The organism is Enterococcus sp. LX10 (assembly GCF_023539285.1).
Taxonomy (GTDB): domain Bacteria; phylum Bacillota; class Bacilli; order Lactobacillales; family Enterococcaceae; genus Enterococcus; species Enterococcus faecalis.
In genome coordinates this window covers 115,343-205,000 of sequence record NZ_CP092784.1, presented here as the reverse complement: position 1 = coordinate 205,000, position 89,658 = coordinate 115,343, and the positions used below count along the sequence as shown (strand labels likewise).

Genomic DNA, 89,658 nt, shown 5'->3' with positions numbered 1-89,658 from the left:
GAGTTTATCTGAATTCGGTAACCCGAGATGGGCCCCTAGTCCAAACAGTGCTCTACCTCCATCATTCTCAATTCCGAGGCTAGCCCTAAAGCTATTTCGGAGAGAACCAGCTATCTCCAAGTTCGTTTGGAATTTCTCCGCTACCCACACCTCATCCCCGCACTTTTCAACGTACGTGGGTTCGGTCCTCCAGTGCGTTTTACCGCACCTTCAACCTGGACATGGGTAGATCACATGGTTTCGGGTCTACGACTACATACTCATTCGCCCTATTCAGACTCGCTTTCGCTGCGGCTCCGTCTCTTCGACTTAACCTCGCATGCAATCGTAACTCGCCGGTTCATTCTACAAAAGGCACGCCATCACTCATTAACGAGCTTTGACTTGTTGTAGGCACACGGTTTCAGGATCTATTTCACTCCCCTTCCGGGGTGCTTTTCACCTTTCCCTCACGGTACTGGTTCACTATCGGTCACTAGGGAGTATTTAGCCTTGCGGGATGGTCCCCGCGGATTCCGACGGAATTTCTCGTGTTCCGCCGTACTCAGGATCCTCCTAGGTGTTGTCAGCATTTCGTCTACGGGGCTTTCACCCTCTTTAGCGGAATTTTCCAAATCCTTCAACTATACTAACAGACTACCATATTGGAGTCCTACAACCCCAACAAGCAAGCTTGTTGGTTTGGGCTCTTCCCGTTTCGCTCGCCGCTACTCAGGGAATCGAATTTTCTTTCTCTTCCTGCAGGTACTAAGATGTTTCAGTTCTCTGCGTCTACCTCTAATCAGCTATGTATTCACTGAAAAGTAATATCCTATAAAAGATATTGGGTTCCCCCATTCGGAAATCTCTGGATCATAGCTTACTTACAGCTCCCCAAAGCATATCGGTGTTAGTCCCGTCCTTCATCGGCTCCTAGTGCCAAGGCATCCACCGTGCGCCCTTATTCACTTAACCTTATCAACCTTACGGTTGGGTCTTGATCACTTCTTCTAGCGATAGAAGGTTAATCAATAAATAAGCAATTGAACTTATTAAAAAACTCATTCAACGCGGTGTTCTCGGTTTGTTTTGATTCTTTTTACTTCAATATCCAGTTTTCAATGAACGAATGTTTTGAGAGTAGACCTCTCAAAACTGAACAAAGTAAAGACGAAATGTGTATTTCCGTAATATTCCTTAGAAAGGAGGTGATCCAGCCGCACCTTCCGATACGGCTACCTTGTTACGACTTCACCCCAATCATCTATCCCACCTTAGGCGGCTGGCTCCAAAAAGGTTACCTCACCGACTTCGGGTGTTACAAACTCTCGTGGTGTGACGGGCGGTGTGTACAAGGCCCGGGAACGTATTCACCGCGGCGTGCTGATCCGCGATTACTAGCGATTCCGGCTTCATGCAGGCGAGTTGCAGCCTGCAATCCGAACTGAGAGAAGCTTTAAGAGATTTGCATGACCTCGCGGTCTAGCGACTCGTTGTACTTCCCATTGTAGCACGTGTGTAGCCCAGGTCATAAGGGGCATGATGATTTGACGTCATCCCCACCTTCCTCCGGTTTGTCACCGGCAGTCTCGCTAGAGTGCCCAACTAAATGATGGCAACTAACAATAAGGGTTGCGCTCGTTGCGGGACTTAACCCAACATCTCACGACACGAGCTGACGACAACCATGCACCACCTGTCACTTTGTCCCCGAAGGGAAAGCTCTATCTCTAGAGTGGTCAAAGGATGTCAAGACCTGGTAAGGTTCTTCGCGTTGCTTCGAATTAAACCACATGCTCCACCGCTTGTGCGGGCCCCCGTCAATTCCTTTGAGTTTCAACCTTGCGGTCGTACTCCCCAGGCGGAGTGCTTAATGCGTTTGCTGCAGCACTGAAGGGCGGAAACCCTCCAACACTTAGCACTCATCGTTTACGGCGTGGACTACCAGGGTATCTAATCCTGTTTGCTCCCCACGCTTTCGAGCCTCAGCGTCAGTTACAGACCAGAGAGCCGCCTTCGCCACTGGTGTTCCTCCATATATCTACGCATTTCACCGCTACACATGGAATTCCACTCTCCTCTTCTGCACTCAAGTCTCCCAGTTTCCAATGACCCTCCCCGGTTGAGCCGGGGGCTTTCACATCAGACTTAAGAAACCGCCTGCGCTCGCTTTACGCCCAATAAATCCGGACAACGCTTGCCACCTACGTATTACCGCGGCTGCTGGCACGTAGTTAGCCGTGGCTTTCTGGTTAGATACCGTCAGGGGACGTTCAGTTACTAACGTCCTTGTTCTTCTCTAACAACAGAGTTTTACGATCCGAAAACCTTCTTCACTCACGCGGCGTTGCTCGGTCAGACTTTCGTCCATTGCCGAAGATTCCCTACTGCTGCCTCCCGTAGGAGTCTGGGCCGTGTCTCAGTCCCAGTGTGGCCGATCACCCTCTCAGGTCGGCTATGCATCGTGGCCTTGGTGAGCCGTTACCTCACCAACTAGCTAATGCACCGCGGGTCCATCCATCAGCGACACCCGAAAGCGCCTTTCACTCTTATGCCATGCGGCATAAACTGTTATGCGGTATTAGCACCTGTTTCCAAGTGTTATCCCCCTCTGATGGGTAGGTTACCCACGTGTTACTCACCCGTCCGCCACTCCTCTTTCCAATTGAGTGCAAGCACTCGGGAGGAAAGAAGCGTTCGACTTGCATGTATTAGGCACGCCGCCAGCGTTCGTCCTGAGCCAGGATCAAACTCTCATAATAAAAGTTAGAACAATCTTGCGATTGTTAAGCTCAATTTGTTTGCTAGCATATTGCTTGCTTGTTAAAAATGTTTGTTGTCTTGAATTGAATCAAGACGCCCTACACATTTGGTTCGTCTATTCTTTGTTCAGTTTTCAAAGGTCTACGTTACCTCGCAGCAACTTTTATATCATAACAAACTTTCGTTTGAATGTCAAGAACTTTTTAAAAAAAGTTTTTTAAAGTTGTTTTGCTCGGTTGTTGTTGTCTGTTGTGACAACCTCTATATCTTATCACCTCGCTTGTTATTTGTCAACAACTTTTTTGTTGTTTTTTCAAACTTTTTTCGAGAGGTTTGAAATCAAGAATTGTTATTTAATTATTGATTTCTGAATCGCTCAGCTGTGTGACTCGCCTTGCGACATGTAATAATATACCAAGATTTCAAGCATTGGTCAATCATTATTTTCACTTTTTTTAAACTTTTTTTCAATACCGATTATTCTTTCTTATCCGATTAGATAAAGTTCGTTTTTTTATCAGATTACCCATTCTTTTTATTACTCATCTTCGATTTTTTTAGAAAAAAAGAATTGGTTTCAATTGTTTTTCTATTCTTTTTTATTTAATTTTTTGCGAATATAAAAAAAGATACCCTTAAGGCATCTTTTTTTATCTCATTGTTGGGAATAATAATACATCACGAATTGATTGTGCATCGGTTAATAACATAACTAGTCGATCAATCCCAATACCTAATCCTCCGGTTGGTGGCAAGCCATATTCTAAGGCTTCGATGAAATCTTCATCTACTCCGTGTGCTTCATCATTTCCTTGTTCCCGTTCTTTTTCTTGTTCTTCAAAACGTTCACGTTGGTCAATCGGATCATTTAATTCTGTAAATGCATTAGCAAACTCTTTTCCGATAATAAATAGTTCAAAGCGGTCAGTGAAACGACCATCTTCTGGATTTTTCTTCGCTAATGGTGAAACAGCGACTGGGTGACCATAAATAAATGTTGGTTGTTGCAATGTATCTTCTACAAATGTTTCGAAAAATTCATTAATGATATGACCGACTGTCATCGCATCTGTAATTTCAACATTATGTTCTTTAGCCAACGCACGGGCTTCTTCTATCGTCATCTCTTGCCAAAAATCTACGCCCGTTTGTTCTTTGACCGCATCTACCATGTGTAGACGTTTGAAAGGACTTCCTAAGTCAACAGCTTGACCATCGTACGTGATATCAGTAGTTCCTAAGACTTTTTCCGCAGCATTACGAATAATTCCCTCTGTTAAATCCATCACATCTTGATAATCAGTATAAGCGGTATAAGCTTCTAGCATTGTAAATTCTGGGTTATGAGTGGTATCGATTCCTTCATTACGAAAGACACGACCAATTTCATATACTTTTTCCATGCCACCGACAATTAAACGTTTTAAATGTAACTCTAGGGCAATGCGTAAGTATAAGTCCATATCTAATGCATTATGGTGTGTGATAAATGGACGAGCAGCAGCTCCTCCTGCTTCGTTATGCAAGACAGGCGTTTCTACTTCGACATAGCCATTGCCATCTAGATAACGACGGATTTCGCTAATAATTTGACTGCGTTTCATGAAGCGATCAAAGCTTTCTTTGTTACTGATTAAATCCAAATAGCGTTGACGATAGCGTTGTTCCACATTCGTTAATCCATGGTATTTATCTGGCAATGGACGCAAAGCTTTAGTTAATAACGTAATTGTTTGAGCTTTAACAGTAACTTCCCCCGTATTGGTTTTCATTACTTGACCTGTCACACCAAAGAAGTCGCCTAAGTCAGCATGTTTAAATAGTTCATAGGCTTCGTCTCCAACTTGGTCCTTCCGAACATAAATTTGAATTTGGCCTTCACGGTCTTGCAAATGGGCGAAACCAGCTTTTCCTTTACCACGTTTTGTCATCATACGTCCAGCAACGCTGACTTCTGTATTCATTTCACTAAGTTCTTCTTTTGTATGATTATCATATTGTTCATGAAGTTCTGCTGAATTATGAGTGCGATCGAAACGTTTACCGAAAGGATCAATCCCTTCTTCACGTAAAGCTTCCATTTTTTCGCGGCGCACGAGCATTTGATCATTTAAATCCTCTAAATGCGCTTGTTGTTCTTCTGCCACTGTTGTTCCTCCATTCTTGATTTTAACCTATCCTAATAATGCCACAGTAATTCGAAAAAAAGCAAGCCGAATTTTACTTTCGGCTTGAATTTTTTATTCTTCTATAGTAGTTACAGCAACTTTGGAAATCTTCTCTACAAAGGCATCAAGTAAATCGACAACTGCTTGTTGTGTTTCGACTTGGTTAATCGCAACTTTCACTTTGGCCGCTCGCGAGATTCCTTTTAGATAGTAAGAAGCATGTTGGCGAAACTCACGGACCGCAATTTTTTCACCTTTTAAATCCACTAATCGTTGTAAATGAACTTTTGCAATGTTAATTTTTTCAGCTGGTGAAGGCTCAGGCATCAATTCGCCCGTTTCCAAGTATTCTTTCGTCCGTTGAATCATCCAAGGATTGCCCAAAGCAGCTCGACCAATCATCACACCATCCGCTCCAACATATTCTAACATGCGTTTAGCATCTTCAGGCGTTTTGACATCGCCATTTCCCATAAAAGGAATGGTTAAATGCTTTTTCACTTCCTTTAAAACGTCCCAGTTGGCTGTCCCTTCATACATTTGGACACGTGTTCGACCATGCATAGCAATTGCCGAAGCACCTGCTTGTTCGGCAGCCAAAGCGTTGTCTACAGCATATAGATGATCTTCATCCCAGCCTGTTCGCATTTTTACAGTGACAGGCAAAGAAACTGCCGAAGAGACTGCGTGAACCATCTCATGCACTTTATTCGGATCCAGCAACCATTTCGCACCAGCTTCAGCTTTAATTATTTTATTGACAGGGCAACCCATGTTAATATCAATAATCGCCGCTTGCGTATTTTCTTCCACAAACTTAGCAGCTTCCACTAATGTTTCTTTATCTCCACCAAAAATTTGTACACTTAAAGGATATTCTCGCTCATCAATATATAGCATTTCTAAGGTTTTTTTGTTTCTTAATTTAATCCCTTTATCACTAATCATTTCACAAACGACTAATCCTGCGCCAAATTCTTTTACAGTCACACGAAAAGCGGCGTTACTAATACCCGCCATCGGAGCTACGACAACACGGTTGGGGATTTCAACGTCTCCAATTTTCCACATAGTCTTTCCTCCTACTTTTGTTTCGTATTGCGAATCGCTTCATCGCGAAGTTCAATTAATTCTTCTTCACTATAGTGATATTTATTGTTACAGAATTGACAAACTGCTTCTGCTCCATGATCTTCATCAATCATCGCATTTAATTCATCGATCCCAACGGCAATCAAAGCGGTCGCAAATTTTTCTTTGGAACAGTCACATTTAAATTGTACAGGCATTTTTTCTAAAATTTCTACTTCGTCTTCTCCCAATAAGCGATACAAGACTTGTTCAGGTGTTTCTCCATTTTCTAGTAATTGTGAAATCGGTGGCACTTCCGCTAGACGCTGTTCAATAAAATCAATGATACTTTCATCGGCACCTGGCATTACTTGAATCATAAAACCACCGGCTGCTTTCACAGATTCATCCGTGTCCACCAATACACCTAAACCGATAGCTGAAGGAACTTGTTCAGAGACCGCCATAAAATATGTAAAGTCTTCACCGATTTCACCAGAAACAATAGGTGTTTGTCCAGAAAAGGTTTCTTTTAATCCTAAATCTTTAATGACTGTGAAAATTCCTTCGTTACCGACAGCGCCACGTACATCAATTTTACCTGTTGCATTCAACTTTAAGCTGACATGTGGATTTTTAATGTAGCCTTTTGTTTCTCCACGGCCATTACTATCGACAATAATAGCGCCAGCTGGGCCATTTCCTTGTACTTTTACAGTTAATTTATCGTCACCTTTTAAAGTCGCTCCTAGTAAAAGGGCTCCAATCAATGTGCGCCCTAACGCTGCGGTAGAAGAACTCCATGTATCATGTCTTCTTTGCGCTTCGCTAACAGTTTCAGTGGCACTGATGGCATATGCTCGAATTGAACCTTTATAACAAAGGGCTTTTACTAAATAATCTTCCATTCTTTTTCCTCTTCTCTTGGTGCTTTTTTGTCCATTAGTCAGATAATACTAGGAATCAGGTGTTTTTTCAACCAAATAATCTTCCTTCTATAGAATATCTTAATATTATAGAAGGTGCAGTATTCGTCATCTCGACAAATACTGCACCTTCTACTAATTGGTTATTTATAACGATCTTCGTAGTTATTGCGATCATATTCAGAATTGGAATCTGAATCTTTTTTCTCTTCAGATTGGACTTCTTTTTCTGTTTGTTCGCTTTCTACTTTGACTTCTTCTGCTTCATCATGTAATTCTTTTTTCGCTTCTTCAAAGTCTTGCTTTTCTTCAACTTGTTTTTGCGCTTCTTTTTCTTCTAAAGCACGTTTTGCTTCTTCGAATGTTTGCGCTTCTTTTTCACTAGGATAGTCGCTGTCAGCACCTTCAGGCATTTTACCTGTTTCAAATAATGATTTGATTGCTTTTGCATCTAATGTTTCATATTCTAATAGTTTTTCAGCGATTAGTTTATGTTGTTCACGGTGCGCTTCGATAATTTCATGCGCTTTTGTATGAGCATCCATTAAGATACGACGAACTTCCTGATCGATTTCAAACGCCACTTGTTCTGAGTAAGCTTTTGTTTGACCATAATCACGACCGACAAAGACTTGATGGTTCCCTTCATATTGAACAGGTCCTAATTTGTCGCTCATTCCATATTCAGTTACCATGCTACGGGCAATCCCTGTTGCTTGTTCAAAGTCATTTGAAGCCCCTGTTGATTGAACGCCAAAGATAATTTCTTCTGCTGTACGTCCACCAAGTAAGCCAACGATTTGTTCAAACATATCTTCTTTAGTCATTAAGAATTGATCTTCTTTTGGTAAAGCAATCATATAACCGCCTGCGCGACCACGAGGGATAATTGTTACTTTATGGACAACACGGGCACGGCTTAAGACTAAACCAACGATTGTGTGTCCCGCTTCATGGTAAGCCACCATTTCGCGTTCTTTTTTATTAATCACGCGATCTTTTTTAGCTGGACCAGCAATTACGCGGTCTTCGGCTTCATCCACATCAGAAGCATCAATTTTTTTCTTGTTACGACGAGCGGCAACTAAGGCTGCTTCGTTTAAGACATTTTCTAAATCAGCACCAGCAAAACCTGGTGTTTGTTGTGCAACAACTTTCAAATCAACGTCATCAGCTAACGGTTTGTTTTTCGCATGAACACGTAAAATCGCTTCACGACCTTTGACATCTGGACGTCCTACCAAGATTTGGCGGTCAAAACGACCTGGACGTAACAACGCTGGGTCTAACACGTCTGAACGGTTCGTTGCAGCAATTACGATAACTCCTTCATTGCCATCAAAACCATCCATCTCAACTAATAATTGGTTAAGGGTTTGTTCACGTTCGTCGTGTCCGCCACCCATACCAGCACCACGTTGACGACCAACTGCATCGATTTCATCGATAAAGATAATCGCAGGTGCGTTTTTCTTCGCTGTTTCAAATAAATCCCGGACACGGCTAGCACCGACCCCGACAAACATTTCAACGAAATCTGAACCTGAGATTGAGTAAAATGGCACACCTGCTTCACCTGCTACAGCTTTAGCAAGTAACGTTTTACCAGTCCCTGGAGGTCCTTCTAATAATACGCCCGCAGGAATCCGTGCGCCTAATTCAGCGAAACGACGTGGATCTTTTAAGAATTCCACTACTTCAACTAATTCTTGTTTTTCTTCTTCCGCACCAGCTACATCTGAGAAGCGGACACGGTTGGCTTTTTTATCGGCTTCTTTGGCTTTTGATTTACCGAAGTTCATCACACGGCCACCGCCGCCACCGCCACCGCCTTGTTGGCTCATCATCATGTAGAAGAAGAAGAAAATAATCACTAATGGTAAGAAACTAAACAACAGTGACAACCAAGCACCACTTGTTGATTGTTCTTTGACAACTAGCTTCACCTTGTTATTTTGTGCCGCATCTTGAATGCCAGCTAAGGTTGTATCACTAGGTAAAACGGTTGTTGTGAAGCCTTTTGACGACGCTTGCGTTGAGCCCCACAATGACAGACCACCTGTGTCTTTCACTTCTTGTTTTTCTTTATACTGACCTTCAATCCGGTAAACCCCATTGGTTGGTTGAATGGTCATGTCTTTGACTTTTCCGTCTTCCAATTGTTGTTGGAAGGTTGAGTAATCGATGTCTGGCGATTGTTGGTTGTTATTTCCAAAAATGAAATAGACAACCATGACCATGGCAAGTACTACTAAGACGTAGTATAAACCATTTTTCATGCCATTATTCTTTTTGTTCATGCCTGTCCTCCTTATGCTCATCATTACAATTCATGTTATTCTTTTATCAATCCTGACCTTTACATTGTAACACAATTAATTCCTTGATAGATATTAATTTGATTCGTAAACTTCAGGTTTTAAAACGCCAATATAAGGCAAGTTGCGGTACGTTTCTGCATAGTCTAATCCGTAACCGACCACAAACTCATTGGGCACATCAAACCCTACGTAGTCAGCTTTAATGTCTACTACACGGCCTTCTGGTTTATCTAATAAGGTAACAATTTTCACAGATGCAGCTTTACGGTATCTAAACAAATCTACTAAATACGCTAATGTACGACCACTATCGATGATATCTTCTACGATTAAAATATGTCTACCTTCGACATTTGTGTCCAAGTCTTTGACAATTTTTACTTCGCCTGAAGAAACTGTCGCGTTGCCGTAGCTAGATACATCCATAAAGTCCAATTCTAAATAAGTATTGATTTCACGAGTCAAATCAGCCATAAATGGTACTGCACCTTTTAAAATACCGACCACTAAAGGATTTTTCCCTTGATATTCTTCTGTCAGTTGCTTGCCAAGCTCTGCAGACTTCGCAAGAATTTCTTCTTTGGAGATTAGGACTTTCTCAATATCTTTTTCTATCATAGTGCGCTCCTTTCAGCATTACTCCTTTGTCTTAAAAAGGAGTCTGTAGTGTATTTTATCAGTTTCTAAAGGAATACTCAAATAGGAATTTGCAAATTTTGGTACCCAAATGATTTCCTCTTGCTCATCCGTAATGACCCAAGCACTCTCTCTCGCTTCATTTGGCACTTTTTGATCAATAAAAACTCTGCTTAATTTTTTCGTAAACCCTGGTTTTAATGTAATCCGATCACCACTTTGGCGATGACGAACGGTCAAAGGTGTGGCTGTGGTCAACGGGATCGCTAACAACTGACCCGTCCACTGATTAATCTCTTCAGGAAGAGGAAACGGTTTGTCTGTCGCAATTAATCCTAGCCACTCGGTTTCCGATAAATAAATCCCCGCGCCAGGTACTAATAAATGTGTAACTTCTTCTCGCAGTGCAACCTGTTTTTGTTCTAAGCACAGCCAATCGTAACTTTTAGCTAGTTGCCATTGCTGTTCTAACATAACCGAGCCTTGCGGTTGGCGTTCATCATTCAAAACTTTTAAAATTTGTGTCATCTGGCGTTGGTTTAACGAAACCCCTAACGGCACTAATGTTTTTTGGAAAAACGCAGTTAAAAAGAAGTGCTGGTACGCAGGCGTTTCTTTTAATAATCTCTTCAAAGGAATGCGCCAGCCTTGTTTGGTCGGTTCTACGGCTTCAGATAATTGAGGCTCAATTTGTTCCTGAATAAATTCTTGGGCAAAACGTTGTTCATTACTAAAAGAAGCAATCTGATCTAAGAATTGCGGATTTTCCTGCTTTAATAGCGGCAAAACCTGATTACGGAGCCGATTTCTCAAATATTCATTGGTTTGGTTCGTTTCATCCTCAAAATAAACGAATGCTTGGCGCTGTGCAAATTGATACAATTCTTCTTTTGGATAAATGAGTAACGGACGAATCAATTCCCCTGTCGCAAAAGGACGTCTCTCTTTAATGCCCGCGGAATGGGAAAAATTAGTTCCTCGAATCAGCTTCATTAAAATCGTTTCCGCTTGATCGTCTAGATGATGTGCCGTCATTAAGACTGCCGCGCCTTCAATTTCCATGACTTCTTTAAAAAATTCATAACGAAATGTGCGCGCTTTTGCTTCTAAATTCCGTTGCTTTTCAAGGTCTTCCCAATGTGTTTCATAATACGTCAGCTCTCGCTGCTGACAATAGGTAGCGAGATATTGCGCTTCCTGTGCCGACGCTTCTCGCAATTGATGATTGACATGTGCAACAACCAATTGTAATTGTTCTTTTTCTGCCACCTGTTCCATTAACGTCAAAAGGGCCATGGAGTCTACACCACCAGAAACGGCGACCACGATTGTTTGATGCGGTTGCCAAAATCCTTGTTCTTTTCCTCGTTTATAAAACTGCCAAAACATTGTTCGCCCTTCTTTCTTCCTTAGAATAAAAGAGGAACCGAGAAATAACCCATTCGTTATCCCCAGTCCCCCTATTTGTTTGTGCTTAGCCGCGACGTCCGCCACGTCCGCCACGTTTGCCTTCAGTATTACGTTTTAATGAAGATAAACGGTCATCACTATCTTTCAAGAAAGAGCTCATCAATGAGTCAAAATCTTGTTTATTGTTATTGTTATTTGCTTGTGGTTTATTGAAAGGCTTTTTGCCACCTGCGCGTGGATTACGGTCACGATTCTCATAATTGTTTTCACGACGTTGAAATTCACGTTTTGGTTGTTGCCCTTCTGCTGGCTCTTGTGCTTTACGGATCGATAAGCCAATTTTGCCGTCGTCACCAACTGAGGTTACTTTCACTGTTACTTCGTCACCTACTGTTAATACATCATGAATATCTTTAACGAATCCATTAGACACTTCACTGATGTGTACTAACCCAGTTTTTCCTTCTCCTAAATCAATAAATGCACCAAAGTTAGTAATCCCTGACACTTTTCCTGGCAATTTAGCTCCTACTTCGATTGACATAAAAAAATTGTTCCTCCTATTTTTTCCCTAATTATAATTGCAGTTTATTCAGCTGAAGACTTAGTTGTTTCAGTTGAAGACTGTGATTGACTATTGTTTTCTGAACTGCTCTTGCTTTCTTCCGCTCCAGAAGTCTGTGTTTTTTTCATTTGTTCTGGTGTGGGATAAATCTGTTCGCCTTCTTTTGAGAGAAGGAAACGGCTACGTGCTAATTTTGCCACATAATCATCATCTTTTAACAAAGCAACGTCTTTTTTTAAATCCTTGACCTTCTTATCAACTGCTACGGATTCAGCAATTGCATCTGCTCGTTCTTGTTTGAAAGCACCTAAGCGATGATAATCTTTCATCAATTGGATGCCAGAAAAGGCAAAAATAATGAAGGCCACGAGAAAAATCGCTGCCAAGCGTCTGCGTCTAAAAATCAATTGTTTCTGTTGTTTTTGGAATTCGACATACTGTTCTTTCGTGTAGTCATTTTCCAATGCCGCAACTTTCTTCGAGTTTTTTTCATTCTTTCCCATCGTCTCGCTCCACTCGCTTTGGATTGTCCGTTTTATTATACCAACATCTAAGAACCTTGTCTAATGTTAATTTCAGAGAAGTTAAAGAAAATCAAGCTTTTTTCTAAAATATTCTTTGCTTTTGAAATAACAGCGGTTGATTTATTAATTTTTTCAAAAGCGGCGCGTCTGTTTCATTAAAACGCTGAAAGGATGAAGCGCTTGGAATATTCATCTTTTCAATGAACTTGCCAAGCGCTCCATCCTCACCTGTTTATTCTTCAGAGACACGTGTTTCTGATTTTATTTCATACATTTTTGTGGCATCTTCTTTTTTCGTAGAGTCATTTAGTTGCAGGACTTCTACTTCTAAAATTCTGTTCCCAAATTGAATTTTGACAAGGTCACCAATCTTCACAGTACTAGAAGATTTGGCTAAGACTCCGTTGATTTGAATCCGGCCTTTATCAGCGACTTCTTTGGCAACTGTTCTTCTTTTAATAATGCGAGAAACTTTTAAAAATTTATCTAACCGCATCACATTCACCTCTTTTATTTTTTTTGTCTCATCCGTAAAATTTTTGCGCCATACGGTAAACTTAACCATTCACGTATCGTAAATAATTCTAACTTAATGATGGTGCTAATAAAAACTGTACCACCCACTGCAACACCTAAAACTGTAACGAAAAACGCTTGACTTCGGTGATGCACACCTTGGAACAAGATGGAGATAATTCCTTGATAGACCAGTAATGACAGCATCATGATTGCTAAACTAAGCAACAATTTTTTCAAAAAGCTTCGTTCTCGAACAAAACAATTAATCGCTGCATCCGATTGTCGGACTAAAACGAATAACGTCGCTAGTAACCCAAGAATAGTAGACCAACTAGCACCTAATGTTCCCCAACGAATGGTGAAAAAGCCCGTTGTCAGTAACTTCACTAATAAGCCCACACCAGCTGCCACTAAAGGACCTTTAAAACGATTGCGACTTTGTTCAATACTTTGGTAGGCCTGAATAATGGCCATAAAAGCGATGGATAAAACATACACCCCTAAAACATCGTTGCCTTTATAATCTTTAAAAAGCGTAAAGTTCATGTACGGCAATAACATCATCAGACCAATCGAAGCCGCCGATGCCAAGGTTGTGGTAAGACGCAAAAAGATTTTTGCAACTTGTAAAAATTGTTGACGGTCTTTTTTCATAAAATATTTTGTCAAACCTGGTAAAAAGGTCGAGCTTAAAGCTAAAGCAATTACCAACCCTAATTGAACTAGTGGTTGTCCTCTATCATAGACCCCTTTGTCCACTTTCGCAGCTAAATCAGAGAGCCCGAAAAGCATGAGGGCATTTTTTACTTTAAAGGAATCAATTAATTGAAATAGAATCAGAAAAGCACTATATAAAGAGACCAAACCACCCTCAATCATTAAACGTTTAAATAGTTCTTTAGTTTGAGGCATAATCTTCCATTGATGCAAGTATTCCGTACTTCCACTAAGAATTTTTCGATTGTAGTACCATAAGACAAGTACCGCTAAGATACCGCCAGCCAACGCACCACTCATGGCCACCGTCCCCGTTTGATAAATGGAGCCACCAAAGTAATGATAGGACAACGCAGCTACTAGAATAACCCCGACACGCACAAACTGTTCCATCACCTGTGAAATACCACTAGGCACCATCAACAAATGTCCTTGAAAATTCCCACGATAGAAAGAAAGAATTGGAACGAGTAAAAAGGTAAAGGAAACAACTTCCATTAATGGTTGGAGTGCAGCATCCCCCATACTAATAGCAATTTCTTGACTACCAAAGAAAAAGAAGGCCCAACAAGCAATCGCTAACCATAACACATAGGGATATAGTTGGCGCAACACTTGTTTTTGACTCCGAATATCTGGTTGTTCAGCAACAATTTTGGAAATAAATTGCGGTAAGCCTGACAATGCTAATGTCATCGCAATCCCATAGATTGGATAAACTTGCTGATACACGTAAAATCCTTCATCCCCTACAAAGTTCTGAAAAGGAACGCGATAAAACGCACTCAACACTTTTGCAATGAAGGAAGCAATGGTTAACACAACGGCACCTTGCATCATTCGTTGCATTTCTTTTTGTGCCATCTTCTAGGCCTCCTTTTAAAGGGAATCCGTTTCTTGCGAATGTTTGTATTTTTCTTGTCGCAATGCGGTTGTAAAAGTAGCAATTTCTTGAATCCAAACAGCTTCTTTACAATCTTTCGGCAACTTCAAGGAAATAGTCATTTGTTCTTTCTCAACTGCTAGATCCGCTTTTAAGCTGGTTGCCGATAACGCTTCAAACAACTGCTCCACAGAGTATGTTTTTGTGCCAATTTTACTTAACACAAACTTGACTTTTTGGTCGCGTTTACGAATACTTTCTAACAAGGCACGGTCGCCATCCATTTTGATACGGCCAGTGGTTAATAAATGCGCCACTTCGTCAGGATACTCTCCAAAGCGGTCTAACAAGTCCGCTTCTAATTCTTCGTACATATCCATATTTTCTAATTGACGAATCCGTTTATAAATTTCAATTTTTTGTCGTTCATCTGTGATGTACGTTCCTGGAATATAAGCATCAATGCCCAAATCAATTTCAACAGACGTTTTTTGGTCTTGGATATTTTTTCCTTGTTTACGAGCAACTGCCTCAGATAACATCTGCGAGTACATATCAAACCCAACCGAATCAATGAAGCCGTGTTGTTGGGCACCAAGAAGGTTTCCGGCCCCTCGAATGGAAAGGTCACGCATCGCAATTTTGAACCCAGAACCTAATTCCGTAAAGTCTTTAATTGCTTCTAAACGTTTCTCACTAACTTCGTTTAGGATTTTTTGCTGTTCGTACATAAAATAAGCATAGGCCACTCGATTGCTACGCCCCACACGACCACGTAATTGATACAACGTAGATAAGCCCATGTAGTCCGCATTTTCTACAAACAAGGTATTAGCATTAGGAATATCTACTCCTGTTTCAATAATCGTTGTAGTGACTAATATATCATATTGTCCTTCAATAAAATCAAACAAAGTATTCTCCAGTTGTACTTCTGTCATTTGACCATGTGCATACGCAATTCGTGCGTCTGGAACTAGCGCTTGTAACTCTTCAACTTTTCGTTCAATCGTATCTACTCGATTGTATAAATAAAAGACTTGACCATCTCGGGCCATTTCTCGCTCAATCGCTTCCCGAATCGCCCCAGGATTATTTTCCATGACATACGTTTGGATCGGATAACGATTCTCTGGTGGGGTTTCGATGACGGATAAATCACGGACACCTAACATTGACATATGAAGGGTCCTTGGGATTGGCGTTGCTGTTAACGTCAAGACATCCACTTGTGAACGCAATTGTTTTAGTCGTTCTTTATGTTTCACTCCAAACCGTTGTTCCTCATCAATAATCAACAAGCCTAAATCACTAAAATTAATATCTTGCGACAATAAACGATGGGTACCAATCACAATATCTACTTGGCCATGTTTAATTTTTTCAATTGTTTCATTTTGCTGTTTTTTCGTGCGGAAACGACTTAATAAACCAATTTCTACAGGAAAGCCCTCAAACCGCTCTTGAATCGTTTCATAATGTTGTTGCGCTAAAATAGTTGTTGGCACTAAAAAGGCGACCTGTTTATTGTTGCTAACAGCTTTGAAGGCCGCTCGTAAAGCCACTTCAGTTTTACCAAACCCTACATCACCAACTAACAAACGATCCATTGGTCGAGATTTTTCCATGTCGTGTTTAATTTCGGCAGCACTACGTAATTGATCATCTGTTTCAGAATACGGAAAAGCCTCTTCAAATTCTTTTTGATATGCATCATCTGGCGGAAAAGCATAGCCTTTTTCCGACTCTCTTGTCGCATAAAGTAAGATTAAATCATCCGCGATATCTTCAATTTTCGAAGCAACTTTTCGTTTAGTTTTCGTCCATTCACTGCCGCCTAGCTTGTTAATTTTCGGCGTTTTAGACTCGGAAGCAACGAACTTTTGAATCAAGTTCAATTGTGTTACTGGAATAAATAACTTGTCATCATTTTGGTACAAGATAGTCATGTAATCTTGATGGACCCCATCAACTTCTAAGGTTTCCATACCAATATATTTACCAATCCCGTGATTCGCATGAACGACATAATCGCCCGTTTTTAAGTCGCTATAACTTTTCAAACGTTCCGCATTAGAGATTGTTTGACGACGTGCCCGTTTTTTGGTCGTTGTATGAAAAATTTCTTTTTCCGTAATCGCCACGAGCTTGTTTTTAGGTAATTCAAACCCTGTTTGTAATGCCCCTTGGACAATTTGGACATGCCCATCTAACAACTGATCCCAATTGCTTACTACGCTAGGTATGTCAAAGTCCTGAAATAGCTCTTCGACTTTTTGAATCCGTTCTTTCGTAGGAACAAAAACAACGACCGTTTGGTTTTGCTTTTGCCAACGGTCCACTTCCGCTTTTAGCAACGGCATTTGACCGAAGAATTGTTGCATTGAACGATATTGGAAATTATGGACTTCTTGGAAACGAAGATTCCCCATTCCTTTTTGAAAAAGTGAAAAGAAGGTCGTATTTCGTGCGGTTTTTCGCAATTGATCATGAAAGTCTACGCCAAAAGTTTGTTCAGAAAACACGCGCATTTCTTCAATTTTCAGGGTTTGCCATTCCGCTTCCTCTCTAGCAATCTCTCGCTCCGTTTCCATCATACGAGAATAATCATCCACAAAAAGCAAACTATTTTCTGGTAAATAATCTAACAGCGTAGTTTTTTGTTGGTACAGAAAATCTGTATAATAGTGAGCATTTTCTGTAGGAATCCCTTGTTCCCAAGAAGACAGCAACTGACCAAAATATTCTTCTAAAAAATCGGTCTCCGTTTGATCTTTAGCTGTCGCTAAACGTTTTTCTAGAGCATCTTGTAACCTCATCATGCCATGATTCATATCTGACTTTGAGAACACTAAATCAGTCATTGGTGAAATCGTTACTTCTTCAAGATTTTCTAATGAACGTTGGGTATCCGCTTCAAAATAACGGATTGAGTCGATTTCAACATCAAACAGTTCCACACGAACAGGGTATTCGGCATTTAGCGGATAGACATCAATAATGCTTCCACGAATACTAAATTCGCCGGGTTTCCCGACCATCGATTGGCGTTCATAGCCCATTAACACTAAGCGTTGCGCGAGGATTTCAGGTTCTACTTCTGTCCCGATTTCCCAATGGAGTTGCGCATTTTGCCACGTTTCTTTCGTTGGCAAATATTTTCGTAGTCCAGCTACTGGCACGACCACAATTCCTGCATTCGCTGTCATCAGGAAATTTAACGCACTCACTCGATCTGCGCGCGCTTCTGGTGAAGAAAAGGCCATTTCGGCGGATAACACTTCATCTACTGGAAATAGATGAACTTGTTCTGAAGGTAAAATATTTAAAAAATCATCTACTAATTGATTAGCATAGTATAGATTTGGAACCGCAATAACAATTTTTTGATGCGTCTTTTGTAAAGCGCCTGCCATCAGTAATGTTTTAGCAGAGCCTGATAACCCAGTAATTAGTTGGCGCGTTCCTGTTGTCATTAGTTGACTGCGCCATGATTTAGCAATTTCTGTTTGGCTAATTCGTTCGATAATATTCAAACAAGGGCCCTCCTTTCTGCTATTTTCCATTAAATTGATTCATTGTTTCAACAAACGTATGTCCTTCGCATGCATATAAAGCGGCATCGGCTGCTTTTTTTACAGCAAGTAACATCTCTTCGTGTGTTTCTTTGGGAAAAGTACTTAGTACATGGTGGATAACTGTATCATTTTTTGAGGGCCGACCAATGCCAATTTTAATTCTAGGAAAGACATTTGTTCCTAAATGGGCAATCAGACTTTTTATCCCATTGTGGCCGCCAGCACTACCTTTTTGCCGTAAACGAATTTTACCGACCTCTAAGTCTAAGTCATCATAAATAACAATCAAGTCTTCCTCATCTACCCCAAAGTAGGTCAACAGCGGACCAACAGAGCGACCTGATTCATTCATAAATGTTAATGGTTTCACTAACAATACTTTCTCAGTCCCTATAAAAAACTCTGCAATATCTGCTTCAAAATTACTATTATTAAACGAAACATTTTGCCGATATGCAATTTCATCTAGCGTAATAAAGCCAATGTTGTGTTTTGTTTCTTTGTATTTACTACCGGGATTTCCCAGTCCTACGATTACTTTCATCTTTCATTCTCCTTGGATTATAAGCTTGCCAACACAAAATGGCTGGGAAGCGTATGCGCTACCCAGTTTTATTCATTATACCATAGAAATAAAAAAACTCGCAGTCTTTGAAGATTAAGAAAGATGTAAAAAAATTTTTTAGAAATTTAAATATGCGTAAGATAGTGAAGTTACGCACATGTAAGAGCTACCATTTTGAAACAGGTCTGAAAACTGTATCATTTTTACAATCAAAGTTCGTGACATTTTTTACAAACCATGTTACTATCACTTTAGCAACAGGAAATAAAAACTCGTTGCTCACGAAAAAGAATGTAGAGGAAGGAATGGTACACATGACTGCAGCCGCAGGGAATAAAGATCACCAAAAAGTAATTTTAGTCGGGGACGGTGCCGTAGGTTCTAGCTATGCCTTTGCTTTAGTAACTCAGAATATTGCTCAAGAAGTTGGGATTATTGATATTAATGTACCAAAAACTGAAGGAGACGCGTTGGACTTATCTCACGCATTAGCATTTACTTCTCCTAAAAAAATCTATGCTGCTACTTATGACGATTGCCATGATGCAGACTTAGTTGTCTTAACAGCTGGCGCGCCTCAAAAACCAGGCGAAACTCGTTTAGACTTAGTTCATAAAAACTTGAAAATTAATAAAGAAATCGTTACAACAATTGTTGATTCTGGTTTCAACGGTATCTTCTTAGTTGCCGCAAACCCAGTTGATATTTTGACTTATTCAACTTGGAAATTCTCTGGCTTCCCGAAAGAACGAGTAATCGGTTCAGGAACTTCACTAGATTCTGCTCGTTTCCGTCAAGCAATTGCCGAATTAGTTGACGTTGATGCACGAAATGTCCATGCCTACATCTTAGGGGAACACGGAGATACAGAATTCCCAGTTTGGTCACATGCGAATGTCGCTGGCTTACAAATTTACGAATGGGTGAAAAATAATCCTGACGTCGATGAAGAAGCAATGGTTAATTTATTCTTCAACGTACGCGACGCTGCTTACACAATCATCGAGAAAAAAGGAGCTACTTTCTATGGAATCGCGGTGGCACTAGCGCGTATCACTAAGGCTATCCTAAACGATGAAAACTCTGTGTTACCACTATCTGTTTATTTAGAGGGTGAATATGGTCAAAACGATATTTATATCGGTGCACCAGCGATCATCAACCGCCAAGGCGTTAAACAAGTCATTGAAATTCCATTAACAGATGCTGAACAAGAAAAAATGGAAGCTTCTGCTTCTGCATTAAAAGAAGTTATTGAAACAGCTTTTGCTAAATTTGAAGCAGAAGAAGCAAAATAATTCCTTCTACAATAGTCAAAAATTAAAAACAACCAAGAGTGAACACTATTGTTACTCCGCTTTAAAGCCTGGTACAAAAATCCAAAGTGATTTTTGCACCAGGCTTTACTTTTAATTTGTTTTACTTTACTCATCACCCAATTTTTTCAAAAAATTATTGTTTTGTTTAGCTCTAAAAATAACAATAACCAAAAATAAGTTTATTATCTAAAATTCACTACACTACTTAATACAGTCCATCTGCTTCTTCTTTTGTCACAATGTAAATATTTTTCATTTGCGTGTAAGCATCTAGCATTGATTTATGCGTTTCTCGACCAATTCCTGATTTTTTATAACCGCCAAATGGCGCGCCCGCAGGCAATTGATTGTATGTGTTGACCCACATCCGACCTGTCCGTACACCACGAGCAACCCGTAATGCCACATTGATATCTTGAGAAAAGACGGCACCACCTAGACCATATTCAGAATCATTAGCTAAACGAATGACTTCTTCTTCCGTTTCAAATTTAATCACTGTTGCAACAGGACCAAAGATTTCTTCTTGGGCCACGCACATTGTATTCGTGCCGTTCGCTAATAACGTAGGTGCTAGAAACGCCCCCTTGTCTAGCCCATTTTCTGTTAAACGTTGCCCCCCAGTAATCAGCGTAGCTCCTTCCTTCACACCAATTTCGACATATTTTAAAATTTCTTCCAATTGATGCTCATTGATCTGAGCGCCCATTTCAACATCTTTTTCCCACGGGAAACCAACGTTCACTTGTTCAAACTTTTCCTTTAAAGCTTCTACAAATTGATCATAAATACCTGACTGAACGAACACACGAGACCCAGCACAACAAACTTGCCCTTGATTGAATAAAATCCCTAACTGCACGCCTTCTAATGCACGTTCCCAATTGGCATCTTCAAAAATAATGTTGGCTGATTTTCCGCCAAGTTCTAAAGTGGCTGGAATTAGGCGGTCGGCCGCAGCTTTAGCGACAGTGTACCCCACCTCTGTTGAGCCTGTAAAAGCTAGCTTATCAAACCCTGGATGTGCCAACATATAATTTCCTGAATCAGAACCACGACCGGTGATTAAATTCACTACTCCTTTCGGCAAGACTTGATCAAAAATTTTAAACAATTCCAACAGACTTAATGATGTGCTCGAGGACGGATGAATCACAACCGTATTACCTGCTGCCAACGCTGGTGCTAATTTCCAAGCACCCATTAATAAGGGGAAATTCCACGGAATAATTTGACCCACAACACCAATGGGTTCTTTCACAACAATGGATAACGTATCCTTATCAAATTCTTTGACAGACCCTTCTTCTCCACGAATCACACTAGCAAAATACCGAAAATGGTCTGCACTGGCAGGGACATCAATCGATTGCGTTTCCCGAAGCGGTTTTCCATTATCTAAAGTTTCCACCATAGCCAAATGTTCTTGATTTTCTTCAATCAAATCAGCAATTTTCAACAAAAGATTGCTTCTTGTTACAACGTCAACATCTTTCCATGTCTGAAACGCTTCTTGAGCTGCTTCTACAGCTCGATCCACATCTGCATTTGTGGCATCAACAAATTCTGCTAATTTTTCGCCATTACTAGGATTGTAACTAGCAATCATTTTGTTACCACTACCTGTTGTCCACTCTCCATTAATATACAATTGATAGCTACTGGCAACTACTTGATTTATTTCTTTTTTACTCATTTACCCACCTCTTTTTTTATTTTTGTATCCGCTTACAATTATAAGACATCTTTCACCTAAAAGTAAATGATTCTACCTAAAAAAAATATAGCTATCAGCGACTGTTGCTAACTCATCCCGACCTGAAGCCTCCTGGCAATATCTGAATGTATTAAACTTTATTGGAGAGACTTTTTGCCACAAAAAAAAGCTGAAACTGAAGAATTAAAATTGATTCTTCAGTTCCAACTTTGCTTTTTACAACTCATCCGTTCTTATTGACAAAGAGCTGATTTTTTTATTTATCTTTTGGAACGATATAGTTCATTAAATGTGTTTCATCAGCTGAGATTGTACGTGTCGAAACAACGTTTAATCCCTTCACGTTCATTTCAGAAATTAAGATGCTACCATCTTTAAAGACTTTTTCCACAAACGCGACATGACCATAAGTATTGTCTGCGCCTAAAACACCAGCTGGGAAGGAAACCGCTGCACCTGCTTTTGGTGTACGACTTACTTTGTACCCGCGTGCACGACCTGTTTCGCCCCAATCTTGACCATTCCCCATTGTTAAGTCCACACGTTTACCTAATTGCGTAATACGGTTGTAGACATATTGTGTACAGTTGCCCCAAGCATAACTATTAAAGGTGTCATAGTTTTTGCCATTATAGGCTGGGAAATTTGATTCCATTGGTTCAACGGTTGCTTTTTCTTTATCATAATAAGTTAAATCGTATGTTTTAATTAACGCATTTAATTTCTTATGGTAATCTTTGTCCGTTGCGTATTTTCCTGTTAGGAAACGTGTCGCTTCTTTGTATGTTTTGGCTTCCGTTTTCCAGACACCATGATAGAAATCTTTATTGGAATCTAAACCATTTTTCAATAATTTCGCATAATCTTCCATTGATTCTTTATACGTTGGATATTGACGGAATTTTGCTTCTACTGTGTATAGGTTACCGAAACCATTGTCTTCATAGGTAATAAAAGAAACAGACTGACCTTTGTAATCGCCTTTAATACCAAACAAATTGTAGTTTGGTTTCTGGCTTAACTTACTATTGCCGCTGCCACTTTCTAAAATTGCTTGAGCAATCATCACACTAGCATATAAGTTTTTGTCCTTGGCCACTTTCCGAGCAGATTCACCGATTTCTTGAATAAACTCTTCTGTCTTCTTCGTTTTGCTGACCGTAAACGTCTCATCGTCTTCCACTAACCCAACCGTTTCATTTGTAACTGGTGGGACTATTTCAGGCTGCGGTGTTGACGCTGCTGGTTGCTCTACTGGCTTTTCAGCTGGTGCTGTTGGTGTCACTGGCTTCGCCGGCTGTTTTGATTCAGAAGTACTCGTGCCAGGTTTTGGCTGTTCTTTAGAAGAACTTGGTGTGGTCGACGGCGTGGTACTTGATTCAGTTGTACTTGTTGACGTAGAATCTGTGGTTGACTCTGTTGTACTCGTCGAGGTGGAGTCAGTAGTCGATTCTGTCGTACTTGTGGATGTAGAATCCGTTGTGGAATCGGTCGTTTCGGTTCCTGACGTTTCCGTGGACTCCGTGGTTGCAGATTCACTTGATTCGGTTGAACTTTCTGTTTCAGTTGTTGATTCTTCTGTCGCTTCTGTTGTTTCACTAGTCGCTGTCGTTTCAGTGGCTTCAGCAGTTGTTGCTTCTGCGGTTGTTTCTGCGACAGAACTATTTTCAGCTACCAAGTTATTACCTTCTGCAAATGCACCTACTGGCATTGATGAACCTAAAAGTAATAAGGTAGAGAACAGGGCAAATTGTTTTTTCATACTCATTCTCCTTTTTTATTTTTCTCCATTTATTTTTATGTACCAACATAATAATTGACATAGTTATTGTTTAAATGGCTCCTTTTTTAATAGTATACTGTTTCATAAAAAATTTCTAGCAAAAAGTTAAAAAAATAGAAGAAAATTCACAAATTCTTCTATCTTTTTTTGGTAATTTTCTAAGAAAAAAAAGAAAGGGCTTGAACAAACATCAATGTCCTCTCTTTTTCTCGTTATCCTTCAAACAAAATACTTTTTTTTCGAAGCGCCTCTTTGATTTCTTGGAAAGTTTCTTCGTCTGCACAGCGAATAGTATGCAGATGGACGCCTCCTGTTAAAACTGATAGTAATGTAGCATGCTCTTTTTGATACTTGTCCATAAATTTATCAATATCTTTCTCTGATTGAATGCGCAAACTGCCGATTAATTCCCCATAAAGCGGATGTGCAATACTCACATCTACCACTTCTCCACCTTTGGCAACAATGACTGACAATTCTTCTCTCGTTTGTTCAGGCGTATGTTGACAAGCAATTTTCCGCTCAATTCCTTCTAAAGGTTGTTCCAACATATACCCTCGAGCTGTTGCGACAATTTCGACCCCTGTCGCCCGTAATAGAGCGACATCTCCTACAATAATTTGTCTGCTGACATCAAAAGCTTTTGCAAAACGAGTGGCACTAATTGGCTTTTCGGTCTCTCTTAATCTTTTAACAATCTCTCTTCTTCTGATTTCTCCATCCACAACCTTCGCCTCACTCTCCTAAATGTTTTTCTTGGAAACGTTTAGAGGCGTCCATAATTCCCTGGAAAGTCTCAGATAATGTTTCTTCATAATCGGCATTTTCAACATGATTCAGAATAGTTTCTAATACTTGTTGTTCTCTTTCAGAATCAAAAACCGCATGACCTGCTTTCTTTTTCACTGCAGCAATCTCTGCGACGACATCCATCCGCTGTTCTAATAAACGGACCAGTTCCTTATCGATTTGGTTAATCTTTGCTCGTTGTTGTTCTAAAGAAGTTGTTGGGGCGTCATCTTCAGTCAATTCTTTAATTATCCGTGCTGGATTACCTGCGATCACACAGTTTTCTGGGAACGATTTGGTCACAACAGCACCTGCTGCCACCACTACATTATCACCTAATGTTACGCCAGGAAGGACAATCGCTCCACCGCCAATCCAAACATTGTTGCCAATGATAATTCGTTTCCCTGATTCCATTCCGCTATTACGCTTGGCCGCTTGTAATGGATGCTCGGCTGTATAGAGTTGCACATTGGGGCCAAACATACAGTTATCGCCAATTTCAATTGGACAAACATCTAAAAAAACGTTATTAAAATTGGCATAGAAATTTTTTCCCACAGAAATGTTGTAGCCGTAATCAAATTGAATCATCGGTTCGATGTACGTCCCGACACCCACTTTTCCAAATGTTTCTTCTATTAATTGACGACGAATATAAGTGTCTGGTTGTTGGTTAATTAACGCCATTTGTTCACGGGCTTTTTTGCGATCGGCCACTAATTCAGGATCTGAGGCAAAATATAGTGCACCTGCGATCATTTTTTCTTTTTCTGATTTAAATTCTTCCATTCCGTTACTCCTTTATCGTTAATTCTGCAAATATCGTTTCGGCTTTCGCTTCTAAAAAATAATAAGGTTGTTGTAAAAATAGCGGCGTTTGATTAATGGCTAAAATAGCTGCCGTTGGTTGTTTATAATGAATCAAATCGCAAAATGGATGCACTTGAAAACTCGTGCCGACAATCACGATTAAGTCGGCAGAAGCAACGGCCTGAATGGCTTTTTCGATTGCCTCTTCGGATAATCCTTCTTCATACAAAGTAATAGCTGGACGGATTTGTCCATGACAATCAGCGTGCCGATCACTAAGCAAATAATCTTGCCAAGGAACCGTTGCACCACAAGTTTGGCAATAACATTCATATAAATTACCATGAAAGTCCACCACTTCTTGGCTACCTGCTTTTCGATGAAGCCCATCGATATTTTGTGAAACAATTTTTCCCCGTTTCATTTGCTCTAATTGTGCCATTTTCTGGTGAATGATATTAGGTTGTGCGTCTGGATGATAGAGCGTTTTAACGAATTGATAAAACTTTTCTGGCTCTGTTTTTAAGCAAGTCCGGCTCAATAAGTATTCCGGTTGCTGGATTCCTTGATAGACACCTTTTAAGGAACGATAATCTGGCACACCTGAGGCTGTCGAGATACCCGCACCTGTTAAAAATGTGAGTTTTTGTTGGGTTGCCAACCAATGAATTGCCTCGGCTTGCGTGATATCTTGCATATCGATTCAGCTCCTAATCTTCTATATTATAACGTATTTTAACATTAGCACCAAAAGTTTTTCCACTTTTTGAAAACTTCTTACCTATATATTGATTTATCTTGAAAGAGTTTGTGACAAATTTCTCAACTCGTGGTAAAATATGCATGAGTAAAAGTGAGGTGAAACAACAATGGTCGCATTTATTATTTATTGGGCTGCAATTATTGCCTGCATCGCTTGGGGCGTTTTAAGCATTTGGTTCTCTGTTTTTTATCTTTCTCGTAAAGAAAACGGAAATCTTTGGGCTTTTGCGTTCTTCAACGTTATCGCTATTATCGCCTTAGCAATTGTTTTATTAGTTTACAAAACTTGGGATTTCGGTATCTTAACTTACTCAAGTCTAATTTATACAATTTTAGCTTCTTTAGGTGTATTGACTGTTCTTCAAGCTATTTTAGGTCGTGAACCAAAAGCTGTCAAAGCTTAAGTAAAAAGCAACTGTTCCTTTAGGAATGGTTGCTTTTTTCGTATTAGTTTCTATTTCGTAGGGAAAATGTTACGCTAATTTCATGGTGTTTGTGTCCTCTTGATAAATTCCTTTGCTGGAACATATTGACTTTCTTCTGGATTTATCCTAAAATTAATAACTGAATTTAATAACTGAATAGTGCCTCAAAAAAGAGGTAGAGGTCGCGATTTTTATTACGCTTGTGGAGTGAGAGGACACTGGGAAGCAAGTTTAGGATCAATCGCCGAAATGCATAACGGAGCCTCTTCTGTTGTGTGTTGGGACGTAAGTTAAGAGCTTGCGGACTGTCTTAGTAGTGATGCTAAGTTGTGCTATGTTTCGTTGAGGAATTTTTTTCGACATTACCTAGCAACCTTACATCTGTTTGGTTGTTTTTTTGTATTCAAAAATAGGTTGTGACAGAAGTATTCTCCTTTAAAAAGACAGAATCGCTTTTGCTCAGCTGATTATCAAAGCTTGTTGATTGAAAAAAGACAAAACGATCAATCAGACAAGAAATTTAAAGGAGAGAAAAAGATGAACAAAAAAGTTTTTTCATTCAGTCTACTACTTGTCACGCTATTTTCGTTACTTGGCATGACAACCAACGCTTCGGCGGAGGAAAATGGTGAATTTCGTGTCGGCATGGAAGCTGGCTACGCCCCTTTTAACTGGTCACAGAAAAATGATGCACATGGCGCAGTGCCTATTCAAGGCAACTCTTATGCAGGCGGTTATGATGTTCAAATTTCTAAAAAAATTGCCGATGGTTTAGGTCGTAAATTAGTAATTGTCCAAACTAAATGGGACGGCTTGGCGCCCGCCTTACAATCTGGAAAAATTGATGCCATTATCGCCGGAATGAGTCCAACCGCTGAACGAAAAAAAGAAATTGCTTTTACAAACCCTTATTATGAATCACAATTTGTCGTAATTGTAAAAAAAGATGGCAAATACGCTAATGCAAAAAGCTTGAAAGATTTAGCTGATGCTAAAATTACAGCTCAACTAAATACATTCCACTACGGATTAATTGATCAAATTCCAAATGTCAATAAACAGCAAGCAATGGATAACTTTTCAGCTATGCGAACAGCACTTGCTTCTGGCATGATTGACGGGTATGTTAGTGAACGCCCTGAAGGCATAACAGCAACTAGTGTCAATAAAGAATTAAAAATGTTAGAATTTCCAAAAGAAAATGGCTTTGATGCTAGCGCTGAAGACTCACAAGTAGCAGTCGGCATGCGTAAAGGCGATCCAGACATTGAAAAAGTAAACAAAATTTTAGCAGGTATTTCTCAAGATGAACGGACAAAAATTATGGACCAAGCAATCAAGGATCAACCTGCAGCAACAGATAGTGATGAACAAAAAACAGGACTTATTAACGATTTCAAAAATATTTGGAATCAATATGGCGACATGTTTTTACGTGGTGCTGGTTTAACGCTATTTATCGCGTTAATTGGGACAGTTGTCGGAACAACCCTTGGTTTACTAATTGGTGTTTTCCGTACAATTCCAGATTCTGAAAACCCAGTCGCTCGTTTCTTCCAAAAATTAGGAAATTTAATTCTTTCTATTTATATTGAAGTTTTCCGTGGTACACCAATGATGGTTCAAGCAATGGTTATTTTCTATGGTTTAGCTCTAGCTTTTGGCATCTCTTTAGACCGAACAGTGGCCGCACTATTTATCGTTTCTGTGAATACTGGTGCCTATATGTCTGAAATTGTTCGCGGAGGTATTTTCGCAGTAGATAAAGGACAATTCGAGGCAGCACAAGCGATTGGGATGACCCATGGACAAACAATGCGTAAAGTCGTTATTCCCCAAGTATTACGTAATATTTTACCTGCAACAGGGAATGAATTTGTCATTAATATCAAAGATACGGCCGTGTTAAGTGTTATCGGTGTTGCAGATTTATTCTTCCAAGGGAATGCTGCTTCTGGCGCAAACTTCCAGTTCTTCCAAACCTTTACAATTGTCGGCATCATGTACTTGGTAATGACTTTTGTGATCACACGAATCTTACGTGTTGTGGAACGTAAAATGGATGGCCCTTCTGCTTACGTTAAAGTAGAAGAATTAACTGAAGAAGGAAAAGAAAGCTAGGAGGCAAACAGATGAGTGCAATTATTGAAATTGAACATTTACGAAAAAGCTTTGGCGAAAACGAAGTATTAAAAGATATCAATATGAACGTCAATAAAGGAGAAGTTGTCACCATTATCGGTTCTTCTGGTTCTGGTAAATCAACGTTATTACGTTGTATTAATTTGTTAGAAAAACCAACAGATGGCAAAATCATCTATAATGGTAAAAATGTTTTAGAACGTGGTTATAGTTTGCCCAAATATCGGACCCATTTAGGTATGGTTTTCCAATCATTCAATTTATTTAATAACATGAATGTCTTAGAAAACTGTACTTCTGGTCAGATGACTGTCCTAAAAAGAAACAAAGAAGAAGCCAAAAAAATTGCCTTAGAAAATTTAGAAAAAGTTGGCATGGCTCGTTTTATTGATGCCAAACCTGCTCAATTGTCTGGTGGACAAAAGCAACGGGTAGCCATTGCTCGAGCATTATCAATGGATCCAGATGTTTTACTTTTCGATGAACCAACTTCTGCATTGGATCCTGAAATGGTTGGCGAAGTGCTAAAAACGATGAAAAATCTTGCCCATACAGGGCTAACAATGGTGATTGTAACACATGAAATGGAATTTGCGCGGGACGTATCCGATCGTGTTATTTTCATGGATAAAGGTGTCATTGCCGAAGAAGGGACCGCTGAAGATATTTTTATCCATCCAAAAGAAGCTCGGACAAAAGAGTTCTTACATCGGATTTTAACGAAAAACTAGTAAAAAAGAGGCAGTCATTCTGGTTAGAGTGACTGCCTCTTTTGTTATTTTTTGTATTGACGAATCATTGGCGGTTCATAGGAATCAATAAATGCACCAATTTCTTCTAAGGAATCTGAAATGAAAATTTTAGCTCGATCCGCTTCTGTTAAGAAACTAGTTTCTACCATTTTATCAAAAAAAGCAGCTAATAAATCATAGTAACCATTCACGTTGTATAAAATACAAGGATTCATATGTTCACCGACTCGGCCCCAAGAGATCACCTCGCTAATTTCTTCTAGCGTGCCGGGCCCACCGGGTAAAGCTAAATATACATCTGCCAATTCCATCATCTTTTTCTTACGCGCATGCATATCGCTAACTGTATGCATCTTTGTAATGCTATTATGTGCAATCTCCCGCTCCATTAAAAAAGTGGGCATAACACCAATTACCTCTCCACCTTCTGCTAAAAGCGTGTCAGCCACCGTACCCATTAGACCAACATTGCCACCGCCATAAACTAGATCATAGTGATTTTCTTTCATCCAAGCGGCTAACGCTACTGCAGCTTGCTGATAGATTGGCTCATTCCCCAGACTGGCGCCACAATATACTGCCATTTTTTTCACAAACATACCCTCCATTTAGATAGATTCTTTTTTACCATCTATCCTCTGGTAGCTATGGTAGCATATTTTGATTTTCTCGAAAAGGTGCAGCCATTTTTCTTTTCGTTTTAAAAGTATTTGAATTTTCAGACAATAAATGCTATAGTCTTTTTATATTTTAAAATTTCAGAAAAAGGAGCCCTATTATCTTGTCTACCTCACTCACTATTCGCTTAGTTGCCGAAGCCGATTGGCCCGCATTACATGCCTTGGACCAAATCATTTGGACAAAAAAGAATACCCCTGCCGAGATACAACCACTCTCGCTTGCGGCATATCAAGAAAAAATGAAAGATGAAACGATTTTTGTTGCCATCAGCGGACAACAACTCGCTGGATTTATTGAAGTCCATCCGCCCACTTCGTTAGCAGCTCATCAAAAACAATGGCTACTAAGTATTGGCGTTTCGCCAGATTTCCAAGGCCAAGGGATTGGTGGTTCTTTGTTGTCGTATGTCAAAGAGATGGCCCAGATAAGCGGGATTCATAAGCTGAGTTTGCGAGTAATGGCTACCAATCAAGAAGCCATTCGATTCTATAAAAAACATGGTTTTGTGCAGGAAGCACATTTTAAAGAAGAATTTTATATAAATGGACACTATTGTGATGATTATCAGTATGCTTATTTCATAGAAAAATAAGAAAACCAATGTTTTCTATAAAAACTGGTTGCTCTCTGTTTCTTCTTCTGTTATTTTAAATAATAAGACAATATTAAGGAGTGTGAATCTATGCAAAAAAAGTTAGTTTGGCGTGATTATCTATACGTTGGTTCAATGTTATTCGGTTTGTTTTTCGGTGCTGGAAATTTAATTTTCCCTGTACATATGGGACAAGAAGCGGGGGCTTCCGTCTTTTTAGCAAACTTGGGCTTCTTAGCTACTGGAATTGGCTTACCTTTTCTTGGTGTCATTGCTATGGGTGTTTCTAAAAGTTCAGGTGTTTTTGACTTAGCTTCTCGGATTAATCGTCGTTATGCTCTTATTTTTACCTTACTATTATATTTAACGATTGGTCCTTTCTTTGCTTTACCAAGGTTAGCAACTACTTCTTTTGAGATTGGTCTTGCACCATTTGTTCCTAAAGACTTGCAATGGCTGGTTCTTGCTGGTTTTTCCGCATTATTTTTCTTAGCAGTTTGGCTCTTCTCTAGAAAGCCAAGTAAAATCTTAGATTATGTGGGTAAATTTTTAAATCCGTTATTTTTAGCATTGCTAGGAATTTTGATTGTTTTAGCCTTTGTAAAACCATTAGGTCATGTGGCCAGTGCCGCTGTTGGTGAAAATTATATTTCAAGTCCTTTTTTTAAAGGATTTACAGAAGGTTATAATACGTTGGATGCTTTAGCTTCATTAGCTTTTGGGATTGTTGTCGTTTCCACTTTACGAAATATGGGCGTCGAAAAACCAGGAGATATCGCTAAAGGAATGATTAAATCAGGTGCTTTCAGTGTTGTATTGATGGGGATTATCTATACCTTACTTGCTTATATGGGAACAATGAGTATCGGGGCTTTTCCAATCAGTGAAAACGGCGGGATTGCCTTAGCCCAAATTGCTAATTACTATTTAGGCCTACCAGGGAGTATTTTACTGGCTTTTATCGTAGTTCTTGCTTGTTTAAAAACTGGTATCGGCTTAAGCACAGCCTTTTCTGAGACTTTTGAAGAAATGTTTCCGAAAGTTTCCTATCAAAAATTCTTGGCAATTGTTGTTATTTTACCAGCTATTTTTGCAAATGTCGGCTTAACCAACATCATTCAATTTGCCGTTCCAGTCTTGATGTTCCTTTATCCATTGGCGATTACTTTAATGCTTTTGGTAATCATCAGTCCTATTTTCAAACATCGACGGGAAGTCTATCAAGCAACGACCTATATCACATTGATTGCTGCTGTTTTAGATGCATTAAATAGCGCGCCTACCTTTATCAAAGATACGGCGTTTGTAACAACGCTTTTAGAAAAAGCCGGCCAATACTTACCATTGTTCACTATTGGCATGGGCTGGGTCGTTCCAGCAACGGTTGCTTTTCTAATTAGTTGGGTTTGGGTCATGATTTCTAAAAAAGATCCTATTATTGATTAATTATTACTAAAACGGCACTAGAAAAATGCGGAAGCGCATCTTTTCTAGTGTCGTTTTCATGTATATTCGTTGTACCAAACTCTTGACTATGGTAAATTGAAGTTACCAACAAGTACTGGAGGAAATTGCCCATGTTAGTTACAACAACCGAGAGAATTAGCGGTCAAGAATATGAAATTATTGGAGAAGTTTTCGGGTTAACCACACGTTCTAAAAATATGTTTAAAGATTTAGGTGCTGGACTAAAAAGCGTAGTTGGCGGTGAAATCAAAGGTTACACTGATATGCAACGAGAAGCACGCGACCAAGCAATCGAACGTTTAAAAGCAGAAGCCTCTAAATTAGGTGCAGATGCCGTTGTGATGATGCGTTTTGATTCTGGCACAATTGGCACAGACATGCAATCTGTCGTGGCTTACGGAACAGCTGTTAAATACATCTAAATTTTGCAACTAAAAAGACGCAGACCTTTTCTTGTAAGGTCTACGTCTTTTTAGTTTTCATATTTCACTTCTGCTAAATACAATCCTTCTGGATGAGCAGTCGGACCTGCTAAATTTCGATCTTTGGCTGCGATAATTGCTGGAATCGCGGTTGGTTCCAGCCGCCCATTGCCGATTTTCAATAGCGTACCAACTAAAATCCGAATCATTTTGTACAAGAAACCATCGCCCCGAAAAGTGAATGTTAATTCATCCCCCGTTTCATTGACATGAACACTGGCTTCATGAATAGTTCGGACTTTATCTTCTACCGAACTTCCTGAGGCACAGAAAGAGGTAAAATCATGGGTACCTAATAAATCAGGTAAAGCTTGTTGGATTTTTTCGAGATCAATGGGATACGGAAAATAACTGGCATAAAAACGTCGAAATGGACTTCGTGGTTTGCCAATGTCCACTTTAAATTGATAGGTTTTTTCGATCACGTGATAACGTGCATGAAAGTCTTCTGAAACACGTTCCACGCTTCGCACAGCAATGTCTTCGGGTGTTTGTGTGTCTAACGCAAAGCGCATTTTTTCCAACGGACGTTCCTGCGGATAATCAAAGTGAATCACTTGGCCTATTGCATGAACACCTGCATCTGTTCGTCCTGAACCAAAAACCGTCACGGAGCGTCCGTTATTCATGCGTGCTAACGTTTTTTCTATTTCTTCTTGAACGGTACGCTCATTAGGCTGCTTTTGAAAGCCATGAAAATGAGTGCCATCATAGGCAATGATTGCTTTATAGCGGGGCATAATTTTTCTTCACCTTTTCTAAGTTCTTAATACAAATAAGCCAATGGTTAACAAGACAAAGCCAAACATTACTATTGTATCTCGTAGGTGCCAATGAAGAATGCGGTATTTCGTCCGTCCTTCACCGCCTTGATAACCTCTTGCTTCCATGGCAGTCGCTAAGTCTTCCGCACGATTAAAACTACTTACGAAAAGCGGAATCAAAAGTGGAACAATAGCTTTCATTTTTTGAAGTAAGTTTCCTTCACCAAAATCAACACCACGGGCACGTTGGGCATTCATAATCTTTTCCGTTTCATCCATTAATGTTGGGACAAAACGTAAGGCAATTGATAACATCAATGAAACTTCATGAACTGGAAATTTCACCACACGAAGTGGGCGTAACAAATATTCAATCGCATCTGATAACTCTAATGGTGCCGTCGTTAAAGTTAATAACGTTGACATGAAAATAATTAAAACAAAACGACAGAAAATAAATAGCCCATTCGTCACACCAAACTGGGTAATGGAAATAATTCCCCACTGAAAGTACACCTCTCCCCCTTGTGTAAACAAGGTTTGAAGAGCCACAGTAAACAGAATTAGCCATAATAATGGCCGAACACCGCGGATAAAGAAGCGGGCGCTGATTTTTGATAATGAAATAGCAAAAGCAGTAAAGGCTGCTATTAAAACATAACTCTGCCAATTATTTGCTAAAAAGATAATTCCAATAAAATAAAAACTAGCTAATAATTTTGCACGCGGATCTAAACGATGGATAAAAGAATCGCCTGGAATATAACGCCCAAAAATCAATTTATTCATCATTTTGCCTCACCTGCTTCCTGCATTTTTTTCAGAAGCTGATCGGCTAATTGATCGGCCGTTAATGGTAATTGCTCAAAAGAAAAGCCTTTTGCCACTAATTTTTCAGCAAATTCGGCTGCAGTTGGCACGCCTAATTGTTTTTCTTTCAGCCATTGTGTCTCTTGAAACACTTCTTGTGGTGCTCCCGCTCGGACGATTTGTCCTTTTTCTAAAACAATCACATGATCTGCGTAATTAGCCACGTCATCCATCAAATGTGTCACTAAAACGATGGTCATATTATGTTCCTTATGCAGACGACTAAACATCTCCATCATTTCTTTACGACCCTTAGGATCCAAACCAGCGGTCGGTTCGTCTAATACTAAGACTTCTGGTTCCATCGCTAGCACACCAGCAATTGCGACACGGCGCATTTGGCCACCTGATAACTCAAACGGAGAATGTTGTAAGTATTTTTCATCTAAGCCGACTAAATCAAGCATTTTCTTAGCTAACTTTTTCGCTTCTTCGTCTGAAACACCAAAATTTTTCGGTCCGAAAGCGATGTCTCGCTCCACTGTTTCTTCAAACAATTGTGCTTCTGGAAATTGAAAAACGATCCCAACTTTTTTACGAATTGGTTTTAAATTCTTATTATCAGTTTCTGGCGTAATCACACGCTCTCCAATTGTCACTTGGCCTTTAGTTGGTTTCACCAAAGCATTCAAATGTTGTAATAACGTTGATTTGCCACTGCCAGTATGTCCGACAATCGCTGTATAAGAGCCGTCTTGAATCGTTAAATTAATATCGAATAATGCCCGTTGCTCAAAAGGAGTATTGGGTTGGTAAGTAAAATCTACTTGTTTAAAACGGATGTCCATAACCAATCCACCATCCCTTCTTCTGTTAAATAATTCGTTGGCACAACAACGCCACGCTCTTTCAAAGCTACTTTTAATTTTTCAGGAAACGGTAAATCCAAGCCCATTTCAACAAGCGCTTCTCCTGCAGAAAAAATCTTTTCTGGTGTTCCTTCGTTTGTCAATTGTCCTTGGCGCATCACTAAAATACGATTCGCATTAGCCGCTTCATCAATATCGTGGGTAATAGAAATAACTGTTAAATTGCTTTCTTCTTTAATCTTTTGAATGGTAGCAATCACTTCTGCACGACCTTCTGGATCTAACATACTTGTCGCTTCGTCTAAAATAATAATATCTGGTCGCAAAGCAACCACACCAGCGATAGCTACTCGTTGTTTTTGGCCGCCAGATAGCCGAGCAGGTTCTCGCTTGGCAAAATCTAACATACGAACCCGTTCTAATGCATCGTGAACACGTTCGACCATTTCATCACGCGGAATACCTTGATTTTCTAAACCAAAAGCCACATCGTCTTCGACTGTTGAACCGACAAATTGGTTATCTGGATTCTGAAAAACCATTCCTACCATACGCCGGATATCCCAGACGTTTGCTTCATTTAATTCTTTGCCGCCAACTTTGATAGTCCCAGCAGCTGGCAGTAACAGCCCATTGATCGTTTTGGCTAACGTTGATTTACCAGAACCATTATGGCCAATAATAGCGACCCATTCGCCTTGTTGAATGGAAAAAGACACATCTTTTAAAGCGGGAGAAGCATCTTCTGGTTGATAATTAAATTGGATATTATTTAGTTCAATGATTGGTTGCATCGCGTACTCCCTCAATCTATTTATTCTTTCTAACACTACCAAAAAAGTAGCGTTTTTTCAATCATCTGTTCTGATTCTTCACACTATTTTTTATTATACCAAAAGAACGGTCATTATGGGAGCTCTTATCTGTCTTGACAGGTCTATTTTTCATAAAAATAACTTCTTGTTCTCATAAAACAAGAAGTTACTGATTTTCTTTTAAAAATGCGTCTTCAAATATTCAAACGCATATTGGGCATATAACTCAGCACCCATTGCCATCGCATCTTCATCAATATTGAAACGACCATGGTGATGTGCCCATTCCGTATCTTTCTCTGGATTACCACTTCCCACTAAGGCAAAACAACCAGAAGCATGTTCAGTATAATAACTGAAGTCTTCACCACCGGTTGTCGGCTCTTCTTGTCTTAAGGCCGCTTCACCAAAATTTTCCTTAATTAGTGTTTGAGCAAACAAGGCATCTTGCTCATCATTAATCACTGGCAACGTCCCATATTGATAATCTAACGAAACCGTCCCACCGTAAATAGCGGCTGTTTTTTCCGCATAGCGTTGCAGCGCCTGTTCTACTCGATTACGCGTTGCTACACTAAAGCAACGAACCGTTCCTTCTAAACGTGCATTCTCAGCAATCACATTAAAACGGGTCCCCACATCCATCCGTCCAATCGTGACAACTACTGGATCTAAAGGATCTGTCTCCCGAGAAACAATCGTTTGCAGATTCATCACGAAAGAAGAAGCTATGACTGCCGCATCAATACAAGCGTTTGGCATGGCACCATGGCCACCACGGCCTTTAAAATCAACAGAAAAAATATCTGCGGATGCGAAACTTGAGCCCACTCGACACGAAGCGGTTCCTACAGGCATTTGTGACCAGATATGTAAGCCAAATACATCATCAACACCGGTCATTGCGCCTTGCGCAACCATTGCTTTAGCACCTTGCGCATTTTCTTCAGATGGTTGAAAAATTAACCTTACTGTTCCCTGAAGTTCTTCTTGGATTTCTTTTAATACTTTAGCTGCTGTTACTAACATCGCGGTATGGGAATCATGCCCACATGCATGCATCTTGCCAGCTTCTAAAGATTTATAAGCTAAATCTTCATTTAATTCCTGTACAGGTAAGGCATCCATATCCGCCCGCAGCGCAACCACTCGGCCTGGTTTGCCGCCCACAATTTCAACAATTAAACCCGTCGGTTCTGTTTTGCGATAAGTAATTCCTAATTGATCAAGAACTGCCGCGACTTTTTCTGTCGTTCGAAATTCTTCAAATTGTAATTCTGGATGTTGGTGTAAATCCCGTCGAAAAGCAATCATTTCTTGTGCATGCTGCTTGACTAGTGCTTTGATTTTTTTCATACTTACGCCCCGTTTCTACAAACTTAATAAAATACTTGAAAAAATACCCGCTAAAATAACCGAAACAATGGTGACTGTTACGAAACCTGCCACTAACATCGGTGGCATTAAATGGCTCGTTAAAGCCGCCTGTTCTTGTTCATCTTCTGTCAATGATTGAATCACTTCATTCGTAATAATATAATCGGCTGGAAAGCCATATAAAGCTGTCAACGAAACAGCGAATGCCATCTCTTTACTCACACCTAATACACGACCAACAATTGCTGAAAAGATGTACATCCCGATAACACCAATCACAATAATCCCAATCATTGGTAAAAATAAATCCATCAACATTTCAGGTGTGGCTTGTTTTAAGCCATCAAAGACAAAAAGCATTAACCCTAAAATCGCAAAACCAAAGCTATTTGCTTTCTGTAATGGTTGCTTTTCTAAAAAGCCTAAAGACGTTGCAATCACGCCAAAACATAAACACAGCACAAAAGGACTAATCGTCACAAACGGTGCCGTCCACACAGAAACATAATAAGCAAGTGTGGCAACTAAGGCTAAACGTAAAATTCGTGAATAATCTGTATGGTATCGTTTGGGTACTTTTTCAAATAGTTTAGGCACATCTGGTTCTGCTCCTGTTTCTTGCCCCTCTTGTTCATGAACTGGCTGCCATGTCCCTGCTCGATATTCTTGAAGCTTCCGCTTTCCTTCTTTTTTTAGAACAATTGAAGTTAAGGGATAACCTGCAAACCCTTGAATGACATAAATTAAAATTGCCAAAACTGAAAGTGAGGCTAAACCAGCTGATTGAGCCGCTTCTGACATTACTAATGAAGAAACTAAACCTCCTACTAACGGCGGGATTGCAACTAAAACTGTTTTTAAGTCAAAAACAAAAGTCCCTACAGCTAATAACAAGGCAATAATCCCCAGAATACCTGACAAAGCAATCACAATCGTTTTCCATTGATTAACCAATTCTTTAACAGAGAGCAGAGTGCCCATATTAGTAATCAACAGATACATTAATAAAGTGGCAACCACTGTAGGAATCCCTGCCACTTCCACAATATTTTGTGGAAAAATAGTCCAATAACCAAGAATAAATAAAACACCACAAACAAAAACAGATGGAATCCAAGCTTTTGTTTTGATAGAAACTACATCACCAATGTATAAAATAACCATCAGCAACGAAAAAGCAAACATTTGCGACATATAATTCCCCCTTCTACTAACTCAGATTATTTAATTATCTGAAAATTCCGATTAATAACCAGTATAACAAACCGCAAAAGCTTCCGCAATGCTTTTAAGAAACAAAAAAGCTTTGAGAAAACAGCGTTTTCCCAAAGCAAAAAAAAATCACCTTTATATGATGAGTGCTCCCCTGCTAAAGCCATCTTTAGCAGGGAAAGCAGAGCTAGACTCGGAGTCGCCTCCAACATCATAACACTCTAAAAGAAACATCTATAAAGTGATCGGTTTATTAATTATTTAACAAATTCGATAACTACCATTGGTGCTGCATCGCCGCGTCTTGGTTCTGTCTTCAAGATACGAGTGTAACCACCTTGGCGTTCCGCGAAACGAGGTCCTAAATCGTTAAATAGCTTTTGTAAAGCTGATTCAACAACGATAGACTCATCTTCTTCACGAACACTAGCAACTTCATTACGAACGAAAGTAGCTGCTTGACGACGTGCATGAAGATCTCCACGTTTACCTAAAGTAATCATTTTTTCTACAGTTGAACGTACTTCTTTCGCACGAGCTTCAGTAGTTACGATGCGTTCGTTGATGATTAAATCAGTTGTAATATCACGTAGCATAGCTTTACGTTGGCTTGATGTGCGTCCTAATTTACGGTAACTCACGTTGGGTTCCCTCCTTCGTTTCTGTTCTCACGAGCCACTGCTGTTAAGCAGGACTGGAAACTTCGTAAAAGTCTTAATCGTCCTTACGTAATCCTAATCCTAGATCATGCAATTTAAGTTTTACTTCTTCAAGAGATTTACGACCTAAATTACGTACTTTGATCATTTCTGGTTCAGATTTGTTTGTAAGTTCTTGTACAGTATTAATGCCTGCACGTTTTAAACAGTTATATGAACGAACTGATAAATCAAGTTCTTCAATCGTCATTTCTAGCATTTTCTCTTTTTGAGTTTCTTCTTTTTCCACCATGATTTCAGCGTTTTTCGCTTCGTCAGTAAGGTTTACAAAGATATCTAAATGCTCAGTCATGATTTTCGCAGCTAAACTTAGTGCTTCTTGAGGAATGATTGAACCATCTGTCCATATTTCCATTGTTAATTTGTCGAAATCATCACGACGACCAACACGTGTATTTTCTACTTGGTAGTTAACACGACGAACGGGTGTGTAGATGGAATCAACTGGAAGTACACCGATTGGCATATCTTCTTTTTTGTTTTCGTCTGCTTGAACATAGCCACGACCAGGTTTCACTGTTAAGCGAGCATGGAAAGTAGCTCCTTCAGCAACACTACAGATAACTAAATCTTTATTTAGGATCTCAACATCACTGTCCACGATAATATCGCCGGCAGTCACGGTAGCGGGTCCTGTAATATCGATCTCAAGGGTTTTCTCTTCTTCAGCATATAATTTCAATGCTAAGCCTTTAATATTCAAAATAATTTGTGTTACGTCTTCTCGTACACCTGGAATGGTTGAGAATTCGTGTAAAACACCATCGATTTGAATATTCGTAATTGCAGCTCCTGGTAAAGAAGACAATAAAATACGACGTAGAGAGTTACCTAAAGTAGTTCCGTAACCGCGTTCTAATGGTTCAACGACGAACTTACCATAATCTCTATTTTCATCAATTTTTTCGATTCTTGGTTTTTCAAATTCAATCATTCTTATCTATACCCCTTTCAAAACGAAAAGTGTCTTGTTCAATGACGTTCCTAATTCAAACTCAGAATGAGTGGCGCTCATTAAACACGACGGCGTTTTGGAGGGCGGCATCCATTATGAGGAACTGGAGTCACGTCACGAATTGCAGTCACTTCTAAACCTGTTGCTTGTAATGAACGAATTGCTGCTTCACGTCCAGAACCAGGTCCTTTAACTGTTACGTCTACAGTTTTAAGTCCATGTTCCATTGCCACTTTAGTTGCGGCTTCTGCAGCCATTTGAGCGGCAAAAGGAGTTGATTTTTTGCTTCCTTTAAAGCCTAATGATCCTGCTGATGACCATGCTAATGCATTACCATGTGTATCAGTAATCATTACGATTGTATTGTTGAATGTAGAATGGATATGTGCTACACCTGATTCTATATTCTTTTTGACACGGCGTTTACGACTAACTTTTTTTGCTGCCATGAAGTTCTAACCTCCTTCACTTAGGAATTATTTTTTCTTGCCTGCTACTGTTTTAGTAGGGCCTTTACGAGTACGTGCATTATTTTTCGTGTTTTGTCCACGAGTTGGTAATCCACGACGGTGACGGATTCCACGGTATGAACCGATTTCCATCAAGCGTTTGATGTTTAAGTTCACTTCACGACGAAGATCCCCTTCAACTTTTAACTTATCAATTTCCGCACGAATCGCATCTGTTTGTTCGTTTGTTAAATCACGTACACGAACATCTTCAGATACGCCAACGTTTGCTAAAACTTTTTTAGCTGTAGTGTTACCAATACCATAAATGTAAGTAAGAGAAACTACTACACGTTTGTCACGAGGGATGTCTACTCCTGCAATACGAGCCATTATTCGTTACACCTCCTAATTATCCTTGACGTTGTTTATGTTTTGGATTTGCTGGGCAAATAACCATAACACGTCCTTTACGGCGAATTACTTTACAATGTTCACACATTGGTTTTACTGATGGTCTTACTTTCATGATAATACCTCCTGTGGTTTTACGGAGTACAATTATTTAAAGCGATAAGTAATACGGCCACGCGTTAAATCATACGGTGATAATTCAACTGTTACTTTGTCACCAGGTAAGATACGGATGTAGTGCATACGGATTTTACCTGAAACAGTAGCAAGAACTTGGTGTCCATTTTCTAGTTCGACTTTAAACATTGCATTCGGCAAAGTTTCGACGACTGTACCTTCGACTTCAATCATATCTTCTTTTGCCACGCACAGTACCTCCTTGTACTTGTTTCGCGTTTTCACACGATAAAACGGCGGAAACTCCAGCTCCCACCTAGAAATTCTCAACTAACTTCGTTATTCATTTTGATGTCACAAAACTGTAGAAGTCGGACTGATATATTCTACCATATTTAGTTATGTTTTGGCAAGAGAAACTGAATACAACAACAGGGTTAAACTGCGGGCAATTGGAAATTAGTTTTCGTCAATGATTTTTTTCACATCAGAAAAAACAGTATCGATTTCGCGATTGCCATCGATTGTATGCATCAAGCCTTGTTCTTTATAGAAAGCCAAGATTGGTGCGCTACTTTCAATGTTGACTGCCAAACGATTTTTAACCGTTTCGGGCTTATCATCTTCTCTTTGGTAGAATTCATGTCCGCCACAGCGATCACAAGTGCCTTCAACTTTTGGCGGGTTGAATAATTTATGATACGTTGCGCCACATGTGCGACAGATGAATCGTCCAGCTAAACGCTCGATTAATACATCTTCTTCTACATGGATGTCAATGACAGCATCAATTTTTTTGTTTAATTCTTTAAGCATTGTATCTAATGCTTTTGCTTGATCCAGTGTACGTGGGAAACCATCTAATAGGAATCCTTTGTCTGTGTCTGGTTCAGCAAGGCGTTCTTTAACAATTCCGTTTGTTACTTCGTCAGGAACCAGTTCACCTTTATCGATATAAGATTTCGCTTCTAGGCCCAAGGCAGTTTCATTTTTCATTGCTGCACGGAACATATCTCCAGTAGAAATATGTGGAATGCCATACGTATCAATGATTTTTTCTGCTTGGGTGCCTTTACCTGCTCCAGGTAATCCCATTAAAATGAGGTTCATATATTCTCCTCCTAATTTTAAAGACCGGCTTATGAAGCTAGCCATATGTGAGAATGGTGCTGAGGTAAAACCTCAACACTCGATTCTTACTTATTGATAAAGCCGACATATTGACGTTTCATCATTAATCCTTCTAATTGTTTCGTTGTTTCTAATGCAACCCCGATAACGATTAGTAAACTTGTTCCACCTAAACCGATTGATTGAGGTAAGTTCCAAACCATTTGCGCAATGATTGGAAGTAAAGCAACAAGTCCTAGGAAAATTGAGCCGACAACACTTAATCTCATTAACACGCCAGATACATATTCTTCTGTACCTTTACCTGGTCGCACGCTTGGAATGTAGCTTCCTTGTTTTTGTAAGTTTTCCGCTAATTTCTCAGGGTTTACTTGAACAAATGCATAGAAGAACGTAAACGCAACGATTAGGACAGTATAGATGATTGCCCCTGGAACTGTGTTATAACTGAAGATTTTTGTCATAATGTCATACCAATTTTCACCAGCGAATTTTGATGAGAAAGCTTGTAAAATGGCATTTGGTGTTGCAATTAACGAGCTGGCAAAGATAACTGGAATAACCCCAGCAGCATTTACTTTTAACGGTAAATAACTACTTGTTGGTGCACCAGAAACACGTTTTGTATATTGGATTGGAATCTTACGTTCTGCTTGTTGGAAGAACGTTACGACTGTAACAATCACCAAAATAGCAATAACTAAGATTGCAATGAAAATAACAGATTGCCAAATGCGAGAAGGCTCGATATTGACGAAGTAATCTTCATAGATTTCTTTGACTGCTCCTGGCAAACGAGAAATAATCCCGGCAAAGATAATCATTGAAACACCATTTCCGATTCCTTTTTCTGTAATTTGTTCACCCATCCAAGTCACAAACATCGTCCCAGCAGTTAAAATAACTGCAATCATCACAAAGGTACCTAAGGTTGGATTGTTGACAATCCCAGTTTGACTTAAGCTATTAAAACCAGCAGTGATCCCCATTGACTGAGCCACACCCAAGACAATCGTTAGATATCTTGTTGCTTGATTTAATTTCTTACGCCCAACTTCCCCTTGTTTTGACCATTCTACAAATCTAGGTACAATATCCATTTGCAATAGTTGAATAATAATAGAGGCTGTAATGTATGGCGAAACCCCCATCGAGAAGATAGAGAAGTTTTGCATGGCACTACCACTCACCATATTCAACATATTCAAAAAGGGTAAGCTACTTAAATCAGACAATCCCTTTGCATTCACCCCGGGCACAGTAATGTGCGCACCTAGGCGAAATACAAACAAGATTAAAACTGTAAATAAGATTTTTGATCTAATGTCTTTGACTTTAAAGGCGTTCTTTAATAGCTTGAACAATTAGATCACCTCGATTGAACCACCAGCAGCTTCGATAGCTTCTTGTGCTGATTTCGAGAATTTAGCTGCTTTCACAGTTAATTTTTTCGTTAACTCACCATCTGCAAGAACTTTGATTCCCGCTTTTTCGTTTTTAACGATTCCTGCTTCTTTTAGGACAACAGGAGTTACTTCTGTTCCATCTTCAAAACGGTTTAAAGTATCTAAGTTCACAACAGCGTAATCTTTACGATTGATGTTTGTAAACCCACGTTTTGGTAAACGACGGAATAATGGAGTTTGACCCCCTTCAAATCCTAAACGAACACCACCGCCTGAACGGGCTTTTTGCCCTTTTTGTCCACGGCCAGCTGTTTTACCATTACCAGATGAAGTACCACGTCCAACACGGTTACGTACTTGGCGTGAGCCCTCAGCAGGTTTTAATTCATGAAGTTTCATAGGTTTGGCACCTCCTTAAGCAATCTTCTATTACAAATCTATAAATCTTAAACTTCTTCTACGTCCACTAAATGTGAAATAGTGTTAACCATACCTTTGATTGCTTCATTGGCAGGTTTTGTAACAGTACTATTCACTTTACCTAAACCTAACGCTTTAACTGTAGCACGTTGGTTTTGAGGACGTCCGATAACACTGCGTTTTAAAGTAATTTTTAATTCAGCCATTATTTTTGTCCTCCTTAACCGATAATTTCTTCTACAGATTTACCGCGAAGTGCTGCCACTTCTTCGGCACGTTTTAATTGTTTTAGACCTTCAACAGTTGCGCGAACAACGTTAATAGGTGTGTTTGAACCTAGTGATTTAGATGTAATATCTGCTACACCAGCTAATTCCAATACGGCACGAACTGGTCCACCAGCAGCTACCCCAGAACCTTCTACTGCAGGTTTCATAAGGATACGGCCGCCACCGAATACGCCAATTACTTCGTGCGGGATAGTAGAACCAACCATAGGCACTTCAACTAAGTTTTTCTTCGCGTCTTCGATTGCTTTACGGATAGCTTCAGGTACTTCTTGTGCTTTACCAGTACCGAAACCAACGTGTCCGTTTTTGTCACCGACAACAACTAAAGCTGCGAAACGTAAACGACGTCCACCTTTAACAACTTTTGTTACACGGTTGATCGCTACAACGCGGTCTTCTAATTCCAAATGTTTTGGATCAATATAAACCATGAATGGTGTTCCTCCTTCTCCTAAAATTCTAGTCCATTTTCACGAGCAGCTTCAGCTAAAGCTTGCACGCGGCCATGGTAAAGGTATCCACCACGGTCGAAGACTACTTTTTTGATGCCTTTTTCAGCGGCACGTTCAGCAACTAGTTTACCAACAGCTGCAGCTGTTTCTGTTTTTGTTCCACCTGAAATTTCTTTATCCAAGGCAGAGGCACTTGCTAGCGTCACACCCGCTACGTCATCAATGACTTGCGCGTAGATGTTTTTGTTAGAACGGAAAATGTTCAAGCGTGGGCACTCAGCAGTACCAGAGATTTTGTTACGTACACGACGATGTCTCTTTTGACGTGTTTTGTTTTTATCTGGTTTTGTAATCACAATTTTCACCTCTTTGATTTAATGTTTACTACTAATATTTCAAGCAGTCAGCAGATTACGGAAAAGAGAAGCTGGCAGACAAGACAAAAGCATTTTATTGGAAAAATCCCATAAAATGACAGTTGCTTGTTGTTGACTTCTGTTTTCTACACAGCTGTTATTATTTACCAGTTTTACCTTCTTTACGGCGTACAAATTCACCAACATAGCGAATCCCTTTGCCTTTATAAGGTTCTGGAGGACGAACGCCACGGATGTTAGCAGCTAATTCACCAACAACTTCTTTGTTGATGCCTTTAACGATAACTTGTGTGTTCGCAGGTACTTCAAATGTTACGCCTTCTGGTGCTGTCATTTCGACAGGATGAGAATAACCAACGTTTAAAGTTAATTTGTTGCCTTGTACTTGGGCACGGTATCCGACCCCGATAAGTTCAAGTGCTTTTTGGAAACCTTCAGAAACACCAACAACCATGTTGTTGAAGTTTGCACGAGTTGTTCCGTGGATTGTTTTCATTTCTTTTGAATCGTTTGGACGAGTGAATGTCACTTCGTTTCCTTCGATGTTCATTTTGATATCAGAAGAAAATTCGCGTGTTAATTCACCTTTAGGTCCTTTAACTGTAATGTTGTTTCCGTCTTGCTTGATTTCAACACCAGCAGGAAGAACAACAACTTTATTACCAATACGGCTCACTTAGAGACACCTCCTTGTGTATTTTTTAGAATTACCATACGTAGGCGATTACTTCGCCGCCGATATTTTTCGCTCTAGCTTCTTTGTCAGTAATTACACCCTCTGATGTAGAGATGATTGCAATTCCTAGACCGTTTAATACTTTTGGTACTTCGTCAGCTTTTACGTATGCACGTAAACCTGGTTTAGAAATACGTTTTAAGTTTGTGATAACACGTTCTTCGTTTTTACCATATTTTAGGAAAACACGGATTACGCCTTGTTTGTCATCTTCGATGTATTCTACGTCGCGGATAAATCCTTCACGTTTCAGGATTTCTGCGATATCACGTTTGATTTTTGAAGCAGGTACTTCTAAAGTTTCATGTTTAACCATGTTCGCATTACGAATGCGAGTTAGAAAATCTGCAATTGGATCTGTCATGACCATTGAACTATTTACCTCCTTTATGCGAGTTTACTTGTTTACCAGCTAGCTTTCTTCACGCCGGGAATTTGACCTTTATAGGCAAGTTCGCGGAAGCAAATACGGCAAAGATGAAATTTACGATAAACTGAATGTGGACGTCCACAACGTTCACAACGAGTATAAGCTTGTGTTGAATGTTTAGCAGGACGTTTGTTTTTAGCAATCATTGATTTTTTAGCCACGTAGTTCGCCTCCTTATATTATTTTTGGAATGGCATACCTAATTGTGCCAACAATTCGCGAGACTCTTCGTCAGTGTTCGCTGTTGTAACAATTACGATGTCCATACCGCGTACTTTATCTACTAAATCATAATCAACTTCTGGGAAGATTAATTGTTCTTTAATACCTAAAGTATAGTTACCACGACCATCGAAAGCTTTTTTGCTGACACCGTGGAAGTCACGTACACGAGGTAAAGAAACTGTTACTAATTTATCTAAAAATTCGTACATTCTTTCGCCGCGTAGCGTTACTTTCGCACCGATTGGCATTCCTTCACGTAAACGGAATCCAGCGATAGATTTTTTAGCTTTTGTGATAAGTGGTTTTTGACCAGTGATTAATGCTAATTCTTCAACAGCTTTGTCTAAGTTTTTAGCATTTGATACTGCATCACCCACACCCATGTTGATAACGATTTTATCAACTTTAGGTGTTTGCATAACTGAGCTGTAATTAAATTTTTCCACCAATGATGGTGTTACTTCTTTAATATATTTTTCTTTCAGGCGGTTCATTCAGTAAGCCCTCCTTCCGCAATTTTTATTTATCTAAAACTTCACCTGTTTTTTTAGAAACGCGGACTTTTTTGCCGTCGACTTCTTTAAACGCAACTTTAGTAGCTTCTCCGTTTGAAGGATCAATCACCATTACATTAGAAACATGAATTGGCGCTTCCACTTCAAGGATTCCACCTTGTGGGGCTGCTTGGTTTGGTTTTTGGTGTTTTTTAACGACGTTGACACCTTCAACGATAACTTTATCTTGTTTAGGAAACGCTGCTAAGACAACGCCTTCTTTGTTTTTATCTTTACCAGTGATAACTTTTACTTTATCGCCTTTTTTAACAAACATTACTGTTTCGCACCTCCTTTAACGTGGGCTCGAGATTATAATACTTCTGGTGCTAGAGAAACGATCTTCATGAAGTTGTTTTCACGTAATTCACGTGCAACTGGTCCGAAGATACGTGTTCCGCGTGGGCTTTTATCGTCACGGATAATTACCGCAGCATTTTCATCAAATTTGATGTAAGAACCGTCAGCACGACGAGCGCCAGATTTTGTACGAACGATAACGGCTTTAACTACTTCACCTTTTTTAACAACCCCACCTGGCGTTGCTTGTTTGACAGTAGCAACAATAACGTCACCGATGTTAGCAGTTTTACGACCAGATCCGCCTAGGACTTTGATCGTTAAAATTTCACGTGCGCCAGAATTGTCAGCGACTCTTAAACGACTTTCTTGTTGGATCACGATGTGTATCCCCCTTTCAGATTTTGTGCTTCAATCTATTAGGAAATTCTCGTTTTATTAGATAATAACTGCTTCTTCGACTACCTCTAGTAAACGGAAACGTTTTGTAGCTGATAATGGACGAGTTTCCATGATTTTTACGATGTCTCCAACTTTCGCTGTGTTGTTTTCATCATGCGCTTTATATTTTTTAGAATATTTCATACGTTTGCCATAGATAGGGTGGTTTTTCTTTGTTTCAACGACAACTGTGATTGTTTTATCCATTTTGTCTGATACCACGCGACCTTGGTAAACTTTACGTTGATTTCTTTCTTCAGTCATACGCGTTTGGCCTCCTTCCACTATTAGTTAGCTTGTTCACGCAATACTGTTTTGATGCGTGCAATCGATTGACGTACTTCTTTAATACGTGCAGTGTTTTCTAATTGACCTGTTGCTAATTGGAATCTTAAGTTGAACAATTCTTCTTTTAATTGTTTTTCTTTATCTAGCATTTCGGCAGTGGTTAATTCTCTGATTTCTTTAACCTTCATTCGATTCACCACCCATTTCCTCACGTTTTACGATCTTAGTTTTTACCGGCAATTTGTGAGATGCAAGACGAAGAGCTTCACGAGCTACTTCTTCAGGAACGCCTGCGATTTCAAACATGATTTTACCACGTTTAACTGGTGATACCCAGCCTTCTGGTGCCCCTTTACCTTTACCCATACGTACGCCGATAGCTTTACTTGTGTAAGACTTGTGAGGGAAAATTTTAATCCATACTTTCCCGCCACGTTTCATGTAACGAGTCATTGCAATACGGGCTGCTTCGATTTGACGGTTAGTAATCCAGTGAGATTCAGTTGCTTGTAAACCCCATTCACCAAATGCTACTTCTTTTCCGCCTTTAGCTTCACCGCGCATTTTTCCGCGGAATTCACGACGGTGTTTTACACGTTTAGGTACTAACATGATTATTTCCCTCCTTTCTCAGTGTTTTTTTTCGTTGGAAGAATTTCTCCACGATAGATCCACACTTTAACTCCTAGTTTTCCGTAAGTAGTGTCCGCTTCTTCCCATGCGTAATCAATGTCCGCACGTAATGTGTGAAGTGGTACAGTTCCTTCAGAGTATCCTTCTGAACGAGCGATATCCGCACCGTTTAGACGACCTGATACTTGAGTTTTGATTCCTTTAGCGCCAGCACGCATTGCGCGTTGGATGGCTTGTTTTTGAGCACGACGGAAAGCAACACGGTTTTCTAATTGACGTGCAATTCCTTCGCCTACTAATTTTGCATCTAAATCTGGTTTTTTGATTTCAACGATGTTGATGTGAACTCGTTTGCCAGTTAATTTGTTTAATTCTTTTCTTAGGTTTTCGACTTCAGATCCGCCTTTACCGATAACCATACCTGGTTTAGCTGTGTGAATTGAAATGTTAACACGGTTTGCAGCGCGTTCGATTTCAATTGTAGATACAGCAGCATCAGCAAGTTTTGTTGCGATAAATTTACGGATTCTTAAATCTTCGTGTAAGAATTCAGCATACTCTTTTTCAGCATACCATTTCGCATCCCAGTCGCGGATGATGCCTACACGCATTCCAATTGGATGTACTTTTTGACCCACTGATTGTCCCTCCTCTTAAATGTTTAAGCTCTGTTTTCATAAAGAAAACAGCCTATTTCATGAGACTTATTTCTCTGTTACAACTACTGTGATGTGACTAGTACGTTTGTTGATTGGTGAAGCTGAACCTTTTGCACGAGGACGGAAACGTTTCATTGTTGGTCCTTCGTTAACAAATGCTTCAGATACGACTAAGCTTTCAACGTCTAAGTCAAAGTTGTTTTCTGCGTTAGCAACTGCTGACATTAAAACTTTTTCAATGATTCCAGCAGACTTGTTCGGTGTGAATTTCAAGATTGAAATTGCATCCGCAACGCTTTTCCCTCTGATAAGATCGATTACTAAACGTGCTTTACGAGGTGAAGTGCGAACTGTTTTTGCAGTTGCTTTAGCTGATGTAATTTGTTCTGACATTTGCATATCCTCCCCTCAAAATTAGCGTTTAGTTTTTTTATCGTCAGCAACGTGGCCACGATAAGTTCTAGTTGGTGCAAATTCACCTAATTTATGTCCTACCATGTCTTCTTGAATGTAAACAGGGACATGTTTCCGTCCATCATATACAGCGATTGTGAAACCTACGAATGATGGAAAAATTGTAGAGCGGCGAGACCAAGTTTTAATTACTTTTTTCTTTTCGGTACCTTGTTGTGCTTCGACCTTTTTCATCAAATGATCATCGACGAAAGGTCCTTTTTTTAAACTACGACCCATGGTGAACCTCCTCTCAAAATGTACGACACATGGTCAAAAAAATTATTTAGTACGACGACGAACGATAAGTTTGTCTGATTTAGCTTTTTTATTACGTGTTTTGTATCCAATTGCTGGTTGACCCCATGGAGATACTGGCGCTTTACGTCCAATTGGTGTTTTACCTTCACCACCACCGTGTGGGTGATCGTTAGGGTTCATTACGCTACCACGAACAGTTGGGCGTTTACGCATCCAACGAGAGCGGCCAGCTTTACCAATGTTGATTAATTCGTGTTGTTCGTTACCAACTGAACCGATTGTTGCACGGCAAGTTGCTAAGATCATACGAACTTCGCCAGAGTTTAAGCGGATTAATACGTATTTGCCTTCTTTACCAAGTACTTGCGCGCTTGTTCCAGCTGAACGGATTAATTGTCCACCTTTACCAGGTTTCATTTCAATGTTGTGGATAACTGTACCAACTGGAATGTTTTCCAATGGTAATGCGTTACCTACTTTAATATCTGCTTCTGGACCAGATACTAGGCGCATGCCTACTTCTAATCCTTTTGGTGCTAAGATGTATGCCTTAACCCCGTCTTCGTAATGAACTAACGCGATGTTAGCAGAACGGTTTGGATCGTACTCGATCGTTTTAACAACCGCTGCGACGTTATCTTTATTACGTTTGAAGTCAATCACACGGTATTGACGTTTGTGACCGCCACCTTGGTGACGAACCGTAATGCGACCGTTGTTGTTACGACCGGCATTGTTTTTTAATGGCTGTAACAATGATTTTTCTGGTGTTGAAGTTGTGATTTCAGCGAAATCAGAACTTGTCATGTTACGACGGCCATTTGTGGTAGGTTTGTACTTTTTAATCGCCACGTCTTATTTCCCTCCTACGTTGATATTGTTCAGGACTGCTTATTCAGCAGCTTCGAATAATTGAATTTCTTTTGAATCTTCAGTTAATGTAACGATCGCTTTGCGACGTTTTTTTGTATAACCTGCATATTTACCCATGCGTTTGAATTTTGGACGCACGTTTAAGATGTTTACGTTTGCTACTTTAACATCGAATGCTGATTCAACAGCTTGTTTTACTAAAGTTTTGTTTGCGCGAGTGTCCACTTCGAAAGTATATTTCTTTTCGTCCATAGCTAACATGGATTTTTCAGTGATCACTGGGCGTTTGATTACGTCTAGTAATTCCATTATGCAAGCACCTCCTCAATTTGAGTAAGAGCTGTTTGTGTTGCCAAGACTTTGTTAGCTGACACAACATCTAACACACTAACGTTATCAGAAGTTACTACAGAAACGTTTGGTAAGTTACGAGCTGATAAAGCTGCAAAGTCGTTACCATTTTCTAAAACAACTAATACTTTAGTATCGATAGACAAGTTAGCAAGAACTTGTTTGAATTCTTTTGTTTTTGGTGCATCGAAGCTTAAACCTTCTACTGCTACCAAGTTATTTTCAGCAACTTTGTCTGATAATACAGATTTCATTGCTAAGCGACGAACTTTTTTAGGAAGTTTGTAGCTGTATGAACGCGGTGTTGGTCCAAAGACTACGCCACCTCCACGCCATTGTGGTGAACGGATTGAACCTTGACGAGCACGACCAGTTCCTTTTTGACGCCATGGTTTGCGGCCACCGCCACGAACAGCGCTACGGTTTTTAACTGCGTGTGTTCCTTGTCTTAATGAAGCACGTTGCATGATGATTGCATCATAGACAACACTTTCATTAGGTTCGATTCCGAAGATTTCTTCATTTAAAGTGATTTCACCGTTTTGAGTTCCATCTTGTTTGAATAATGCTACATTCGGCATTCCTTAGTTCCTCCTTTCCCTACACTTATTTAGCTTTCACAGCTGATTTGATTGTGATTAAAGATTTTTTCGCTCCAGGAATGTTTCCTTTGATTAAGATAACATTTCTTTCTACGTCCACTTTAACAACTTCAAGGTTTTGAATTGTTACGCGGTCGCCACCCATACGGCCGGCTAGTCGTTTATTTTTAAATACACGGTTAGGCGCTACTGGACCCATTGACCCAGGACGACGGTGATAACGAGAACCATGAGACATAGGTCCGCGGCTTTGGCCGTGACGTTTGATTGCCCCTTGGAATCCTTTACCTTTCGTAGTACCTGTAACATCAACAACGTCTCCTGCTTGGAAAACATCTACTTTGATTTCTTTACCTACTTCATATTCTCCTAGCTCAACATTCTTGAATTCTTTAATGAAGCGCTTAGGAGCCGTGTTTGCTTTTGCAACATGACCTTTCGCAGGTTTGTTTGATAAAACTTCACGTTTGTCTTGGTAACCAACTTGGATAGCTTCGTATCCGTCAGTTTCAACAGTTTTTACTTGTAAAACTACGTTTGGCGTAGCTTCAACTACTGTTACTGGAATTAATTCACCAGACTCAGTAAAGATTTGTGTCATTCCCACTTTTTTCCCTAAGATTCCTTTGGTCATGAGTACACCCCCATCTTAATTTTATAGTTTGATTTCAATATTAACACCAGACGGTAAGTCAAGCTTCATTAGAGCGTCAACTGTTTTTGGTGTTGGGTTCACAATGTCAATTAGACGTTTGTGAGTACGCATTTCGAATTGTTCGCGAGAATCTTTGTATTTATGAGTCGCACGAATAACTGTGTAAAGTGAGCGTTCTGTTGGTAATGGAATCGGACCTGATACGTCAGCTCCAGTTCTTTTTGCTGTTTCCACAATTTTATCCGCTGATTGATCTAAAATACGGTGTTCATACGCTTTTAAACGGATACGAATTTTTTGTTTTGCCATCTTGTTCCCTCCTTCGCCTATTTTAAAAGTAGACATAGCTCCACGAAAATTTATCCGGCATGCTCGTTCATGGCAAAGCGTCCGAGCGTGTCGCAACCTCTCGCTTCACAGCCGGCAAATCAAATCGTTGATCTACCAATGCTTTTTACACTCCTGTAAACAGCACCTTTTTGATTATACTATGAAAGGATAGTGTTAGCAAGGATTTTCTGCGTTTTTTTGAAAGAATTTTTTCTTGTTTTGAAAAGCATTTGTTTTGTTTTTCAATTCTTTTCATTCTATTTTTATAAAAAAAAGAATTTGGGATTCCTTTTTTACCAGAATCTCAAATTCTTTCTTTTTTATTCTATTAACCAATCCGGCGCATTGGAATATCATTGTTATCTGGATGAACCAATAAATATTGAATAACATCAATATTGCTTGCTTGGAATGAGGCTGCACATGCTTGCAAATATAAGTCCCACATTCGATAGAAGCGCTCCCCTTTTTCGTCAACAATTTCTGCTTCTATATTATGGAAGTTTTTTGTCCAATGTTCCAACGTCAATTGATAATCTCTGCGCAAACTTTCCAAGTCAATCACTTGCAAGTCATTTTCTGTCATATGACCGACTAGCTCAGTGACACCAGGAATATAGCCACCAGGGAAAATATAACGATTAATCCAAGCATTTTTAGCCCCACCTTGTTGGCGACTGATCCCATGAATCAACGCCGTACCTTTAGGCGCTAAGTTTCGTTGAACGACGTCAAAATATTCATGTAGATTTTCTGCACCGACATGTTCAAACATCCCAACACTCGTAATATGGTCAAAAGACTCTCCTTTTAAATCACGATAATCCATCAATTTGACAGTCATTCGATCTTGTAGGCCTTCTTTTTCTATAATATGGCGAATATGATGAAATTGCTCTTCACTTAATGTAATCCCAGTTGCTTTGGCTCCATATTCTTTCACCGCAGTTAAAATTAACGTGCCCCAGCCGCAGCCAATATCCAGTAAAGTGTCGCCCTCTTTGATAAACAATTTATCTAAAATATGATGCACTTTATTCACTTGCGCTTGTTCTAATGTATCTTCAGGCGTTTTAAAATAAGCACATGAATATGTCATTGTTTGGTCAAGCCATTTTTTGTAAAAATCATTTCCTAGATCGTAATGGCTGTGAATATCCTCTTGCGAGCGTTTTTTTGAATGACTTTCTTTAGGAAGCCATTTAATAAATTTAGCATTGTGTAAAAAGCTATCCTTTTGGTTATACACATCATAAATCAGTGCTTGGATATCGCCTTCGATTTCAATTTTGCGATCCATGTAGGCTTCCCCTAAAGTTAACGAAGCGTTATTCAGTAAATCCTTCACAGGAATTTTTTCATTGAATACAATTTTAAAAACCGGATCCCCCGACCCTTGCCCATACTCTTTGACGGTACCATCCCAGTATGTGACTTGTGTCTTTTTTGAAAAAGACCATTTAAACAGTTGACTGTACGTTTCTTTTTCTAACATTGCATTCCCTCCATTAAATACCATTTGAAGCCAAAACAAAAAGGAGTAGCTTTCGGTAGTTCGTCAAAACAAACACCACAGTCCGTTCTAAACTGAAGCACAGAAAAGTTAACACCCCTTCTATGTTCCGCTTCTTTTTTTGCAATTACAGTTCTATTCTACTCCTCTTTTAAAAATTTGAACATTCTTTTAACGTAATACCTACTATTGTTATTCTTTATCACAAAAAAACTAGAGCCAGTCTTTGACAGACTCCTCTAGTTCTAAACATTATGCTTTCTTACGCATCCGTTGTTCCGCATGGGTGTATGCACCATGCCACACGTGCCCCACATAAGGATTAACTTGAATACCGTGTTTAATCGCCGCTGCTACAAATTTTTTTGCTAAAGTTACTGCTTCTAACACCGAATAACCTTTCGCCAAGCCAGCTGTGATCGCCGCTGAAAAAGTACAACCTGCACCATGATTATAATCAGTAGGATATAATTCATTTTCCAAAAGATGCGCGGTGTGACCATCGTAAAACAAGTCCAGTGCTTTTTCACCAGCTAAGCGATGTCCCCCTTTAACCACGACATGTTTGGCTCCCATTTGTACAATTCGTTTTGCCGCTTCTTCCATCTCCGCCACGGAAGAAATTTCGCCTAAACCAGATAAGATGCCCGCTTCAATTAAATTAGGCGTAGCAACTAATGCTAATGGCAGTAAATCGTTTTTTAGGCCTTCCACACTTTTGGGTTGCAGAATTTGTGCCGTTCCCTTACAAGCAATGACTGGGTCAATCACGACTTTTTGAATTTTTTCTTGTTTAATGTATTTGCTAGCCATTTTAATATTTTGTTCATTGCCCATCATCCCTGTTTTCAAGGCCGCTACTGGACCGCCTGCAAAAACCGAAATCAATTGTTTTTCTAAGAGCGTTTCTGGCAATTCAGTTACTTCATGTGACCAGCCTGTCGTAGGATCCATCGTCACAATCGAGGTTAAACTTGAAAATCCAAAAACTCCATACTCTTCAAATGTTTTTAAATCTGCTTGAATCCCTGCCCCTCCAGTTGAATCGGAGCCTGCAATCGACAATACTTTTTCCATTAAATCACCTAACCTTTTTCTCCAAGTATACGGAAGAAACAAGTCTGCTAAAACAGCCAATTGGCTTATTTTTTAGCCAGCCAATTTCTAAACAAAAAAAGACCAGAGAATAAATTCTCTGGTCTTACGTCCGAATACCCCAGTTTTTCACGCTGGTTAAAACTATAGTTAAAAAGTTAATTATTTAACGATTTCAGTAACAACGCCTGAACCTACAGTACGTCCGCCTTCACGAATAGAGAAACGAGTTCCGTCTTCGATAGCGATTGGGTGAATTAATTCAACGTCCATAGCAACGTTATCACCAGGCATTACCATTTCAGTACCTTCTGGCAATTCTACAACACCAGTAACGTCTGTTGTACGGAAGTAGAATTGAGGACGGTAGTTAGTGAAGAATGGAGTGTGACGTCCGCCTTCTTCTTTTGATAATACGTATACTTCAGCTTTGAATTTTGTGTGTGGAGTGATTGTAGCTGGTTTAGCTAATACTTGTCCACGTTCGATATCTTCACGTGCTACACCACGTAATAAAGCACCGATGTTGTCGCCTGCTTCAGCGTAGTCTAATAATTTACGGAACATTTCAACACCTGTAACAGTTGTTTTAGATGTTTCGTCTTTAATACCAACGATTTCAACTTCGTCACCAACGCGAACTTCACCACGTTCAACACGGCCTGTAGCAACAGTACCACGTCCAGTGATTGAGAATACGTCTTCGACTGGCATCATGAATGGTTTGTCAGTATCACGTTCTGGAGTTGGGATATATTCGTCAACTGCAGCCATTAATTCTAAGATTTTTTCTTCATAAGACTCGTCGCCTTCTAAAGCTTTCAAAGCAGAACCTGCGATAACTGGAACATCATCGCCTGGGAAATCGTATTCTGATAATAAGTCACGAACTTCCATTTCTACTAATTCTAATAATTCTTCGTCATCAACCATATCCATTTTGTTTAAGAATACAACGATGTATGGTACACCAACGTTACGTGATAATAAGATATGTTCACGTGTTTGAGGCATAGGACCATCAGCAGCAGAAACTACTAAGATAGCTCCGTCCATTTGAGCAGCACCAGTGATCATGTTTTTAACGTAGTCCGCGTGTCCTGGGCAGTCAACGTGTGCATAGTGACGAGTTTCAGTTTCATATTCGATATGAGAAGTGTTGATTGTGATTCCACGTTCTTTTTCTTCTGGAGCGTTATCGATAGAATCGTAGCTTTGTGCTTCCCCGCCACCGTGTTTTGATAATACAGTAGCAATTGCAGCTGTTAATGTAGTTTTACCATGGTCAACGTGTCCGATAGTACCAATGTTAACATGGGATTTAGAACGGTCAAATTTTTCTTTTGCCATTTTGAATGTTCCTCCTAAAAATATAAATTTTATTGTTTGTTTTATATGTGATAGACGTTACTAAAAATCGTCTGATCATCATAAGCTATTTTACACGAAATCTTGAAAAAAGGATAGTTCTAAAAACAAACCTTTTATTCTCAAGGAAAATTATGCGTTGCCGCCGTTTTTCTTGATGATTTCTTCTTGAACAGACTTAGGTACGTCTTCATAGTGGTCAAATACCATCATAAATGTACCGCGTCCTTGTGTTGCTGAACGTAATGTTGTAGCATAACCAAACATTTCAGCTAAAGGTACCATCGCATTAACGATTTGAGAGTTACCGTGTGCTTCCATACCTTCAACACGTCCACGACGACTTGTTACGTGTCCCATGATATCACCTAAGTAATCTTCAGGAACAGTAATTGTAACTTTCATCATTGGTTCTAAAATAACTGGGTTTGCATTTTTAGCCGCAGCTTTCAATGCCATAGAAGCAGCTACACGGAAGGCCGTTTCATTTGAATCGACATCGTGGTATGAACCATCGTAAAGTTTTGCTTTGATATCAACTAATGGATAACCAGCAAGAACACCGTTGTTCATAGAGTCTTCTAACCCTTTTTCAACTGCTGGGATGTATTCACGAGGAACCACACCACCGACAATTGCGTTTTCAAACTCGAAGCCTTTACCTTCTTCATTTGGTGTAAATTCAACCCATACGTGACCGTATTGTCCTTTACCACCAGACTGACGAACGAATTTACCTTCTGCTTTAGTCGCAGCACGGAATGTTTCGCGGTAAGATACTTGAGGAGCACCTACGTTAGCTTCAACTTTGAATTCACGTTTCATACGGTCTACTAAAACGTCTAAGTGCAATTCACCCATACCAGAGATAACTGTTTCACCAGTTTCAACGTTTGTTTCAACGCGGAATGATGGATCTTCTTCAGCAAGTTTTTGTAGAGCCACGCCCATTTTATCTTGGTCAGCTTTTGATTTAGGTTCAACAGCGACTTGGATAACTGGATCAGGGAATTCAATAGATTCAAGAATAACTGGTGCATCTAATGCACATAATGTATCACCAGTTGTTGTGTCTTTCAGACCAACAGCAGCAGCGATATCACCAGAGTACACTTTGTCAATTTCTTGACGAGTGTTGGCGTGCATTTGTAGGATACGACCGATACGTTCTTTTTTGCCTTTTGAAGCGTTCAATACGTATGAACCACTTTCAAGGACACCAGAATAAACACGGAAGAAAGTTAAACGACCTACGAATGGGTCAGTCATAACTTTAAATGCTAATGAAGCGAAAGGTGCTTCGTCATCAGCTGGACGAGTTGTTTCTTCGTCTGTTTTAGTATCGATCCCTTTGATAGCATCGATATCTAATGGAGATGGTAAGTAATCAAGAACAGCGTCCAACATTAATTGAACCCCTTTATTCTTGAATGCTGAACCAGCTAATACAGGGAAGAACTCAACGTTGATTGTTGCTTGACGGATACCAGCGACTAATTCTTCTTCAGTGATTTCTTCACCTTCAAGATATTTCATCATTAAGTCTTCGTCAGTTTCAGCAACAGCTTCAACTAATTTTTCGCGCCATTCTTGCGCTTTTTCTAAATAATCTTCAGGAATATCAGTTTCTTGAATATCTGTTCCCAAATCATTTGTGTAGATTTCAGCTTTCATTTTAATCAAGTCAATGATTCCAGTGAAGTCTTCTTCAGCTCCGATTGGAATTTGAATTGGATGAGCGTTTGCTTGTAAACGATCATGTAATGATTCTACTGAATAGAAGAAGTCCGCACCGATTTTATCCATTTTGTTACAGAATACAATACGAGGAACTTTATATTCAGTCGCTTGACGCCAAACAGTTTCTGTTTGAGGTTCTACACCTGATTGAGAGTCAAGAACTGTTACCGCACCATCTAATACGCGTAGAGAACGTTGTACTTCAATTGTGAAGTCCACGTGTCCTGGAGTATCGATGATATTTACACGGTAGCCTTTCCACTGTGCAGTTGTCGCAGCGGATGTAATCGTGATACCACGTTCTTGTTCTTGTTCCATCCAGTCCATTTGTGAAGCACCTTCATGGGTTTCACCGATTTTATGGATTTTACCAGTGTAGTACAAGATACGCTCAGTTGTTGTTGTTTTACCAGCATCAACGTGGGCCATGATACCAATGTTACGAGTTTTTTCAAGTGAAAATTCTCTTGCCATTTTGTATGTTTACTCCTCTCTTTATTTAAATCGATTGTAAATTGACTTTCTGCTGCCACTTTACGCGACAGACAGAGAGGATCTTACCAACGATAATGAGCAAATGCGCGGTTTGCGTCTGCCATTTTGTGTGTGTCTTCGCGTTTTTTAACAGAAGCGCCAGTGTTGTTAGCAGCATCCATGATTTCTTTCGCTAGACGTTCTTCCATTGTGTGTTCACCACGTAGACGTGCGTAGTTAACTACCCAACGTAAACCTAAAGTTGTACGACGTTCTGGACGAACTTCAACTGGTACTTGGTAGTTAGAACCCCCAACACGACGTGCTTTAACTTCAAGAACAGGCATAACGTTTTTCATTGCTTGTTCAAAAACTTCCAATGGATCGTTACCTGTAGATTCTTTGATGATATCAAATGAATTATAGATAATGTTAGCAGCAATCCCGCGTTTACCGTCAACCATTACACGGTTGATTAAGCGAGTTACTAATTTTGAGTTATAAATTGGATCTGGTAAAACATCACGTTTTGCAACAGGACCTTTACGAGGCATCCGTAACTCCTCCTTCCGAAATATGATTTTTCAAGTTGTTATTGTCTTATTATAATTAAGCTTTAGGACGTTTTGTACCGTATTTAGAGCGGCTTTGTTTACGGTCGTTAACACCGGCAGTATCAAGCGCACCACGAACGATATGGTAACGTACCCCTGGTAAGTCTTTTACACGTCCACCACGTAATAATACCACGCTGTGTTCTTGTAAGTTGTGACCGATACCTGGGATATAAGCTGTAACTTCGATTAAGTTTGACAAACGAACACGGGCATATTTACGTAAAGCTGAGTTCGGTTTTTTAGGTGTCATCGTACCCACACGTGTACAAACTCCACGTTTTTGCGGAGAGTTAACGTTTGTTTGAGTTTTCTTAAAACTGTTATATCCTTTGTTTAAGGCTGGTGAATCAGATTTTTCTACTTTAGATTTACGAGGTTTACGTACTAATTGGTTAATTGTAGGCATTCCTTGTTCTCCTCCTTCCTTACTTCGCTTCTAGTTCCACACATCCAGGTGGTTCTTTTTTCGCGATAAAAAATAATGCAATCTCTGCACTCTTTATCAAATATGCTTTGATAGACAGTCAGCACGTCCCTATAAGGAACCTGTAGATAAAGCACCTTTGTTAGGATACCACGATAAGTATCAGCTGTCAACCCTCTTCTTTCGCCTTTCGTAAAAAAGCTTTTCCTTCTATTTAAATGCACTTTTTCTTTAAAAATTTTTATGACTTTTTCAAAAACTTTCTATCTTTTTTAGTTAAATAACGGTACAATATCTTTGACTATTGAAGGGGGCGGAAAACAGCGATGAATCTGAAACAAATGGTAGGAATCGAAGCTGCAAAATATGTAGAAGACGGCATGATTGTCGGTTTGGGTACTGGCTCAACAGCAAAATTTATGGTAGACGAAATTGGTCGTCGCGTAAAAGAAGAAGGATTGTCAATCGTGGGGGTTACTACTTCAAAAGAAACAGAGAAACAAGCCTTAGCCTTGGGCATTCCTTTAAAGGGTATTGATGAGGTTCCGTATGTGGATCTTACGATTGATGGCGCCGATGAAATCAGCGCTGATTTTCAAGGAATCAAAGGCGGTGGCGCTGCCTTACTTTTTGAAAAAATTGTGGCCACTTATTCAAAGAAATGTATTTGGATTGTGGATAAATCAAAAATGGTGGACGATTTAGGGGCTTTCCCACTTCCTGTTGAGGTTGTCCCTTATGGCAGCTGCCAACTAGTGCATTTATTTGAAGAAAAAGGCTATCACCCAGCACTTCGTCTAAACGCTGCTGGCGAAACATTAATAACAGATGGAGGCCACCATATCATCGATTTGCATTTAGAAAAAATTACAGATCCAGAAGCTTTAGGTTCTTATTTAGACAACTTAGTTGGCGTCGTTGAACACGGCTTATTTTTAAATATGGTTTCTATGGTAATCGTCGGTTATGAAGATGGACCGAAAACCTTACATGTTCCCGCACGTTAAGAATGTGTGAAAAAAGATTATTTATATAGGAAGGATAATATATGAAACGAATTGGTTATGCACGCACAACTATTATTGAAGAAGATTTAAAAAATCAACTAACCACTCTCCAATCGTTTGGTTGTGATGATATTTTCCAAGAGACATTTGATCCTCAAGCGGAGATCAGTGTCTTAGACGAAGTCGAAAAACTTCTTTCTGCTGGGGATACACTTATTGTTTGTAAATTGCACCATTTAGGTAAAACAACCCGCCAATTAACAGACTTTATGAAAATGTTAAAGGAAAAACAAGTTGATTTTGTCAGCATTTCAGAAGGAATTGATACTCACCTTCCAACAGGTGAAGCCTATTTCCAATTAATGGAGAGCTTATCTGCGATGGAATGTGCACTAATTAAAGAACGAACACTCGTCGGGCTCCACAAAGCTCGTGAAAACGGAAAAGTAGGTGGACGTCCCAAAATCGATGGACGCACCGTCCGCAAAATCCGTGCATTATATTACGAAAACAAAGAAACCATCCAATTTATTTCTAATAAATGCGGCGTTTCGGTGGGCACTTGTTATAAGTACATCAATTTACCTGAGACAGATGTCGAACGGCTGTATTCCTAAGAATAAAAAAGAAGTCCTTCAGATGGGGCTTCTTTTTTGATTCGATTTCACTCTAATTTTTCAGCAACTTTCACGTTTTTTTACTATTTTCCATTGGAAATCTTGCGCAAAACGGTGTACAATAAACGTGGAAATCTTATTTTCAGAAAACTAAACTCAAAGGAGAGCTTATACATGCCAAAATTAGTTTTTTCTCGTCATGGACTTAGCGAATGGAATGCCTTAAACCAATTTACTGGATGGGCTGACGTAGATTTAGCACCTGAAGGTGTTGAAGAAGCAAAAGAAGGCGGCCGTAAAATTAAAGAAGCAGGCATCGAATTCGACGTTGCTTATACTTCTGTTTTAACTCGTGCCATCAAAACTTGTAACTATTTACTAGAATACTCAGATCAATTATGGGTACCTCAAATCAAATCTTGGCGCTTAAACGAACGTCACTATGGTAAATTACAAGGACTAAACAAAAAAGAAACTGCTGAAAAATACGGAGACGAACAAGTCCACATCTGGCGTCGTTCTTACGATACTCTTCCTCCATTAATGGAAGCAACAGATGAAGGTTCTGCAGCAAACGACCGTCGTTATGCAATGTTAGACCAACGCGATATTCCTGGTGGCGAAAACTTGAAAGTTACTTTGGAACGTGCATTACCATTCTGGCAAGATGAAATTGCGCCAGCTTTAAAAGACAACAAAACTGTCTTAGTAGCGGCTCATGGTAATTCATTACGTGCTTTAGCTAAACACATCGAAGGCATTTCTGATGAAGATATTATGGATCTTGAAATCCCAACAGGTAAACCATTAGTTTATGAATTAAACGATGATTTAACTGTGAAAGAAAAATACTACTTATAAGAACTTGTTTCTTATTAACAAAAGCGGTTTGCCAAGGCAAACCGCTTTTTTATGGATTAAATAAATTGACTTTCGGTTAAACAATCTTTATAAATCGCTACTATATCCGCTGCATCCAATGGTACATAAGCCTTTTCGGCAATTGCACTATGGGCCACAGCTTGTTGTGCCATTTCTTCAAATTTATCTGCTTCGATGCCAACTTCTGGTAATGTCATTGGAATGCCACAAGCCACAAAGTAATCATATAATGCTTGAATACCTTTTTTCGCTGCTACTTCCTCTTCTTGTTCGACTATTCCCCAAACATTTCGAGCAAATTGCGCAAACTTGCCTACGGTTTGTTCAGACAAAACATAATTCATCCAACGAGGCGTTAAAATCGCTAAGCCAATCCCATGCGTAATGTCATAAAACGCACTTAATTCATGTTCCATTGGGTGACAAGACCAAACACCTTGTTTGCCGCGCCCTGTTAAACCATTTAAGGCTAAACTACTTGCCCACATTAAATTAGCACGTGCATCATAATCTTCTGGATTTTCTAAAGCAATAGGACAATTTTTGATAACCGTTCGCATTAAGCCTTCTGACACAAAATCTTGGACGTCCGTGCCTGTCGAAATACTAAAATAGTTTTCAATCAAATGACTGAAAATATCCGCTGAGCCAGCTGCTGTTTGATTTTGAGGAACCGTAAAAGTATTCGTTGGATCCAAGAACGAAACTTTTGGAATCATATTCGGACCACCAAAGCCTAATTTTTGATTGGTTTCTAAGTTAGAAATGACAGCACCTGCGTTCATTTCACTACCTGTCGCTGCTAAAGTCAAGATGGTCACGATTGGTAAAGCAGGACCTGTATACCCTTTTCTGGCTGCAATAACTGTCCAGATATCTTCTTCCGAATAAAAGCCCGCAGCTATTGCTTTGGAACAGTCAATGGTTGAACCACCGCCAACTGCTAAAATAACATCGACTTGGTTTTCTTTACACAACTCAATTCCTTTTCTAACGGTTTCAATGCGCGGGTTTGGTTCGACACCGCTCAACTCAATCAGTGTATGCCCGTTTTTTTGGGCCAAATCAGTAATTTGTTGGTACAAGCCATTACGTTTGATACTACCACCACCATAAACAAGTAAGACATTTTTGCCAAATTGATCTAACACAGCAGGTAATTCGTCTAAACGATCTTTCCCAAAACGGATGTCTGTTGGTACATAAAAATTAAAGTTTTCCATTCTTTCATCCTCCATTCAATGCTCTTACGCATTTATCATACTATTTTTTCAAAAATCCGCCAATAAAAAAGCCGAGCAAATGACAGTTGCTTTCACAACGATCGCTTGACCCAGCTTTCGATTCTTTTTTATAACGAATCGCTTGTTTTGATTAACAAATAAAGAAAATAAGGCGCACCGATGATCGCAACAATAATCCCTGCAGGCATTTCTCCATTGCCAGGCAATAGCCGACCAATCGTATCACTAACCAATAAAAGTAAACTCCCAAACAACGCCGCCAATGGCAATACCTGTTTTTGTTGCGTAAAACCACATTTGCGAGCAATATGTGGCGCAAGTAAACCTAAAAAATTAATTCCCCCTGTAACGGAAATCGCTGAAGCCGCCAACATCACCGCTAACAGTAGCGAAACGATTCGTTCTTTTTTCACAGCAATACCTACAGAAATAGCTGTTTCGTCCCCCAATTGTAAAATATCCAACAGACGATGACGCTTCATCGCAAAAAAGAACCCGATGACTAGCCAAGGCAACAAAGCGCCCACAAAGAACCAATTACTGCCCCAAATACTGCCTGCTTGCCACATTGTAACAAAACGGTACTTTTCAGTGTCAATTTTTGATGTAATTAATAAGGTGAGTGCTGAAATACCCGTACTCAAAATGACACCCGCTAAGACCATTCGAACTGGCGTTAATCCTAAACGATGATGATACGCGATTACCAAAATCCCAACAGCCGCTAGCAAGCCGCCAACTAAGGCCACAAGCGGAAGTGCAAACGTCGTGATACTTGTCGTCTCAACAAAACTAATAAACAAAATCACTGCCAAACCCGCACCGGCATTAATGCCTAAAATCCCAGTATCTGCCAACGGATTCCGAGTAATTCCTTGAAGAATAGCGCCGCTTAAGCCTAAAGCTGCGCCCGAAAGGACCGCTAGCACAATCCGTGGTAACCGAAAATCCCAAACTAACAGTTGTTTGGCCTGACTTCCCTGTCCCAAAAGAAGGGCTTTTAAATCCATGACGGAAACAGATAATTCCCCTTGCGTTAAACTGATACAAGCAGTTAGGATAATCCCAACTATTAAGACAGCCACCCAACGGGACACTTTTTTCTGTGTCATCCTAGTTGCCCTCCTTTACGAAATAAATAAAGAAAGAATGGGATGCCAATTAAGGCCGTGATAATCCCAAATGGTGTTTCAAAAGGCGGATTCACCATTCGAGCGATTAAATCTGCCACCAAAACGAGGAGCGCACCGCCTAACGCCGAGAACGGAATCAAGCGACGGTAATTTTCTCCAGAAACTGTTCGCATCACATGAGGCACCACCAAACCAACAAAACTGACCGAGCCAACCAGCGCCACAGACAATCCTGATAAAAGCAAAATCGTTATACTGGCAAACAACCGAATACGCTGCGGATTTCGCCCTAAACCAATTGTTGCATCATCGCCAAAACGTAAAATAGTCACCGACGGACTAATCAGAATTGCTAATGCAAATGCGCCCAGAAAGATCGGGACGACTATTTTTAATTGTGCCCAAGAAATAACGCTGACACCGCCAAGAAACCAAAACGTTAACTCTTGACTCAAATTGAACTGAATGGCTAAGAATTGACTAAATGATAAAAAAAGGGCACTAATACCAGCTCCCACCAAGGTCAGACGCATGGGGCTTGCTCCTCGAATTGAATGATTAGAAAGATAATAAATCAGTGCCACACTCACGCCAGCACCAAGAAAAGAAACAACTAAAAGCCACCAATAACTTGCCTGAGGGAGGAAAGCAAAAACAAGCGCTAAGCCCAAGCCAGCCCCAGCATTGATACCCAGCAAGCCAGAATCTGCCAATGGGTTTTGCGTAATCCCTTGCGCTAACGCCCCACTCACCGCTAAACTTGCCCCCACAAAAGCGGCCCCTAAAATCCGCGGCAACCGAACCGTTTGGATGACTTGATGCGCTTGATTGGTCGCATCGAAGTGCGTAAATGAATCAATAATCGTTTGAATCGAAACCGACGTCGCACCAAACATCAGCGACAGAAGCATTGTCCCCATTAGCAAAAAAAGACAGACAAGTAACACTTGCCATTGGTGTCTATAAAATCCGCTTATGCCTTTCATCCATCCAGCTCCATTTCCATCAACTCATAAGAAAGCACTAGTGGCCGCTGTGTCTGACTATGATAACTAATTTCTGCTTGAATAGCGAAAACATCTGCTAAACCAGTAACAGTAATCACTTCTTGCGGTGTTCCCTCATTGATAATCTTTCCCTCTTTCATCGCAATCACGCGATCAGAAAAACGAGAAGCTAAATTAATATCATGAATCGTCATCACGATAGTTTTCTGATGTTCTTGATTAATTCGTTTTAACACATTTAAAATTTCTAGCTGATGCGCTGGATCCAAATAGGTGGTCGGTTCATCTAAAATTAAAATATCTGTATCCTGCACTAGCGCCATAGCAATCCAAACCCGTTGACGTTGTCCACCTGATAAAATTGCCACAGACTCTCTAGCTAACTCAGTTAAGCCTGTTAATTCTAATGCCCATTGTATGTACTCTTGATCTTCTGTGGTGACACTTTTCCAGCCCGATTGATATGGATACCGCCCAAAAGAGACGAGGTCAAAAACAGATAAATCGATTGTATTTTCTGGCGTTTGTGATAAGATCGCTAGTTCTTGCGCCACTTCTTTTGAAGAAAAATGTTGAAGTTCTTGGTTCTTAATGAACACCTTGCCTTTCTCGGCTGGCAAAATACGCGCAAGTGTTTTTAACAAGGTCGATTTGCCACAACCATTTGGTCCAATAATACTTGTAATAGTTCCCGCTTCAAATGAACAGTTCAGCGCTTCACTAATCACTTGACGACCATATCCTGTAGTTAAGTCCTCTGCCTCTAAATAATTCATAACCATTCCTCTTTAATTTTTCTGTCGTTATTTTACATTTATTGAGAATCGTTCTCACTCATTGTTCCTTGATTATAAAAGACCCTTCCTTAAAAAGCAATGTTTCTTCCAATCAAAAAAACGAATTATCTAAAAAATGCAACTTATTTGCTCAAAAAAGCAAGCGATGATTGACAAACGGTCGTTTTTAACTGATAATGAGAATCGTTATCAACTAAAAATAAAGGAGTTACACAATGAAACTTTTAAAAAAGACGGTCCTAATTGGTACAACCCTTCTTCTTGGTTCATTCTTACTCGCAGCTTGTGGTAATACGAATAAAGAAGCCAACAACGCTGACAAAACACATGAAGTAACAGATACCTTAGGCAATAAAGTAACCGTCCCTGCGAAACCCAAACGGATTATTGCGAGTTATTTAGAAGATTATCTAGTTGCATTAGGAGAAAAACCAGTGGCACAATGGACAGTTGGACAAGGCAGCATTCAAGATTATTTAGCGAAAGAATTGAAAGATGTCCCCACTATTTCCTATGACTTGCCATATGAAGCGGTTTTAAAATTTGAACCTGACTTATTATTAATCAGTTCATCTGCTCTAGTTGAAGGCGGTAAATACAAAGAATACAGTAAAATTGCGCCAACTTATGTAGTCAAAAACGGCGAAAATGTCACCTGGCGTGATCAATTGGAAGATATTGCTACTGTTTTAGATAAAAAAGAACAAGCGAAAAAAGTGTTAGAAGATTATGATACCTTAACCAAAGGCGTCCAAGAAGACCTTGGCAAAAAAGATGCTGGCAAATCTGCGGCAGTCTTATGGGTAACCAACAACCAAGTCTTTATGGTTAGCGATAATCGCTCAAGCGGAACCGTGCTCTATCAGGACTTAGGCCTCCAAGTTCCAAAATTAGTGGAAGAAATTTCTAAAAACGCTACTGCGGATTGGAATCAAGTTTCTTTAGAAAAATTAGCTGAGCTTGACGCAGACCACATTTTCCTTGTAAACAGCGATGAATCAGCACCTCTTTTCCAAGAAGCAATTTGGAAGAACTTACCTGCTGTGAAAAATAACCAAGTTCATACCTATGATAAAAAAAGTAGTTGGTTATACAACGGACCTATTGCGAATACCCAAATTGTTGAAGATGTAAAAAAAGCGCTCTTAAATTAAAAAAATGCTTGGATGATTGTTTTCATCCAAGCATTTTTTTAATTAGCAATTGCCGTTTCTAAACCAACTTCAATCATTTCATTAAACGTCGTTTGGCGTTCTTCTGCCGTTGTTTCTTCGCCTGTCACCAAGCTATCACTCACCGTCATAATCGCCAATGCTTCTACATCAAATTTTGCTGCTAAATAATATAACATTGCCGCTTCCATTTCAATCGCTAATACCCCGTATCGACCTAAACGAAAGACATCATCTAAGCTATCTTTGTAAAAAACATCATCTGACAATACGTTACCAACATGGGTAGTAAAGCCTTTTGCTTTAGCAATTTCGTAAGATTTGAGTAAAAGGTCGAAGCTCGCAATTTGTGGAAAATCATATTTAGGAAAATCATTGCGAATCGCGGAAGAAGGTGTCGCTGCTGCTTGTGCGATAACTAATTCACGAACGTTGACTTTTTCTGAAATAGAACCACACGTACCAACACGAATTAACTTCTTCACATCGTAAGAGTTAATTAACTCATGGGCATAAATACCTGCTGAAGGCATCCCCATCCCTGTTCCTTGGACCGAAACACGCTGTCCCTTATATGTTCCTGTGTAACCTAACATCCCACGAACTTGATTATAGCAGACAGGATTCTCCAAAAAAGTTTCCGCAATATATTTTGCTCGGAGGGGATCCCCTGGTAGTAAAATTTTATCGGCAATTTCACCTGGTTTTGCTTCGATATGCACACTCATTCTGGTTTACTCCTTTTTTATAAAGCTGCTAGTGTTGCTTTCACTAACTCTTTGAATTGTCCTTTAACGCGTTCAGTTGTTTCAACTACTTCTGCATGATTTAAGCTACTTTGCATACCAGCTGCTAAATTCGTAATACAAGAGATGCCTAGTACTTTCATGCCACTATGCACAGCTACAATGACCTCCGAAACAGTTGACATGCCAACTGCATCTGCACCCATCGTCCGTGACATCCGAATTTCTGCAGGCGTTTCATATGTCGGGCCAGAAAAGCCCATATACACGCCTTCTTTTAAATCAATATTTTGTTCCGCAGCTACTTTTTTTGCCACTTCCCGATATTCTTGCGTGTAAGCATGACTCATATCTGGAAAACGCGGCCCGATTTCTTCATCATTTTCACCAATTAACGGATTATCGCCTGTAAAATTAATGTGGTCATTGATTAACATCAAATTCCCCGGTGTATATGTTTCATTTACGCCACCAGCTGCGTTGGTTACAATCATTGAATGAATGCCTAAAGCAGCCATCACACGAACGGGATAAGTGACCGTTTGCATCGAATGTCCTTCATAATAATGAAAACGTCCTTGCATCGCCAAAACTTTTTTTCCAGAAAGCGTTCCGTAAACTAATTGTCCAGCATGTCCAACGACTGTTGAAACAGAAAAATGGGGAATTTCAGAGAAAGGAATAGCAATCGCATCGGTTATTTCATTAGCTAATTCACCTAACCCAGAACCTAAGATTAGACCGAAGTCTGCTTGTTGCACCCCTTTTTCTTTCAAAAACTCAGTTGTTTCGTTTAAATGGTTCGTTAACGTTGTCATGTGTTGCCTCCTCGAATTATTGTAATTGATTTAAAAAGCTTTGACCGTTTTCCGTTGCAGGAACTTCAAAGTTTTCAGCAATCGTTGCTGAAATATCTGAATAAAATCCTTGTGGCAAGCTGCCTTGTTTTGTCATTTTTTTACTATAAGCCAATAAAGGCACATATTCACGTGTATGGTCTGTTCCTGGGAAAGTTGGGTCATTCCCGTGATCTGCTGTAATTAAAAGCAAATCATCTTCGGCCATAGCTGCCATAATCTCTGGCAAACGACCATCAAAATCTTCGATGGCTTTTGCATAGCCCTTCACATCACGACGGTGGCCATACAGCGCATCGAAATCCACTAAGTTAGTAAAACTTAAACCTGTGAAATCTTTGTTCATGACCGTTAATAATTGATCCACCCCATCCATATTGCTCTTCGTGCGGATAGCTTCAGTAATTCCTTGTCCATTAAAGATGTCGTTAATTTTCCCAACAGCGATCACATCATTGCCGTTTTCTTTCAACGAATCTAAAACAGTATGGCCAAAAGGATCTAGAGCATAGTCATGACGGTTACTGGTTCGAGTGAAATTACCTGGTTCACCAACATACGGGCGAGCGATAATCCGACCAATCATATAAGGTTCGTCTTTCGTAATGTCACGAACATATTGACAAATTTTATACAATTCTTCTAATGGAATAATGTCTTCATGCGCCGCAATTTGTAAAACAGGGTCCGCTGAAGTATAAACGATTAAATCCCCTGTTTTCATTTGATGTTCGCCGTAATCATCAATGACTGCTGTCCCGCTATATGGTTTGTTACAAACAACTTTTCGCCCAGAAAAATCTTCAATTTGTTTCAGCAATTCTTCAGGAAAGCCATTTGGGAATACCCGAAAAGGTTTTTTGATGTTCAAGCCCATAATTTCCCAGTGACCGGTCATAGTATCTTTTCCAACAGAAATTTCTTCTAATTTGGTGGCATAGCCATCGTGGTCTGCCACTGCTTTGACACCTGTTAAAGGAGCAATAGTTCCCAATCCAAGTTTTTCTAAATGAGGAATGGTTAGTCCCGCTTCTTTGGCAATATGACCCAGTGTATCACTGCCGACATCTCCAAATTTTTCAGCATCTGGTGCTTCACCAATACCGACTGAATCTAGTACGATTAAATGAACACGTTTAAACACACTTGCTTCCTCCTCTAAGGTCGTAAATACGTCAAGAATGACAATTATTTTACGCTAGCCTTTTAAATAGTCTCGAGAATCAAACAGAACAATCTATTTATTCTCAGCTCTTCAATTATACCATGAATCCGCTATTATTGCCTGAAAGAGCATTAAAATTTTCACTGATTCCTTCGATTTTAGCGGTTCTTAAGGTCCGTTAAAAGAAGAGTATCATCATGCTCTTCTTTTTACTGATGTTCACGAGTTACGCGCTTAATTATCGTTAAGAAAAAAGACCTTCGTCATAGATTGACGAAGGTCTTTTTCTTATTTCGTTTTGACGTAATTTTTCCCGTTCGCTTTTGGTCCCGATGATTTTCCGAAGAACACAACTAGGACTAAAATGGTCAATACGTATGGTGCTGCTTGTAGATAAACTTTTGGAATTTCTGAAATAATTGGTAGGTTTTCCCCAGCAATACTCAAGTTTTGTGCAAAACCAAAGAATAAGGCTGCGCCCATTGCCCCAAGCGGATTCCATTTACCAAAGATCATTGCGGCCATTGAAATAAACCCTTGTCCTGCAATTGTGGTAATCCCAAAACGACCCGCAATACTTTGAGCAAAGACAGCTCCGCCCATACCGCCTAAGAAGCCGGATAACAAGACGCCAGAATAACGCATTAAGTAGACATTAATTCCCAATGTATCTGCAGCTTGTGGATGTTCCCCCACAGAACGTAACCGTAAGCCAAAACGTGTTTTATAAATGACAAACCAAGCTAAAATCGCAATCAAAATTGCTACGAAAGCTGGTAAAGAGGTTTTTGCAAAGAATAGTTCACCAATCACTGGAATTTTTGACAATCCTGGGAAAGAAAAATAGCCAAATGATTGTGTAATCATATCTGTTTGTCCTTTTTGATAAATAACTTTTACTAGGAAAACCCCTAGCGCCGGTGCCATCAAGTTAATGACAGTACCACTGATAATATGATCTGCTCGTAAGTTAATAGTTGCAACGGCATGTAAGAGAGAAAAGACAATCCCGACAACGCCTCCTACTAAACAAGCAATCCATGGTGTCGCCGCGCCAAATGTATCAGCAAACGTCAAGTTAAAAACGACCGAACTGAAAGCGCCCATTACCATAATACCTTCCAAACCAACATTAACCACACCACTTCGTTCTGAGAACGTTCCGCCTAATGCTGTCAAGATGAGCGGAGTTGCATACACTAATGTTTGCGTGATGATTGAGGAAATTGTTGCTAAATCCATTAGATGTCTCCCCCCTCTTGATTGTTTTTGTCTGGCGCCGCTTCAATTGTTTCTACAATCGCTACTTCTTTTTTACTACCAGACGCTTTTGCTAACAAGAAACGAATTAAATAACTAATTCCCACAAAGAAAATAATCGCTGCAATAACAACATCAACTAATTCGGTTGGTACACCAGCTATCAACGGCATTCCTTGTCCACCAAGTTTTAACATTCCAAACAGTAATGCGGAAAGTAAAATCCCGATTGAACTACCTGCTCCTAATAGAGACACGGCCATACCATCGAACCCAATGCTCAACGATGTGTTTTGAATAAAGAAGTTTTGGAAAGTCCCCAATCCTTGGACCGCACCACCTAAACCAGCCAGCGTTCCTGAAATCATCATGGATAAAATAATCGTTCGCTTGCTGCTCATTCCAGCATATTCAGAAGCAAATGGGTTTAACCCCACCGACCGAATTTCAAAACCAAGCGTTGTTTTTTTCATCAAGAACCACACAAGAATAAGGAAAATGAAGGCCAAGAAAATGCCGATGTTCAAACGAGAGCCATCACTGATACTTGTTAAAAACGGTGAGCGTAATGATGCATTCGCACCAATCATTTTGGTGATCCCTTTGTTCGCCATAATACTTGGTTTCATGACATTATTAGCAATATGATTTCCTGTGTATAATAAAATATAATTCAACATAATCGTAACAATAACTTCACTCGTCCCAAAATAGGCACGCAAGAAACCTGGAATGGCTGCTGCTAAAGCCCCTGCAACCGCGCCAACAATAATCGCCACCGGCAACGCAATCATCCGGGGTGCATCAGGCATGGATAAAGCGACCCAAATACTAGCCACCCAACCACATAAGGCTTGTCCAGAAAGCCCGATATTAAAGAATCCAGCCGAATTTGCCACCGAGAATCCTAAAGCGGTAAAAATCAACGGTGCTGCGGTTACAAAAATCTCACCAATACTTTTCTTTCCTTGGAAAGCTGTTTCAAACATCGCTTGATACCCAGCCACTGGGTCATAGCCAAAGATAACCATAATAATTGCCCCTAAGAGGAAACCCATAATAACAGATAACACAGGGACTAAAATATTTCTTATTTTTTCAGAACGATTATTCAACAGTTTCACCTGCCTCTACTTTTGATAACTCAGCACGGGCTTCTTCCAATGAGTAGCCAGCCATTAACAAGCCCAATTCATTTTCTGTCGTTTCTTTCGGATCAACAATTCCGACGATTTCCCCCGCATGAATAACAGCGATACGATCAGAAACGTTTAAAATTTCGTCTAATTCAAAACTTACTAATAAAACAGCTTTATTTTTATCTCTTTGTTCAATTAGTCGACGATGAATGTATTCAATAGCTCCGACATCTAAACCGCGTGTTGGTTGAGAAACAATCAACAAATCTGGATCGCGGTCAACTTCTCGGGCAATAATCGCTTTTTGCTGATTCCCACCTGAAAGCGCCCGAGCTGGTACTAATTCATTAGGAGTCCGTACATCATATTCTTCAATTAATTCCCGGGCATGTTTGTTAATCATTCGATAGTTTAAAATACCTGTTGAACTGTATGGTTTTTGGTAATACGTTTGTAGGCCAATATTTTCAGCCAATGTCATCTCTAATACCAAACCATATTTATGTCGGTCTTCAGGAACGTGGGCGACACCCATTTCCGTAATTTCCCGAGGTTTGCGATTAGTAATCTCTTTTTCATTCAAATGAATGGAGCCTTTTTCGACTTTCGTTAATCCTGCTAAGGCTTGGATTAATTCTGTTTGTCCATTGCCATCAATCCCCGCAATCCCAACAACTTCCCCTGCTCGGACATCTAAGCTAAGATTTTTCACCGCATCTAAGCCGCGGCTTTCTTTCACTACTAAATCTTTAATTGATAGAATTGTTTCTTTCGGTTGCGCTGGTTTTTTCTCTGTTTTGAAAGAAACAGAACGGCCCACCATCATATCGGCTAACTGTTGCGAAGAAACGTCTTTCACATTGACGGTGCCAATACTTTGCCCCCGGCGAATGACCGTACAACGGTCCGCCACTTTTTTAATTTCATCTAACTTATGTGTAATTAAAATGATCGATTTGCCTTCATCGGTTAGTTCTTTCAAAATAATCATTAATTCATCAATTTCTTGTGGCGTTAATACTGCGGTTGGTTCGTCAAAAATTAAAACGTTCGCACCGCGATATAAGGTCTTTAAAATTTCAACCCGTTGTTGCATACCTACAGAAATATCGCGAATATAGGCATTGGGATTTACATCCAACCCGTATTGCTTAGACACTTCTTCAATCTCTTTTTTCGCTTTTTTCCGGTCTAAAATACCGCCATGGGTAGGTTCACTACCTAAGATAATATTTTCAGTCACAGTAAAGGCTTCAACTAACATAAAATGCTGATGGACCATTCCGATTCCTAAACGATTGGCTGCAGTAGGACTTGTAATGTTGACTTTTTCGCCATTCATATAAATCTCACCTGAGGTCGGTTCCAATAGCCCTGATAAGATATTCATCAAGGTCGACTTGCCTGCACCATTTTCACCTAGCAGTGCGTGGATTTCACCAGGTTTTACTTGTAGATCAATTTGGTCGTTGGCTTTGAACGTCCCAAATTCTTTGGTGATTTTACGCATCTCAATTACGTTTTCTTCTTGAGACAAGGTCTATTCACTTCCTAACAAAATTATATTGGCAATACTTTAGAGGGTAATTTTGACCCTTAACTAAGTAGTTGAAGAACCTCAACTATTTAGTTAAAAATCCAAACATCATAAAGGGTTTCCTTGGCAGCCGTCGCTGCCAAGGACCACTTCATTTTTAGAAGGAACAATAATGAGCCCTTCTTTTTTCATTTAGGAGCTTAAATTATTCTGGTTTTTCTGGGACTTTTACGTCACCTGAGATTACTTTATCTTTTGCTGTTTTAACAGCTTCTTTTGTTTTGTCGTTTAAATAGCCGTCTGTTAAGTCAACGCCACCATCTTTTAATCCATAAACTAAATGTTCGCCACCAGGGAATTTGTCTTCTAACGCACGGTTGGCAATATCTTGAACTGCTGTGCCGACACCTTTAAGGGTTGAAGTTAACGTGAAGTTGTCTTCTTTGCCGTCTTTTGTTTTGTACTTGCCATCAGCATCTTGATCGCGGTCAACACCGATTACCCAAACTTTGTCGCCAGAACCTGATTCATTCAAGTCTTTTGCTTCTTGGAAGACCCCTTGTCCAGTCGCACCAGAAGCATGGAAGATGATATCAACGCCGTTTTGGTACATTGCAGCAGCTAAAGCTTTCCCTTTGGCAGGATCAGCAAATGAAGCCGCATATTTTGTATCAACAGTAATTTCTTTACCTAATTCTTTCGCAGCATCAGCCACACCTTTTTCAAAACCAGCTTGGAAACGGTCAATTACGACCCCTTCTTCACCACCAACAAAACCGACTTTGTTCGTTTTTGTTTCGTTTGCAGCAGCAACACCGGCTAAGTAAGCTGCTTCATTATCTCTAAATGTTGCAGAAACGACATTCTTTTTGCCATCGATTTGATCATCGATTAAAACAAAGTTTGTATCAGGGTTGGCATCTGCTGCAGAAGAAATTGCATCTTTTAGCAAGTAGCCAATACCAAAGATTGTATTGAATTTACTTGATACCGCTTGGTCAATATTTGTTGTATAGTCAGCTGCATCATTCGATTGAATATATGCATACCCTTTTGAACCTTCTGGTAAATCATGTTCTTTACCCCAAGCTTGCAATCCTTCCCAAGAAGATTGGTTGAACGACTTGTCATCCACGCCGCCTGTATCTGTAATGATTACAGCACTATGCGCTGCATCCCCTTTGCCACCGCCGCTTTCAGCGGTTTTGCCTTTGCCACCACCACATGCTGCAAGTGAAACTGATAAACCTAATGCAATCAAACTAAAACCGAATAATTTTGCTTTTTTCATTTCTGTAAAGCCTCCTAAAAATAGTTTAATGTATTTAAACAACTAAGTTGTTTCTAAGGTTGGTCTGGGACTTTTACGTCACCAGAGATGATTTGTTCTTTGGCTTCTTTAACTGCCGTTTTGGCTTGATCGCTTAGGGCTTCTGTTGTTAAATCAACACCGCCATCTTTCAATCCATAAGTTAAATGTTCGCCGCCAGGGAATTTATCTTCTAATGCAAGATCAGAGATTTTTTTCACAGCAATATTTACCCCTTTAATGGTTGAAGCTAACGTTAAGTTATCATCCTTGCCATCTTTGGTTGTATATTTACCGTCTTCGTTTTGGTCACGGTCAACACCAATCACCCAAACTTTATCTTTTGAACCTGTTTCATTTAGCGCTTTGGCTTCTTGGAAGATTCCTTGTCCTGTAGTCGCCGCTGCGTGATAAATAATGTCGGCACCTGCTTGATACATAGAAGAAGCTAAGGCCCGTCCTTTTGAAGCGTCTGCAAATGTCCCTGCATAAGTAGACGTAATTTGAATATCTTTTCCTAATTTTTTGCCAGCATCTGCTACACCTTTTTCAAAACCAGCTTGGAAACGGCCAATAACAGGTCCTTCAACCCCGCCGATAAATCCTACTTTGTTGGTTTTCGTAGTGTTAGCTGCTGCCACACCTGCTAAATACGCAGATTCATTATCTCTAAATGTTGCAGAAGCGACGTTGTTTTTCCCATTAACTGTATCGTCGATTAGAACGAAATTCGTTTCTGGGTTGGCGTCCGCTGCATCTACTACTGCATTTTTTAGTAAATAACCAATGCCAAAAATCGTTTTAAATTGACTTGAAATGGCTTGGTCAATGTTTGATGTATAATCAGATGCTTCATTTGATTGAATATACGCATACCCTTGAGGTCCTTCTGGAAGTTTGTGCTCTTTGCCCCACTCTTGCATTCCTTCCCACGCAGATTGGTTAAAAGATTTGTCATCAATGCCGGCTGTATCTGTGACCATTACGACACTATGTTGTGGATCACCTTTTGTGTTGGCGTTCTTTTTGCTATTGCCACCACATGCAGCTAACCCAATGGTTAAGGCAACTGCTGCCAATCCTAGACCTAAAAATTTTGCTTGTTTCACTTTCCGAAAAGCCCCCTACTATTTTATCTATTATTTCATTCGCATTTATGCTATTGAAATCTACTTTGAGCCCAACGAAACCTTATGTCCTTTTTTTAAAAATCTTTATCTGTAAATGAATAGGGCAATAATGCCTCAACTGTCATTGTTTTAGTCGCGCCATCTTTACCAACTAGCGTGACCGGCATTTGTGGATCAAAGAATTCAGCCATTACTTGACGACAAGCGCCACATGGAGAAATGGGTGCCTCTGTATTACCTGCTACAACTAAATGTTGGAAGGTCCGTTCATCTTCTGAAATGGCTTTAAAAATCGCCGTTCTTTCTGCACAATTTGTTAAACCAAAGGAGGCATTTTCAATGTTGACCCCTTGATACATTTTCCCGTCTGTAGTCACTAAGCAAGCGCCCACAGGAAAGTTAGAATACGGTACATAGGCGTGTGCCAATGCTTCTACGGCACAATCAAGCCATTCTTGTTTTACTGTCATCTTTTTCGCCACACCTTCGTTTAATTTGAAATACGAATTAATACCCTTCGCCAGTTGCGCCAGAAACAATTGCTACACCCGTACTTGCACCGATGCGTGTTGCCCCCGCTTCAATCATTGCTAACGCTTCTTCTGCATTATGCACGCCACCGGAAGCCTTAACGCCCATGTCAGGACCAACTGTCTCACGCATTAAACGAATGTCTGCTACTTTAGCGCCGCCTGTTGAGAAGCCAGTAGATGTTTTAACGAAATCGGCACCTGCTTCTTTGGCTAATTCACAAGCTTTAACTTTTTCTTCGTCTGTTAATAATGCTGTTTCAATAATCACTTTGACTAACGCTTTTCCTTTGGCTGCATCTACTACGCCTTGAATGTCTTGACGTACGTGATCGTATTGTTGTGATTTTAATGCACCAATATTAATCACCATATCCACTTCATTCGCACCATTTTTAATCGCATCAGCGGCTTCATATGCTTTAACTTCTGGTGTATTTGCCCCCAAAGGAAAGCCAATAACGGTACACACAGCGACGTCGGTATCTGCTAATTGCTCGCTAGCAAAAGCGACCCAACAAGGATTGATACATACAGAGAAAAAGTTGTACTCCTTAGCTTCGTCAATAATTTTTTGGACAGCGGCTTCTGTCGCTTCTGGTTTCAAAATAGTGTGGTCAATCATGCGGTTTAATTCCATGATGAGAATTCCTCTTTTCTTATTGTTTTATTCCGTAATAATATCGTGAATCAAAATAGGCTCTTCGCCGGTTGGTCCAATTTCAATGTTTTTATAAAGCAATTGTTCGACTTCTGTCACGTCTTCACGATTGGCATAAATAGTTAGTAATGATTCGCCTTTTTCAACTGGGCTCCCTACTTTTTTGTGAAGTTTCAAGCCAACTGCAAAATCAATCGTATCTTCTTTCGTAGCACGGCCAGCGCCCAGCAACATTGCGGCAACGCCAATTTCATTGGCAACGATTTTTTGTACCACGCCTGTTTCTTTGGCAGGTAAATCAAATTGATAAGTTGCGGTTAATAATTTTTCTGGCTGGTCAACAACGGAACTGTCGCCGCCTTGATTTTCAATCATTTCTTTAAATTTTGCGAGCGCTCGACCGCTTGTTAAAGCTTCTTCTAATAAAGCCCGTGCTTCGTCTAACGTCTCGGCTTTTTTAGCTAAAACGACCATCTGACTTCCTAAGACATAGCACATCTCCACTAAATCTTCTGGCCCATTTCCTTGCAAGGTCTCGATTGCTTCAACGATTTCTAAACTATTTCCGATGGCCTCCCCTAAAGGTTGTGACATGTCTGAAATTACTGCCATCGTTTGGCGATTTGCCAGTTTCCCAATGCGAACCATTGTTTCCGCTAATCGACGAGCACTTGCTAGGTCTTTCATAAAGGCCCCTTCACCAGTAGTCACGTCTAAGACAATCGCATCTGCCCCTGCGGCAATTTTTTTACTCATAATGGAACTTGCAATTAATGGAATTGAGTCAACAGTGGCGGTCACATCACGTAACGCATAAAGTTTTTTGTCTGCTGGTGCTAGATCACCTGACTGACCAATCACTGCCACTTTTGTATCGTTCACCAATTGAATAAAACGTTCTTCTGTCAATTCAACTTTAAAACCAGGAATCGCTTCTAATTTATCCAACGTACCGCCCGTGTAGCCTAAGCCACGACCAGACATTTTTGCTACATTGACCCCGACACTAGCAACTAATGGCGCTAAAATAAGCGTCGTAGTGTCGCCTACGCCACCTGTAGAATGCTTGTCGACTTTGATTCCTTCTATAGAAGAAAGATCCACAATTTCGCCTGAATGGACCATTGCTAACGTCATTTGTGTAATTTCTTCGTCTGTCATATCTTGGTAAAAAACAGCCATTAAAAAGGCACTTACCTGATAATCTGGAATTGAACCATCTGTGTATCCGTTGATAATAAATTGAATTTCTTCGCTTGTTAGTTGATGCCCGTCACGTTTCTTTTCAATAATGTCTACCATTCTCATGAATTCGTTCCCTCCGATTTCCCGATAATGTATTATACAACAAAATCGTTCAGCTTTAAACCATTTAGTAAACCAGTTTACTATTATTTTTTTCTTGTGAAAACGCAAACAACACGAACATTCTATTTCTAAGCTGTTTTTTAAATCGGTTTTGTGCTTTTTCTAGCAATAAACGTTGCATCAAAAACTTTATTTGGAACTTTCCCTGTTGGATCTGCAATAGCTTCCACCAAAAATTTTGCTGCATAATAGCCAATATCAAAACTCGGCTGATAGACGGTTGTTAAACTCGGCACCAAATATTCGGAAATTTCCAAGCCATCAAAACCAACCACCGAAATATCGTCAGGAATTTTCTTGCCCGCTTCTTCAATGGCTTGATAAGCTCCCATCGCCATTTCATCATTGCCACAAAAAATTGCTGTGATTTCTTCATTTTTCAAAACTTCTTTTGCCGCAGCATAGCCGCCATGCAAGTTCAATTCCCCAGCACAAACATAATGCGGACGAAAAGGTAAATTGTTGTCCTGTAACGCATGCTGATACGCCGTCACTCGTTCCGTTAAACGATAATAGCCGACACTTTCACGCAACATGCCAATATGCTGATGCCCTTGTTGAATCAAATGATGGACCGCTTGATAAGCACCTTCGTACTCTTTAACGATTAGTCGTCCGCTATCTCGTGGATTAATCCCACGATCGACAAGAATGACAGGAATCGGATGTTCTCGTCGGTCTTTTAAAATATGATTTTCTGGCAAAACATTCGGCGTGGCAAAAATAATGCCATCCACCGACCGATGAATCAGCTCGCTAACATATTGCATCGCTTGTTCGGAATCATGCTTTGAATTGCATAACAAAATCATGTAGCCTAACGAATTTAAATATGTTTCCACACCTTCAATCACTTTTGAGAAAAAGAAATCCGTCACATCTGGCACAATCATACCAATGGTTTTGGAATGACGGTTGATTACATTCGAAGCAAAGTAATCTGGCTTGTAATGATTTTCAGCGACTACCGCCAACACCTTGTTACGGGTTTTTTCACTGAAACGACTCCCTTTATTATTCAGAATTTGTGAGACGGTTGTGACAGAAACACCAGCCATATCAGCAATTTCTTTAATCGTTAGTTTCATCGCGCCCCTCCCAACGTCTCCTTTTGCATTGACAGACATTTGTAGACGTGTTACAGTCTTCAAAATACTTATCGAATCTTTTACATTTTAACAAAAAAAAGACAAAAGAAATAGACTAAAAAGATTAAAAAACAAAAGAAAATGGAGGCTATTTTTTTCATGGAAGAATCCCGTGTCCGTCAATTACCAAAAATCGAGCTGCACTGTCACTTAGATGGGTCGATTCGACCAACCACTTTACGCACCATTGCTGAAAAACAAAACATTCCATTACCCCAAGACGAACAAGCCTTGAAAGAGTTAGTGGTTGCCCCTGAAAAATGCACCGATTTGAATGATTATTTAACTCGGTTTGACTTCGTGCTAACCTGTCTACAAACAGCTGAAGCTTTGCAAGCAGCGGCGTATGACGTGATTAGCCAAGCTGCCGAAGATGGCGTGGCTTACATAGAGGTGCGTTTTGCGCCTTCCCAACATACAGAAAAAGGCTTACGGTTACCTGAAATCGTGACTGCTGTTTTAACTGGCTTAAAACAAGGCGAAGAAGATTTTGGTGTAAAAAGCAATGCACTGTTATGCGGCATGCGGCATGATCAACAACAAGCCATAGAAAAAATCGTTCACTTAGCGCATGATTTCAGAGAGACAGGCGTTGTCGGCTTTGATTTAGCTGGCAATGAAGTCGATTTCCCTCCATACACATTTGAAGACGTATTAGCTTTAGCCAACCAATTGTCAATTCCATTAACACTCCACGCTGGGGAATGCGGCTGTGGCAAAAATGTCGCTGATGCTGTCACTTTAGGTGCTACTCGGATTGGCCACGGTATTGCTTTGAAAGATACACCCGAATACTTGGCGCTCTTAAAAGAAAAAAAGGTTCTTTTAGAAATGTGTCCAACTAGCAACTTCCAAACAGGCACCGTCAAAACATTGGCTGAATACCCTTTTCAACAATTTATAGAGGCTGGCTTAGCCGTCTGCATCAATACCGATAATCGCACTGTTTCAGATACTACGTTAACGAAAGAATTCATGAAATTGGCCACTTGGTATCAATTAAGTTATGACGAAATGAAGCAACTCACTAAAAATGCGCTTGCAGGTGCTTTTTTATCGCCAGACGAAAAAAAACTGTTGAACCAAAAAATTGATCAAGCGTATCTATTCTAAAAAAGAACCGCCACTAAAGTGGCGGTTCTTTTTTACTCTGCTTCTTTAACACTTCGTAAAATATAATAGCCTTTGTCTTTTGTCACAATTTCAACATTGCCAAATACTTCAGCCATTTTCTTTTCTGCACTAGGTGCACCTTGTTTCTTTTGAATAACCACCGTTAGTGTGCCACCAACTTTCAACAACGGAAAAGCCCCTGTTAAAATGCCATGGACAACTTTTTTGCCTGCACGAATGGGCGGATTGCTAACAATCGCCGCGTAGGTCGTTTCGTTTAAGGTTTCATACACATTGGAAGAATGGATATCCACAGTAGTAATTTGGTTGCGTTGGGCGTTCATTTGAGCTAGCCCAACTGCCCGTTGGTTGACATCCACCATTTCCACCAGTCGACCAGTCGCCGCTGCTAAGGACAACCCAATTGGTCCATAGCCACAACCAACATCTAACAAACGGCCTGCTGGTAAATTTTCCCATTCAAAGGCATCAATCAACACACGAGAACCATAATCCACTGTCCCTCTTGAGAAGACCCCGCTATCGGTCGTAAACTGAAAGGTCCGACCACGTAATGGAAAAGACCAGCTTTCTAAATCATGTGCTAATTCTGGATTTTCTGTATAATAATGATTCGCCATTTTGTTCTTCCTATCTATGCTTGTTTTGGTTTTAGTCTACCCTTTATTTCTCGAACAATCAAGGCACCTAATAATTCATAGCCTACTTGTGAAAAATGCAAACCATCTGCTTGTAAAAATTCATCCGTTCCAGGATAAACAGTCATCGCTTTATACAAATCAATAACTGGCAAGTTATGTGCCGCTCCGACTTCTTGTGCAACCTTGACCAATTCCTTGATACGCGTTTGTGGACGTTCTGGACGTCTGCCACTATCCGCATATGGTGGTGTAATTAAAATCACCTTTTCTGAACCAATTTCGTGAATCATTGTTTCAAGGTTTTCTCTAAACGTGGCTACTGTTATATTTCGATCCAGTGACGCATCATTGGCGCCAAAGAAAATCACCACTTCATCAGGTTTCTCAATTAGTACTTCTTTATTTAATCGTTTTAAACCATCCTCTGTTGTATCGCCAGGCATTCCAGCATTAATAACAGCCACTTCTTCTAGACCCATCGCAGCAATATCCCGTTTCACTAAGTCAACAAGAACAGGTGAGACGGCTTCGTCTAAATAACCAGCAGTAATGCTATCACCAAATAATACAATTTTTCTCATGGCTTTTCCCCTCTTTTCTAACAGTTTTCTCTTTTCATGATACCATTTTCATCATAAATTGGCGAAGAAGGGAATTCTTTTGTAAAATCCTGTGTTTCCCTTGTGAAATTATGGTAAAATGTACAAAGATTGAACAGGGTTTGGTGGAGGAACAATGGACGATAAAATGAATTACTACCCAATTTCCAGAGAAGAATGGCATGGGTTTTATCATGACGGCAAAGCACCGTTAACCGAAGCAGAATTGGATAACATTAAAAGTGTGAACGACCAAATTTCACTAAAAGATGTACAAGAAATTTATGTACCCTTAACGCATCTTATTCATTTGTACATGAAAGAATTTGAATCGCTAACACTTAGCAAAGGATTATTCCTACATGAATATGTCTCTGTACCACCATTCATCATTGGAATTGCCGGCAGTGTCGCCGTTGGTAAAAGCACCACCGCTCGTCTTTTGCAAAGAATTCTGGCCCGAACGTTTAAACGAAGAAACGTTCAACTCATTACAACGGATGGATTTTTGTATCCCAATAAAGTGTTAGAAGAACAGGGAATGATGGACCGAAAAGGGTTTCCTGAAAGTTATGACATGGAAAAGCTAATTAATTTCTTAAACGAAGTCAAAAGCGGCAAAGACGAAATTAAAGCACCCGTCTATTCTCACAGTGTCTACGATGTTATCGAAGGCGAATATGAGTTGATTCAACAACCAGATATTTTGATTGTTGAAGGCATTAACACATTACAGTTGCCCGCCAATCAACAAATTTATGTGAGTGATTTTTTTGATTTTTCTATTTTTGTGGATGCCGATCCAGCCTTAATTGAAAAATGGTACCTAGAACGTTTTGGGGCCTTATTAGATACGGCTTTCTTAGATCCTAATAATTATTATTACCAATATGCAATTGGCAAACGAGAAGATGCTTTCGCCATGGCACGGAATGTTTGGAAAACCGTGAACTTGCCGAACTTGGAGGAATATATCTTGCCAACGCGCGGACGTGCGGACATTATTTTGCATAAAACGGAAAATCATTTGATTGACCAAATCTATCTACGTAAATATTAAGGGTTGACGAGCTAAGAAATATCCTGTATCTTTTGTAGAAATATCCTTGAAAATTTTCAGCAGAATGCATGACTTTCAAGGAGTAAAATGTTTTAATAAGTATAGCTAGACAAAGAAGAGTACGGAACAAAAGTGAACCACTTTTTAACCGCCTGATTTTCGGCTGTTTAAAAGTAGCCCCTGCGGAATTAAGCCAAAATTTTCTAAAAATCGTAAAACAATTTTTGAAAATCCTCTCTTAATTCTTGGTGCTGACCACTTTTTAACCGCCTTTTCTTTAGATAAATTTAAATGGATAAGGGGTAATAGACGTGACTAACGTTGCCGATTTGACATCTGTCGAAAAAATTATTGTTTTAGACTTTGGTAGTCAGTTTAACCAATTGATTACTCGTCGTATTCGTGAATTTGGCGTATTCTCTGAGTTATTAAGCCACCGAACTACGGCAGAAGAAATTCGCAAAATCGCGCCTAAAGGAATCATCTTCTCAGGTGGACCAAACAGCGTGTATGACAAAGATGCTTTTAGCATTGATCCAGAAATTTATGAGTTAGGAATTCCCATTCTTGGCATCTGCTACGGTATGCAATTAATGACTCATAACTTAGGCGGAAAAGTAGAACCTGCCGCAAACCGTGAATACGGAAAAGCAGAATTAGAAATCCTTGGTGATGCGACATTATTCCAAGGAACACCTGCGAAACAAACCGTTTGGATGAGCCACGGTGATTTAGTAACAGAAATCGCTCCTGGATTCGAAAAAGTTGGGACAAGCAACGACTGTCCAATCGCTTCTATCGAAGATGCCAACCGCAAATTCTACGGCGTACAATTTCACCCAGAAGTTCGTCATTCAGAATATGGTAACGACTTATTACGTCACTTTGCTTTTGATGTGTGTGGCTGTACTGGTGACTGGAGCATGGAAAACTTCATCGATATGGAAGTCGCTAAAATTCGTGAACAAGTAGGTGATAAAAAAGTCTTACTTGGTTTATCAGGTGGCGTTGACTCAAGTGTTGTCGGCGTGCTTTTACAAAAAGCTATTGGCGACCAATTAACTTGTATCTTCGTTGACCATGGATTATTACGTAAAGGTGAAGCGGAACAAGTAATGGAAAGTTTAGGCGGTAAATTTGGCTTAAACATTATTAAAGTAGATGCAAAAGAACGCTTCTTAAGCAAATTAGCAGGCGTTTCTGACCCTGAACAAAAACGTAAAATCATCGGTAACGAATTTGTGTATGTTTTTGATGACGAAGCAACTAAACTTGCTGGGGAAGAAGGCGTTTCATTCCTAGCACAAGGAACTCTTTACACAGACGTCATCGAATCTGGTACAGAAACTGCGCAAACAATTAAATCACATCACAACGTTGGTGGTCTTCCTGAAGACATGCAATTTGAATTAATTGAACCTTTAAATACATTATTCAAAGACGAAGTTCGTGCCTTAGGAACTGAACTTGGCATGCCTGATGCAATCGTTTGGCGCCAACCATTCCCAGGACCAGGATTAGGTATTCGTGTGCTTGGTGAAATTACAGAAGATAAATTACAAATTGTTCGTGATTCAGATGCTATCCTACGTGAAGAAATCGCAGCAGCTGGCTTAGATCGTGACATTTGGCAGTACTTTACTGTCTTACCTGGCATCCGCTCAGTAGGCGTTATGGGTGACGGCCGTACCTACGATTACACAGTCGGTATCCGTGCTGTGACTTCTATCGACGGCATGACCGCTGACTTTGCTCGTATCCCTTGGGATGTTTTACAAAAAATCTCTGTGCGCATCGTGAACGAAGTTGCACATGTAAACCGTATCGTGTACGATATTACTTCAAAACCACCTGCAACTGTGGAGTGGGAATAACAATCAACCCGCTAGAAAACCTATTTTATAGGTGTTTCTAGCGGGTTTTCTTTTGTGTTATCACACTTTCCTCCCACCATTCTCCGTTTTTCCTTTGCTCCACCGCCCTCAAAGTCCTATAATTTAATCATAAGAATAGTGGCTATTAATAAAATTAATCAATTAAAAGGAAGCGATCTCAACATGTCAAAAGCAACTTTTCTTAAGTATGGTTTTGTTGTCCTCTTCATAGGAATTTTTTTACTTCGTGCCCAAAAATTTATTTCTGAGCCCCTTTCGTACCTTTTTTCGGGTATTCTTTTGCTTATTGTTGCGTATTTAATACTCGTGAAAAAAATGAACTTTTTCTCAAGTTTGCTCACTGTTACCGATCAACCTTCTTCTACCCAACAACGATTGGGTCAAATCTCTGGTTTTGTCAGTTTATTGATTGGTTTACTTCTGGTAATTCTTAGCTTCATTTTCTTTCTCCAACTTTGATTCCCCCTTGACTCTCCCTTCACTCTTGGCTATGATTACCTTAGCAAGTACAATGGTGTACTGTAAACAGTCGAGCAACGGCGCTCAAAAAGATTGACTTTCGTGCATTCTTTTTGAGCGCTTTTTATTTTTAGAAAGTAGGGAAATTGAATGGAAAAAATGTACCGCAGTCCGTATGAAGCGTACCCGTATCTATCTTCTAAACCAGAAGATTTACGATGTGATTTTGAATTAATGACTGATGAATTAGCCTCGATGACAGGTCTTCTACGAGGATATGTGCAACAATTAGACGTCCCTGAACAGCCTGCACTAACAGAAGAACTAGCTAAAATTTGCGAGTTAATCTACCATGTCAATCCAACGACTCGAACAAAATTAACAGTCACAGAGGAAGAAATAGCCTGGCTTTTGGAACGTGTCAATGCTATGAATGAACTGACATACGAAGAAAATCGTCCTTTTGTTTTACCGATGGGCACAATCTGTTCCTCTTATACACACATTTTAAGAGCCAAAGCCAAAGATATTGTTCGTTTACTTTATCGCATGGACTATGGTGGTAAAAAAATTGATCCGCAGCTGTATGATGTAGTCAACTTACTCTCAGGTTACTTTTTCATGTTAGCTTTGTATCTAAATCAGCTCGAAAATGGTGAAGAAGTCCCCTTTGTTTCTCGCAACTATTCTATTTAATTTGGAGGAAGATGATGAATTCATTACCAATACTTGAAAAAGCAGTGGGCGCGATCACGCTGCTTTCCGAAGAACAACAAAATGCCGAATATGAAGGCTTTTTATGCCAAGTTAATGAATCGCAACAACTTATCCGCAGTCGCTTAGCCAAAAAAACGCCGAAAAAAGAAGGCTATTTTGTAGCCTTCTGGGAAAAAAATCAACAAAATCAGAACGAAGCCTTTGATGCAACGGAAGCCCCTGAAATGTTAGCAATTGTCATTTCTGATCAAGAAAAGCAAGGTCTCTTTCTTCTGCCGAAAGAATGTTTAATCCAACAAAAAATTCTCAAAACGCACCAACAAAAAGGCAAAATGGCAGCCCGTTTTTATCCTTCTTGGTGCCAAAACCTTAATCAAACCGCGAAAAAAACACAAAAATGGCAACTAGCTTACTTTACTGATTTATCTAAATACTAAAAACGTCAGCTGGCTTCAGAAGCCAGCTGACGTTTGTTTCTTCTACTGTTTAACCAATTGGTGGCGTACCTTCTGCGTTCCCAGCAATCGCTTCGATTTGAATCTGGGCACCTTTTGGTAAATCCGTCACACCAATCACTCTTCTGGCAGGCGTGCCTTCAGGGAAGTACGTTTGGTAGACGTCATCTACTGCCGCCAGCTCTTCAATCTCTTTCACAAAAATATTCACTTTCACCAGATCAGCTAAGCTGTGATCCACACTTTCAATAATCGCTTTAATGTTTTCTAAACATTGCGTCGTTTGTTCCTTGATTCCGCCAGCAACTAACGCATTTGTTTTAGGGTCCAATGGTAGCTGAGCTGATAGATGGTTGTAATGAGAAAAAGCAACAGTTTGTGTCGAAAATGGACACTTCGGTGCGTGATCTGTATTATTTGCTTCAATAATTAATCCATGTCGATCTTCAATCGCTTGTGGTGGCGTACCATCCCCATGAGAAACCACCGCTTCTACTTGCACCGCCGCGCCCATTGGTAAATCAGCAACAGCAACCACTGTTCGTGCTGGCATATAATTGACCGTGCGCGCAATTCCTGAATCTGGGAAAAAAGCGGCATATACTTGATTGACAGCTTCCAGCTTAGATAAATCTTTTAAATAAATGTTGATCTTCACAATATCATCAAAAGGCACATCAATACTGGTTAAAATGGCTTTTATGTTTTTCAAACATTGTTTTGTTTGCGTTTTAACACAGCCAGCCACAACTCTGCCCGTTTGAGGATCTATAGGCAATTGTGCAGACAGATTGTTATAGTGAGAAAACGCGACCGTTTGACTGGCTAGAGCATCAATTGGTGCCTGAACAGTCTGATTTGTTAATTTAATTAAATCCCCAGCTTGAGGTGCATTAGGGATAGTTCCTTCCCCATTTGAAACAAGTGCCTCCATTTGAACAGAAGCGCCTAACGGCAAATCTGCGACGGCGACCACTGTTTTAGCTGGATAATAATGGGTAAAAAAGGCCGCATAGACCTCCTCAACTGCGGCAACATCCCGCATATCTTTGACAAAAATGGTCATTCTGACAATGTCACTCATCACATGGTTGATACTTTCAACAACCGCTTGGATATTTTTCAAGCATTGTGTCGCTTGGGACCGAATGCCACCTTCTACCAATTGTCCAGAGGTTGGCTCAATAGGTAACTGTGCTGACAAATGATTATAGTGGGAAAATGCGACTGTTTGGGCTGCGAGAGGATGCTTTGGTGCACGCTCTGTATTTCTTGCTAAGACGATATTTTCATTACTCATAACTCTACTCCCTTTTTTAGCATTCCAACAAAAATGATTCCGCTTACATTTTCAAGCGTTAAACTTCCAACAAGATCCTTTTTATTTTCCTGCTTTTCTATTAATGGTGATAGCTTTCCACCACCACTTCTTTCAGTCTACAATAAGAACAGGAACATTTCAATAAGGCATTCCTAAATTGATTGTTGGCACTCAAACAAATCTTCTTCCGTTAAAGAAGACTGGCACGAATCAAGCTTGATTCGTGCCAGTCTTTATAGATAACTCGTTAGCTTTAACTAGTTTTATTTAACCACCATATACTCACGATAATTTTCCGAGAACGTATCCATTAGCGTATAAATTCGTTCAAAATCATAGTCACGACGAGGGTCATCATACCAAACACATTGAATACTTCCAATAATTGGAAGATTTGGGCTACCTGCTGGCACATCTGTAAATGCTTTTTTCGACATATTTGCTAAAGCATCGTCATATTGATAAATGCCAGAATCAACATTGCCAGCGACCCAATACCACGCATCATTGGTATTAAAAATTTTGTGTCCTTTTTGAACAAAGTACTCAGGTTTGGCTACGTCATATCCGCTCCAACCGGCTGTCCAATAAGAAATAATAATCTCTGGGTCAAATGTACCGAAAGAATCGTCGCTGTTGTAATAAATGCCATCATTGAAGCTCATTGGCTGCATGCCCGCATCTTTAATTATTTTAGCTAAATCATTCGCATAAGCGACA

General features: G+C 39.9%; 97 protein-coding genes, 2 rRNA genes and 1 riboswitch (2 of these 100 only partly in view). Of the genes, 17 read left to right on the top strand and 82 right to left on the bottom strand.

Features of this window, described 5'->3' with window-relative positions:
• The 14 genes from MKZ30_RS00970 to pth form a co-directional block, all read right to left on the bottom strand.
• Positions 1-954 (bottom strand): 23S ribosomal RNA (locus MKZ30_RS00970); it reaches 1,959 nt to the left of the window's first position.
• Between the two features lie 226 nt (positions 955-1,180).
• Positions 1,181-2,741 (bottom strand): 16S ribosomal RNA (locus MKZ30_RS00965).
• The 16S and 23S rRNA genes sit together here, the layout of an rRNA operon.
• A gap of 651 nt (positions 2,742-3,392) precedes the next feature.
• On the bottom strand, positions 3,393-4,889 hold the full coding sequence (gene lysS / locus MKZ30_RS00960) for a lysine--tRNA ligase (protein WP_002359372.1): 1,497 nt from the start codon (positions 4,887-4,889) through the stop codon (positions 3,393-3,395).
• Positions 4,890-4,982: 93 nt separating this feature from the next.
• Entirely contained in the window at positions 4,983-5,981 is a 999-nt protein-coding gene (dusB, locus tag MKZ30_RS00955; RefSeq protein WP_002356263.1) for a tRNA dihydrouridine synthase DusB, read from the bottom strand.
• A gap of 11 nt (positions 5,982-5,992) precedes the next feature.
• Positions 5,993-6,889 (bottom strand): Hsp33 family molecular chaperone HslO, encoded by an 897-nt coding sequence (gene hslO, locus MKZ30_RS00950; protein WP_002383883.1) that lies wholly within the window; start codon positions 6,887-6,889, stop codon positions 5,993-5,995.
• A gap of 161 nt (positions 6,890-7,050) precedes the next feature.
• Positions 7,051-9,207 (bottom strand): ATP-dependent zinc metalloprotease FtsH, encoded by a 2,157-nt coding sequence (gene ftsH, locus MKZ30_RS00945; RefSeq protein ID WP_002363441.1) that lies wholly within the window; start codon positions 9,205-9,207, stop codon positions 7,051-7,053.
• A 93-nt stretch (positions 9,208-9,300) separates the two neighbouring features.
• A complete protein-coding gene (hpt, locus tag MKZ30_RS00940; RefSeq protein WP_002356260.1) occupies positions 9,301-9,846 on the bottom strand; it encodes a hypoxanthine phosphoribosyltransferase in 546 nt (181 codons plus the stop codon).
• Between the two features lie 18 nt (positions 9,847-9,864).
• Complete coding sequence (tilS, locus tag MKZ30_RS00935) at positions 9,865-11,253, bottom strand: tRNA lysidine(34) synthetase TilS (protein WP_080279946.1); 1,389 nt, start codon at positions 11,251-11,253, stop codon at positions 9,865-9,867.
• Positions 11,254-11,338: 85 nt separating this feature from the next.
• Positions 11,339-11,818: a S1 domain-containing RNA-binding protein gene (locus MKZ30_RS00930; RefSeq protein ID WP_002356258.1), complete on the bottom strand. Its 480-nt coding sequence runs from the start codon at positions 11,816-11,818 to the stop codon at positions 11,339-11,341.
• A 44-nt stretch (positions 11,819-11,862) separates the two neighbouring features.
• Complete coding sequence (locus MKZ30_RS00925; RefSeq protein WP_033600591.1) at positions 11,863-12,342, bottom strand: FtsB family cell division protein; 480 nt, start codon at positions 12,340-12,342, stop codon at positions 11,863-11,865.
• A gap of 253 nt (positions 12,343-12,595) precedes the next feature.
• Positions 12,596-12,859, bottom strand: coding sequence for an RNA-binding S4 domain-containing protein (locus MKZ30_RS00920; RefSeq protein ID WP_002356255.1), 264 nt, complete (start codon positions 12,857-12,859; stop codon positions 12,596-12,598).
• 14 nt (positions 12,860-12,873) lie between these two features.
• Positions 12,874-14,463 (bottom strand): putative polysaccharide biosynthesis protein, encoded by a 1,590-nt coding sequence (locus MKZ30_RS00915; RefSeq protein WP_016614416.1) that lies wholly within the window; start codon positions 14,461-14,463, stop codon positions 12,874-12,876.
• A 15-nt stretch (positions 14,464-14,478) separates the two neighbouring features.
• Positions 14,479-18,018: a transcription-repair coupling factor gene (mfd, locus tag MKZ30_RS00910; protein ID WP_010714993.1), complete on the bottom strand. Its 3,540-nt coding sequence runs from the start codon at positions 18,016-18,018 to the stop codon at positions 14,479-14,481.
• Between the two features lie 19 nt (positions 18,019-18,037).
• Complete coding sequence (pth, locus tag MKZ30_RS00905) at positions 18,038-18,604, bottom strand: aminoacyl-tRNA hydrolase (RefSeq protein WP_002361556.1); 567 nt, start codon at positions 18,602-18,604, stop codon at positions 18,038-18,040.
• A gap of 335 nt (positions 18,605-18,939) precedes the next feature.
• Between pth and MKZ30_RS00900 the strand changes: the two genes are divergently transcribed.
• Positions 18,940-19,923, top strand: coding sequence for an L-lactate dehydrogenase (locus MKZ30_RS00900; protein WP_002356251.1), 984 nt, complete (start codon positions 18,940-18,942; stop codon positions 19,921-19,923).
• A 226-nt stretch (positions 19,924-20,149) separates the two neighbouring features.
• Here MKZ30_RS00900 and MKZ30_RS00895 read toward each other — a convergent pair whose 3' ends face one another.
• From MKZ30_RS00895 to MKZ30_RS00875, 5 genes are all read right to left on the bottom strand, one after another.
• Positions 20,150-21,640: an aldehyde dehydrogenase family protein gene (locus tag MKZ30_RS00895; RefSeq protein WP_002361555.1), complete on the bottom strand. Its 1,491-nt coding sequence runs from the start codon at positions 21,638-21,640 to the stop codon at positions 20,150-20,152.
• A gap of 277 nt (positions 21,641-21,917) precedes the next feature.
• On the bottom strand, positions 21,918-23,429 hold the full coding sequence (locus MKZ30_RS00890) for a glucosaminidase domain-containing protein (RefSeq protein WP_025191070.1): 1,512 nt from the start codon (positions 23,427-23,429) through the stop codon (positions 21,918-21,920).
• A gap of 227 nt (positions 23,430-23,656) precedes the next feature.
• Entirely contained in the window at positions 23,657-24,169 is a 513-nt protein-coding gene (locus MKZ30_RS00885; RefSeq protein WP_002356248.1) for a transcription repressor NadR, read from the bottom strand.
• Between the two features lie 10 nt (positions 24,170-24,179).
• Entirely contained in the window at positions 24,180-25,025 is an 846-nt protein-coding gene (locus MKZ30_RS00880) for a chorismate mutase (protein WP_010823379.1), read from the bottom strand.
• 4 nt (positions 25,026-25,029) lie between these two features.
• Positions 25,030-25,743 carry an NAD-dependent protein deacylase gene (locus MKZ30_RS00875; protein ID WP_010816261.1) on the bottom strand — a complete coding sequence of 238 codons (714 nt, stop codon included), beginning with the start codon at positions 25,741-25,743 and terminating at the stop codon, positions 25,030-25,032.
• A gap of 172 nt (positions 25,744-25,915) precedes the next feature.
• On the opposite strand from MKZ30_RS00875, the gene MKZ30_RS00870 reads away from it, so the two are divergent.
• The 3 genes from MKZ30_RS00870 to MKZ30_RS00860 all read left to right on the top strand — a co-directional run bounded on the left by MKZ30_RS00870 (position 25,916) and on the right by MKZ30_RS00860 (position 29,106).
• Positions 25,916-26,212 carry a hypothetical protein gene (locus MKZ30_RS00870; RefSeq protein ID WP_002356244.1) on the top strand — a complete coding sequence of 99 codons (297 nt, stop codon included), beginning with the start codon at positions 25,916-25,918 and terminating at the stop codon, positions 26,210-26,212.
• A 189-nt stretch (positions 26,213-26,401) separates the two neighbouring features.
• Positions 26,402-26,576: riboswitch (Lysine riboswitch) on the top strand.
• A gap of 194 nt (positions 26,577-26,770) precedes the next feature.
• A complete protein-coding gene (locus MKZ30_RS00865) occupies positions 26,771-28,354 on the top strand; it encodes an ABC transporter substrate-binding protein/permease (RefSeq protein WP_002381368.1) in 1,584 nt (527 codons plus the stop codon).
• Between the two features lie 11 nt (positions 28,355-28,365).
• Complete coding sequence (locus MKZ30_RS00860) at positions 28,366-29,106, top strand: amino acid ABC transporter ATP-binding protein (RefSeq protein WP_002376401.1); 741 nt, start codon at positions 28,366-28,368, stop codon at positions 29,104-29,106.
• A gap of 44 nt (positions 29,107-29,150) precedes the next feature.
• On the opposite strand, the gene MKZ30_RS00855 is transcribed toward MKZ30_RS00860, so the two are convergent.
• Positions 29,151-29,735: an LOG family protein gene (locus MKZ30_RS00855; protein WP_033600592.1), complete on the bottom strand. Its 585-nt coding sequence runs from the start codon at positions 29,733-29,735 to the stop codon at positions 29,151-29,153.
• Between the two features lie 173 nt (positions 29,736-29,908).
• Between MKZ30_RS00855 and MKZ30_RS00850 the strand changes: the two genes are divergently transcribed.
• The 3 genes from MKZ30_RS00850 (at position 29,909) to MKZ30_RS00840 (ending at position 32,289) form a co-directional block, all read left to right on the top strand.
• Complete coding sequence (locus MKZ30_RS00850) at positions 29,909-30,400, top strand: GNAT family N-acetyltransferase (protein ID WP_033600593.1); 492 nt, start codon at positions 29,909-29,911, stop codon at positions 30,398-30,400.
• A 90-nt stretch (positions 30,401-30,490) separates the two neighbouring features.
• Positions 30,491-31,846 carry a branched-chain amino acid transport system II carrier protein gene (brnQ, locus tag MKZ30_RS00845; protein WP_033600594.1) on the top strand — a complete coding sequence of 452 codons (1,356 nt, stop codon included), beginning with the start codon at positions 30,491-30,493 and terminating at the stop codon, positions 31,844-31,846.
• A gap of 131 nt (positions 31,847-31,977) precedes the next feature.
• Positions 31,978-32,289, top strand: coding sequence for a heavy metal-binding domain-containing protein (locus tag MKZ30_RS00840; RefSeq protein WP_002381365.1), 312 nt, complete (start codon positions 31,978-31,980; stop codon positions 32,287-32,289).
• Between the two features lie 50 nt (positions 32,290-32,339).
• On the opposite strand, the gene truA is transcribed toward MKZ30_RS00840, so the two are convergent.
• The 42 genes from truA to rpsL all read right to left on the bottom strand — a co-directional run bounded on the left by truA (position 32,340) and on the right by rpsL (position 59,930).
• Complete coding sequence (gene truA / locus MKZ30_RS00835; protein WP_033600595.1) at positions 32,340-33,089, bottom strand: tRNA pseudouridine(38-40) synthase TruA; 750 nt, start codon at positions 33,087-33,089, stop codon at positions 32,340-32,342.
• Between the two features lie 18 nt (positions 33,090-33,107).
• Positions 33,108-33,905, bottom strand: coding sequence for an energy-coupling factor transporter transmembrane component T family protein (locus MKZ30_RS00830; protein ID WP_002373841.1), 798 nt, complete (start codon positions 33,903-33,905; stop codon positions 33,108-33,110).
• A complete protein-coding gene (locus tag MKZ30_RS00825) occupies positions 33,902-34,771 on the bottom strand; it encodes an energy-coupling factor ABC transporter ATP-binding protein (RefSeq protein WP_002381364.1) in 870 nt (289 codons plus the stop codon). Before MKZ30_RS00825 ends, MKZ30_RS00830 begins: the two co-directional genes overlap by 4 nt.
• Positions 34,747-35,586 carry an energy-coupling factor ABC transporter ATP-binding protein gene (locus MKZ30_RS00820; RefSeq protein WP_002359354.1) on the bottom strand — a complete coding sequence of 280 codons (840 nt, stop codon included), beginning with the start codon at positions 35,584-35,586 and terminating at the stop codon, positions 34,747-34,749. Before MKZ30_RS00820 ends, MKZ30_RS00825 begins: the two co-directional genes overlap by 25 nt.
• 201 nt (positions 35,587-35,787) lie before the next feature.
• On the bottom strand, positions 35,788-36,963 hold the full coding sequence (locus tag MKZ30_RS00815) for an amidohydrolase (protein WP_033600596.1): 1,176 nt from the start codon (positions 36,961-36,963) through the stop codon (positions 35,788-35,790).
• Positions 36,964-36,978: 15 nt separating this feature from the next.
• Positions 36,979-38,178, bottom strand: a complete 1,200-nt coding sequence (locus MKZ30_RS00810) for a DUF819 family protein (protein ID WP_002356229.1) — start codon at positions 38,176-38,178, stop codon at positions 36,979-36,981.
• A 26-nt stretch (positions 38,179-38,204) separates the two neighbouring features.
• Positions 38,205-38,408, bottom strand: a complete 204-nt coding sequence (locus MKZ30_RS13335; RefSeq protein WP_033600597.1) for a hypothetical protein — start codon at positions 38,406-38,408, stop codon at positions 38,205-38,207.
• Positions 38,409-38,453: 45 nt separating this feature from the next.
• A complete protein-coding gene (gene rplQ, locus MKZ30_RS00805; protein ID WP_002356228.1) occupies positions 38,454-38,837 on the bottom strand; it encodes a 50S ribosomal protein L17 in 384 nt (127 codons plus the stop codon).
• A 73-nt stretch (positions 38,838-38,910) separates the two neighbouring features.
• The gene (locus MKZ30_RS00800; protein ID WP_002356227.1) at positions 38,911-39,849 is read right to left on the bottom strand and encodes a DNA-directed RNA polymerase subunit alpha; all 939 of its coding nucleotides are present in this window, start codon (positions 39,847-39,849) and stop codon (positions 38,911-38,913) included.
• Between the two features lie 80 nt (positions 39,850-39,929).
• Positions 39,930-40,319, bottom strand: a complete 390-nt coding sequence (gene rpsK, locus MKZ30_RS00795; protein WP_002356226.1) for a 30S ribosomal protein S11 — start codon at positions 40,317-40,319, stop codon at positions 39,930-39,932.
• Between the two features lie 27 nt (positions 40,320-40,346).
• Positions 40,347-40,712, bottom strand: coding sequence for a 30S ribosomal protein S13 (rpsM, locus tag MKZ30_RS00790; protein WP_002356225.1), 366 nt, complete (start codon positions 40,710-40,712; stop codon positions 40,347-40,349).
• Positions 40,713-40,731: 19 nt separating this feature from the next.
• Positions 40,732-40,848, bottom strand: coding sequence for a 50S ribosomal protein L36 (gene rpmJ, locus MKZ30_RS00785; protein ID WP_002288710.1), 117 nt, complete (start codon positions 40,846-40,848; stop codon positions 40,732-40,734).
• A 32-nt stretch (positions 40,849-40,880) separates the two neighbouring features.
• Positions 40,881-41,099: a translation initiation factor IF-1 gene (infA, locus tag MKZ30_RS00780; RefSeq protein ID WP_002356224.1), complete on the bottom strand. Its 219-nt coding sequence runs from the start codon at positions 41,097-41,099 to the stop codon at positions 40,881-40,883.
• A 210-nt stretch (positions 41,100-41,309) separates the two neighbouring features.
• Positions 41,310-41,960, bottom strand: coding sequence for an adenylate kinase (locus MKZ30_RS00775; RefSeq protein WP_002356223.1), 651 nt, complete (start codon positions 41,958-41,960; stop codon positions 41,310-41,312).
• A gap of 86 nt (positions 41,961-42,046) precedes the next feature.
• Positions 42,047-43,345: a preprotein translocase subunit SecY gene (gene secY / locus MKZ30_RS00770; RefSeq protein WP_002383860.1), complete on the bottom strand. Its 1,299-nt coding sequence runs from the start codon at positions 43,343-43,345 to the stop codon at positions 42,047-42,049.
• Positions 43,346-43,786: a 50S ribosomal protein L15 gene (gene rplO / locus MKZ30_RS00765; protein WP_002356221.1), complete on the bottom strand. Its 441-nt coding sequence runs from the start codon at positions 43,784-43,786 to the stop codon at positions 43,346-43,348.
• A 47-nt stretch (positions 43,787-43,833) separates the two neighbouring features.
• Positions 43,834-44,013: a 50S ribosomal protein L30 gene (gene rpmD, locus MKZ30_RS00760; protein ID WP_002356220.1), complete on the bottom strand. Its 180-nt coding sequence runs from the start codon at positions 44,011-44,013 to the stop codon at positions 43,834-43,836.
• A 14-nt stretch (positions 44,014-44,027) separates the two neighbouring features.
• Positions 44,028-44,528 (bottom strand): 30S ribosomal protein S5, encoded by a 501-nt coding sequence (rpsE, locus tag MKZ30_RS00755; RefSeq protein WP_002356219.1) that lies wholly within the window; start codon positions 44,526-44,528, stop codon positions 44,028-44,030.
• Positions 44,529-44,548: 20 nt separating this feature from the next.
• A complete protein-coding gene (gene rplR / locus MKZ30_RS00750) occupies positions 44,549-44,905 on the bottom strand; it encodes a 50S ribosomal protein L18 (RefSeq protein WP_002356218.1) in 357 nt (118 codons plus the stop codon).
• Positions 44,906-45,065: 160 nt separating this feature from the next.
• Positions 45,066-45,602, bottom strand: a complete 537-nt coding sequence (gene rplF, locus MKZ30_RS00745; protein WP_002356217.1) for a 50S ribosomal protein L6 — start codon at positions 45,600-45,602, stop codon at positions 45,066-45,068.
• A gap of 31 nt (positions 45,603-45,633) precedes the next feature.
• On the bottom strand, positions 45,634-46,032 hold the full coding sequence (gene rpsH, locus MKZ30_RS00740; RefSeq protein ID WP_002356215.1) for a 30S ribosomal protein S8: 399 nt from the start codon (positions 46,030-46,032) through the stop codon (positions 45,634-45,636).
• 35 nt (positions 46,033-46,067) lie between these two features.
• The gene (locus MKZ30_RS00735; RefSeq protein ID WP_002356214.1) at positions 46,068-46,253 is read right to left on the bottom strand and encodes a type Z 30S ribosomal protein S14; all 186 of its coding nucleotides are present in this window, start codon (positions 46,251-46,253) and stop codon (positions 46,068-46,070) included.
• Between the two features lie 18 nt (positions 46,254-46,271).
• Complete coding sequence (gene rplE / locus MKZ30_RS00730) at positions 46,272-46,811, bottom strand: 50S ribosomal protein L5 (RefSeq protein WP_002356213.1); 540 nt, start codon at positions 46,809-46,811, stop codon at positions 46,272-46,274.
• A 25-nt stretch (positions 46,812-46,836) separates the two neighbouring features.
• Entirely contained in the window at positions 46,837-47,148 is a 312-nt protein-coding gene (gene rplX / locus MKZ30_RS00725) for a 50S ribosomal protein L24 (protein WP_002356212.1), read from the bottom strand.
• A 35-nt stretch (positions 47,149-47,183) separates the two neighbouring features.
• The gene (rplN, locus tag MKZ30_RS00720; RefSeq protein WP_002356211.1) at positions 47,184-47,552 is read right to left on the bottom strand and encodes a 50S ribosomal protein L14; all 369 of its coding nucleotides are present in this window, start codon (positions 47,550-47,552) and stop codon (positions 47,184-47,186) included.
• Positions 47,553-47,609: 57 nt separating this feature from the next.
• Positions 47,610-47,876, bottom strand: coding sequence for a 30S ribosomal protein S17 (gene rpsQ / locus MKZ30_RS00715; protein ID WP_002359348.1), 267 nt, complete (start codon positions 47,874-47,876; stop codon positions 47,610-47,612).
• A gap of 23 nt (positions 47,877-47,899) precedes the next feature.
• The gene (gene rpmC, locus MKZ30_RS00710; protein ID WP_002383858.1) at positions 47,900-48,088 is read right to left on the bottom strand and encodes a 50S ribosomal protein L29; all 189 of its coding nucleotides are present in this window, start codon (positions 48,086-48,088) and stop codon (positions 47,900-47,902) included.
• A complete protein-coding gene (gene rplP / locus MKZ30_RS00705; RefSeq protein WP_002356208.1) occupies positions 48,078-48,512 on the bottom strand; it encodes a 50S ribosomal protein L16 in 435 nt (144 codons plus the stop codon). Before rplP ends, rpmC begins: the two co-directional genes overlap by 11 nt.
• Before the next feature lie 2 nt (positions 48,513-48,514).
• The gene (gene rpsC / locus MKZ30_RS00700; protein ID WP_002356207.1) at positions 48,515-49,171 is read right to left on the bottom strand and encodes a 30S ribosomal protein S3; all 657 of its coding nucleotides are present in this window, start codon (positions 49,169-49,171) and stop codon (positions 48,515-48,517) included.
• A gap of 66 nt (positions 49,172-49,237) precedes the next feature.
• Positions 49,238-49,585, bottom strand: a complete 348-nt coding sequence (gene rplV / locus MKZ30_RS00695) for a 50S ribosomal protein L22 (protein ID WP_002356206.1) — start codon at positions 49,583-49,585, stop codon at positions 49,238-49,240.
• 21 nt (positions 49,586-49,606) lie between these two features.
• Entirely contained in the window at positions 49,607-49,885 is a 279-nt protein-coding gene (rpsS, locus tag MKZ30_RS00690) for a 30S ribosomal protein S19 (protein WP_002419402.1), read from the bottom strand.
• 42 nt (positions 49,886-49,927) lie between these two features.
• Positions 49,928-50,758: a 50S ribosomal protein L2 gene (gene rplB, locus MKZ30_RS00685; protein WP_002356204.1), complete on the bottom strand. Its 831-nt coding sequence runs from the start codon at positions 50,756-50,758 to the stop codon at positions 49,928-49,930.
• Between the two features lie 39 nt (positions 50,759-50,797).
• Positions 50,798-51,088 (bottom strand): 50S ribosomal protein L23, encoded by a 291-nt coding sequence (locus tag MKZ30_RS00680; protein ID WP_002356203.1) that lies wholly within the window; start codon positions 51,086-51,088, stop codon positions 50,798-50,800.
• Complete coding sequence (gene rplD, locus MKZ30_RS00675) at positions 51,088-51,711, bottom strand: 50S ribosomal protein L4 (protein WP_002356200.1); 624 nt, start codon at positions 51,709-51,711, stop codon at positions 51,088-51,090. Before rplD ends, MKZ30_RS00680 begins: the two co-directional genes overlap by 1 nt.
• 25 nt (positions 51,712-51,736) lie before the next feature.
• Positions 51,737-52,366 (bottom strand): 50S ribosomal protein L3, encoded by a 630-nt coding sequence (rplC, locus tag MKZ30_RS00670; RefSeq protein ID WP_002356199.1) that lies wholly within the window; start codon positions 52,364-52,366, stop codon positions 51,737-51,739.
• A 21-nt stretch (positions 52,367-52,387) separates the two neighbouring features.
• Positions 52,388-52,696 carry a 30S ribosomal protein S10 gene (rpsJ, locus tag MKZ30_RS00665; RefSeq protein WP_002389727.1) on the bottom strand — a complete coding sequence of 103 codons (309 nt, stop codon included), beginning with the start codon at positions 52,694-52,696 and terminating at the stop codon, positions 52,388-52,390.
• 349 nt (positions 52,697-53,045) lie between these two features.
• A complete protein-coding gene (locus MKZ30_RS00660) occupies positions 53,046-54,212 on the bottom strand; it encodes an SAM-dependent methyltransferase (protein ID WP_002391607.1) in 1,167 nt (388 codons plus the stop codon).
• A 270-nt stretch (positions 54,213-54,482) separates the two neighbouring features.
• Positions 54,483-55,307 carry a bifunctional hydroxymethylpyrimidine kinase/phosphomethylpyrimidine kinase gene (thiD, locus tag MKZ30_RS00655; RefSeq protein WP_033600598.1) on the bottom strand — a complete coding sequence of 275 codons (825 nt, stop codon included), beginning with the start codon at positions 55,305-55,307 and terminating at the stop codon, positions 54,483-54,485.
• Positions 55,308-55,487: 180 nt separating this feature from the next.
• The gene (gene tuf / locus MKZ30_RS00650; protein ID WP_002356194.1) at positions 55,488-56,675 is read right to left on the bottom strand and encodes an elongation factor Tu; all 1,188 of its coding nucleotides are present in this window, start codon (positions 56,673-56,675) and stop codon (positions 55,488-55,490) included.
• A 150-nt stretch (positions 56,676-56,825) separates the two neighbouring features.
• The gene (gene fusA / locus MKZ30_RS00645; protein WP_002356192.1) at positions 56,826-58,907 is read right to left on the bottom strand and encodes an elongation factor G; all 2,082 of its coding nucleotides are present in this window, start codon (positions 58,905-58,907) and stop codon (positions 56,826-56,828) included.
• A gap of 83 nt (positions 58,908-58,990) precedes the next feature.
• Complete coding sequence (gene rpsG / locus MKZ30_RS00640; protein ID WP_002356191.1) at positions 58,991-59,461, bottom strand: 30S ribosomal protein S7; 471 nt, start codon at positions 59,459-59,461, stop codon at positions 58,991-58,993.
• A 55-nt stretch (positions 59,462-59,516) separates the two neighbouring features.
• Positions 59,517-59,930, bottom strand: a complete 414-nt coding sequence (gene rpsL / locus MKZ30_RS00635; RefSeq protein ID WP_002356190.1) for a 30S ribosomal protein S12 — start codon at positions 59,928-59,930, stop codon at positions 59,517-59,519.
• Between the two features lie 344 nt (positions 59,931-60,274).
• Here rpsL and rpiA point away from each other — a divergent pair, with 344 nt between their 5' ends.
• The 3 genes from rpiA (at position 60,275) to gpmA (ending at position 62,433) form a co-directional block, all read left to right on the top strand.
• Positions 60,275-60,955 carry a ribose-5-phosphate isomerase RpiA gene (gene rpiA / locus MKZ30_RS00630; RefSeq protein WP_002383851.1) on the top strand — a complete coding sequence of 227 codons (681 nt, stop codon included), beginning with the start codon at positions 60,275-60,277 and terminating at the stop codon, positions 60,953-60,955.
• A gap of 41 nt (positions 60,956-60,996) precedes the next feature.
• Positions 60,997-61,572 carry a recombinase family protein gene (locus tag MKZ30_RS00625; RefSeq protein ID WP_002419404.1) on the top strand — a complete coding sequence of 192 codons (576 nt, stop codon included), beginning with the start codon at positions 60,997-60,999 and terminating at the stop codon, positions 61,570-61,572.
• Between the two features lie 174 nt (positions 61,573-61,746).
• The gene (gpmA, locus tag MKZ30_RS00620; RefSeq protein ID WP_002359343.1) at positions 61,747-62,433 is read left to right on the top strand and encodes a 2,3-diphosphoglycerate-dependent phosphoglycerate mutase; all 687 of its coding nucleotides are present in this window, start codon (positions 61,747-61,749) and stop codon (positions 62,431-62,433) included.
• 56 nt (positions 62,434-62,489) lie between these two features.
• Here gpmA and MKZ30_RS00615 read toward each other — a convergent pair whose 3' ends face one another.
• From MKZ30_RS00615 to MKZ30_RS00600, 4 genes are all read right to left on the bottom strand, one after another.
• Positions 62,490-63,692 (bottom strand): iron-containing alcohol dehydrogenase, encoded by a 1,203-nt coding sequence (locus MKZ30_RS00615; RefSeq protein WP_002408242.1) that lies wholly within the window; start codon positions 63,690-63,692, stop codon positions 62,490-62,492.
• A gap of 113 nt (positions 63,693-63,805) precedes the next feature.
• The gene (locus tag MKZ30_RS00610; RefSeq protein ID WP_002383848.1) at positions 63,806-64,810 is read right to left on the bottom strand and encodes a FecCD family ABC transporter permease; all 1,005 of its coding nucleotides are present in this window, start codon (positions 64,808-64,810) and stop codon (positions 63,806-63,808) included.
• On the bottom strand, positions 64,807-65,817 hold the full coding sequence (locus MKZ30_RS00605) for a FecCD family ABC transporter permease (protein WP_033600599.1): 1,011 nt from the start codon (positions 65,815-65,817) through the stop codon (positions 64,807-64,809). The genes MKZ30_RS00610 and MKZ30_RS00605 overlap by 4 nt, the downstream gene beginning before the upstream one ends.
• Positions 65,814-66,620, bottom strand: coding sequence for an ABC transporter ATP-binding protein (locus MKZ30_RS00600; protein WP_002356183.1), 807 nt, complete (start codon positions 66,618-66,620; stop codon positions 65,814-65,816). Before MKZ30_RS00600 ends, MKZ30_RS00605 begins: the two co-directional genes overlap by 4 nt.
• Positions 66,621-66,850: 230 nt before the next feature.
• Here MKZ30_RS00600 and MKZ30_RS00595 point away from each other — a divergent pair, with 230 nt between their 5' ends.
• On the top strand, positions 66,851-67,789 hold the full coding sequence (locus MKZ30_RS00595) for an iron-hydroxamate ABC transporter substrate-binding protein (RefSeq protein ID WP_002361532.1): 939 nt from the start codon (positions 66,851-66,853) through the stop codon (positions 67,787-67,789).
• Positions 67,790-67,827: 38 nt separating this feature from the next.
• Here MKZ30_RS00595 and deoD read toward each other — a convergent pair whose 3' ends face one another.
• The 12 genes from deoD to MKZ30_RS00535 all read right to left on the bottom strand — a co-directional run bounded on the left by deoD (position 67,828) and on the right by MKZ30_RS00535 (position 80,597).
• Positions 67,828-68,535 carry a purine-nucleoside phosphorylase gene (gene deoD / locus MKZ30_RS00590; RefSeq protein ID WP_002359338.1) on the bottom strand — a complete coding sequence of 236 codons (708 nt, stop codon included), beginning with the start codon at positions 68,533-68,535 and terminating at the stop codon, positions 67,828-67,830.
• Positions 68,536-68,552: 17 nt separating this feature from the next.
• Complete coding sequence (locus tag MKZ30_RS00585) at positions 68,553-69,371, bottom strand: purine-nucleoside phosphorylase (protein WP_002356180.1); 819 nt, start codon at positions 69,369-69,371, stop codon at positions 68,553-68,555.
• 16 nt (positions 69,372-69,387) lie between these two features.
• The gene (gene deoB, locus MKZ30_RS00580) at positions 69,388-70,554 is read right to left on the bottom strand and encodes a phosphopentomutase (RefSeq protein WP_002356179.1); all 1,167 of its coding nucleotides are present in this window, start codon (positions 70,552-70,554) and stop codon (positions 69,388-69,390) included.
• A gap of 309 nt (positions 70,555-70,863) precedes the next feature.
• Positions 70,864-71,817: an ABC transporter permease gene (locus MKZ30_RS00575; RefSeq protein WP_002356172.1), complete on the bottom strand. Its 954-nt coding sequence runs from the start codon at positions 71,815-71,817 to the stop codon at positions 70,864-70,866.
• Positions 71,817-72,950 (bottom strand): ABC transporter permease, encoded by a 1,134-nt coding sequence (locus tag MKZ30_RS00570; RefSeq protein WP_002356171.1) that lies wholly within the window; start codon positions 72,948-72,950, stop codon positions 71,817-71,819. Before MKZ30_RS00570 ends, MKZ30_RS00575 begins: the two co-directional genes overlap by 1 nt.
• Positions 72,943-74,511, bottom strand: a complete 1,569-nt coding sequence (locus MKZ30_RS00565; protein ID WP_002383844.1) for an ABC transporter ATP-binding protein — start codon at positions 74,509-74,511, stop codon at positions 72,943-72,945. Before MKZ30_RS00565 ends, MKZ30_RS00570 begins: the two co-directional genes overlap by 8 nt.
• A 205-nt stretch (positions 74,512-74,716) precedes the next feature.
• Complete coding sequence (locus MKZ30_RS00560; RefSeq protein ID WP_002356169.1) at positions 74,717-75,802, bottom strand: BMP family lipoprotein; 1,086 nt, start codon at positions 75,800-75,802, stop codon at positions 74,717-74,719.
• Positions 75,803-75,855: 53 nt separating this feature from the next.
• Positions 75,856-76,929 carry a BMP family lipoprotein gene (locus tag MKZ30_RS00555; protein ID WP_002356168.1) on the bottom strand — a complete coding sequence of 358 codons (1,074 nt, stop codon included), beginning with the start codon at positions 76,927-76,929 and terminating at the stop codon, positions 75,856-75,858.
• 95 nt (positions 76,930-77,024) lie between these two features.
• The gene (locus tag MKZ30_RS00550; RefSeq protein WP_002383839.1) at positions 77,025-77,489 is read right to left on the bottom strand and encodes a cytidine deaminase; all 465 of its coding nucleotides are present in this window, start codon (positions 77,487-77,489) and stop codon (positions 77,025-77,027) included.
• Positions 77,458-78,120, bottom strand: coding sequence for a deoxyribose-phosphate aldolase (deoC, locus tag MKZ30_RS00545; protein WP_002359333.1), 663 nt, complete (start codon positions 78,118-78,120; stop codon positions 77,458-77,460). The genes MKZ30_RS00550 and deoC overlap by 32 nt, the downstream gene beginning before the upstream one ends.
• Positions 78,121-78,147: 27 nt before the next feature.
• Positions 78,148-79,449: a pyrimidine-nucleoside phosphorylase gene (locus tag MKZ30_RS00540; protein ID WP_002356165.1), complete on the bottom strand. Its 1,302-nt coding sequence runs from the start codon at positions 79,447-79,449 to the stop codon at positions 78,148-78,150.
• A 140-nt stretch (positions 79,450-79,589) separates the two neighbouring features.
• Positions 79,590-80,597 (bottom strand): substrate-binding domain-containing protein, encoded by a 1,008-nt coding sequence (locus tag MKZ30_RS00535; protein ID WP_033600600.1) that lies wholly within the window; start codon positions 80,595-80,597, stop codon positions 79,590-79,592.
• Between the two features lie 141 nt (positions 80,598-80,738).
• Here MKZ30_RS00535 and add point away from each other — a divergent pair, with 141 nt between their 5' ends.
• Entirely contained in the window at positions 80,739-81,770 is a 1,032-nt protein-coding gene (gene add / locus MKZ30_RS00530) for an adenosine deaminase (protein WP_002356163.1), read from the top strand.
• 32 nt (positions 81,771-81,802) lie between these two features.
• Here the strand turns inward: add and MKZ30_RS00525 are convergent, their stop codons facing one another.
• Together MKZ30_RS00525 and MKZ30_RS00520 are read right to left on the bottom strand one after the other, a co-directional pair.
• The gene (locus tag MKZ30_RS00525) at positions 81,803-82,411 is read right to left on the bottom strand and encodes a class I SAM-dependent methyltransferase (RefSeq protein ID WP_002356162.1); all 609 of its coding nucleotides are present in this window, start codon (positions 82,409-82,411) and stop codon (positions 81,803-81,805) included.
• Between the two features lie 14 nt (positions 82,412-82,425).
• Complete coding sequence (locus MKZ30_RS00520) at positions 82,426-83,013, bottom strand: SGNH/GDSL hydrolase family protein (protein ID WP_002356161.1); 588 nt, start codon at positions 83,011-83,013, stop codon at positions 82,426-82,428.
• A gap of 154 nt (positions 83,014-83,167) precedes the next feature.
• Here MKZ30_RS00520 and coaA point away from each other — a divergent pair, with 154 nt between their 5' ends.
• The 5 genes from coaA (at position 83,168) to MKZ30_RS00495 (ending at position 87,599) form a co-directional block, all read left to right on the top strand.
• Entirely contained in the window at positions 83,168-84,091 is a 924-nt protein-coding gene (gene coaA, locus MKZ30_RS00515) for a type I pantothenate kinase (RefSeq protein ID WP_002361524.1), read from the top strand.
• A 311-nt stretch (positions 84,092-84,402) separates the two neighbouring features.
• Positions 84,403-85,965, top strand: a complete 1,563-nt coding sequence (gene guaA / locus MKZ30_RS00510) for a glutamine-hydrolyzing GMP synthase (protein ID WP_002356158.1) — start codon at positions 84,403-84,405, stop codon at positions 85,963-85,965.
• 138 nt (positions 85,966-86,103) lie between these two features.
• Positions 86,104-86,445 carry a hypothetical protein gene (locus tag MKZ30_RS00505; protein ID WP_033600566.1) on the top strand — a complete coding sequence of 114 codons (342 nt, stop codon included), beginning with the start codon at positions 86,104-86,106 and terminating at the stop codon, positions 86,443-86,445.
• A gap of 150 nt (positions 86,446-86,595) precedes the next feature.
• A complete protein-coding gene (locus tag MKZ30_RS00500; RefSeq protein ID WP_249958774.1) occupies positions 86,596-87,141 on the top strand; it encodes an ATP:cob(I)alamin adenosyltransferase in 546 nt (181 codons plus the stop codon).
• A gap of 14 nt (positions 87,142-87,155) precedes the next feature.
• Positions 87,156-87,599 (top strand): MepB family protein, encoded by a 444-nt coding sequence (locus tag MKZ30_RS00495; RefSeq protein WP_010816961.1) that lies wholly within the window; start codon positions 87,156-87,158, stop codon positions 87,597-87,599.
• Between the two features lie 49 nt (positions 87,600-87,648).
• Here MKZ30_RS00495 and MKZ30_RS00490 read toward each other — a convergent pair whose 3' ends face one another.
• A complete protein-coding gene (locus tag MKZ30_RS00490) occupies positions 87,649-88,917 on the bottom strand; it encodes a RidA family protein (protein ID WP_002419414.1) in 1,269 nt (422 codons plus the stop codon).
• A gap of 284 nt (positions 88,918-89,201) precedes the next feature.
• A protein-coding gene (locus MKZ30_RS00485) for a bifunctional endo-beta-N-acetylglucosaminidase/beta-N-acetylhexosaminidase (protein ID WP_129226068.1) crosses the window boundary here: on the bottom strand, positions 89,202-89,658 show its final stretch. 2,051 nt of this gene lie beyond the right edge of the window; only the last 457 of its 2,508 coding nucleotides appear in the window; its start codon lies beyond the right edge, outside the window — the gene reads right to left on this strand; it ends in the stop codon at positions 89,202-89,204.

What these genes read in the sequence shown, in the direction of transcription:
- dusB (WP_002356263.1), bottom strand. Translation starts at nt 5,981, where the DNA reads ATGTGGAAAATTGGAGACGTTGAAATCCCCAACCGTGTTGTCGTAGCT.
- hslO (WP_002383883.1), bottom strand. Translation starts at nt 6,889, where the DNA reads ATGGAAGATTATTTAGTAAAAGCCCTTTGTTATAAAGGTTCAATTCGA.
- ftsH (WP_002363441.1), bottom strand. Translation starts at nt 9,207, where the DNA reads ATGAACAAAAAGAATAATGGCATGAAAAATGGTTTATACTACGTCTTA.
- hpt (WP_002356260.1), bottom strand. Translation starts at nt 9,846, where the DNA reads ATGATAGAAAAAGATATTGAGAAAGTCCTAATCTCCAAAGAAGAAATT.
- tilS (WP_080279946.1), bottom strand. Translation starts at nt 11,253, where the DNA reads ATGTTTTGGCAGTTTTATAAACGAGGAAAAGAACAAGGATTTTGGCAA.
- MKZ30_RS00930 (WP_002356258.1), bottom strand. Translation starts at nt 11,818, where the DNA reads ATGTCAATCGAAGTAGGAGCTAAATTGCCAGGAAAAGTGTCAGGGATT.
- MKZ30_RS00925 (WP_033600591.1), bottom strand. Translation starts at nt 12,342, where the DNA reads ATGGGAAAGAATGAAAAAAACTCGAAGAAAGTTGCGGCATTGGAAAAT.
- MKZ30_RS00920 (WP_002356255.1), bottom strand. Translation starts at nt 12,859, where the DNA reads ATGCGGTTAGATAAATTTTTAAAAGTTTCTCGCATTATTAAAAGAAGA.
- MKZ30_RS00915 (WP_016614416.1), bottom strand. Translation starts at nt 14,463, where the DNA reads ATGGCACAAAAAGAAATGCAACGAATGATGCAAGGTGCCGTTGTGTTA.
- pth (WP_002361556.1), bottom strand. Translation starts at nt 18,604, where the DNA reads ATGAAAGTAATCGTAGGACTGGGAAATCCCGGTAGTAAATACAAAGAA.
- MKZ30_RS00900 (WP_002356251.1), top strand. Translation starts at nt 18,940, where the DNA reads ATGACTGCAGCCGCAGGGAATAAAGATCACCAAAAAGTAATTTTAGTC.
- MKZ30_RS00895 (WP_002361555.1), bottom strand. Translation starts at nt 21,640, where the DNA reads ATGAGTAAAAAAGAAATAAATCAAGTAGTTGCCAGTAGCTATCAATTG.
- MKZ30_RS00890 (WP_025191070.1), bottom strand. Translation starts at nt 23,429, where the DNA reads ATGAGTATGAAAAAACAATTTGCCCTGTTCTCTACCTTATTACTTTTA.
- MKZ30_RS00880 (WP_010823379.1), bottom strand. Translation starts at nt 25,025, where the DNA reads ATGGAAGAATTTAAATCAGAAAAAGAAAAAATGATCGCAGGTGCACTA.
- MKZ30_RS00875 (WP_010816261.1), bottom strand. Translation starts at nt 25,743, where the DNA reads ATGCAAGATATCACGCAAGCCGAGGCAATTCATTGGTTGGCAACCCAA.
- MKZ30_RS00870 (WP_002356244.1), top strand. Translation starts at nt 25,916, where the DNA reads ATGGTCGCATTTATTATTTATTGGGCTGCAATTATTGCCTGCATCGCT.
- MKZ30_RS00865 (WP_002381368.1), top strand. Translation starts at nt 26,771, where the DNA reads ATGAACAAAAAAGTTTTTTCATTCAGTCTACTACTTGTCACGCTATTT.
- MKZ30_RS00860 (WP_002376401.1), top strand. Translation starts at nt 28,366, where the DNA reads ATGAGTGCAATTATTGAAATTGAACATTTACGAAAAAGCTTTGGCGAA.
- MKZ30_RS00855 (WP_033600592.1), bottom strand. Translation starts at nt 29,735, where the DNA reads ATGGAGGGTATGTTTGTGAAAAAAATGGCAGTATATTGTGGCGCCAGT.
- brnQ (WP_033600594.1), top strand. Translation starts at nt 30,491, where the DNA reads ATGCAAAAAAAGTTAGTTTGGCGTGATTATCTATACGTTGGTTCAATG.
- MKZ30_RS00840 (WP_002381365.1), top strand. Translation starts at nt 31,978, where the DNA reads ATGTTAGTTACAACAACCGAGAGAATTAGCGGTCAAGAATATGAAATT.
- truA (WP_033600595.1), bottom strand. Translation starts at nt 33,089, where the DNA reads ATGCCCCGCTATAAAGCAATCATTGCCTATGATGGCACTCATTTTCAT.
- MKZ30_RS00830 (WP_002373841.1), bottom strand. Translation starts at nt 33,905, where the DNA reads ATGATGAATAAATTGATTTTTGGGCGTTATATTCCAGGCGATTCTTTT.
- MKZ30_RS00825 (WP_002381364.1), bottom strand. Translation starts at nt 34,771, where the DNA reads ATGGACATCCGTTTTAAACAAGTAGATTTTACTTACCAACCCAATACT.
- MKZ30_RS00820 (WP_002359354.1), bottom strand. Translation starts at nt 35,586, where the DNA reads ATGCAACCAATCATTGAACTAAATAATATCCAATTTAATTATCAACCA.
- MKZ30_RS00815 (WP_033600596.1), bottom strand. Translation starts at nt 36,963, where the DNA reads ATGAAAAAAATCAAAGCACTAGTCAAGCAGCATGCACAAGAAATGATT.
- MKZ30_RS00810 (WP_002356229.1), bottom strand. Translation starts at nt 38,178, where the DNA reads ATGTCGCAAATGTTTGCTTTTTCGTTGCTGATGGTTATTTTATACATT.
- MKZ30_RS13335 (WP_033600597.1), bottom strand. Translation starts at nt 38,408, where the DNA reads ATGTTGGAGGCGACTCCGAGTCTAGCTCTGCTTTCCCTGCTAAAGATG.
- MKZ30_RS00800 (WP_002356227.1), bottom strand. Translation starts at nt 39,849, where the DNA reads ATGATTGAATTTGAAAAACCAAGAATCGAAAAAATTGATGAAAATAGA.
- rpsK (WP_002356226.1), bottom strand. Translation starts at nt 40,319, where the DNA reads ATGGCAGCAAAAAAAGTTAGTCGTAAACGCCGTGTCAAAAAGAATATA.
- rpsM (WP_002356225.1), bottom strand. Translation starts at nt 40,712, where the DNA reads ATGGCTCGTATTGCAGGAGTAGACATCCCTCGTGACAAACGTGTAGTA.
- rpmJ (WP_002288710.1), bottom strand. Translation starts at nt 40,848, where the DNA reads ATGAAAGTAAGACCATCAGTAAAACCAATGTGTGAACATTGTAAAGTA.
- MKZ30_RS00775 (WP_002356223.1), bottom strand. Translation starts at nt 41,960, where the DNA reads ATGAACCTCATTTTAATGGGATTACCTGGAGCAGGTAAAGGCACCCAA.
- rplO (WP_002356221.1), bottom strand. Translation starts at nt 43,786, where the DNA reads ATGAAACTTCATGAATTAAAACCTGCTGAGGGCTCACGCCAAGTACGT.
- rpmD (WP_002356220.1), bottom strand. Translation starts at nt 44,013, where the DNA reads ATGGCTGAATTAAAAATTACTTTAAAACGCAGTGTTATCGGACGTCCT.
- rpsE (WP_002356219.1), bottom strand. Translation starts at nt 44,528, where the DNA reads ATGGTTTATATTGATCCAAAACATTTGGAATTAGAAGACCGCGTTGTA.
- rpsH (WP_002356215.1), bottom strand. Translation starts at nt 46,032, where the DNA reads ATGGTCATGACAGATCCAATTGCAGATTTTCTAACTCGCATTCGTAAT.
- rplE (WP_002356213.1), bottom strand. Translation starts at nt 46,811, where the DNA reads ATGAACCGCCTGAAAGAAAAATATATTAAAGAAGTAACACCATCATTG.
- rplX (WP_002356212.1), bottom strand. Translation starts at nt 47,148, where the DNA reads ATGTTTGTTAAAAAAGGCGATAAAGTAAAAGTTATCACTGGTAAAGAT.
- rpsQ (WP_002359348.1), bottom strand. Translation starts at nt 47,876, where the DNA reads ATGACTGAAGAAAGAAATCAACGTAAAGTTTACCAAGGTCGCGTGGTA.
- rpmC (WP_002383858.1), bottom strand. Translation starts at nt 48,088, where the DNA reads ATGAAGGTTAAAGAAATCAGAGAATTAACCACTGCCGAAATGCTAGAT.
- rplP (WP_002356208.1), bottom strand. Translation starts at nt 48,512, where the DNA reads ATGTTAGTACCTAAACGTGTAAAACACCGTCGTGAATTCCGCGGAAAA.
- rplV (WP_002356206.1), bottom strand. Translation starts at nt 49,585, where the DNA reads ATGTCAGAACAAATTACATCAGCTAAAGCAACTGCAAAAACAGTTCGC.
- rpsS (WP_002419402.1), bottom strand. Translation starts at nt 49,885, where the DNA reads ATGGGTCGTAGTTTAAAAAAAGGACCTTTCGTCGATGATCATTTGATG.
- MKZ30_RS00680 (WP_002356203.1), bottom strand. Translation starts at nt 51,088, where the DNA reads ATGGAATTACTAGACGTAATCAAACGCCCAGTGATCACTGAAAAATCC.
- rplD (WP_002356200.1), bottom strand. Translation starts at nt 51,711, where the DNA reads ATGCCGAATGTAGCATTATTCAAACAAGATGGAACTCAAAACGGTGAA.
- rplC (WP_002356199.1), bottom strand. Translation starts at nt 52,366, where the DNA reads ATGACCAAAGGAATCTTAGGGAAAAAAGTGGGAATGACACAAATCTTT.
- rpsJ (WP_002389727.1), bottom strand. Translation starts at nt 52,696, where the DNA reads ATGGCAAAACAAAAAATTCGTATCCGTTTAAAAGCGTATGAACACCGT.
- MKZ30_RS00660 (WP_002391607.1), bottom strand. Translation starts at nt 54,212, where the DNA reads ATGTTAGAAAAAGAAACGTACAGTCAACTGTTTAAATGGTCTTTTTCA.
- thiD (WP_033600598.1), bottom strand. Translation starts at nt 55,307, where the DNA reads ATGGAAAAAGTATTGTCGATTGCAGGCTCCGATTCAACTGGAGGGGCA.
- tuf (WP_002356194.1), bottom strand. Translation starts at nt 56,675, where the DNA reads ATGGCAAAAGAAAAATTTGACCGTTCTAAATCCCATGTTAACATTGGT.
- fusA (WP_002356192.1), bottom strand. Translation starts at nt 58,907, where the DNA reads ATGGCAAGAGAATTTTCACTTGAAAAAACTCGTAACATTGGTATCATG.
- rpsG (WP_002356191.1), bottom strand. Translation starts at nt 59,461, where the DNA reads ATGCCTCGTAAAGGTCCTGTTGCAAAACGTGATGTTTTACCAGATCCA.
- rpsL (WP_002356190.1), bottom strand. Translation starts at nt 59,930, where the DNA reads ATGCCTACAATTAACCAATTAGTACGTAAACCTCGTAAATCTAAAGTA.
- rpiA (WP_002383851.1), top strand. Translation starts at nt 60,275, where the DNA reads ATGAATCTGAAACAAATGGTAGGAATCGAAGCTGCAAAATATGTAGAA.
- MKZ30_RS00625 (WP_002419404.1), top strand. Translation starts at nt 60,997, where the DNA reads ATGAAACGAATTGGTTATGCACGCACAACTATTATTGAAGAAGATTTA.
- gpmA (WP_002359343.1), top strand. Translation starts at nt 61,747, where the DNA reads ATGCCAAAATTAGTTTTTTCTCGTCATGGACTTAGCGAATGGAATGCC.
- MKZ30_RS00615 (WP_002408242.1), bottom strand. Translation starts at nt 63,692, where the DNA reads ATGGAGGATGAAAGAATGGAAAACTTTAATTTTTATGTACCAACAGAC.
- MKZ30_RS00610 (WP_002383848.1), bottom strand. Translation starts at nt 64,810, where the DNA reads ATGACACAGAAAAAAGTGTCCCGTTGGGTGGCTGTCTTAATAGTTGGG.
- MKZ30_RS00605 (WP_033600599.1), bottom strand. Translation starts at nt 65,817, where the DNA reads ATGAAAGGCATAAGCGGATTTTATAGACACCAATGGCAAGTGTTACTT.
- MKZ30_RS00600 (WP_002356183.1), bottom strand. Translation starts at nt 66,620, where the DNA reads ATGGTTATGAATTATTTAGAGGCAGAGGACTTAACTACAGGATATGGT.
- MKZ30_RS00595 (WP_002361532.1), top strand. Translation starts at nt 66,851, where the DNA reads ATGAAACTTTTAAAAAAGACGGTCCTAATTGGTACAACCCTTCTTCTT.
- deoD (WP_002359338.1), bottom strand. Translation starts at nt 68,535, where the DNA reads ATGAGTGTGCATATCGAAGCAAAACCAGGTGAAATTGCCGATAAAATT.
- MKZ30_RS00585 (WP_002356180.1), bottom strand. Translation starts at nt 69,371, where the DNA reads ATGACAACGTTAACGAACCATTTAAACGAAACAACTGAGTTTTTGAAA.
- MKZ30_RS00575 (WP_002356172.1), bottom strand. Translation starts at nt 71,817, where the DNA reads ATGGATTTAGCAACAATTTCCTCAATCATCACGCAAACATTAGTGTAT.
- MKZ30_RS00560 (WP_002356169.1), bottom strand. Translation starts at nt 75,802, where the DNA reads ATGAAAAAAGCAAAATTATTCGGTTTTAGTTTGATTGCATTAGGTTTA.
- deoC (WP_002359333.1), bottom strand. Translation starts at nt 78,120, where the DNA reads ATGGAATTAAACCGCATGATTGACCACACTATTTTGAAACCAGAAGCG.
- MKZ30_RS00540 (WP_002356165.1), bottom strand. Translation starts at nt 79,449, where the DNA reads ATGAGAATGGTAGACATTATTGAAAAGAAACGTGACGGGCATCAACTA.
- MKZ30_RS00535 (WP_033600600.1), bottom strand. Translation starts at nt 80,597, where the DNA reads ATGAAACTAACGATTAAAGAAATTGCTGATATGGCTGGTGTTTCTGTC.
- add (WP_002356163.1), top strand. Translation starts at nt 80,739, where the DNA reads ATGGAGGCTATTTTTTTCATGGAAGAATCCCGTGTCCGTCAATTACCA.
- MKZ30_RS00525 (WP_002356162.1), bottom strand. Translation starts at nt 82,411, where the DNA reads ATGGCGAATCATTATTATACAGAAAATCCAGAATTAGCACATGATTTA.
- MKZ30_RS00520 (WP_002356161.1), bottom strand. Translation starts at nt 83,013, where the DNA reads ATGAGAAAAATTGTATTATTTGGTGATAGCATTACTGCTGGTTATTTA.
- coaA (WP_002361524.1), top strand. Translation starts at nt 83,168, where the DNA reads ATGGACGATAAAATGAATTACTACCCAATTTCCAGAGAAGAATGGCAT.
- MKZ30_RS00500 (WP_249958774.1), top strand. Translation starts at nt 86,596, where the DNA reads ATGGAAAAAATGTACCGCAGTCCGTATGAAGCGTACCCGTATCTATCT.
- MKZ30_RS00495 (WP_010816961.1), top strand. Translation starts at nt 87,156, where the DNA reads ATGAATTCATTACCAATACTTGAAAAAGCAGTGGGCGCGATCACGCTG.
- MKZ30_RS00490 (WP_002419414.1), bottom strand. Translation starts at nt 88,917, where the DNA reads ATGAGTAATGAAAATATCGTCTTAGCAAGAAATACAGAGCGTGCACCA.